Source organism: Chitinophaga sp. 01L420 (assembly GCF_056399985.1).
The window spans coordinates 1-115,343 of record NZ_JBFTSK010000025.1; the positions used below are offsets into that span (position 1 = coordinate 1).

Below are 115,343 nucleotides of genomic sequence, written 5' to 3' on the forward strand. Positions count from 1 at the left end.
CCACATTAGTAAGAAAAGGCCCCAATGTAGTAGATAATTCATTCGGTGGCGAAGGTACCGGCGGACAAAGCTACCTGCTCTTCAACTGGCAGGCAGGAACTACCTATAAGTTCCTGACACATATTGTTCCTGACGGCACCGGCGGTACGGATTATTCTTCCTGGATTTTTACACCGGAAACAAGTGCCTGGCGTTTCCTGGCTACCTGGAAAAGACCTAATACCGTGAGCTATTATACCGGTGCTCATTCTTTCCTGGAAAACTTTAACGACAACAATGGCTACTACGGCAGAAGAGTACTGTTTAATAACCAATGGGTACGATCTACCTCCGGCACCTGGACAGAGCTCACCGGCGGTTACTTCACCGCAGATGCTACGGCTACCAATGATCAGCGTAAGGATTATGCAGGTGGTATAGATGGCACTACCGGCGCTTTCTATCTGAAGAACGGTGGCTTCTTTGCCAATTATGTAAACTATAATACCAGCTTTACACGGACGGCGAACGGTCTTACACCTACGGTGAATTTGACTACGCTGCCGTAAAATGGGATGCTTATAGGCAAAAGAAAGGCGGTCTCTTTTTAAGGAGACCGCCTTTCTTTTTTTTAAATAAAGAGTTTATCCAGTAGGATGGATCAATATTTTACGCATTAAGTTTCCTGCTGCTGAAATATTTTTTATCCAATTTGGGTTGATCAGACATCGAAAACCCATATGCTTGAGATATCAGATAATATGCCTGACGTAGGCGTTCTGTATACGGAACGTCTTTGCCAAATACATTTGCTGCATCAGCTTCTTCGAAAGTTCTGATTTTAAATGCTGTTCTATCAAGTTTAAAGTCCGCCATATGCAAGAATATACAGTAAATATACAGATTAGTAGGGATATGGTTAGCTGTAATAAGAAAAAGGGCCTGTAAGTTTTAAACCTACAAGCCCTTTCTTCTATATCCAATTCTTTACAAAAACTTCAATACTTCTGCACCCATGGCTTCTGTACCAAGAATTTTATCTGCCGGCGTTTGTGCATCAGCGATATCCCGTGTACGGAAACCGGCTTTCAATACTTTATCTACTGCACTGATCACTTCATCAGATTCTGCTTTCATGCCAAAGGAAATATCCAGCAGTAGGGCAGCAGATAAGATAGATGCCAGCGGATTCGCTACACCTTTGCCGGTAATGTCGTGCGCAGAGCCATGTATAGGCTCGTATACGCCGGTACCATCGCCGATAGAGGCGGAGGCCAGCATACCCATAGAACCGGCGATCTGGGAGGCTTCATCGGTCAGGATATCACCAAACAGGTTAGCGGTCACCACTACATCAAAACGGCGTGGGCCTTTTATCAGCAACATAGCGGTAGCATCTACAAACTGATGTTCTACTTCAATATCCGGATATTCAAGGGCTACCTTTTGTACTACTTCTCTCCAGAGACGGGAGGTTTCGATCACGTTAGCTTTATCTACAGAACACAGCTTTTTTCTCCTGGTTCTTGCGGCTTCAAAAGCTTTGCGGGCAATACGTTCCACTTCATAACGACTGTATTCAGCAACGTCGTAAGCGGTGTCGCCATTGTTTTTTCTTCCCTTCTCTCCAAAATATATATCACCGGTCAACTCACGGAAGAACAGGATATCCGCACCTTTTAATATTTCAGGTTTGATGCTGGAAGCGCCTAATAATTCATCAAACAATTTGATAGGACGGAGGTTGGCATACAATCCCAGTTCCTTGCGCATTTTCAGCAAACCTTGTTCTGGTCTTACCTTAGCAGAAGGATCATTGTCGTATTTCGGATGACCTACGGCGCCGAATAATACCGCATCTGAGTTTCTCATCTTTTCGAGCGACTCATCCGGTAAAGGATTGCCGGTAGCTTCAATGGCTACGTGTCCGATCAGTGCTTCATCGTAGGTAAATGTATGGCCGAACTTTGCCGCGATTTTGTCGAGGACTTTTTTYCCTACCGCGGTTACTTCCTGTCCGATTCCATCACCGGGAACGATTAATATATGTTTGGTTGCCATTCAGTTATTGTTGGAGAGTTTAAATTAGGTTCAGCATTTTCAGTGTTGCCTTGATAGCAGATACCGTTTGGTCGCTATCCAGCCCCCTGGTTTTGAATTCTTTTTCATTTCTTACCCAGGTAATGATGGTTTCGCATAACGCATCACTTTTACCACCGGGAGGAATGCGTACGGCGTAATCGGCCAGTGGCGGGAGTTCCACCTTCAGTTGTTTATACACCTTTTTCAGGGCATTCATAAACGCATCGTATTGTCCGTCGCCCTGTGAATGCTCTTCAAAGATTTCGCCGTTAATAGAAATCCTGATGGTAACAGAGGGGTTCATGTTTTTGGAGTGTGTGAGTACATAGTTTTCTAAGATCACATGCTCCTCAATACGGTTGCTGTCCAGTACATCGGAAATGATATAGGGTAAGTCCGCCTGCGTCAGCACTTCTTTCCGATCGCCCAGTTCAATGATACGCTGCGTTACCTTTTTCAGATCGGGGTCCGACAGTTTAATGCCCAGTTGTTGCAGGTTGTTTTCTATATTGGCTTTGCCGCTGGTTTTACCCAGTGCATATTTACGCTGACGGCCAAAACGTTCCGGCATCAGGTCACTGAAGTAAAGCTTATTCTTTTTATCACCATCTGCATGGATACCGGCAGTTTGGGTAAATACATTTTCGCCTACAATAGGTTTGTTCACCGCTATGCGGAAACCGGAAAAGGTTTCTACCAGTTTGCTGACAGTATACAGAGAGGTTTCTACTACGGATGTTTTCACGGAAGGCAAAAAGTCGTGCAGCACTGCGATGGCGCTGGCCAGCGAGGCATTGCCTGCTCTTTCTCCCATCCCGTTAATCGTTAAATGAATGCCATGGGCGCCGGYTTTTACACCTTCCAGTACATTGGCGGTGCCCAGGTCGTAGTCATTGTGAGCGTGGAAATCGAAATGGATGTCCGGATAGCGCGTTACAATGGAAGACACAAATTCTTTTACTTCATCCGGTGTAAGTACCCCGAGTGTATCGGGTAACATGATCCTTTTTACAGGCTGGTGTTGCAGGAAATCCAGGTATTGGAATACATATTCCCGGGAATGTCGCATACCATTGCTCCAGTCTTCCAGGTATACATTGCATTCCAGCCCTTTTTCATTGGCCAGCTTAATAACGGCTGCTACTTCCGTGAAATGTTCGTCAGGTGTTTTCTTTAACTGGTGGGTTAAATGATTCAGCGAGCCTTTGGTGAGCAGGTTCATTACTTTGGCGCCGGCCTGCAGCATCCATTCTACGGATACGTTGCCGTCTACAAAGGTTAATACCTCTACTTTATTTAAAAAACCATTTTCCTTTGCCCATTGGGTAATTGCCTGAACTGCCGCAAATTCACCGTCAGATACACGGGCTGAGGCAATTTCAATCCGGTCAACTTTTACTTCTGTCAGTAAAAGCTGTGCAATGGTTAACTTCTCAGAGGGTGAAAAAGAAACACCGCTGGTTTGTTCACCATCGCGGAGTGTGGTGTCCATTATTTCAACGTGGCGCTGGGTCACTGGCATAATCGTTTGTATGGAATGTTTAGTACAGACTCTTGTCGGCGAATAATTTTATTTCGTCTTTCATGGCCTGCAGGTAATCGATATCATCATAGCCATTCATCATGTTCAGCTTTTTGTAGCTGTTGATGGCAAAAGATTCACTTTCTCCGGTGGCAGGAATGGTAATCGTTTGTGCTTCCAGGTTAACTTCCACTTCCGCTTTGGGATCTGCTTCAATGGCAGTAAAGATCTTATCCAGGAACTCAGGACTTACCTGTACAGGTAATAAGCCTACGTTCAAAGAGTTGTTTTTGAAGATGTCGGCAAAGAAGCTGGATACTACGCAACGGAATCCATAGTCGTAGATGGCCCATGCAGCGTGCTCACGGCTACTGCCGCTACCGAAGTTTTTACCACCTACCAGGATTTTACCGGTGTAGATGGGATTGTTTAAAACGAAATCTTTTTTTGGTGTGCCATCTGTTTCGTAGCGCCAGTCGCGGAACAGGTTATCACCGAAACCTGTACGCTCTGTGGCTTTTAAAAAACGTGCGGGAATGATCTGGTCCGTGTCCACATTTTCAATTGGCATGGGTACTGCGGAACTCCTCAATATTGTGAATTTATCGTAAGCCATTTTTTGAGTTGTATCGTGATTATTGTTGAATAGGAAAGGGTTTAAGCAATCAGTTCTCTCGGATCAGTTACCACACCGGTTACTGCTGCTGCTGCTGCTACCAGCGGACTGGCCAGCATTGTTCTGGAGCCTGGTCCCTGTCTGCCTTCAAAGTTCCGGTTGCTGGTACTTACGGCGTATTTGCCGGCAGGTACTTTGTCATCGTTCATCRCCAGGCAAGCAGAACATCCGGGCTGACGCAGTTGAAAACCTGCTTCTGTCAGTATATCGAGGATACCTTCTTCTTTGATCTGTTGTTCTACGATATGTGAACCGGGAACGATCCAGGCGGTTACATGTTCCGCTTTCTTCCTTCCTTTTACAATAGAGGCAAATGCACGGAAGTCTTCAATACGTCCGTTGGTGCAACTGCCGATGAATACGTAGTCTACTTTTTTACCCAGCATTGCTTCTTCTTCATGGAAGCCCATGTATTGCAATGATTTTTCGTAGCTGGATTTGCTGTCACCCACCAGTGCGGCAGGAATATGTTTGGTAATACCCATACCCATGCCCGGATTGGTACCGTAGGTGATCATGGGTTCTATATCTGCAGCGTCGTAGGTATATTCTATGTCAAAGGCAGCACCTTCTTCTGTTTTCAGCGTTTTCCAGTAGGCGAGGGCTTTATCCCATGCTTCTCCTTTAGGCGCTTTCTCACGTCCTTTGATATAATTGAAGGTGGTTTCGTCTGGTGCAATGATACCGCCACGGGCGCCCATTTCAATGCTCATGTTGCAAACGGTCATACGACCTTCCATGCTCATGTTTTCAAACACATCGCCCGCATATTCTACAAAGTAACCGGTAGCGCCGGCAGCGGTGAGTTTGGATATAATATAGAGTGTAACGTCTTTTGGTGTAATACCCTTACCCAGCTTACCTGTTACGTTAATACGCATCTTCTTCGGCTTCGGCTGCATAATACACTGGGAAGAAAGCACCATCTCTACTTCAGAGGTACCAATACCAAATGCAATGGCACCAAAAGCGCCATGGGTAGAAGTGTGAGAGTCACCACAAACGATGGTCATACCCGGGAGGGTGATACCGTTTTCCGGACCTACTACGTGCACAATACCATTCTTGGGATTACCTAATCCCCAGTGGGAGATACCATATTTGTTGGAGTTAGTTTCCAGCGCCTTCAGCTGATTGGCGGAAAGCGGGTCTTTTACCGGTAAATGCTGGTTGATTGTTGGCGTGTTGTGATCTGCAGTGGCAAAGGTTTTCTCAGCAAACATCACCTTCAGTCCACGGCTTTCCATACCGAGAAAAGCAACTGGACTGGTTACTTCGTGAATAAAGTGGCGATCGATAAAAAATACATCCGGGCCATCTTCAATTTTCCTGACAACATGCGAATCCCATACTTTGTCAAATAAGGTAGCGGGTTTATTGCTCATTTTTTAAATTTTTAAAAGTAGCTACTTGATTGTTCAAATTTATTCATAAAATCTATTTTATTTCAATATTTTTTCTAAGGATACCTGTGAAATGGTAGTAAAGAAGCAGCAGGAGCAGGCGTTTGAGCCTATTTTACTATGTATTTGGCTGATAGTCAGCAGTATGTAATTTTTTGAGAAGAGAGTTGGTTGGTATCTTATTTTGGGTTGCAGCCTGCTGAAGGGCAATGCCGTAGTACATGTCAGCAGCGCARTGTAGTCAGGAGGATAGGAGATATATAGTTGTTATAAATTTAATGTGTTTGGTGGGTTTATTTCCCTTCGGGAGAAGTCATTCCGGTTTGCCATCGCTCCTGATTTTACAACAGCCTGATGCCCGGTATATAGAGAGAGGGTGCCTTTTTGGACACCCTCTCTCTATAAAATATCATTATCAGGTCATTAATAATTGAACGTAGCCACTGGCGCACCATCTGAAGCGATGTTCACCGTATATTTTTTAAAACCTGTAAATAAGGAGTCTTTTTTTAAGTAGGCGACCACTTTATCAGAAAGCCCTTTCAGTTTTACACTGTCGGTATTGGCCGGTGTGGTAATAATCGCCATTGTCAGTTCTTCTTTTTGGGTATGCGCCATCAACTTTGAAAATTCAGCCGAGCGGGCATCAGTAATCAGCGTGGTATCAAATTTATCCCCGGAAGCATTCTGCCCGTTAAAACTGAAATTACAGATGAGCAGGTCATTTTCAAATTCCCGGTTAAAGGCAACAGAATCTTTTACAAAGGTACTAACCCCACCGCCTATATGAACATTGGTAGTCTGACTGGAACAGGCTGCCAATGCGAAATACAAGGATACAGGGATTAATAAAAGGGCTTTTTTCATTGCACTTGGTTTAGTTGATAAATGCCTCCAGGCTTTCCTGCAGAAGGCATACGAATTGTTTCGTAGACGAAGATAATTAAAAACTTCAGGGTGCAAAATTTATATACCTCTCAACTTGTCTTCCTGTAATTAAATATGGCCCAACCATTCAGTATCACCGCAAATATCACCAGGTATAAGAACTCCCGCTGTACATCCGCAAAGCCGCTGCCTTTCAGTACAATCATCCGCATCACCTTAATAAAATGCGTTACCGGCGTTAAATTGGCAATGACTTTGGCCCAGGCAGGCATACTGTCCACCGAAGTAAAGAGACCACTCATGAGCATAAAAATCATGATAAAAAAGAAGGCAACAAACATGGCCTGCAACTGGTTACTGGTATAGGTAGATATCAGCAGTCCAAATCCCAGCAAGGCCACCAGGTATATGGCGGCAAACAAGTACAGCGTTGCAAAACTACCCACCGGCCAGATGCCATACACTATCCACGCTACGGTTAGTCCCAGCGTAAATACAATCATACCTACCACCCAAAACGGAATCAGCTTGCCCAGTATAAACTCCCATTTCTGAATCGGTGTCACGTTGATCTGTTCTATCGTACCCACTTCTTTTTCTCTCACAATATTCAAGGCCGACATAAAGCCGCCGATCAGTGTCAGCAACAATACCAGCACGGCAGGTACCACATAAAAGCGGTATTCCGCCAATGGATTAAACCAGTTGGAATACGTGATGTCTATGGTTCCTTCAGGGGCATGGCTGCCGGCATTAACAGGAATTTCTTTATTAAAGTCTGCGATCACTGCCTGCAAATAACTGCCACCTATGGCTGCTTTGGTGCCGTTGATCGCATCTACGGAAACACCCACTTTCTGCACGCCTTCTCTCACCAGGTTACTTTCAAAGCCCGCCGGTATTTCCAGTACCAGGTCCGCTTTTTCTTTCTCTATATATTTTAATGCTGCTTTAAAAGACGATTCTGCTGCCACTATCCTGAAATAACCAGAGGAGGCTATTTTGGCAATCATCTGACGGGAATACGGACTGTGGTCATTATCCACCACAGCCAGCTTCACATTTTTTACATCAAAATTCATCGCCAGCGGAAGAATAATCAGCTGTATGGTAGGCAGGGCAAACATCATGGCCAGGATGGTTTTATCCCGGAAGATCTGCTTAAACTCCTTCTTCAGAATATAACGCAACACTTTCATGATAGCCGGGTTTTAAAGTTTCTCAGGGCAATGGTCAGTGCCAGGGTAGTCATCCCCAGTAATACCAGTGTTTCTTTCCACACATATTCAATACCTAGCCCCTTCAGCATTACGGCCTTTACAATCAGGAAATACCAGCGCGAAGGAACCACATTGGATATCACCTGGAACGGTATTGGCATGTTCTCCAGTGGAAACATAAAACCAGTAAAGATCATCGTAGGAATCATCATCCCCATCATCGATATCAGCAGCGCGGTTTGCTGGGAGTTAGTCGCATTGGAAATTAACAGCCCCAATGATAAACAGGTAATAATAAACAACATGCTTTCCAGGAAAAGCAGTCCTATACTGCCTTTGATACCCACATTCAGCACAAACACCGCCAGTACCAGGATGAGGATAAAATTGGCGAGCGATAATATCAGGTAAGGAATAGCTTTGGCAATCAGCACCATCAACGGTTTAAAAGGAGATACCAGCAGTATTTCCATGGTGCCCAGCTCTTTTTCCCGTACTACTGATACAGAGGTGAGCGCCGTACACACAATCATCAGCACCAGCGCCATTACTCCCGGAATAAAGTTAAGAGAGCCATTGCCTTCTTCATTATATAACATCCTCGCTTCCGGAACAATCATATAAGGCAGGCGGGGCGAGGGGCTGATTTCCTGCTGATAGGCCGTCATGATGGCGGTAATATAATTCACCACCGTTTTGGCAGTATTAGGATCGGAGCCATCTGTAATGATCTGCACCTGCGCTTTCCCGGCATGTTGCAGGTCATTGCCAAAACCAGCCGGAAAAATGAGCGCACATTTGGCCTTGCCTTTCTTAAATGAATCCCTGATGCTGTTATAGTCGATATTGGATTCCTGGACAACAAAATAGGAAGATGATTTTATTTTGCCGATCAACTGTTGTGTATTGATATCTCTGGAATTATCTATGATGGTAAGGGTAATATCCTTTACTTCACTGGTCAGCGCGAAGCCAAACAGCACAATCTGCGCTACCGGCAAACCAAACATGATGAGTAAGGTCCGCTTATCCCGGAACACATGGAAAAATTCTTTCCTGATAAATGCGAGGAACTGTTTCATAGTGTTATTTTAATCGCCGGATCTTTGGGCGCCACGGGCAAGCTGATAAAAAACTTCATTCATATTTTCTGCCTTGAACTGCGCTTTCAGGTTGGCAGGAGAATCCAGCGCTTCCACTTTGCCATCTACCATAATGGTCACACGGTCACAATACTCGGCTTCATCCATGTAGTGGGTAGTAACGAAGATGGTAATGCCCGATGCTGCTGCTTCATAGATCATATCCCAGAACTGTCGGCGGGTAACCGGATCCACACCGCCGGTAGGTTCGTCCAGGAACACAATTTTAGGCCGGTGAAAGATGGCTACTGAAAAAGCCAGCTTTTGTTTCCACCCTAACGGCAGCGCCCCCACGAATTTTTTCGACTCTGCGGTAAGCCCAAGTTGCTGTACCAGCTCATCACTTCGTTTCTTTATTTCCGCAGCCGGTACGCCATATACACCACCAAAAAATTCAATGTTTTCCAGTACGGTCAGATTTTCGTAGAGCGAAAATTTCTGGCTCATATAACCAATATTTTTCTTAATGGATTCCGGCTGTTTGTATACATTGAAACCCGCTACGGTAGCTTCACCCGAAGTGGGGTGGGAGAGGCCGCAAAGGATCCGCATCGCAGTCGTTTTGCCGGCGCCGTTAGCCCCCAGGAAACCAAATATCTCTCCCTTTTTTACAGCAAAGGAAATTTTATTGACGGCATAAAAGTCGCCAAAACGTTTGGTCAGATCCTTGCAGATGATCACATTTTCTTCCATGGCAATATAATTTAAGCCTGGTTCATTAACCGGATGAAACTATCTTCTATACTGGGACGAATTAATTTTGCTTCTACATGTGTATGCCCTTTCTGCTCCATGCGTTGTTGTATGGAGGCAATGTCTGTTGCATCATCACGCAGTGTAATATGGATGTACTCCCCGAAAGCGTAGCAGCTCTCCACAGCCGGTTCATTTCTCAGCTCCGTGAACAACTGATATATAATATCAGCCTTGATGGCATATAGTTTTACCGGGAACTGCGCCATAATATGTGCTGGTGTATCCACCGACATAATTTTGCCGGCCTGTATCAGTGCAATCCTTTCGCAAAGCACGGCTTCGTCCATATAAGGTGTTGATACCACAATGGTAATGCCCTGTTGCTTCAGGTTTTTCAGCATTTCCCAGAACTCTTTACGCGACACTACATCTACGCCGGTGGTAGGTTCATCAAGAAACAATACTTCCGGTTTATGTATCAGGGCGCAGCAGAGGGCCAGTTTTTGTTTCATACCACCGGAGAGTTTGCCGGCGCGGCGGTTGTTAAACGGCTTGATCTGTTCGTATATATCTTTGATCAGGTCATAATTCTCTGCTATGCTGCTGCCGAAAAGTGTGGCAAAAAAATCCAGGTTTTCTTTTACGGTAAGGTCCTGGTATAGGGAGAATTTGCCAGGCATATAGCCTATTCTGCTCCGGATCTTTTTATAGTCTTTCACACAGTCATAGCCCTGTACGCTGGCAGTACCTTTGTCCGGCACCAATAAGGTAGTGAGTATGCGGAACAGGGAGGTTTTGCCGGCGCCATCGGGGCCAATCAGCCCAAACAGTTCACCTTCGGCCACCTGTAGCGATATATCATCTACTGCCAGCACTTTGCCCTGGTCGTAAGTCTTTGTAATATGATCCAGTATTACTGCGCTCATTTTTTATCAGTGTTAATCAGCATTTCGCCATACATACCTATTTTCAGATAGCCATCGTTTTTCACCCTTACCTTGATCGCATACACGAGGTTGGCCCGTTCGTTTTTTGTCTGAATCGTTTTCGGGGTAAACTCTGATTTATCCGATATCCAGGTGATATCACCGGTATACGTTTTATAGTTTTTTTCTCCCTGGTCAATGCGGGCCTGTACGGTTTGTCCCAGTTTAATGGCAGGCAGTTTGTCACCGGTGATATAAGCTTTGAGGTATAAGGTGTCAATGTTGGCAATCTTATACAAGGCTTTTCCGGTAGCGGCCATTTCTCCTTTCAGGGCGTACCTGGTGAGTACCACGCCGGTAACGGGATTAATGATCTGTCCTTTATGGATCTGCTCTGCATATTGAGCGAGTGATTTTTCCAATGGGGCTTTTTCGCTGAGGATGGTCCGGTTTTGTGTGGAGGTATTGGAGTCGTTCAGCTTTATCTGTTGCCGCGTTACGGCCAGTTGTCGTTCCTGTTGTTCAATAAGGGCATTAATATCGTCCAGTTGTTTCTGGGTGGCAGCATCGCTTTTTACCAGGTTCTCGGTTCTTTTTCTTTCGCGGTATTGCTGCTCCAGTTGTGCTTCCTGCACCAGCAGTTGCCGTTTTACCAGTTCTGTTTGCGGAATGGGGTCATGGGTTTTATCTTTCAGGGCGTTGATGGATGCCAGCACCTGTTCCCTTTGCAGGGTAGGGATGGTCACATCGATTTGTCCGACGTTTTGACCGGCAGTTAATTTGTCGCCTTCCTGTACGGAGAAGTCGAGCAGCACGCCGGTTTGCTGGGCAGATACGATGACTTCATCTGCTTCAAAGTTCCCGGAGGCGTCATAGTCCGGTTTGCCGTTGCCACAGGCATTTATCAACATCACAGCAGCCAGACCGAGTATCATGTTGTATTTCATATGCAATAATTAATCAGTTCCCGGAAGTGTTTTTATAATTGTATTGTGCCTGTAATAATTGTATGCTATGTAGTATCCGCGATTGTTTGGCCAGGTTCTCCGCGTTGAGTTGTGAAATGTATTCATGTACGGTAATCACGCCATTGTCTAGTTGCGCCTGCGCCGACTTTCGTACAGATGACCGCAGGGTGATCGCATCATTGTCTTGCTCCATTAATGCTGCGTACTTTTGGATGTCCTGGTTTTGTTGTCGTAAGCTCAGGTTGGTATTAAACAGGAAAGTTTCTTTGCTGATATCGAGGTTTTGCCGGTTAATATCCAGTTGTTGCCGGTTGTTTTTCAGGGAGTATAAACTGCCTAGCGACCAGTTCAGGCGTACACCGCCTATCCACCAGGGTCCGAATTTATTGTCTACTATATTCAGGGTAGGGCGGCCATAGGCGCCTTGCAGAAAGGCATTGAGCTTAGGAAGATAGTTGGAGCTGAGTTGTTTCTCCTGTACATCAAATGCTTTTTTCTGTATATCGTAGTACGAAATTTCCGGCCGGTGAATGCCTTCCTGCGGGGCTACAGGGGCAGGGTAGGTAAGTGTGGTGCTGTCTGATATTGGCTGGTTGATAAATACCGCCAGCATTTTCATATAGGCTTTACGGTTAGCACTGAATTCAGTAGCGGCCATGTCGGTATTAATGATTTCTGCTTTAAGCTCATCCACATTGCTGCGGTAGGCAACGCCGTTGGCCAGGGCAGCCTGTACTTTATCGGCTGCACTTTGCAGGTCTGTTCTTCTGAGGCCGTTTTGTTTCAGTTGTGCATCCATCAGCAAAATAGCAAAGTACAGTTGTGTTACCCGGTCTTTGATCGCATACAAATTCACTTCCAGCTGTTGCTGCTGAATGGCTTCATTGGCTTTGCTGCTTTCTTTCTGGTACCTGCTAACACCTCCGTCATAGATTTGCTGGGTAATTTCCGCCTGTATTTTGTACTGATCCTTACTGAGGTCCGGTGGTGTGAGTCCGGGCATCGAGGGCAATACGTCTCCGAAATTGATGGTTTGCGATTGGTAGCTGGCTTGTCCGCTTATGGTAAGCTGCGGGAGGTATAGTTTGCCGGCATTTTCTACAGAGTACTTGCTGCTGCGTACAATCAGGTTGTATTGTTTGATCAGCGGATAGTTTTGCCGGGCCAGTGTAAAGCACTCCTCAATAGTAAGGACTTGTGCCAACGCCTTTTCGTGTAACACACCGAATAATAAACAGCAGCACATTGCTTTGAATAAGTTCATAGCGCTATATTCAGTTTGAATGATTGTTTTGAAAAGTTGTTCAATTTCCGTGCAAAAAAAATCTTATTTCAGCATGCCTTTCATCCACACCGGAATCAGCTTCCTTCTTTCTTCCATCAGTATCTTAAACTCACCTGTTTTGACTACTTTATTCCTTTCCAGCAGCGGCCTGGCGAGGAAGGGCATCACCACAAATCCAATGAGGTTCATCATCAGGTGAAGTGGGTTGACCTGTAGCTTGCCTTCTTTTTGCAGCGCATTTAATTGCTGAAAGAAGTGCGAATGGAAGATGGCATTTTTCCGGTTATCCTTTAACAGCTCATCACTGCCGGCAAATATTTCATTCACCATAAACAACGGGAAATCCGGGTTGTTCAGCAACAGGTTAATGTAATGATCTGCTACCTGTTCTATCTTCTGCTGCAAACTCAGTTGCTGGTTATTTAATACAGCAGTAACGGCGGTAATGAGTTTCTCCACTACCTCTGCCATTACAAACTGGAACAATTTTTCTTTGCTGCGGAAGTAGTAATTAACCAGCGAAAGGTTGATATCCGCTTCTGCTGCGATGTCCCGCACTTTGGTAGCCTGATATCCCTTTTTGGTAAACACAATTCTGGCGGCGGCTTTAATGCGCTCTTCCGTAGAATCATCCATTTTTACTTTCTTTTCACTAACCGGCATAACGAGGAGTATGAGTTGATTACTTTAGCAAATATACAAAATTGAACAACTTTTCAAAACAATTGTTCAATTTTTATTTTTAGTGTTGATTTTGTTATTAAGCCTTATTTTTATTTTAAACTCAATGACCTTGAAAAGAATAATTTTGTCGACCCTATTACTGACTTTCTTCATCCCAGCCTTCTCCTTTTCCTACAGACAAAATACCGCAGCCAGCGACGGCGCCTGGGAGGGTGTTCTGAAAGCCGGCAACATAGCGTTGACTGTATATTTCGATATACAGGATACTACCGGTGCTATTTTCATCCCATCACAGGGAATCTTCCGGCACGACATTACGCGGGTAGTTCATGATAAAGACAGTGTTACTTTTTCATTTAACGACAATGTGCTGCGTGCGCAATTTGCCGGTAAGATTTCTTCCGACAGTATTGCCGGCGTGTGGACGCAGGGCAGTGCATCCATTCCAATGAGCATTCACCGCATACCCAAAACAACGATCACACATGCTAACGTAGATGTTTTCCTGGGTTATTGTAAAAACTATTCATTGCATCGCGAGTCGGCTAACTGGAATGCGATCAGGGATTCCGCTTATCTGATAGCAGATAAAAGTACGGAGCTGCAGCAGTTAGCTAAAGCCGTGCAGCATATTTTTAAAGGCGTACATGATAATCATGCCTCCTGGATATATGGGGGTAAATTCATGACTGGCGGAGATGCGAATGACATGTCAAGGATATCAGCGCCATTAATGCAGGCCGTGAATAAGTACGCCAGAGAGTTACGGGTAATGGTGCTGGATAATAAAACAGGCTATATCCGTATGCCCATGATTAACGTTATTGATCCTGCGGCGGCGACGGAAGCGGCACAGAAAATAAAAGAAGAAATAACCCGCGTATCCACTCCACAGCTACAAAAATGGGTACTGGATCTGCGTGTATGCGGAGGCGGTAATATGATGCCCATGTTGAATGGTATCAGTGGTTTGCTGGAAGATGCCCCCATGGGTGGTTTTACTGATGATAAAGGTCAATTCATACGGTTTTGGGGAATGCGTCAGGGTATTTTTTGCCAGGGCGATAGTGTGATGAATACTCCCGCTAGCAGAACAGTGGGTAATAAATTAGCCATATTAACCGGTCCGGTTACGGCCAGCGCCGGTGAGGCCGTAGCGGTGGCCCTCGAGGGGCGGCAGCATACCAGGTACTTTGGCTCCCCCAGCTTTGGTCAGATTACCTGTACCAACGTTTTCCCGCTGGGCAACCAGGGCATGTTGGTCATCTCCATCGGATATTACACCGACAGAAATAAGCAGGTATATAAAGTAAATGTTAGCCCGGACGAAGTGATCAGCGGACAGGAAAATTTTGAAAATCCGAAACAGGATTCCACCGTTATCCGCGCTGCTGCATGGCTGAATAAGTAACGCATTTTTTGAGGAATACCGCCGGTTGCCCGGCCTCAAACTGATCAGGACGGATATTTAACCTACGGGCAGCATGATAATGCTGTATCTTACAGTACATCCTTAGCTTATGATCCAATTACCTGTTATACATGGCTATATAGACCGGCGCATTCTCGTGAATTTTACGGTAGACCCGGCAGTGATACAGCAAATACTGCCTGCTCCATTCCGGCCTAAAATATACAAGGGCAAAGCCATTGCCGGCATTTGCCTGATAAGACTGAAACATATCAAACCCAAAGGCTGGCCGGACTTTATGGGACTGTCGTCCGAAAATGGCGCGCACCGCATTGCGGTGGAATGGGAGGAAGATGGCGTCACAAAAGAAGGCGTATACATTCCCCGCCGCGATACCTCATCCAGGTGGAATGTTTTTGCCGGTGGCCGGTTTTTTCCCGGGAAACACCACCACGCCCTGTTTAATGTGAAAGAAGAAAATGGGCACTATCATATCGATTTCACCAGCTCAGATGCCACCCGCATTTCTATTGATGCCAGAACCTCGAGCGAATTTCCCCGTGACTCCATCTTTGAAACACTGGCGAATGCGTCTGACTTCTTTGCAAAAGGAGCTACCGGCTATTCTCCCAACAATAAACAAACACTGGATGGACTGCGCCTGGATACCTATACCTGGGAACTAAGCCCGCTGCGTATGATGCAGGTATCTTCCAGCTTCTTTGAAAATACTACCCTGTTTGAAAAAGGAACCGTACAATTTGATAATGCCCTGCTCATGACCAAAACAGCGCACGAATGGCATACACTGAAAACAAAAGCATGAAAAATTAAATAATAGTCCCGTTTTTCATACAATCATAGCGTTGTTTATACGTACTTTTGCGCATCAATCGATTTTAGTAATAACTTTGCAAAAAAGCTAATATCTACTCGTAGCATGCGGAAACTATTTATAACGGTATTTTTAATGCTGATCTGGCTTTGCCAGCTCTCAGGCCGTTATTTCGTGATGCTCGACTTCTATCTCAACCAGGAATATATTGCTGCCAATTTATGTGAGAACCGGAATAAGCCGGCCATGCATTGTAATGGTAAATGTCACCTCAGCAAAAAATTAAAAGAGGAAGACAAACGTGATCAGGACACCCCCGAGCGTAAGGATCACCGGAGCGAAATATTCTACGCCGCCTGGCTACAGCCAACCACGCTAAAACCAGTGGCCACACCTTCCTCTAAAAACTATCTGCATCCCTATTGCATAGGCACCCCCATTGATCAACCTACCGGCGTATTTCGTCCCCCCATGGCATAAGCATTTCCATTTATTTTAATCATCACTGAATGTACACCGGCTGTACTACAGCCATTTTATTGCCTTTACACCACCTGCTCCTATGCAGGCGGGAGGCTTGCTATTGCCTGCCCGGAAAAAATACTATCATGCAACATTTTAAACACACTATCTACAGCGCTATCCTGCTGTTAACCACTTTCACTGCCTGTAAAAAAGATGATACCGCACCTGCGGCAGATAACAGCGCCAAAGCCACTTTGTCTGTACAGTTTGATAACATCGCCGGAGATAAAAACCTCCAGTTGAATACCGGTATATACACCAACGCTGCAGGCGAACCTTTTAAAGTATCCCTGCTACAGTATTTCATCAGCAACATACAGGTGAAAAACAGTAACGGTAAAGTTTATACGGTACCGGCAGACAGCAGCTATTTCCTGGTGTCTGAGGCCAACGCCGCTTCACAGTTCGTAAAAGTAAAAGTACCGGAAGGCGACTATAGCTCCCTCACTTTTGTGCTGGGAGTAGACAGTTTACGCAGTACCATGGATATCAGCAAAAGAACAGGCGTACTTAATCCTGCCGGTGGCATGGATGGTATGTACTGGGGCTGGAACAGTGGCTATATCTTTTTCAAGATGGAAGGAGACGCGGCCGCAGCACCACTGGACCCCAGCGGCCAGCATAAATTCCGTTATCATATTGGTGGCTTCGGTGGGTACAATGCCGTTACACTCAATAATATCAAAACTATTACGGTAGATCTTTCTGCAGGCGGTATCGCCAAAGTAAGACAAGGCCGTGAAGCCAATATCCATCTGATGGTAGACATCCTGAAAATGTTTAACGGCACTAAAAATATCAGCATCGCTGCCAATCCTACGGTGATGTTCAGTGATTTCAGCACCAACATCGCCAATAACTACGTGCAGATGTTTCATCACGATCATACGGAAAACTAAGTGGTATGAGTAAGTTACAATGGATGATACTCACTGGCATAGTCATCTTTCTTTTTGCCTGCAGTAAAAGTGAACAGCTCATCGCCTTCATTGGATTCCGGCAACCCGCCGGGTTTCCGGCTACGGTATATAAATTCGAAAATAACCCCGTTACCAAAGAAGGCTTTGAGCTGGGGAGGAAATTGTTTTATGAATCCAGGCTTTCCCGCAACAATACCATTTCCTGTGGCTTCTGTCATCTGCAAACATCCGCCTTTACACATCACGGACATGATGTGAGCCATGGCATAGATGACCGTCTTGGTAGCCGCAATTCCCCGCCCATTATGAACCTGGCCTGGAATACCAGTTTCATGTGGGATGGAGGCGTATTTGATATGGATCTGCAACCCATTGTGCCTATTACCAATCCGGTGGAAATGGATGAAACCATGGACAATGTGCTGCAAAAGTTACGCAACACACCCCCTTACCCGGTGCTGTTTCAGAAGGCTTTTGGCAGCACAGACATTACCACGGCACGCATGATGAAAGCATTGTCGCAGTTCATGGTGATGCTGGTCAGCGATCAATCGAAATACGATAGCGTACAGCGGCAGCAGGGCGTACATTTTACAGCGGCAGAGCAACAGGGATATACCCTGTACCAGCAACATTGCGGTAACTGCCACCGGGAGCCTTTATTTACGGACCAGTCGTTTCGCAACAATGGCCTGGGAATAGGACCCAACAACGATGAAGGGCGCTATGCTATTACGCTTAATCCTGCCGACAAGTATACGTTCAAAGTACCGAGTCTGCGTAACCTCGCTTACACTGCGCCTTATATGCACGATGGCCGCTTTTATACTTTGTCTGCCGTATTGCGGCATTACACGTCAGAAGTGCAGGACATGCCTACGCTTGATCCGTTGCTGAAGCAAAACGGGCATACCGGCTTTTCGTTCACGGCAGCAGAACAGGAGCAACTCCTGGCTTTTCTGCAAACGCTGAACGACCCTTCATTTATTAACGATAGAAGATTCTCTGAGGAAGCACAATAATTGACGACCCATGAAAAAAATAACAATACTCCTGGTATGCCTGCTCACCGGCTTTTATGAAAGCCGGGCTTGTGATATCTGTGGCTGTGGCGTAGGCAGTTATTACATCGGCCTCCTGCCGGATTTTAAAAAACGATTTGTTGGGCTGCGATACCAGTATAAAACCATGCGCTCCCACCTGGGACCGGGTGGTACTACTTCTTACCTGACTACAGATGAGACCTATCAGACAGCAGAGTTGTGGGGTGGCTGGAACATTGGCCGCCGCTTCCGGGTGCTGGCTTTTGTACCGCTGAATATCAACAGCCGTGAAAACCAGGGCAACACGATGCGCAAATCCGGTTTGGGAGATATCGCGGCTGTAGGCTATTATCAGTTGCTGGATAAACAGCATACCACTGGCAACAACAAATTACTGGTACAATCACTCTGGATAGGAGGAGGTGTAAAACTGCCTACAGGCAGGTATGAGCCGGCAGAGCGGAAAGAAAATGAAGATGCGCCTAATAATTTTCAGTTGGGCACTGCCAGTCTCGACTTCACCTTAAATGCCGCCTACGATGTACGCTTAATGGATGTGGGCATCAACACCAACGTAAGCTACAAGATCAACAGCAGCAATAAATACGACTACCGCTATGGTAATAAGTTTACTGCCAACGTACTTGCGTATTATAAAATCAGGCTGGCGCCAAAGATAAGCGTGGCGCCTAATGCCGGCGTTCTATATGAAACCGCCGACAAAGACCGGGAAGCCGCAAAGTTTAAGGTAGATATCTCCGGCGGATATTCCTTACTGGCCACCACGGGTGTAGAAGCCACTTTTGGCAACGTAGCGGCAGGAGTAAACTTTCAACCGGTTATTTCCCAGCAAATGGCGGATATGCGCGTGAAAGCGGGCAACAGGGCCATGGTACACGTCACTTATTTGTTCTGAGTATGAAATGGGATGAAATAGCCCTCGTAACGATGGGCAGCAATAATTTTTTCTGGACAGGTAGTCTGGCGGAAATGACGAAACAATACGCTTTGCAGGAACAGCCTCACCGGCTGTCCTGCTACCTGTTGCTGAGTACCGATGCCACGGGAGGCGCCGTTATGATAGACGACAAAAGCGTGCTCATAGAACAACCGGGTATCATCTGTATCAAGCCCAATAGTGTATGTAGTATGCACCTACAACAGGGACAGGTGATTTGTTTTACGGAAGATTTTTTCTCCCTGCGCTATAACAGCAACGTACTGTACCAGTTTTCTTTCCTGGCAAAACAATCCGGTAATTATCTGCCGCTGGAAGAAACGTTTTTTCAGAAATGGCAACTGTTATCAGGGCTGATGCTACAGGAGTTTCATAGTCAACACAAATGCAGCGACCGGATACTGCGTTCTTATCTTAATATCCTCCTTTGTAGCCTGGATGAGTCTTTCGGCGGAAGCAGCCACCCGGAAAGAACCAGCAACAGGGATGAAAAAATAAGACGGTTTGAAACACTGCTGGAAGAACATTACAATAGTCATAAAACGCCTTCTTTCTACGCTACACAATTACATATCACCACCAACTATCTGAATAAATTATGTAAGGAGTTCCGACATATTTCCAGTGGGGAACTGATACGCAAAAGAATCACCATTGAAGCACAGCGGCTGTTGTACCACACTGGTTTGTCTGTAGGAGAAATTGCAGATCAGCTGGGGTTTGAAAGCGCTTCCTATTTTGCCACTTTTTTTAAGAAGCATACGGGGATGTCGCCGGAAAGTTTCAGAAAACAAGATAACAGATAATTAATGGGCGGGGCCATTGTAATCCTTGAGAATGTTTTTTATTTTGTTTAGCCGAGCAATGTAAAAAACTACTCAAATATACTATGGACTCACGGAGAGAATTCCTGAAAAAATCATTACTGTTATCCGGAGCAGCGGGCTTGTCTACTATGATGCCAGCCTCCATACAAAAGGCACTGGCAATAGATCCTGCGGCAGGCAGCACTTTCCTGGATGCGGAACATATTGTGATCCTCATGCAGGAAAACCGCTCCTTTGATCACTGCTTTGGAACATTGCAGGGGGTACGTGGATTTAATGACCCAAGAGCAGTATGGTTGCCGGATGAAAAACCGGTATGGTTTCAAACCAATGAACACGGCGATACCTATGCACCGTTTCGCCTGAATATAAAAGACACCAAAGCCACCTGGATGGGCGATCTGCCTCATTCACGCCCCAGCCAGGTAGATGCATATAACAAAGGCCGCTACGATAAATGGCTGATCRCAAAACGCCCCGGCAACAAAGAATACGCTGCCATGCCCTTAACACTGGGCTATTATACCCGGGAAGATTTGCCCTTTAACTACGCCATGGCAGATGCTTTCACCGTTTGTGACCAGAATTTTTGTTCGGCCATGACCAGTACCACACCTAACCGCTCTTTCTTCTGGACCGGAAAAATAGTGGATGAGGTAGACGGTATACCTAAAGCACATATTCGTAATGATGACTATAGCTACGCGAAATTACCCTGGAAAACATTCCCTGAGCTGCTGGAAGAAAACAGTATCTCCTGGAAGTTTTATCAGAACGAAATTAGCTGTGGCGGAGGATTTAAAGGCGAAGAAAGAGCCTGGCTCGCCAACTTCGGCTGTAACCTGCTGGAGTTTTTCGCTGCCTATAACGTGAAGTTCTCTGATCGTTATATCAACAGTTTAATGAAACAAGTGGAAACACTCCCGGATGAAATCAATAAACTGCAGGAAGCCAGTCCTTCCTCTGAAGATGCAGCGGCAAAAATCCGTACCGACATCTCCAAAAAGCAGGAAGTACTGGATAACGCTACCAAAGAACTCCTGAAATGGAACAAGAAGAGCTATGAACAATTAACACCACAGCAGAAAGCCCTGTATCAACGCGCCTTTGTAATAAACAGTAATGACCCTTCCTACCGAAGCGTTACCAAGGTAGCGTACAAAGACGGCCAAACAGCACGTGAAATCACCGTGCCGGCAGGAGACGTGTTACATCAGTTCAGAAAAGATGTGAATGAAGGCGGATTGCCTTATGTATCCTGGCTCGCAGGTCCGCAGAACTTTTCTGATCACCCCAGCGCGCCCTGGTATGGCGCCTGGTATGTATCGGAAATCCTCGACATCCTCACGCAACGCCCGGAAGTATGGAAGAAAACCATCTTCATTGTTACCTACGATGAAAACGATGGTTATTTCGACCACGTAGTGCCTTTCTCCATTTGTGATAATAATATTCCCGGTACCGGTAAATGCTCTGCAGGGATTGATACGGAAATAGAACAGGTAAGACTGGCACATGAACTGAAACAGGGGGTGAGCGAAAAGCAGGCGAGGGAAGCCCCGGTAGGACTGGGATTCAGGGTGCCTATGCTCATTGCCTCTCCCTGGAGCAGAGGGGGGAAAGTTTGTTCGCAACTGTTTGAACACACCTCTACTTTACAGTTCCTCGAAACATTTTTTAATAAGAAGCTGAATAAAAGCCTGCACTTCGAAAATGTCAGTCAGTGGAGACGTACTATCAGCGGGGATCTGACGGCTGCCTTTAGTCCTTTTAATACCACTACGCCAGCCAAACAAATTTTCCTGAACCAGCAACGTGTAGTGGAAAATATCAACAACGCGCGTTTCAAAGAAGTGCCAACAGGCTTCCGCAAAATAACGGGAGAAGATGTTGCAGCCTTTAAGAATCATAAAAGACCTGTATCGTTACAGCAGGAAAAAGGTGCACGCCCTTCCTGTGCTTTAACGTATGAACTATTAGCGGATGCGCAATGGCAACCCGAACAGCAGCAATTGACGCTGAAAATGCAGGCGGCTAAAGAGCTCTTTGGGGACCGTACTTCCGGTGCGCCTTTCACTGTTTACACCAACCTTCCTTACCGGGATGAAAAAGACGGTAGCACTGCTGCTGGCAGAAGCTGGGCATTTGCGGTGGCTGCCGGTGATACACTTCGGTATGAGTGGCCGGTAAAATCCTTTGTGGATGGACGTTATCACCTGCACCTGCATGGACCCAACGGTTTTTACAGGGAATTCAACGGAAGTCCTCAACATCCGCAGGTCGATATACAACTCGGCTATGAAAGTGCCGGTAAATTAAAAAAGAAAGCCACGGGCAACCTGGCGTTTCGTGTAACCAATACTGGTAGTACCGTCCGCGATATCACGATCACAGATAATGCGTATAACGGAAAAGTGATTCAACGGAAAGTAGCAGCTGGTGAAAACCTGGAAGTGATATTGTCTTTGCAGAAAAGCCAGGGCTGGTACGATTTCACCGTGCATGCAACTGGCTTTGACACGTTTAGTCAGCGTTACGCTGGCAGAGTAGAAACAGGAGCGGAAGGAATTACAGACCCTTTTATGGGGAGAGCATAAAGCGTAAAGCATAAAGCAAAAAGCTATTGTGGCGAATGATGGATCGCGACAATAGCTTTTTGCTTTATGCTTATTGGAGTATTTCTTTCACTGGCGTACCCACGCATCCACTCGGCATCTGTATATGCAGCATAGCCGCCAGGGTAGCAGCAATATCTGTCATATGTGTGGTTTCATTGCTGGCGCCATGTTTTATATGCCAGCCCATAAATACCAATGGAATATGGATATCGAACGGATTCCAGTTACCATGGGTGGTTCCTTTCAATGAGCCTTCAAACCATCCTGGCTCAGGAATAACGATCACGGAACCGGTACGTTTACGGTTGTAACCATTGATGGCCATTGTTTTGATAGGTTCTGGCAGCGGGTTAGCACCAATGTTGTCCATATCTGCTGCAAACTGGATACCCGGTTGCGCCTCGAAGTATTCAACAGATGCTTTCTTTACTGCATCGTAATCCAGCTTTGCTGCGGCAATCTTCGCTTTATCATAGCTCACATGGTAGTTCATGAAAGAAGTGACCAGTTTGCTAACGCCAAAACGCTTCGCCAGCGTGCTGTCCAGACCAGCTATCAATTTACGTCCTTCTACCAGACCTGCAGGCAGGTTGTGTTCCTGCATAAATTTCACGGCATGTGCAGCACCATGGTCGGCTGTCAGGAAAACGAGGTAATTACCTTTACCGACTTTCTGATCCAGGTAGGTGAAGAAGGAAGAAAGATCTTTATCCAGACGGAGGTAGGTGTCTTCTACTTCAATGGAGTTAGGACCATACTTATGTCCTACGTAATCAGTAGAGGCGCAGTTGATGGTGAGGAAGTCGGTAGCAGTGCCGTTGCCCAGGTCGTAACCATCTACAGCAGCTTTTGCAAAATCGAGTGTCAGCGTATTACCGGAAGGGGTAGACCGCAGATTGCCCGGATCTTTCTTGTACACATCTTTCAGTTGATGAGGAAATACAGGTGCTTTTTCACCCGGGAAAGTCCCTTCCCAGGCTACATTATCTTCAGTGCTTTGGGTATAGGTGCCAATAGGATATAATGTTTCCCAGGGCTTGGACATCAACTGCTGCGGCTCTTTGCTGTCGTTGAAGTTTTTTACCCAGGAAGGCAGTTCATTCATATAATAGGTGCTGGTAATAAAGCTGCCGTTGCTGTCGTCCAGCCAGAAAGCGCCATTAGGGGTATGCCCTGCAGGTAAAATAGAAGCGCGGTCTTTCAACGATACGCCTACTACTTTGGAACGGAAGTTCGTGGCCAGTCTTAATTCATCTGTAATGGTGGATGCCAGCAGATTGCGTGGAGACATTTTACCGGCGGAACTGGTGCTGCCAACAGGTTGTACGGTGGTATCTTCTGTGCAATACCATTTCCTGCCGGTTACCTGGTCTGGCCAGTCATTGCCGGTGATGCCATGAATAGCTGGTATGCTGCCGGTGTATATAGTGCTGTGTCCAACAGCAGTAAAGGATGGAAGGTGACTGATAAAAGTGTTCTCACATGAAAATCCCTCGCCCAGCATACGTTTGAAACCACCTGCTTCGTAACGGTCATAATAACGGTATAAATAATCCCAGCGCATCTGGTCTACTACGATACCTACAATCAACCTGGGTTTTTCATTGGTTTGGGCAACTGCCGTCACTCCCTGAAGCGCTGTGAATGCGCCGAGAATAGCGGTAGCCATTGATTTTGTCAATCCATTCATAATGCAGATTTTTTCATTTTTTGGTTCACACCCCAAAATGGGAATCGGCAAACGTAGTGAAAAAATCAATAAATGCCCACCACTTTTACAGGAACGAGTGTTAAGCAGTGTTAACGCTGTTGCTTGTCTACCGTTACATTATCCGCTAAAATACACTGTGGATAATAGTATTGCCGTTTCAGTATCGGCCAGTACAAAGATTTTTGGGTTACTTGTAGTAGTTTTGTAGATATCCCTGTAGATAGGATGTAGGGACATACATTTTGAGATTAATAGGAAAGAACAGCATCTTTGTAAACAGAAATACCCGGTGAAAATTCACCATATCTATCGTAAAAACAGATCATGCCCTGATGAAGCAATTGATATTGATGTTGCCATTTTTGTTCCCGCCCTTTGTTACCCTGGCGCAGGAGCCACCACAAGCTTTCGAAACAACCGGCCGTAAATTTTCCTACATCGCTAATTTTTCGGAAGGCCGGGCAGTAGTAAAGATGTACAGCGCCAACGGTTACGGCTATATCGATATCACCGGGAACCTGGTGATTAAGCCACAGTTCGAAGAAGCAGACCGTTTCCGCAACGGCCTGGCGCCGGTAGGTAAAACCATTGCCGGACACCTGTTATATGGCTTTGCCGGTCCTGCCGGACAAATCCTGATCCCATACCAGTTTGAAGAAGTAAAAGAATTTTCCGACAACAGAGCAGCCGTCAAAAAGAAAGGCCGCTGGCAGTATATCGATAAAGCCGGTAAGACCATCCTGGGCCCTGCCTTTGTAGAAACAGATACGCTTTTTGATGAAATGCATAAGGGCGCTTACAAGGAGCTGGTATCCCGGCCCCGGCAATTTTCCAATGGCCGGTTGCTGGTACGGAAAAATAAATTGTATGGTTATGTAGACACCAGTGGTCACTGGGTGATTCCTCCCACCTATACAGCGGCGCATGTTTTTGCTGATGGGGTAGCACTGGTGGCTACACATGCCCCCTCGGGCGATACGATGAAAAGCAAAGATGAACTATCCGGCTTGTATAACAGCTTGCCGGACGGACCTCCAGAGCTCAGTTGGTCAGTAATAGACAGCAGCGGTAAAGTATTGTTTAAGGCCGATGCCGAAAGAATAGAAGATTTTTCCAACGGCCTGGCCCTCTTCTATAAAAATGATGCCTGGGGCTTTATGAATAAAAACGGACTCCCCGTATTCATGCCACAATTTGCAGAAGCGCCTTATGCCTTCGCCAGCGGATTATCCATGGTGCAGGTGAATGGGAAAGCGGAGCGTAATAAAGACGGGCAACTTTTTATCCTCGATACGGGCGGTAACATCATCGGCAAAGTACCACTCTGTGATACCGCCGGCAATTGTATCTACGATTCTCAGTTGTCTTTTTCAGAAGGACTTATTGCGGTGAAAGTAGCCGGCGACACCAGGTCCGGCTGGGGCTTTATGGATGCCACCGGAAAAATGGTGATTGCACCGCAATTCAATGAAGTAACCCCCTTCAGCGAAGGCCGCGCTATTGCGGTTACCAGCGAAGGTCAATTAATAGTGATTAAAAAGCCGGAACAAAAATGAAAACGAAATATTTACTCGCCACCGCCTGCTTACTTTCCTGTTTCACTGTACTGGCGCAGCAGCCCATCATCGCTGATTATCTTGGTAAGTTTGAAGGAGAGCTGGCGCCCGTGAAAATCCGCCAGCAAAAGCAAATGCTGCATTATTCCGGCGCGGTGTTAATCGACAAACTGGAAAACATTGGCTACTATAATACCATCATCGGGATAAAGCATAATGCCTATGGCGCTATCAATGATGCCGGTAAAATTATTGCCCCGTTTAAATATGATGAGGTCACACTTCAGGATGAAGAAGATAAAGTGTTCCCTGAGAAAAACTATTGCTTTGTCATTATCCGGCTCAATGGGAAATACGGCGCCATAGATACACTGGGTAATGTTATCTGTGCCCCCATTTACAATGAAGTAGGTACACTGACGCCTCATTTGGTGAAAATTAAAAAAGATGGTTTGTGGGGATGGTCGGATATAAAAACAGGAAAGGTATTGCAATCTCCCAAATACCAGGAAGTAGACAAAAGTTACGTGCTGGAAAATGCAGTGCAAATAAAGCAAGCCGGCAAAGTAGGCCTGGCGGCAGAAGACGGCAGCATCATCGTAGCACCTGAATATACTTCTTTTGACTACCTGGGCTATGAGGGCGCTACATTTTTTGGGTATACTACCCATGACAAAAGTGGGATCATGGATAAAACAGGAAAACCAATCACAAAAGCGATATATGATAAATGCGATCGTGGCCCGTCTCCGGAGCTCTTCGCAGTAACCGTAAACGGGAAAACAGGTTTCGTGAACGCTGCGGGAGTGAACGTACAGCCCTTGCAGTATACCAAAACGGAAGCCGCAGTCAACGCAATGAAAGTATGGACCGGCAATAAATGTGGCGTAATCAATGAAGCCGGTAAAGAAATTATTCCACCACAATATGATGAGATTAAAGCAGTGAATGATAAAGGTGAGGACATTTACGGCAGCGCAGTAGTGGATAGCTATGGAAAAGCCATCAGTGGCCCCGCTTATTTTATGGTGACAAAAGGAAAGAACGTTAGTTTGTTTGATAAGAACGGAAAACAATTACTGCCTTTCGAATATGAACGCATCGCCATTAGTCTTTACCACGATATTCCTTACCTGGAAGTAGTGAAAGATAACCGTAGCGGCCTGCTGGATTTGCAAGGGAAAACTATCTTTCCGCCAGCATATGACGCTATTCGTTTGGGATACATGGATAGCTATTTTTACGAGGATGCTGCTGCCGGTCCAGACAAAGGAATTTATCTACCTGTCATAAAAGGAAATAGCTTCGGCTTGTTTAATACGAGGACCGGTAAGGAGTTGCTGCCACCTATTTACAATTGGATCCAATGGCAGAACCCCGAAATTATGTACCTGAAAAATGGCGACACTACTTTACTGGCGACAAAGACCGGTAAAATTATCAGGGGAGGTAAACAATACGGATTTTATACGGCGGTAGATACCAACCGCATTGTAGAAACAACTTATGCGGATGATGGCCGCACCATTTGTATACTCACAGATATTGCCGGCAATAAAATATATACCAATCCGCGTTGGGAATTTAAGGAAGAAAGGTTTTCCAGGACGCTCATGCCCGACAGTCTGAGGAACGGTCATATCCAGTATAACAACGGGTTGCTGAAATTATGGGGCGACCCACGCGAAAACGTTTTTGTAGACGGCGAGGGAAAAGAAGTCGTGTTTAATGGCTACAGCTTTGTGGGTGACTTCTGGAACGGGCTGGCGCTTGCCGGCAAGAATGGGGCGCCGGATCATACCGTCTACGGTATTATTAATCGTCGGCAACAAGTGATCCTGCCCATTGAAATGGATGATATCACCGCCTTTGAAGACAATGTGCTACTGGTCCGGAAAGGAGATTTAAAAGGAATCATCAAAAAAGATGGGAGCTCCGTGTTGCCCGTTAAATACCAGCGCGTAGACAAATTCTACAACATGCCGTATTACAAGATCTATGAGGGCAACCTTTGCGGTATGGCAGATGTAAATGGAAAAGTAATTTTGCCGGCAGAATTTGAAGAGATTAACTATCAGGAAAGAGCAAAGCTGTTCCTGGTGACCAAAGCCCGGAAATCCGGTATCGCAGATATGGATGGCAAAATCATCATCCCGGCTATCTATGAGGAACTGGAAGTAAACCAGGGAGATGACACCATTTTTCCATTGCTGGTAAAACAAGGGAAGTGGTATTTTTACCTGGATAAAAATGGCAAGCCATTACCTTACCGCTCAGAAAAGAAAAAAAGTTATGAAGATTAAAAAGTCCCGGAATATGAACATACGTTTGTTACTGGTCGCCGGCTTTCTGCTGTCAGCACAGGCAGTTACTGCACAAAAAGGCTCCGTTTTTGTATATGGCTTTGCCCGCATGGAAGACAGTGGCAAAAGCTGGTTTATCAATACAAAAGGCGAAAAAGCCTTTGACCAGGCCATTGCGACGTATCATCCGGTAGATAGCAATGCGGATAAGAACAGTAACCACCAATTAATCAATGACAAAGAAACCATGATGCTGGTAAGCAGCAATGGTAAAATGGGCGTTGTCAACGACCAGGGAAACTGGGTGCTGCAGCCGGTATACGATACCATCGATCTGAGATGGAAATCCTACCTGGAGCTGCATCAGGGCGATAAAATGGCTTATGCAGATACCCATGGCAAACTATTGCTGCCCATGCAATTCCAGGAGGCAGGCATCCTGGATGATGATCATTTTGATGTAAAAGTCAATGGTAAATGGGGCATATTCAGTGTACCGCAAAATAAACTGGTCATACCTGCCATATACGAAGGCTTCGATTTTTGTGGTGGCTGCGGCAGGAAAGGAGACTACGTATTTGCGCAGCAAAACGGGCTATGGGGCGTGGTTACCTTCAACAACGAAATACTGGTTCCTTTTGAATACGAACACGAACACTCCTTCATGCGCAGTGATAACTGGGTACTTTGTTTTAAAAAGAAAGGACAGGAAGTGGTACTCAACATGGGAACGAAAAAAGAATACCTGGCGCCGGAGTATACTAAGATGGAACTCATCGGAAACGGTTTGCTGAAGGCCAGGAAGAATGGCTACTATGGCCTGATCAATGAAGATGGTACTACAGTGGCAGATTTTGTGTATGAAGAAATAAGCAGTCCTTATGGAGAAACAGGGGGTGGACCGTATTTTGCCATCACCAAAAAAGGGAAGACGGGTATCCTCCGCGAAGATGGTAAAGTGATCATTCCGCCGGCATATGATGGCGACATTACCTGTTTTGCCGATTGCTTTATTGTACCTGTTAACGGGAATTATAATCTGGTAGACACCACGGGTAAAAAGTTATTGCTCAAAGACTATACGGAAATCACGGGTATGAACACCACTTTCGACATAGAAACAGGACAGCCGTTCTTTAAGCTAAAGCAAAAAGCCCTGTATGGTTTCTATAACCCGTTGAACAAAAAAACAGTGGCGCCTGCTTTTTTTGAGATAGACCGTACCGGCAGCGACTTGCCATTGGATGGTTTACTGGAGGTCAGCTACCAGGAGAAGAAAGGGTTGTATAGTGTAACCGGAGAACAACTGTTACCGGCGGCCTACCAGGATTATGCGGCTTTAACTGCTAACCTGTTATGGGTAAAACAGCAGGGTGGCACTGGTGTATATGATATCAAAAATAAGCGCCTCCTGCTACCCGCTACGTGGTACAGCGTAGCATTATTGGATGGCGACAGTAGTCTGCTGCTGGTAACAAAATATACGAATGACAATTACAATAAAGGTTTATACGATAGCAAAGGTGCGATGGTGCTGCCTCCGGTATATAGCAGCATTGAGCTGGTGGGAGATGATCAGTACCTGCTCGGCATTGAAAAAGAGGAGAAGCAGCAGTATAGTATGTTCAACAGTAAAACGAAACAGAAAACACCGTTGCTGTATGACTACGTAAGGGTAGTCCCGCAAACAGAAAGGTTAATCGTTACCCATGCAGGTAACACCGGTATAATCGATGCACAAGGGCATATAGTCGTTCCCGTTAGTTATGAAAAGGTCACGTATTTAAAAAACAATTGCATACAGTTGGTTAAAAAGGGAGATGCCGGCCAGTCAGTGTTGGGGTATGCTGATAACAATGGTAAACTAATAGTACCATTGACATATGCGGAGGATAGTTATGGCGTTGGAAGTAGCGAAGATACCACTTACCTGCTGCTCACGAAGAAGGATAATGAAGATGGGGAGATTAAGCAGGGGCTGGCCTCGACCTGGGGCGTTATCGTGGTGCCACCCGTATATGACAGGGTATTGTCTGAAAGGACCGGGCTGGGATTCCTGGTGCAAAAAGGAAGGAAGTTCACCGTGCTGAACAGGGCCGGGCAACCATTGAATCCACAAGCTTTTGATGATGTGATGACAGGCGAACCGGTGCATTACGGAGGCAACAGTGTGGTGTATAGTTTCCCATTGCTGTGCAGGGAAGGAGAGCAATACCGGTACATAGGAGAAGATGGAAAATTATTGCCCCTGAAGATAACGGAGGTAATTACATTTTCACCCGCCGAAATGTACGGTATTCCTGCATTGTAGCCGGCGAGGCAGGGAAATATAAACACTACTGATTTATTTAACCAGGGATTCGTTATTTTTAGTCATAGAATATTGTCATGTGATAGATAATAAATAGACGTTTTCATAGGAGTTGCACAAGAAAAGTACCATCATCCCCTGGTTGTCGTAGAATAAAAAGTAGGTAGTTCGTTACCCTGTAATCGCTCTGGCCATATGCGTAAGTCGCTTTTATTGTTCGTAGTGTCATTGGCACTCATTTTCGTATTGCTGGTAATATTGTTTTTTTCAGGCTACCGGATCCATCGTCAAAGTGCGGTAAAGCTGTTGCAGGCAACGGATACACTAATGATAGATGACCCTTCCATTCACTTAATGGACTCCGCACTTTTTACCCTGAATGATGCAGAAAATAATTTCCGCCTGTATACGGTCCTGTATGAACGAAAATACCTGCAGACCTTTTCATCAGAGCTGGGCAACGTGTTATCGATGGTAGATACCATCAGCCATTCGTTGAGCAGCAGTAGCAATGATCAGCAGTTTAAAGACCTCATTAAAGAAAAAGAAACGGTTTCCGGCAACATTGCCGCGCTGAAAAAGGCCACCGACTCCATGTTAACCGGCTCGCTCAAAAACGATATGATCGATAGGCTGCTCAGCAGCATCCCGGTATATAATGTAAAGCAGGTTAAAAAAGAAAAGGTCACCATCGATACGGTGAATAATGTGCAGGAGCCCAAAACAGCGAAGAAAGGGTTCTTTAAAAGATTGGGAAATGCATTCGCCAACAAAAAAGATACGGTGAAAGCACAGGTCAGCATCCGGGTGAGAACAAAAGACGGGCGCGTAATAGATAAAGAAACCTATGATGCCATGCAGTTGAAAAAAGTGGTGACAGATGTAAATGGTTACTATAAAGATATTCTAAAGAAGCAACTGACAAACCGGCTAAAACTGAATGACCAGGAATCTTCACTGGCAGGTAATAACATCGCCATGATGGAGCAGTTAAAGGCATTGTTGATATCCCTGCGGGAAAATGCCGCAAAACAGCACCAGCTCACTAAACAGTCGGCTCAGCGGGTGGTTACCAATAGCACGTCCGACATGAAGAGTATGACCGCGAAAGGCCTGATTGCGCTGCTACTTTTTACTGCTATCATTATAGCAGGAGCCTGGATGATGCGAAAAAAGAATCAGCAACTCAAGCTCGCTAAACAGGTGGCAGAGGAACAAACAAGGGTGCGCACGGACTTCCTGAACAATATGAGTCATGAAATGCGCACCCCCCTGACCTCAGTAGCCGGCTTTACGGAGCAACTGGAATATACTCCGTTGAGTCCCGCGCAAAAAGGTATGGTGTCTTCTATAGCATCCGCTACCAATATGCTGATACAGGTGGTGAATGATGTACTGGATTTTTCCAAACTGGAAAACGATTATATTTCTTTCACGCCACAGCCTTTTGTATTATACCAGGTATATAACGAAGTGGTAGATATGATGCGGGTGCAGGCCGTAAAGAAGCACCTGGAATTCCGCGTAAGCTTTGAAGGAGATAAAAATGGACAGGTGAATGGCGATGTTTTCCGCCTGAAACAAATCCTGATCAATCTCCTCAGCAACGCCGTAAAATACACCGACAAGGGCAGCATCACTGTAACGGCTACACTGAGTGTACAAAATGATACGCAGTCGCTGTTCAGCTTTACTGTTACAGATACCGGAGAAGGTATCAGTCCGGAGGCCCAGCAACATTTGTTTGAGCGCTTCTTCCAGGCAGGTAATGCACGGAGCAGTGTCAAGGGCACCGGGCTGGGACTGGCCATCACCAAACGCCTGATCAATTTACAGGGTGGGGAGATTTTAGTGAAGAGTGAACTGCATAAAGGCTCCAGCTTTATTTGCCAGATCCCTTATGAAAAAGTAGCTGTGCCGCTGATGGTAACCGAAAGCCCTAAAGACATCCAGGAGCTGACAGGTGCTTTTATGGAAGGGCGTTACGTACTCGTTGCCGACGACCAGGAAATGAACCTGCTGTTGCTGAAGCTTATACTGACCCGATGGAAATGCCGTTTTGATATGGCTACAGATGGCAACAGTGCGATGGAGCTGTTTAACCAGTATAATTATGACCTCGTATTGCTTGACCTGCATATGCCAGGTATGAGCGGGGTAGAGGTGATGGAGCAAATCCGCAAGGATAAAGACCCGGTAAAAGCAGGCGTAGTATCACTGGCATTGACCGCCAATATTACTGCCGATGATGAAGCCGCCTTCAGAGCCGCCGGCTTTAATGGCTGGCTGATGAAACCTTTCCGGGAAAAAGAAATTTACCAGGAGATAATGAAATATCTGCCGGTGTAAGCAAAAAGCTATTGACGCGAATGACAATATTATTTGCATCCGCTTCAATAGCTTTATGTTTTCGGCTTTATGCTTTCTTTAGTTCCAGTTCACCGGTAATTCCAGCTTCTGTTATAAAAGTTTTATCGTGAGATATTAATAGCAACGTTCCTTTATACTCCGAAAAAATCTGCGTCAATATTTTGATATTAGGCAGATCCAGGTTATTAGTGGGTTCATCCAGCATAATCATATCCGGTGCTTTATTTTGCAGGGTCATACTGCAGAGTGCCAGTCGCAGCATTTCACCACCGCTCAATACGGCGCAGGATTTGTCCCAGGTGTCGGGGCCAAAGAGAAAATTCACCAGCACCGTTTTAACCATAGAAATCTCCAGACGGGTTTCATTAAATGCCATGGCCTGTTCAAGAATAGTTTTACTACGGTCAATGAGACTGTAATCCTGATCCAGCAGCAGACTGCGGGTGTTGGCCACATAGTGTTCACCGGTGGCCGGTGCAAGGTTACCCAGTAGTAATTGCAGCAAAGTGGATTTACCGCTGCCATTGGCTCCCGTGATGGCGAGGCGGTCGCCGCTGCGGAGGGTAAACGATAATGGCTTTTCCCAGAGCATGCTGCCAGGTGTCCAGCTATAGTTCAGGTCCGTAGCCTGCGCCAGTATTTTACCACGGTGCAGTGCAGACTGTTCAAAGTACCCTTTCATGATACGCTGTAACTGGACCATGGCCGCTATTTCCTGCAGTTCTGCCGCCAGGTCGCTCACTTTTTCGGTATGCACCTGTTCTAATTTTGCGGTAGATACTTCGGCAGCGTTTCTTCTGCCGTTGATCAGTATTTTCGGGATGCCTCCGGTTTTAGCCTTTTTCCTCGCTTGTGCATCTGCATGTTGCTTGCGTTCTATGGCTATCTGCCGTTGCTTCTTCGCTTCCTTCCAGGTTTTTTCCTGGTTGGCAATGCGTTGTTGCAGGGCATTTGTTTCCACCTCTTTCTGGGCGGCATAAAAATCATAGTTGCCACCATAAGCTTTGATGCCATCGGCCTGTAATTCCCAGATGGGCTGGCATAAACGCAGCAGCTCCCGGTCGTGGCTAACGATCAGCAACGTGCAGCTGGTAGCGGCTACCCAGGCATAGAGTTGTTCCCGGGCTGCATAGTCGAGGTGGTTGGTAGGTTCATCCAGCAACACCACCGGTGGATCGAATAGGTCGATGCCGGAAAGAAACAGCCTCGTCTTTTCACCGCCGCTGAGGGCCGCTAAAGGCTGATGGGGTGTCACCTGTGGGATGCCCCATTTTTCTACTGCCGCCTGGTAGCGGGCAGGGATATCCCAGTCGTCACCGATGATATCAAACCAATGTTGACTGGCATCGCCGGTGGTAATCGCTTCGAGGGCACGGAGCTTCTCTCCAATACCACACGCTTCCGCAACAGTAAGGTGATTAAAATGCCCGAAATGCTGCGGTACATAATACAAGGCGTCACTGGCGCTTACCGTGCCGGAAAACGGCTTTTCCTGGCCGGCAATGATCTTTAATAAAGTAGATTTACCAGCACCATTATGACCGGCAATCGCCGCTTTGTCTCCTTTGTTAAGCGTAAAATGAATATCCTGGAATAGCATTGCTCCGGAAGGAAGCTGGTAGCTGATATGTTGTGCGCTGATTAGCATATAAAATCGTTTGGAAATGAAAGTTTCCGGACGTGGTCCGTTGGCAAGGGCGGGAAATGATGGTCATCATTTTCATGTCAGTAAAATTTAGGTGAAACAAATCAGCATATGCAGCAGCATATCTGTGACAGACGTTAAATAAATATATTGATAGGTGGATTAAAACACGCCGGACGGCATGTTTACAGGATCAGCCTGTTTTGTGTATGTGGATTATAATTTCATGATGGGGCAAAGGTAAAAAAAAATTTCTTAAATTCTGGGTGATATTTGGTTGGTTACAGACACTAGTATATAAAACCAGGCTCTATGCGTCATCATGAAGATCAGTGGTTGGAAGAAATATACCGTAATACCTTGCCACGGGTAGCAAGCATCGTTTATCAGATGGGGGGCAACCTGGAGATGGCCAAAGATATTTTCCAGGACGCCGTGATCATCTATCTCGAAAAACAAAAAAAGCATACGCTGCCCGCCAACGTATCGCCGGCAGCTTATATTTCCGGCATCGCCAGGATCTGCTGTATCCGGAAAATGAAACAAACAGGGAGGTATACCTCTCTTGATCATATAAATACCGATATAGCAGTGCCGGCAGATTATTATGCGCCGCCGCCGGTAGCCAAACCATTACTGGACTACTTAAAGGCCGCTGGTAAACGTTGTCTGCAACTGCTGCAGGCCTTTTATTACGAGCAACATTCTATAGAAGAAATTGCCACAGATTTTAATTTCAAAACCGGCCACTCCGCCAGCGTACAGAAATATAAGTGCCTCGAAAAAGTAAGGGAACAGATTAAACAATCAGACTATGCGGAAACCGTTAGTTGAAATACAGGAAATAGACCAATACCTGCAGCGGGAAATGAGCGCATCTTCCCGACTTGTATTTCATGCCCGTATGCTGGTAGATCCCATCTTGGGCGATAAAGTACGCCATCAGCGTAAAGCCCTGCAGCTGCTGGTGTGGCTGGCGCGGGAAGAAAAACGCGCACAACTGGATACCGTTTTTCAACGACTCATGCAGGAGGAACTATTCAACAAATCCATCACTTCAATTTTTAAATAACATGGCATTTTTAATTCCAACGGTGATCGACGGCGACAGCCGCGGCGCCTTTGATATATACAGCCTGCTGCTGAAAGAAAGAATTGTTTTTCTCGGCACAGCGATCGATGACCAGGTGGCCAACCTCATGGTGGCACAACTCCTGTACCTCGACAGTGAAAATCACCGGCCTATCAATATGTACATCAACAGTCCCGGTGGTGTGATTTATGCCGGCCTGGCCATTTATGATACCATGAAAATGCTGAAGTCGCCGGTATCTACGATGGCGGTTGGTTTTACCGGCAGTATGGGCACCATCATCCTCACGGCGGGGGCCACGGGGCAACGCTATGCATTACCCAATGCTACCATCCACATGCACCCGTCCAGTGGCGGTGCCAAAGGGTATACGGAAGATGTACGCATCGCTTTCCGCGAACAACAAAGACTACAGGATAAAACGTTCCAGGTGATCGCCAAACACGCCGGCCGCAGCGTAGAAGAAGTGGCGGCTGCTTTCAATAATGATCACTTCATGACGGCAGAAGAAGCGAAAGCATTCGGACTGGTAGACGAAGTACTCAATACTACGGAAGCATTGCCCGCACTGCCATTCCGCCAGGAATTGCTGATCGGATCCTAAAAAACAGCATCCTTATCCCATACCGCCATCGTCACAAAACGCCAGGTAAGATTTTCTTCCTGGTACCATACCGTGATATTTTTTTCTCCATTATACCAGGTCACTTCTTTGATCTGCACACGCTTGTGCAGATAGTCGCGGCGCTTATAAAAGTTCAGCAGTCCAATCCTGAATTCAGATAAGGAATCGGACATATAAAACTCCGTGGCTTCATCCGATGGCCCGGCGATGGCAATGGCTTCTTCCAGTGTTTTATTTTTCAATAAAGCTGGTGCTACGGTATCGGGAGGTTGCGCCTGCCCGGCAACAACGGTATCCATAACAGGTTGTCCGGCATCGGGATTGGCCGGAGCCGTGTGGCAGGCAATGCTCATAATGGTGGCACAGGTGATAACGATAGCAATGCGCATAGCAAGTGGATGGTTTGTATAAAACTATTCTTTCGCAATTTACTATTATCTTGCCGGTGCAATGTAGTAACAACCCCATTTTTTAGTAAATTCAGTGACTACTTCAGCACTAAAGCACCGTATTGTTATGAGATTAAGAGTCGCCAGGCATACCACTTCACTGGATCAGATCATTAGTTTTTATCAGGATGTATTAGGCTTCCGGCAATTGGGATCTTTTCAGGATCACAGTCAGTATGATGGAGTGTTCCTGGGCCTGCCCGGAGAAAACTGGCACCTGGAGTTCACCGTTTCCAAAGATGCGCCGCAGCATCAGCCAGACGAAGATGACCTGCTGGTATTATACCCCGAGACAAAAGAAGTCTTTACCAAAATGCTGCAAAAGGCCCGCAGAGCGGGAACACCGGAAGTAAAAGCGAAAAATCCATACTGGAACGAACACGGTATTACGTTGTTGGACCCGGATGGTTTCCGGCTGGTGCTGGTAATGGTGAAATAATTATTTCCACCCACCGCCTAAAGCGCGGTATAAGAAAACGATGGCCTGCAGCTGTTGCAGGTGGTCGTTTATTTTATTCAGTTGGGCCGACAACAGGCTCTGTTGTGCATTCAGCACCTCTGTATAATTCGCAAATCCATATCGTACCAGTTCCTGTGTATAATCCACCGACAGTTGCAGGTTTTGCAATTGCAGTCGCCGTGAGTTGGCTTTTTCCTGCGCCGTTTGATAAGAAAATAAGGCATTGGATACTTCCTGACCTGCCGTCAGCACGGCGGTGCGGAAGCCCAGCGCGGCCTGTTGTTGTTGTTCCTGTGCGACCTTTAACCTGGTTCTGTTGATGCCCTGGTTGAAGAGTGGCTGTGCCAATCCTGCTGTCAGGTTACTCAGCCAGGAACCCGGGCCGGTAAGCGAAAAATAGCTGGTAAAGCCACCGGACGCAGATATGGTGAGGGCAGGGTAGAAGTAGGTGCGGGCTACATTCGTTAATTCAAAATAATACCGCAGGTTATATTCTGCTGCCTGTACATCCGGCCGGTTAGCCAACAGTTGCGCAGGCACACCTGTTTTCAGTAACATAATGGGCTGTTGATTGTCGATGCTGCTACGGACAACAGGTCCTCCAGTACGGCCCAGCAGCAGGTTCAGCGTGTTTTCTGTTTCCCGGATCGATTGCTTCAGATCAGGGATCGTTACTTCCGCCGCATACCTGCTGGCTTCACTCTGTACTACCGCCGCCCCGGTGACAACATCCGCCTTTTTCAATTCTTTCATCACGTCTACGGTGGCCTGCCAGTTGACCACCGTTTGCTGGGTAATCTTCAGTTGCTGATCCAATGCCATCAGGTTATAGTAGTTGTTGGCAATGTTGGCGATCAGCGCGGTTTGCACCGCTTGCGCATTTGCGGTGGCCTGTAACAGGGAGGCCAGTGCAGCCCTTCGGCTGCTGCGAAGCTTTCCCCAGATATCGGCTTCCCAGGCGGCTGTCAGTTCTACCCCATATTGTTGTGGCGTAACTGTTCTACCGGTATTTTTTTGATTAGATGCGCCGTTAAAAGTCGCGCTGGCATCTGCATTCACTGCAGGATACAGCGCCTGCCTGCTTTGTGAATAGCTGGCCGCCGCCTGCCGCATACGTGACCAGGCCACCTGCAGATCCAGGTTATTACCAATACCTTCTGTGATGAGTTGTTGCAGTAAGGTATCTGTAAAGATATCTTTCCAGTGCAGGGTAGCAATGGTGTTGGTGTCGGTGGTGGTTACATCGCGGTAAAGATTTTTATCCGCGATGCCGGGCGACTGATACGGCCGTACAATATGACAGGCTGATAGCATGACTGCCAGGCCGCCAATAAAAAAAACAATATTTGATGAAACACGAAAATGCATGCGCTGATATTTTTGATATACCTGTCTGCGAACAGGATAGTTTTTTAAGATGCAGTTTGCTCCATATGCGGAGGAGCATCATTTTCTTCTTCTTCTTTTTCCGGTGCACGTTGTATTTTTTCCTGCAGTGTCTGGAAGACGATAAACAAAGTAGGGGTAATGAATATACCGAAAACCGTTCCCACCAGCATACCACCTACTGCCCCTGTTCCGATAGAACGGTTACCGTTGGCGCCTGCGCCACTGGCGATCATGAGCGGTACCAGCCCCAGTATGAATGCAAAGGAAGTCATCAGAATAGGCCGTAATCTGGCCTGCGCACCGCTGACGGCTGCTTCGGCTATGCTCATTCCATTACGTCTTCGTTCTACCGCATATTCTACTATCAGGATCGCATTTTTTGCGAGCAACCCAATCAGCATAATCAGCGTGATTTGTACGTAAATATTATTGCTGATACCAAATATTAACGCAAACAGGAAGGCGCCGAAAATACCTACCGGGATCGCCAGTAAGATGGCAAACGGCAACAGGTAACTTTCATACTGGGCACTCAGCAGCAGGTATACGAATATGAGACACAGCAGGAAGATAAAGATGGTTTGACTACTGCCAGCCAGCTCTTCTCTCGTAATGCCGGAGAATTCAAATCCGAAACCCGTTGGCAACGTTTCTGCGCCCGACTCCTGTATGGCCGCAATGGCCTGTCCGGAGCTGTAAGACGAATTCGGCGTGCCGCTGATACTGATAGAATTGAACAGGTTAAAACGCGTGATGGCTTGCGGGCCATACGTTTGCGATAAGGTAATAAACTCCGTAATCGGTACCATCACGCCATCTCCGGTGCGCACAAATACCGCATTCAGACTTTCCTGTGTCAACCGGTATTCAGGGGAAGCCTGCACCATTACCCGGTATTGCTGCCCGAACTGATTGAAGTTGGACGCATAGATGCCGCCATAATATCCCTGCATGGCATTGGTAATATCTGTTACATTCAGTCCCGCATCCTTGATCTTTGGCACATTCACATTCATCAGGTACTGCGGAAAGTTGGGATTAAAGGAAGTGGTGGCAAACTGTATTTCCGGGCGCTGCGTCAGTACGCTGAGAAAATCTTTGTTCACTTTATAAAAGTGTGCAATATCGCCACCGGTTTTATCCTGCAACTGGAAAGCGAATCCGTTGGAGGCGCCAAAACCCTGTATGGTTGCCGGTGCAAAGAACTTTATCTCCGCTTCGGTCATGTCAGCACTTTTCTTGTTTAAGTCTTTAATGATATCCTGTATGCTTCTCTTCCGCTGATCCCAGGGTATCAGTCGCATCACCACCATGGCATAGTTACTACCTGTTCCGGACAACTGTCCGCGACCGGTAACGGCCAGCACATTATTGATTTCAGGTATGGTGGCTGCGAGCTTTTCTATTTTACGTGTTACAATATCTGTCCGCTGCAGAGAGGCATCCGGTGGCAAACTGATGTTACAGTTAATCGTACCCAGGTCCTCTTCCGGCACAAAAGCGGTAGGCGTTATCTTCGCCAGTATAATCAGTCCTGCCGTAAATAATACGAGCACCCCGAGCGGGATCCATTTCCGCTTGCTGAAAAAAGTAAGGGTGCTGGTATATCGTTTGGTGAGTCTTTCAAACGCCACATTGAATGCCTGGTAAAAGCGCTGCAGGAAGTTCATTTTCTTCGTATGGTCGTTTCCGTGAGGCCGCAGAAAAATAGCACAAAGTGCAGGGCTCAGGGTCAGCGCATTGATGGCCGACAACACAATGGCAATGGCCAGCGTAAGACCGAACTGCTTATAGAAAATACCGGAGGACCCACCGATAAAACTCACCGGAATAAATACAGCAGACATCACCAGCGTAATAGATACGATGGCACCGGATATCTCATCCAGGGCGTCTATACTGGCTTTGCGGGCCGACTTATACCCCGTATCCAGCCTGGCATGCACCGCTTCCACGATCACAATGGCGTCGTCCACCACAATCCCGATGGCCAGGATCAGCGCGAACAAAGTGAGCAGGTTAATGGTGAAGCCAAACAACTTCAGGAAAAAGAAAGTACCTATAATCGCTACCGGAACAGAGATGGCCGGTATCAACGTAGAACGAAAATCCTGAAGGAAAATAAATACCACTACAAACACCAGTATAAATGCTTCGAACAGCGTATGCAATACCTTGTCGATAGAGGCGGTCAGAAAGTCATCCACGTTTTGCAGCACCACATACTTTACACCTTTAGGGAATGTTTTGGACGCTTCTTCCATTACCTTCAGTGTTTGTGTGATCACATCACGTGCATTGGAACCGGCCACCTGCGCCACGCTTACGGATACCGCCGGATAGCCGTTGGTACGGGTACTATTGAAATAGCTGAGCGCCCCCAGCTCTATACGCGCCACATCTTTCAGCCGCAGCAAGCGGCTACGCAGATTAGACCGCAACACGATGTTGCCGAACTGGGTAGTATCTACCAGCGTACCAGGGTATTTGATAACGTACTGGAAAGCCTGCCCACCACTTTCGCCGAACTGCCCGGGAGCCGCCTGAATATTCTGTTCAGATAATGCCGCGGTAATATCTGCCGGTATCAGTCCATAACTGGCCATGGCCTGGGTATTCAGCCATATGCGCATGGAATAGTCCATAGATCCCGAAGCGGAAGCATCGCCAACGCCAGGAATACGTTTGATCACCGGGGTGATATTGATATCTGTAAAGTTCTGTAGAAAGGTTTGGTCAAACGAAGGATTGGTACTGTATACAGAAAAGATAAGCAGGTTACTGGTTTGCTTTTTCTGCACAGTAACGCCTGAACGGGTGACCTCCTGCGGCAGTAACGGTGTAGCCCTTGCTACTGCATTCTGCACATTCACCGCGGCCATGTTGGGATCGCTGCCAATCTTAAAGCTTACCGTAATATTGGCAGAGCCATCATTGCCGGCAGTGGAGGTGATATAGTCCATGTTTTCCACCCCATTGATCTGCTGTTCCAGCGGAATCACCACACTTTTCAGCACTACATCTGCATTGGCGCCACTGTAGGAGGTTTGCACCTGGATGGTCGGTGGGGCAATGTCAGGATATTGGGAGATGGGAAGTGATACCAGCCCCAGTATCCCCAGGGTGACAATAATGATGGATACAACTGTTGATAATACCGGCCGCTCTATAAATCTTCTTAACATGTTATTATTTTAATGGATCGGGTAATGATCCTATTGCTCAGAGACTGTTATACACGCTGTCTGCATTCACCATACGGGGATTAATCACCTGGTCTTCCCGCAGGTTGCTGATGCCATCAATCACAATTTTATCGCCTTTCTTTACACCATGCTGTACAATGAAGGATTGTCCGGCCGCAGCGGCGTTGGAACCGATATCTACGGACTTCACTTTATTATCGGCATCCAGCACATACACAAACAGTTTGCCCTGTATCTGGTAGGTGGCCTTCTGAGGTACCAGCAAAGCAGTGTCTATGGTTTGTGGAATGCGTACAATGGCGCTGCTGCCGCTGCGCACCAGTCCATCAGGATTGGCGAAGGTGGCCCGCATATTCAGGGCGCCGGTTGAAGGGTTAATTAATCCGCTGGCAGTTTCCACCCGGCCCTTGCGGGGCAGCACAATACCGTTGGCCAGCACCAGCGTTACCGGCGGCATGGTGGCCAGCTTATCTTGCATGGTAACGCCTTTGGACGACAGGAAGAAATCCAGTCCCTGTCTTTCATTGATAGAAAAGTAAGCGTAGATAGTAGAAATATTGGAAACAGTAGTCAGCGGATTAGTAGTGGTACTATTAACCAGGCTGCCTATTTTATAAGGAAGTATGCCTATCACCCCGTCAGCAGGGCTGTTGATGATGGTATAGCTTAAATTGGTTTTAGCATTATTGAACGCTGCATTCGCCTGGGCCAGCGCCGCCTGTTTGGACTGCAGATTATATGCCGCGGCTTCCAGTTCATAGGCGCTCACGATATCTTTTTCTACCAGTGGTTTTACCTTGTTCACCTGCATCTGCGCCGCATTTACATCGGCCACCGCAATTTTTATATTGGCTGCTGCCGTATTTACATTCTGTTCATACTGCGGGGCGTTGATCCGGAACAGCAACTGTCCTTTTTTTACGGTAGCTCCTTCATCAATGTAAATGGCATCCACATAGCCATCGATCTTAGGCCGGATCTCAATATTTTGCACACCCATAATGGTAGCAGGATAATCGGAATTGATGACCGCACTTTTGGGTTGAAGAACGATGACGGGGTAAGGCTTTACAGTGGCTTGTTTGCCGCCACCCTTATTGTTTTTACAGGCACCCAGTACAAAAAGGAGGACAAGCGCAATAGTAAATTTACTCATAGCATTACGGTTCGTTTAAGAAGATCCATTCTTTTGTTATACAGTAACAGTGATCCCAGTACTTGTGTTCATGGTTACCAGAAATAGTACGGTTTAGACAGCCAGGATGCCGATGGGTTTATTATTACAATAGTTAAACACTGTTAAAGCCGGGAGCAGCAAGGGTGGAGAGCAGTAAAAAAGCCGAAAGCTATCTCCCGGGAGATAGCTTTCGGCTTAAAAAAAAGGTGAATGGGGAAAGTGGATCAGCCTTGTTGAGCGTAATCAAAATTGATCAGCCATTGAATGCCGAATTGATCAGCAAACATGCCGAAATAGGAGCCCCATGGAGCTTTGCCCATGGGCATATGCACCTGGCCACCGGCGGATAAACTATTAAAGAGGTGGTCTGCTTCCGCTTCGCTATCCGCCTGGATGGCTACGGAAAACTGGTTGCCTGCTGCTATCGGCCCCATACTTTCCATGCTGTCGCTGCCCATTAGAATGGTGTTTTTTCCGATCGGTAATGCAACATGCATAATTTTGTCCTTTTCGGCCGGTGCGCTTTGGTCCGGAGCACCTTCACCAAAACGGACGAGCGTCAGGAATTCACCGCCGAATGCAGCCTTGTAATGATTGAAAGCTGTTTCACAATTGTTGCCGAAAGTTAAATAAGGATTGACTGCTGCCATGATAAATTAGTTTTTTGGAATTACTGTTAATGACTCAAAGGTATTATCCTCCCTGCATACACATAGAGGTTGGTTAAGACAATCATAGGGGCAATTGCGACATACTTACTCCCATTTGAATAGCCTCACCGAAAGAATCGCTACAACGGTGGCCCAGATAATCAGTCCCAGCAACTGTATGGGTATTTGCCAGATATGCAGGCCCTCAAACGCTATTTTGCGTAATCCGTCTACAAAGAAAGTGAGGGGCAGCATTTCGCAGAAAGTGCGCAGCCATACCGGGTAGTTATCTATCGGAAAAAATAATCCGCATAGCAGGATCTGTGGTACGGTCAGCGTATTGGCTACCGGCGCAATAGAACTTTCATTACGGATCAGGCCACTGATAATAAAACCGATGCCCATAAATATGATCAGTCCGAAAACGGACAGCAGCAACATTTCCAGGAAGGTAATGAAGCCATTCACCAGCGTGAAATGAAATGCATAATATCCCAGGGCAGTAATAATGATAAAACAAATGATCTGGAATAACAGGCGGCTGATCATCTCACCCAGCAACAAAAAGGAACGTTTGATCGGCGTTACGTATATGCGTTTCAGTACGAGGGTATTCCGTAAATTAAACAGCAGGAAGGCGGAGCCGAAAACACCGGCCATCAATAGGGAGAAACCCAGTTGTCCCGGTAAAATAAAATCGATTTGCCGGTACACCCGGCCCGGTATATTTACCGTTCGGATACTGGCTGCTACAGGTTGATCCGGTAATACTTTCCGGTTTACTTCGGTAGCGGCTTCCTGTAACGCCGCCTTTATCAGCGGCAGCTTATCTGCTACGGCACTGCTGCCCAACAGATCGGTGCCAAAATGTGGTACCCCGTTTACCAATGCCGGTGGATGCAGGTATAAGATGCCCGCTATTCTGCCTTTCTTTAAATCGGCCAGCATAGCGGCAGAATCTTTACCATAAGAAAGATCAAATATAGAAATGGATTTGATGGCAGCATAGATAGGGCTGCTGCTATCGCTGTGAGGTGACAATACAATTTTTACTTTCACGGCCGTATTGTCCACCATGGCCCCAAACACTGTGACGAAAATGATAGGAAATAATAAGGCAAATACAATGGAGGTAGGACTGCGCAAGGTGGCAATAAGACTCGCTTTTGACAATACCAGTGCCGCTTTAAACTGACTATATTTTTTTGACATACACTTCTTTAAAGTTACCAGATAAAAGGTAATAATGCTTTACGGTTCGCCGGATATCCAGGGAACTGTTGCCGGTACCAGCGGTGATTCGCCAGCGCACGGGGGATGAGATTGGCACAGGTCCAGATAAAAAATGCCAGCGCCGGTAAACTCCAGGTGAGCAATGCGTAACCACCCCATTCCAGGATTTCACCCGCCAGGTTAGGAGAGGAGATATATTTAAAAAGACGACCAGGCGGTATTTTATAGCCTGTCTCCGTTTTTTTTCGCAACTGTATCAGCTGGTAATCTGCATTCCAGTTAATGAACATGCCGGTGAGAAAAAACAATACCCCAATGATGAATGCAGGCGTGGTATACCAGTCATCCGGATAATGCCCGAAGGCTGCAAACCAGATGCCCAGCAAAGAGCCATTGACCGTATTAAACAGCATGGCAGATAACATAATCACTACCGGCATCTTTTTACCTTTGGTACGTATCATGAACGGATATACGAAACTGCGGTGCAGGTAATGCAGCAGGAATAAAAAAATCATGACGCCGGCGGGACTGCGCCAGTTGAATGTTTTAACAGGTATCCAGGTGAAAAAAGAAACCAATACAGTGGCTTCCATGAGCAGCCACCCGATTTTGTTGCTGATCATGGGGCCCCATTGTTCACTGCTGTAGCGGCCATAAGGCGCTTCTTTGCGTAACAGGTATAATCCGGCGCCAATGCCGGTTGCTGCCCAGCAGCAAATAAAAGCAACATATCCTTTTAGTGGTAAATAGTCAATCATTTGATAGCACCTGTTTGTTTAAACCAGTCAATGGTATCCTGTAAGGTTTCCGTAAATGCACGGGGCTGGAACTGAAGCTCCGCCTGTGCTTTTGAATGGTCTATTTTTTTATTACTGTAAATAAGGTTGTACACAGACTGTCTCGTATAAAAAGGGGGCCCGCCACGGAGAGCAGCCAGCATTCTCACCAGGGGCAGCATACTGAATACGAGCCACAAAGGTACTACCGGCAGCGATATTCTTTTACCTTTTATCCGGCCTGTTTCTTTACTGAGGGTCACCAATGAGGCCCATGTACCGCTCAGCAGGTATACTTTACCGGCAGTACCCTGGCTGATAGCATTAACAATAGCGCCGGCCACATCTCTCACATCCACAAAATCAACACCACCGGGAAACAGGGCCGGTATTTTTCCGTTATAAATATTGACTACTGCTTTGCCGATCAGGGAGGGCTGCTGATCATATGGTCCCATCACAGCGGTGGGTGCCAGTACAATCACTTCCATGCCATTGCCGTTATACTCTAACGCTATGGCCTGAGATACCGCTTTGGAATGGTCATAGCTGTGCTGTACATCTGATGCAGGACCGCGGCTTTCATCCATCCGTTCGTCATACGGCGCCTGGTTAAACGCCGTCACAGAACTGAGATGAATAAACTTTTTAACACCTGCCTGCATGGCTGCTGACGCAAGAAGGCGTGTACCGCTGGTGTTGACCAGGAAAAGATTTTCATCCGGTTTATCATCTACTGAAATCATAGCTGCCAGATGGATTACTACATCCACATCTGCTACCAGTTCCTGCAGGCTTTCCCCATCTAACAGGTGCCCATATACGAATTCAATGCTATCGGGTGGAGTTGCAGGTGGTTGCTTACGGGTAAGTACGCGTAGTGTATGTGCGTGGGATAGCAATAAAGGAGTCAGTACAGTACCTATATAGCCAGATGCACCTGTTATTGCAATTTTCATCTTAAATATCAAATGGGTTTAATCCGTAAAAGATAACGCAAATCGGTAGCATTGGTCGCCTTTTTTAATATATTAGCAGCAAAGCCTATAGCTGAGCATAACAATGAAATCAAAAGTTTACAAGCCGCATCCGGCTTTGCAGGATCTGGTCAATTGTATAAGTATTTATGGGGTAGACTTCACCCAAGCCCAGGCCTTCACAAATATCTACAGATTTGTGCCTGCTTATCAACGTTATATCATTTTCTACCTGGAAGACCCGATTAAARTACTCAAGTCAGGCGAGGATGGTTTTATTACCAAGGCTACCTGCGTGACCATTGGTCCCCAGGATCAGACAGTAACACTCGATATGGGAAATCATCACCTGGCCGTATGTATTGCCTTTCAACCCGGTGGGTTGCACCGGCTCTTAAAAATGCCGATGTCCGAACTTTACGGGGAGGACTTTGATACCCGTTTGTTGCTGGGTAACCAGGAAATAGCGGAAATCACAGAAAGGCTGAAAGAAGCGGATAACTGGGATCACATGGTAAGTATCACCCAGTTTTATTTGCTGAAAAAAATCACCCAGTTAAAGCCTTTGTTGCCGGTAGACCAGGCCATGGCTGCGCTGGTGAGCACTTCCGGCAATGTTACGATGGAAGAGCTGGCTTCTGTAGCATGTCTCAGCCTGAGACAGTTTGAACGAAAGTGTATAGAACGCCTGGGTATGCCCCCCAAGCAATATGCCAGCCTGGTCCGGTTCTGTAAAGCCTATCAACTGAAAGAACAGTTTCCGGAGAAAACATGGACTGAAATAGCTTACTGCAATGGCTATTATGATCAGATGCATTTTATCAGGGACTTCAAAAAGTTTGCGGGCATTACCCCGTCATTTATTAATGAGGAAGAACTGAAAAACACCATAAGACTACATAAGTTTATGAGGTAAGCAGAAAAAAGATGTCGTTTTTGTACTATGCAGCCATTACTTCTCTGGATAACTTTGCTCCGTAATTAGCTGGAAAACTGTTAACACATCAAAAACACCTGACTGGAACGCCATTCTAAAATCGGGTAACAAATCATCCAGTATTGTTTACCCCAAAATATTTCCAGGCTGTCTTCACGATTAATGTCAACGGTTCATTTATTATCAGACTACATTATTTTATATTTTGCTTCTTGAGGCTGGTTATTTTCATGGCCGGTAAACTGGCTGCGTTGATTCGTGGCCGATTACTTTGTAGGATAAACGTAGCAATACGTTTATCCTTTTTTTTGATACCTGTGAGGAGCTGGATTTTTTTTAGTAAAAATTCTCCGCCATAATTATTACAATTGTGGAAATAGAAGAATCATTATGCGATTGAGATTTTATTCCACGTTATTACTTTGCATGGGTGGTATCCATGTCATGGCGCAGGATTCTCTTCCTCCCACCGTAGCTGATAATGCCCGCCCTGAGCTGATTTCCAAACAATTTTCGTTTACGGAAGGCCCGGTGACGGATAGAAAAGGGAACCTCTATTTTACAGATCAGCCCAATGATAAGATCTGGAAATACGATACCCGCGGACAATTCTCTGTGTTCCTGGAAAAATCGGGTCGCTCCAACGGACTGTATATGGATCCCAAAGGCAATATCATTGCCTGCGCAGATGAGAAAGATGAGTTATTATCCATCTCTCCTAAAGGGAAAATAAAAATACTGGTAAATAATTTCGGGGGACACCGGCTCAACGGGCCCAATGATGTTTGGGTAGCGCCCAATGGTGGCATTTATTTTACAGACCCTTACTACCAGCGTGATTACTGGGATCGCAAACAGCCGGATATAAAGGAAGAGCGGGTATACTACCTGGCGCCAGGCACTAAAATACCCGTGATAGCCGCCGCTGATTTTGTAAAACCTAATGGGATCATTGGTACCCGCGATGGTAAACTGGTGTACGTAGCAGATATAAACGGTGGTAAGGTGTACCGCTACGATGTCAATAAAGATGGCACCCTGTCCGGGCAGCATTTAATGGCTTCCAAAACAACAGATGGCCTGGCGCTCGACAGTGAAGGCAATCTGTATCTCTGCGGTAGCGGCATTACGGTGATTAATAAAGAGGGGCAGCAAACAGGTCATATCCCCATCCCCGAAGGCTGGACGGCCAATGCCTGCTTTGGTGGAAAAGATAATAATATCCTGTTTATTACAGCCGGGAAAGGACTTTATATGCTGAAGATGAAAGTAAAAGGAGGGGAATAGCGGTCTTAATTTTACGGGAAGTTGTAATATTGCGTTTTGAAACTAAAAACAAGATTATGTCAGTTGCGATGGATATCATGCGTGCCCTGGACCCTGCAGGTTTGGAAAGGTTTAAAATTAACCTGGATATACCCGTGCAACCGGAAAAGATAGGAGAGGTGTGGACCCTGAAAGTGGTGCCGTTTGAGCATACCGAAACAAGCAGGAAGGCATTTAACCAACTGTTTGATAATCAGAAAACTGCTAAATCATGGGTGGTGGAAAATAAAGAAGAAGCTATTGCGGTGGTGCAGGAACTCTACCTGCAATACGCCGATAAACTGCCGCAGCCCTTTGATGCAGCACAACTGAACATCGAAAATTATCCTGCCACGGGCCGTTACTCTATCCTCATTCATATTAAAGAGATCTGGGAATAATCATGATGCCTCCGCAAATTTTTTGCGGCGGCATATGGAAAATACAGCTGGCTGCATCTCTAAAATATGGTATTCACAAAAGGAGGCAACTCATGGTGGCTGATATGGCTGCTGGCAGGTTGTTTGGTTGCCTGTAACGATAAAAAAAGAGAGCGGAGTAATGCTTCCGTAGTGGCCACCCCGCCTTTGCCAGTGATGGCACCAGATCCGGATATACTGCGCCACAAGGCAGACCAGTTGCAGCAATATGCGGCGGCACATGGTTATAATACCCGTTACGCTTTTCTGGCAGACTTTAAAGTATTTTCCGGTGGCAAAAGATTTGTTTGCTACGACCTTCTGCATCATACAATAATCAGCACAGGTTTAGTGTCACACGGACAAGGACCCGATTTCAGGGCAGAGAAGGCCGTCTTTTCCAATGTTTCCGGTAGTCGTTGTTCTTCGCTGGGTAAATATCGTATAGGCGGCAAGTATAGTGGCCGCTTTGGAACGGCATATAAATTATACGGGCTGGATAGCAGTAACAGCAATGCGTTTAACCGGTTTGTGGTGTTGCATAGTTATCCCAGTGTTCCACTCACCGCACAAAATGAAGGTATTGTACGCAGTGATGGTTGCCCGATGTTGAACCCGGATTATTTTGCCACGCTGGAACCCTACCTGGATAAAGCTTCCCGCCCCATACTGCTATGGATTTACCGTTGATGTTGCCGGCAGGTACAAATCATAATAACGTTTCACCAGCACATTGATAAACCTTTTCAGATATGCTTCATTCAGGAAGGAGTTAGACCAGTTATCATAACGTTTGCATTGTATGCCCAGGTAAAAGAAATACATGCATACTCCCAACACGGGCAACAAACGCTTTTCTTCTGCACTGATGGGCATTACAGCCGTATAACCATCCAGGAAAGCATCCATCTTTACCTGGCATTCCGGCATTTCCCGGAGCACGCTATGCAGTTGTAAAATGTAGTAGGCGATGTCCAGGCATTGCCAGCCGTTACCGCAAAAGTCGAAATCAAAAAGGGTAATATCTCCCTGCTTATTGATATTCATATTATCAAACCAGATATCCATATGCACCACGCCCTGCCTGATAGCGGAGGTATCTGCGCCCTGCAATTCCTTCAGCAGGTATTGTTGGGTACTGCGCATAAATGCCATTTCAGGCGTATCTGCTTCGAGGAATTTGTTGATATAAGGCATCGGATCTTCGAGCAGGGTAGTGGCGGTATAAGTGATCCTGTTTAGCGGGAAGTTTTGCGTAAGCTGGTGCATGCGGGCCATGACTGCGCCGGTTTTGAAATGAATTTCATCCGCATAGGAATGCAGTTTTTCCCCTGCGGCAAAAGTGAACAGCACACCGAAACGCTCACCTTCCGGGGCATTGAGCGTTTGCAGATAATGTCCGTTCTTATCTGCCACTGCAGAAGAAACGGGTATTTCATGATCTTTCAGGTGCTGGAGGAGCCGGATTTCTTCCAGGATCTCTTCCGGTGTTCTCCAGTTCAGACTGTATACGCGGAAAACATATTTATCCGAAGCGGTTGTTACCTGGTAGGTATCATTGATACCTGCTTTGATCAGGTGGCAGTCAACACCTGGCGCCAGATCATACTGCAACTGCAGCAACCGGGCCAGGTGAGCAGCCGAAAGTTGGGAATTGGAAACCGGAAAATGATTCATGGGGGTGCGCTTAAAGTAAAAAGGGGCGCGAAGATAATCAAATATTTCTTATTGCGCTTTGGGCAGTGGTAAGTCTAACCGCATCAGAATATCTGTTTGCTTTTCATCACCCAGCATGAAAGGATGCTTATTGAACTCGAAAAATCCATTTTTTTCATAGAACGCAATTGCCTTGGTATTATGTTCCCATACACCAAGCCACAGGAAAGGCGCTTTAATCTCGTTGGCTGCATTGAGCGCATGATTGAACAACAGTTGTCCGATTTTCTGACCCTGGTGAGATTTTAAAACGTATATGCGTTCCAGTTCTACCGCTCTGCTGTTGAAGACTTCGGTTTGTGCTCCCTTGTAATTCAGTTTCATATAACCGATGGGCTGGTTTTTCAGCATGGCAAAGAAAAACTCAGAATCCGGGTTGCTCATTTCGGACGACAATTTAGCGATACTGAGATTTTCCTGCAGGTAATGCTTCATGTTTTCCGGGGTATTGTCAGCAGCAAAACTCTCCTGGAATGTTTGTCTGGCAATTTGTTGTAACAGTTCTACCTCCGCAGTGATGGCGGGCACGATAAGTATAGTATTCATTTCTTTTTTAGCTTATTGATAATAGAATTTATTTTTACTTTAAATTTCCGTGTATGTTCATATTCAGAAAAACGATTTTCACTATTCTGCTGCTATTTGTTGTCGCAGGGTCTTTACTGGCTGCACGTACTTTCATTTCCGGCCATCTTTTCACGAAGAAAATGGCTGCCATACCGGATGTACGGGAAGGCGATATTATTTTTCAGGTATCGCAATCGGGCCTAAGTACGGCCATTCAATTGGCAACGCATTCCAAATATAGTCATTGCGGAATAATTTTTAAGGGAGATGATGATCAATGGTACGTATATGAGGCATTGCAACCAGTGAGATATACGCCACTGCGCCAATGGATAGCCCGGGGGAAGAAAGGCCATTATGTGGTTAAGCGGCTAAAAGATGCCGCCACTGCGATTACACCGGCAGTGATCATGAAAATGAAGGCGGCTGGTAAACCATTCAATGGGAAAGATTATGATTTTTATTTTGGCTGGTCAGATGAACGGATTTACTGTTCTGAGCTGGTATGGAAAATTTATAAATCTGCTACAGGATTGGAGATAGGGAGCCTGCAAACACTGAAGGAATTTGATCTGAGCAGCACTGCGGTAAAACAGCAGATGAAAGCGATTTATGGCGACCACATTCCGTTAGACGAAAAAATAATTTCCCCGGTAAGCATGTTTGAATCGCCGTTGCTGGAAACAATTACGAATTAGGAATTACGAATTACGAATTTACAGGGAGACATAAGCGAATATTGTCTTTCGCGTTTACAATCTCCCAGTAAATTCGTAATTCGTAATTCGTAATTCGTAATTCTTTCAACGCTATTTCGCCAGAAAATCAGGCAGGGATGTACCCAGAATATGATTCCAGCCTGATGTAAAACTTTCCACTGCAAATGCAGCATCTGCAGTAACCGGGAATGTATGCAGTCCGGTATGTGTTAATTTCAATTTTGTTTTGTTGCCTTCCGGGAATAGTTCCCAGGTCACTTCTGAATCGCCTGCATAACCTTCATATCTCCAGGTATAGCTGAGCTTTTTAAGCGATTCTACGGCCGTTACTTTGCAGCGATGCAGATATTCTTTCTGCTCTCCGTCTTTTCCGGCACTGAAACTAAATTCAAAGCCTACCCGGGCCTCAAAGGCAGGTAGTTTAAAATACCATTGCTGTAGTTTTTCATTGTCTGTAATGGCTTCCCATACTGCTTTTACAGGCGCATTCAGTGTACGTTCAACAACGAGTGGATTGTTACTCATGGAGTACTATATTTTATAGATGAATAGATATTGACGGGTGTTTGATACCAGCAGCTTATTCCGACTGTTTTTTCCTGCGGGGACGAGGCGATTTAGCCAGAAAGGATTCCAGGTCATCCAGTTTACCTGACCAGAAAGCATGGTACTGCGCTGTCCAGTCTGCTACGGTTTTCAACTGTTTTAAATCGGCGCTGCAATAGCGCTCCCTGCCATCCTGTTTAATCGTCACCAGTCCACATTCCGTCAGAATCCGGATATGCTTGGAAATGGCGGGACGGCTGATATCAAAATTATCCGCGATGCTGTTGAGGTTTAAAGAGGCGTTTGCCAGTAAACCAATGATCTGCCGCCGGGTGGGATCTGCTATTGCCTGAAATACGTCTCTTCTCAAGTTGTTTGTTTTTAAATTGTGTAACCTTTCGGTTACAAATATAGGTAACCATTTGGTTACACAAAAACTTTTTTTCAAAAGACAGCTTCCTATAAAAAATGCATAATTATCCGCTGAACATATTATTTTACACGATTCAATGATTATCCACATGATGAACAAACTATCTTTTGCTCTTTGCTTCTTTTTCCTGCTGTCGGGCATTACTGCCATGTCGCAGTCAAAAAAACTGAACATTGTTTTTATCGGAAACAGTATCACACAGGGCGGGGGCCTGGCACATCCGCAGCAGGACGCGCCACCGGTAAAATCCTGGGAATGGCTGAAACAAGCCATGCCGGATGCAGTGATTAATTATAGCAACCAGGGCGTGAGTGGTTCTACTACCGTTGATTTTTTGCCCGCCACCAATCGTTTATTCAACAACGTTATAAAAGCAGCAGATGCCTTTAAAAGCGATAAAGACGCTACACTGGTATTTTCCATGGTACTTGGTACTAACGATAGCGCCATAGAAGGTCCCAATGGTTCACCTGTATCTCCGGAAAATTATAAAGTCAATGTAAAGACGATCCTGGACCGCCTGTTAAAAGATTATCCCGGTTGTATCATCATTTTGCATCATCCTACCTGGTATAGTCCCAATACACAAAACAGTTCCCGCTACCTCGCAGAAGGACTGGCGAGACTACAATCTTATTTTCCGGTATTAAATACCATTGTGGCCGAGTACCGTACCAGCCATCCTAAACAGGTATATACCGGTTACACCGGCGGATTTAAATACTTTGAAAAGCATCCGGAACTATTCATACAGGAGCAAGGTAAAGCGGGCATTTTCCAGTTGCATCCCAACGAGCAGGGAGCCGCACAACTGGGTGTTTTCTGGGCCAAAGCGATAAAGTCAGTAGTCATCCGGTTAAAGTAAAAATATGCGTGCAGGGTGGCTTTTGATATGGCTGCTGATAGGTTTCAGCAGTGGGGCACAGGTGAATACCAAAACGAAGGCAGCTTATCACTACCTCTTATACCTGCCTGCGCAATACAATCCGCAGCAGCAATATCCACTGGTCATTTATTTGCATGGTGGGTCCCAGAAAGGAGATGACCTGGAAAAGCTTAAAGTATACGGCCTGCCTTATCTCGTGGCCAGGGGACAGCAATTTGATTTTATCATTGCCGCTCCGCAGTGTCCGGATAATAAGTATTGGTCTACCGAAAACTGGTTTGAACCACTGTATGCCGAACTGACCACCAAATATCTTATCGACACTAACCGGGTGTATCTGACCGGGGTAAGTATGGGTGGCTATGGCACTTACATTACCGCCATGGACTTCCCGGATAAATTTGCGGCCTTGCTGCCTTTATGTGGGGGCTGTAATGACAGTGATACCAGCAGGATCTGCAACCTGCAACATATCCCTATCTGGGCCTTCCATGGTACCGCCGATGACCAGGTAGACATAAAAGAGACTATCAGGATCGCTGATAAACTGCGTACCTGCCAGGGACATATGAAATTTACGCCCCTGTCAAATGAAGGACATGGCATACAGTTTTTGTATGAAAAAAAGCCGGAGATTTACACCTGGTTGCTGCAGCAACATAAATAATTGGCTATTGTATGAAAGCAGGGATTATATTATTACATACATTATTACTGCCGGATTTTCCTTCTGCCTCGGCAGTGGAATACCTGGATGGAAAATTATACCTGATAGGCGATGACGCCACCTGCATTTTGGTGCTGGACCGCGATTATCACGTTATTAAAAGTGTGCCGGTAGCAGATGCCCCCGGTAAAAGAATTGCCAAAGCGGAGAAACCGGATTATGAAGCATCAGCGCTCATTACGCTGCATGGACAAACGTATTTGCTGGCATCCGGCTCGTTGGCTACGGAAAAGCGTCGTCAGTTGCTGCTGCTACCTTTGCCAGGCACAGTAGAGGAGCCGGCAACAACAGGCACACAACTCCCGGATGCGCAGGCCGCCACCAACATACAACGAATTAATTATCCGGCCGCTTTCATCTCGCAACTGACCACAAGTGGCATCAGCGAACTAAACGTAGAGGGTGCTACTGTGATCGGAAACACGTTGCTGCTCAGCAACCGGGGCAATGAGTCTTATCCGGTTAATCAACTGATCCTTGTCCCCAATGGTTTTTGGGAGCAGGAATGTGTCCCTGCATTTTCCGTACTACCGTTAACGTTACTAACGCCTACGCCCGTATTTGCAGGAGTATCTGAACTGTGTTATGTACCGGGCAAAGATCTGCTGCTTTGCACTTTGTCATCAGAGGCCACTACCAATGCCTATGACGATGGCGTCATCGGCGACAGTTATATTGGATGGATAGCGGATATCTCCCAAAAACTAACCCATACGTCAGTGGCTATGGATGGATGGCTGAACCTGGCGGAAGCAGATCCCGTGTTTAAAGCGGAAAAGATAGAAGGCATTTGTGTGGAGCATATCATGGAGGAGGAGCTGATTCTTCACCTGGTATCCGATAATGATGGCGGAGAGAGCCGGTTGTTTAAAGTGGCCTTTTCATTGCAGCCGTAAAGTGATTTCTGTAAAATTAATACCTTCGCAATATGGATATAGAATTTGATGAATCAGGACTTGCTGTGAAATATGATGAGGACATTGACGATACCCTTTCCTGGGGAGATGTGGTCCGTATTTCAGGCTATAAAGTATATGCGTATCCGGGAGAAGCTACCTTCCTGGTATTTGAAGCGGCTGACGGCGAAACATTGGAGGTATCCGATGAAATGAGCGGCTGGCTGGAACTCCTGGGTGGATTGCATAATATCTTTAAGTTGTCGCCCGGTTGGGAAGAAGAGCTGACAGACATAGAACCGGGTAGAGAGGACGTGATCTTCTTTACGAAGTAAATCCAGTTACAGCAGCAACCGGCAGCGTCACACATGTCGCTTAATACCCGCGTCAGCAGCGTTCTTTGCTGACGCGGGTAATACTTATTCTGACTTCAAACTGTTCACCGGGTTCGCCAGTGCAGCTTTCACCGCCTGGAAGCTCACGGTGAGCAAAGCTACCAGCAATGCGCCTCCTCCTGCTATGATGAATACCCATACACTCAGCGGAACACGGTATGCAAAATCCTGCAGCCAGCTACTCATCGCCCACCATGCCAGTGGGAAAGCGATCGTGGCAGAAAGGATGACCAGCTTCAGGTAATCTTTCGATAATAGTTGAACAATACCGCTGATACTGGCACCTAATACTTTCCTGATGCCTATTTCCTTGGTACGCTGTGCTGCAGTGAAGGAGACGAGTCCAAACAACCCCAGACAGGCAATACCAATAGCAAAGATGGAGAACAGCATGAAGAGCTCACCCAGTCGTTGTTCTTCCCGGTATTGACGGTTAAAGGCTTCATCCTGGAAGAAGTAATCAAATGACATAGCCGGAACAATTGCCTGCCAGGTTTTACCCAGACCAGCAACAGTAGCTGCAGCATTACCTGTATTTATTTTTATGCTGATATAATTTAGCCAGTTGGGATTATAAAATATAGCCATGGGCGTTACTCCACGTTGCAGGGAGTTGAAATGAAAATCTTTGTATACACCGCATATGGTCCCCCAGCCCCAGTCGAATTCCTGTCCCAGTGCGTCTTCCGGCTTTTTCCAGCCGAAGAAGGGGAGTGCTGCTTCGTTGATCATAATATCGCCGGATTTCCGGGAGGTATCTTTTACCATGCTGCACTGCCGGCCTGCCAGCAACTTGATGTTATAGGTCTGGAAAAACTGATCATCTGCAGACAGTAACCGGGTATCTGTTTTTTTAGTAGGATCACTTTTGAGCCGGAGGAGGTTATTCCCAAACTCTTGCCCGGGTACGTTACCTGAGGCGGTAATAGATATCACACCTGCCTGCTCCTTAAATTTTTCCACCAGTGCTTTAATATTTTTGCCTGCTTCACCACCATTGGCAGGTACCACCAATACCTGCGACTGATCAAAACCCAGGTCGTAGTTTTTCATGTATTGGAGCTGCTTGTATACAACAATCGTGGCGATGATCAGCAGGATGGAAATAGAAAACTGTGTTACCACCAGTGCATTCCGGAGGAAATGAGTTTTCATTTGCAGTCCGCTCCTCTGCACCATGCGGGAAGGATTAAACCCGGACAGGACAATAGCCGGGTAAACACCGGCGAGCAATCCAATCAATAAACTAATGCCAAACCCGGCACCTATAATACCTGGTTGCAACAAGGCCACTATTGTAAAATTCTTATCCGCAATATGATTGAAAGAGGGGAGGAACAACACCACCAGTAACAGCGATAGCAGGAAAGCCATCGTACTCATCATGCCTGCTTCTGTCATAAATTGCAAGATGAGCTGGGAACGTCTGGCGCCTATTACCTTTCTCACACCTACTTCTTTAGCCCGCGTAGTGGCCCTGGCAGTAGCCAGGTTGACGAAATTGATGCCTGCAATCAACAGGATGAATAATGCTACGAAAGATAAGATACGTACATAGTAGGCGTCCCCATTTTTACTAAGTTCATAGCGAAGATTCGAATGCAGGTGTATGCCTGCCAGTGGCTGTAAAAAGTACGTATATACTTGTCCGTTGGCCTTTATTTCATCACCTACATACTGATAAGCAAGATACCTGATCTGTTTGTCGAATGCCGTAGCTGATGTACCTGGCTTTAGTTTGATAAATGTCTGCACCACGGTACCATGCCAGTTATCATTGTTGCGCTTGAACCATTCCTGGTTACGGAAAGCCACCGCGGAGACGATAAAGTCCGGCCTGAAATAGGTGTTGAAAGGAATATCTCTCAGTACACCCGTTACCCGATAGTGCTTTTGATTAATCGTTAATATTTTATTGAGATAGTTACTGGCATTATTTTCTTTTCCAAAATATTTTTCTGCTTTGCTAGCTGTCAATAAAATAGCATCCATCTCATTCATGGCCGTACGTGGATTGCCTGCCAGCAAAGGATAGGGAAGTACTTCCAGCAGATTGCTGTCTGCCAGGTAAACCGCCGTTTCTGGAATCTGTTTTTGTGTGCCGGTACTGACTACTGAATTCTTTATATAATCAAAAATGCGTGTGGCCGATGCCACCTGTGGATAGGCGAGTACGGCCTGCTTTAGGTTACCCGGTGTGGAGGAGAAACGAAGGGCGTCGTTGGTTTGAGTCTTCACTTCCTCGGCAATTCTGTATACCTCCTGTTGCTGAGGGATCCACTTGTCGTAGCTGTATTCATCCGTCACATAAATCGCAATAAAGAAACAAGCCGTAAGCCCCATCGTAAGCCCAACGAGATTCAACAGACTATGTGTGATATTTTTCCGGAAATTCCGCCACGCGATTTTTAATTGACTTTTAAACATAGTGTGTGATGTTGTAGACTTGCAATGGCTAAGTAAATGCCAACTTCATTGATGTTGATTATCAATACGTAGTGTTTGGAATTTCCTTTGCCCGCTGTCCGGTTTTAACGGCGATTGTTCATTATCGGACACCACTATAATGGTCGTCTTTGATGATTACCTTATCCTGAACTTTCCCTGGAATTTACCGGCTGTGTAATTAATGGCGGTATTTCCTCTGCTGCAAAGTAAATTTATCTACCACAAAAATAACTCCTTTACATTAGTCTATTAATTTGGTGGACTAAAAACTTGTTGGTACTTTTAACGCTGAATTGAAATTTGATATCGCGATTCAGCCGTAGTCGGTTTAAAACAGTTTTATCAACCGGCCCTCGTACATCGGTGAGCATTTAGAAGCGTGCTTTCTCTTTTCGCAGGCATGGCAACAGCCTGGGCGGGGCCTCAAAAATTACCTATGGATTCTTTTTACTTTCGGTCTTTTAAAGAAAAATGGCGGAGCGCATTTTTGCTCATAGCCTTACTGACGCCTTTATACCTGCTGGCGCAGGAAAAACGTGCAGGCGTTACCGGTATCGTTCAGAATGAACGTCATCAGGGAGTGCCTGGCGTATCGGTAGTGGTGAAAAATGAAACCACCGGCGCCACGGCATCCACACAAACCAATGGCAGCGGCGCTTTTCGCTTCACTAATCTCGGTATTGGTGGCCCTTATAGTGTGCAATTTACTTCTATCGGTTATGAACCGGCCCTGGTAGCGAGTGTTACTTTGTCAGAAGGACAGCCTCAGCAGGTAAACATTACACTCAAAGAATCTACTTCTTCCCTTAATCAGGTAGTAGTGGTAGGATACGGTGTACAACGCCGCAAAGAAATTACAGGAGCAGTAGCTTCGGTACGCGCCGCTGATCTGAAAGATCAGCCGGTGACCAGCTTTGAACAGGCTATTGCAGGTAAAGTACCTGGTGTACAGGTGTTGCAAAATACCGGCGCACCAGGTGGCAGCATCAGTGTACGCATCAGGGGGCTGAACTCTATCTCCGCTGGTATCGATCCATTATATGTGGTGGATGGAATTCCGCTCTCCAATGATCTGAAAAACCTGCAGGGATCAACAGATGTGGTGAACATCACCGGGCAGGCATCTTTCCAGAAATCTCCGGATCCACTCAGTACGCTGAATAGTGATGATATTGCTTCCATCGATATCCTGAAAGACGCTTCCTCTGCATCTATATATGGCTCCAGGGCGTCTAACGGCGTGGTGCTCATCACCACCAAAAAAGGCAAAACATCCGGACCTCCTTCGTTCGGGTATAACATGTACGCCGGTTTTCAACAGGCCAGCAAAAAAATAAAACTGATGGACGCCTATGAGTGGTCGAAGTTCAGCTTTGATGCAAAGAACAACGCCTACCTGGATTTCAAACCATCGGGTAAAATTACAGACGATAACGCCACCAGAGGTAATTCCAATTACCAGATTGCACCTGAAATACTGCCTTACCTGGCAGGTAATCAGGGACTCACCAATACCGACTGGCAGGATGCCCTGTTCAGAACAGCCCCCATCCAGAATCATACGCTGTATGTTTCCGGCGGTAGTGATAAGTTCCAGTATTATGTTTCCGGTAACTACCTCGATCAAAAAGGAATCATCCTGGGCTCCGGCTATAAAAGATATGGATTGAGAGCCAACCTGACAGCAGAACTTACACAGAAACTGCGGATAGGCGTATCCGTGAATCCTACCTTTGATCACTATGACCTGATCAACAGTGAAGGTCCCTGGACATTCGATGGTATCCTCAGCAATGCCCTGAAAGCATCACCCRTATTCCCGGTATACAACCCTGACGGATCGCTGGCTACCAACCGCCAAAATGTATGGGCCTATGGTTACTCTGGTGGTGAAAACCCCGTAGCACTGGCCACACAGATAAAAGATAAAATGGATCATGTGCGCAACCTGGGTAGTGCCTGGGCAGAATATGAAATCATTAAAGGCCTGAAGTTTAAAACATTCTTCGGTTCCGATATCAATCATTTCAGCCGCAATTATTTCCGGCCATCTACACTGGGAAGCTACAAACCAGTGCAGCAGGCAGCTCCCACCATCCCGAAGGGATCCGCTCAAACGGCCTTATCTACCAACTGGCTTTGGGAAAATACCCTGAACTACCAGTTTAGCATACACGAAAAACACCGCTTTGATGTGCTGGCAGGTTATACTTCCCAGAAAAATGTAACCAAAGCCAATGAAACGGATGGTACCGGTTTCCCTAACGATGCCGTACAAACATTAAATGCGGCCACCATCACCAGCGGTACTTCTACAGAATCACAATGGTCGTTGTTGTCGTACCTCGGCAGGGTAAACTACAACTACGATGATAAATACTTTATCTCTGCCAGCATCCGTAGCGATGGATCTTCCCGCTTCGGTGCCAATAACAAATGGGGCTATTTCCCTGCCGTTTCCGGTGGATGGCTTATCAGCAATGAATCCTTCTTTAAGGTGAAAGCCATTTCGGAACTAAAGGCGCGGGTGAGTTATGGTACTTCCGGTAATTTCCAGATTGCCAACTACGCCTCTTACGACCTGTTATCCTCTAACGGCTATATACTGGGCAGTGGTAACGGCACAGCGGTGAATGGCGTAGGATTATCCCAGCCGGCCAATCCGGATCTTACCTGGGAAAAAACGGTACAGCTAAACGCTGGTTTAGACATCGGTTTATTTTCCAACAGGATTTATCTCAGTGCAGATTATTACCGCGCCACTACCTCTAACCTGCTGCTGAATGTGCCCGTAGCACTGAGCTCCGGCTTTGGCACAGCGTTGAAGAATATAGGTAAAGTGCGCAATACAGGGGTGGAGTTTGGTTTGAATACCCGCAACCTGACTGGTGCTTTTGTATGGAATACCAGCTTCAACATCTCTGCAAATAAAAATGAAGTATTACAACTCGGCGCCAACAATGCACCTATCATCTCAGATGGTGGTAATGGTACCATTTCACAGTTATATATCACTAAAGTGGGATTGCCTATAGGCAGCTATTATGGTTATGTAAATGGTGGCTCATTTAAAGATCAGGCGGCCATAGATGCGTATCCGCACTATGCCACTACGAAACCCGGCGATCGTAAGTTTATCGATGTAGATGATAATAAAAAAATTGATGCCAGCGACAGAACAGATATAGGCAGCTACTTTCCTAAGTTTATCTGGGGCCTCTCCAACGAATTCCGTTACAAAGGATTTGACCTCACAGTAGCCCTGCAGGCATCAAACGGTAATAAAATCATGAACCTGCAACGCCGCTTCCTGTATAATGGGGAAGGTAATGCCAACCAGATGATTGAAGAGACGGGTTACTGGAAATCGCCTGCGGATCCGGGTGATGGCAACACCATCCGCCCTAACCGCGTAACCACCGGTAACAGTGCGCAACCGAGTTCCTTCTTTGTAGAAGATGGTTCGTATGTGCGTTTACGTAACCTTACCATCGGTTATACTTTTGATCAGCGGTTGCTGAAGAATAAGATACAGGGACTGCGGATTTACGTATCCGGTCAGAACATCTATACCTGGACCAACTACACCGGCTACAACCCGGAAGTGAATGCCAGACCGGATAGCCCGCTGTCGCAGGGAGAGGACTACGGTACTTATCCTTTGCCGAGAACATTCACCGCAGGTATCAATCTTTCATTCTAAAAACAGGAACTTATGAAGTTAAGTATCACAAAAGCAATAGCAGGCTTGTCGCTGGTAACGGTTATATCTTCCTGCAGTAAAGATTTTATTAACCTGGCACCGGTATCCAATCAAACTACGGCGACCTTTTTTAAAACAGCCAATGACTTCCAGCAGGGCGTAAATGCTGTCTACGACGGGCTGCAGAGTACACGCTCTTATGGTAAATCCAGTTACTACCTGATGGAAGTAAGAAGTGACAATACAGATATCCTTGATCGTGGTGCGCTGGGTGGCGTAGCTTCCCAGATAGACCTGTTCACGGAAACCACTACCAATCCCTTCCTGACAGACGTATACGCAGGTGCCTATGTGACCATATCACGTGCTAACGCCGTACTGGATCAGATAGATGCGGCTGCCATTCCGGATTCTTCCAAAAAACAATTCAAGGGAGAAGCACAGTTCCTGAGAGCATTTGTATATTTTGACCTGGTACGTTTGTATGGAAAAGTACCGCTGGTGATTAAAACAGAAACTACTTCAGAAGCACAGAACGATAAAAGAAATGAAGTAGCAGATGTGTATGCACAGATCGAGAAGGACCTGCAATCTGCTGCTACCTTACTTCCTGTGGCATACTCCAATGCCGGTGATTATGGCAGGGCAACTGCCGGTACGGCAAATGGGCTGTTGGGTAAAGTATATGTGACAGAGAAAAAATGGTCTGCTGCAACTGCGGTGCTTAAAAACGTTACCGGCTATACGTTGTTAACGGATTATGCCAGTTTGTATAACCCGGCCAATGCAGTCAACAGCGAAGTGTTATTCACTGTGCGGTTTAAGAAAGGGTTGAGTCCATCCGAAGGCAATACCTATTTCACGGACATGGTGCCGTTTTCTTTCTACTATAACGGTGTCGCCTATGGGGGATCCAATAACAACCGGCCTACCAATGATATCGTGTCTGCTTACGAGAAAGATGATAAGCGCCTGATCGCTTCGCTGGATACGGTTTCCTTTAAAAATGCCACCACCACACAGAAAGGGAATTATGTAAAGAAATACCTGGATGTACCTGGTGCTACCGGTGACGGTGGAAACAGTTTCCCGGTATTACGATATGCGGATGTATTGTTGTTACAGGCGGAAGCGCTGAATGAGCAGGGATATAGTGCTGCTAACGGGCCTGGTAGTGCTTTTGATTACCTGAACCAGGTAAGAAGAAGAGCTGGCCTGATAGCGAAAACCGCTACAGACCTCCCTGATCAGGGTAGTTTCCGTGATGCCGTTTTTGCAGAAAGAAGGGTAGAACTGGCCTTTGAAAATAATCGTTGGTTTGACCTGATCCGTTATTCCAAAGGATTAGCGATTATGCAGGCACATTTGCAGAAAGAGTACAACCTGGCTACCCCGGTATTGACGCCGGCCCGGTTGCTGTTTCCTATTCCGCAAAGCGAAATAGATATTCACAACGATCCGACCAATTTTCCTCAGAATCCATGATGGCAGGCGGGTTGAATTAAATAGCGTAGTATGAATCGTTTTATTTTTATGTTGCTGGGAGCACTGTATGTGCTCCCGGCCTGGGGGCAGCATGCCAGTGACTCAATATGGGTAAAGAAAAATTATTATAAACAGGAGCGTCAAATCCGTATGCGGGACGGGGTGCATTTGTTTACGGCTATTTACCTGCCGAAAGACAACACTGAGAAACACCCGATACTCATCACGCGTACGCCTTACTCGGCAGCACCTTACGGGGAACAACATCTCAGCCCGAATCTCTGGAATATATACTGGAACAGCTATGCACACGAACATTATATTATTGTGGTGCAGGATGTGCGTGGTCGCTGGATGAGCGAAGGAGCATTTAAAGATGTGCGTCCGTTTAATCCGCATAAGGAGGGCAATGATATTGATGAGGCCAGCGATACCTATGATACCATCGACTGGTTGCTGAAAAATATACCGGGTAACAATGGCAAGGTAGGTGCTTTTGGTATTTCCTATCCGGGGTTTTATACTACCATGGCTGCGTTGAGCGGACATCCGGCATTGAAGGCGGTAAGCCCGCAGGCGCCGGTAACCGACTGGTTTCGTGGAGATGATTTTCATCACAACGGCGCCTTTTTCCTGATGGACTGTTTCGGCTTTTATACCAAAGGATTTGGATATCCTCATCCCAAACCGATATCGGTAGCGCCGGTACAGGCATTAAAATTACCATGTACCGATAACTACAATACTTTTCTGAAAATAGGGACCATCAAAAACTTCACGAAACTAACGGGTGATAGTCTGGCTTTCTGGAAAGAAATCATTGCGCATCCGCATTACGACGACTGGTGGAAAGCGCGTGATCCGCGTAATTACGTGGACAGTATAAAACCTGCCGTGTTGGTAGTGGGYGGCTTGTTTGATGCAGAAGATTGTTATGGCGCCTGGAATTTATATAAGGCAGTAGAACAACGTAATCCGGGTGCACATTTCAACCGGCTGGTGATGGGCCCCTGGTACCATGGCCAATGGGCCTCTACAGATGGTACGCACCTGGGCAATATTCAGTTTGGCGATAACACTGCCGCCTGGTACCAGGAGCATATAGAAGTACCGTTTTTTAATTATCATCTCAAAGGAAAAGGCGATTTGTCTGCCATCGCAGAAGCTAACGTGTTTTTCAGTGGTGAAAACAAATGGCATCAATACGATAAATGGCCGCCGGTAGCCGAGGAAAGGGAGATTTTTTTACAGGAAAACGGGGAGCTGGCATGGCATAAAAGCGAGACAGGTTTCTGTGAATACGTAAGTGATCCGGCGCATCCGGTGCCATATACGCAGGATGTACATTATATCCGCACCCGTGATTATATGACGGATGACCAGCGGTTTGCCTCGCGGCGGGCAGATGTACTGACTTTCGAAACAGATACGCTGACAGCAGATTTAACCATAGGCGGCACGGTTACAGCAGATCTGCGTGTAAGCCTGACAGGTAGTGATGCAGATTTTGTGGTGAAAGTGATAGATGTATTTCCGGATGATTTCCGCTATCCCAATACGCCTCCTCCCAACAGAACGCGTGATGCCGGGGGGCCTTATCCGTTGGGTGGTTACCAGATGCTGGTAAGGGGTGATATTTTCCGGGGACGTTTCCGGCATAGCTTTGAGGAGCCGCAGGCGTTTGAACCCGGTAAAATTGAGCAAGTGAAGTTTACCTTACCGGATGTGGCCCATACTTTTCAGAAGGGGCACCGGCTCATGATCCAGGTGCAGAGTACCTGGTTTCCTTTGGCAGACAGAAATCCGCAGCAGTTCGTAAATATATACGAAGCCACAGAAAAGGACTTTGTAAAAGAAACGATCCGTATTTATCATGATAAGGATCACCCTTCCGGTATCATTTTGCCGGTGTTGAAATAATTACGGTCGTTTGAAATGGATTTCCAGTTTCATCTGCCGGTGCTTATTGTTATAGACTTCCTCATCCTCCCGGAAAATGATCATTTGTTGTGGGGTGAGGACGCGTATCCTGAAGGTGATGGCGTCGCCATTGGCTTCCTGCAGGGTGAGTTCTTTGGCTTCCCGGTCCAGCACATAGGATTCGTAGCGTTGGCCGCCGTCTACGATGTTGCCATTTTCCTTAAAGAGCAGCACATCAATCGGGCTGAAGTTGGTATCTATTTTTTCAAATGCTTTTTCCTTGTTTTCAGTAGCGCTCATGATAGACTTCACCGGCATCCATTTACCGGTGATTTTACCATTTGTCTGATTAGCCGGGATATTCGGGATGTTGCCGCAGCCGAGGTGCAGGAACCAGGTTAAGAAAAGCATATACAAGCTATTCATATTTCGTATCTTTAGATTGAACAAATCGTCTTTTGCCGTGCTGATGATCAGAGGTGCATCTCAACTTCGTAGCCCAAATGTACTACAATCGGAGTGAGCAATAATAAAGGGCCGGCAACAATTTTAATCTTTTCGCTTATTATTTTACCAGCAAAAATTCGTGTTATGGCAGATAATATTGCAGCGCCGTTTATACCTGCACAATACATTGGAGAAGCCACAACTACGTCTGAGACGAAGGAGCTGGTACATGAAACCGCGGCGGTGACTTTTTTTAAGGCGGCGGTAGCAAGGCTGTCTGATGTAAATAAATGGGCAGGAATGAGTGGAAGTTTCTCTTCTGAATTTCAGTTGACGGATCTGACCGGCAAACTGGCCGAGGGGCCGGCTGAAACGGGGATGTATATACGAATAGATATTCCTGGTCCGGGTACCAATGCCGGGAAGGGGTTTGACTGGGTAAAGATTGAACAGAAGGAGCATGTGATGCTCAATGAGCACCAGGAAGTGTTTTTTATCCGGGCACGGCCTACGGAGCATCCCATCCAGAAAAGCGCCGGTATTGCACATTTTCTGCGGAAAGAAGCCAGTAGTTCGTTTGTATTGGTCAGGAACGGGGCCACCATTACCGCTACCGTATACGGGCGTAATGAAGTGCCTAATACGCAAACTGCTGACGTAGGAGATAAGATCAGGAATGCCGTGGTTGGCTCCACCGGCGCCATTGGTATCTCTAAGCTGCAGTGGAAGGCGCTGGTGAAGGGATTGTTAGAATGAACCTCCGGCAGATATCTTTCCTTATTTTTCTCCAAATTATCAACTACAGTTGTTGTTCCCTTTCCAGAAAGCTTAATGTTTTCATTTGTAACTCCACTTCTTCAATCGCTTTCATCAGGTTATTTTTAGTATCCGTTAGTGCAGTGAGTGCAACGACCATTCTTTTCCATACCGGTTGCATATCTGTGACGAGCGCTTTCCCTTTTTCCGTGAGCTGTATGAGTCGTTTCCGTTCGTCTGCCCTGTCTTTTTTAGAGCGGATGAGTTTTTGTTTCTCCAGCTCTTTGAGCAAGCTGATAGTAGAAGGGTGGGAATATCCTATTTCCACCGCAATTTCCACTACAGATAATACGGGTTTAAGATACAGGGTATAAATAACGGGAAACCATTTAGGTTCAAACTCAATGCCATTGGCTTTATAGATCAGCTGCCCATCTTTGCGCAGCTGATCACTGAGTCTTTGCAACCGGGTAGAAATAGCCAGTATACCCGATTCGTCAATCACATTTGTCATATCCTTTAATCGTTAAGGTGTAAGTGATAGAATACGTTGTCTGCATTCATCACCGGAAAGTACGATGGTAATTCCGTCTTTTTTATCTGTTTAAAATGATTGCGTTCATAAAAACGGATGGCGGCTGCCAACTTATCTACCGTGCCCAGGTAAAGATCTGTTATCCCTGCTGACCTGGAATAGGTGATCAGTTGATCGAGGAGCTGTTGTGCCAGGCCCAATTCCTTGCCCCGGAAGTCTTTTTTTACAAACATTTTGCGGATGGCGCCAGCCTGGTGGCCGGTGGCAATCAGGGCAATCGTACCAACCAGTTCGCCGTTTACCATGGCTCCCCAGAATCCGCCGCCTGTCTGATGATAATTGGTTTCAATATCATGCAGATCTGGTTGGTCTTCGATGGTGATGGGAACGTTAAATTCTATTTGTTGTATGGGCAGTATAATATCAATTACCTGCTTGCAAAACTGGTTGTCAATCATTCTTATAGTAGGTGCCGTACTCATTTGCATAGATTTATGGTATAAAACTACGTAGTTGACTACATAAATCAAAATTTATTTTTTATTTAAGTGCGCAGGTGGGTTGCGTAGTAGTGTTGTCTCTTTGTAAAAACAAGCAGGCCTTCTAGCTTAAAATGGACAAAGCTGCGGTAAAATTACGGCACCGCGGAGTGTATGGAAACATATCGTTGCAGACATGCTTTGCAATGATCACAATTTACAGATGCACCGAAACGGTAACACAGAGTAGGGAAGCGTATTTACAGCCATACTGCCCTGCAAGGGGAATACGGGTTCGAGTCCCGTGAGGGTCGCAACAAAGAATACAGGCAGGGTCAAAGCCGCATAAATCACACGATTTACGCGGCTTTTCTGTTTTGGGTCTGCAAAGGTTTATTATTCAAAACGAAGGTGACTTTTAATATTAAAGTCCAGCTTAATAATTAGTGTCCAAATCACTTGATATTTGAACCCATCCAAACAAAATCAACGGATCTACATTTTTAAAATACAGATCCATTGATTTATATTGTTTCTAATATCCAACCTGAAGTACAAAAGTGTGAGACGTGGCATCAAGTTCTACGTAAAAATGATCGTCTGCGCCTCTTCCAGAGGAGGGATAGTGAGTTTCTCCATCAACCGTTAGTGTAGCATTAGTGTTGAACGAGGGTAAAATGCTCACATGAATTAATGAACTACGGCTAGTGCTTGTGAAAGAGGCCTCTGGACCTGGATAAGCTCAATTTGTCCAATCATCCAAACCCTTCAACAAAATATCAGTTTTCTCGCATATTATATCCGCCGAAGTAATTCGTATAGAAGAAACCCTCCCAAATCCATGTTGGCACAAGTATTTATTTCCAGCAGGAAATAGCTATACGAAATAGCAATAGCCATACCGCTTTACTGCATATTACGAAACCGATTTCGTGAGCCTGCATGGCCGAAAGGCGCAATATTTTACGCTTTCGGATCTCTCAGAAAACAAATTTTTTTTTCTTTCTTCCAAGTGAAATACTAATTTGGTCGTAGTTGGTTCCACGTACCTTTTCTTCAAAAAGAAATCATATTTGCTTTATGAGGAATTAACATCTTTTCATAGTATTGGTCAACTGGCGGCGAGGTATAGAATAGGTAATGATCAGTTGAAGCTTAGGCTGAGGTGATGGCTGACAGGCACTTTCTGCCGTGTGCAATATCAATGTAACCAGCTGTACATCAACACCAATTTCTATATCCGGCATTGTGCATTTGGAACACCCTTATCGAAAATAATAACCATCAGTTACAGTTAGTTTTTTTGAGAAATAAAATTCAATAGCCATCTGTTTCGATGGAATCTATTGCTGTGGTGGAATGTAGCCAATGATTCCTGCCTCAGAAATAAGTCGTACGTATATCGTCAGTGTGTACGGGCAAGTCCGCAGTGCGGCATAGGTTTGTCTGAAAAGCACTACAGGTAAGCAAATTCAACCAAATGATATTAAGATAATAATCTGATAACACCATCTGTTATTAATTCAACAGCATCATATTTAGTTTTATGGCGTAAATACTTCTTATCGATCAAACATGAATGTATTCATTAAAACTGCACCAAATGCTTTACGCCTGGCGAATTGTAAGCTAATGCATCTTCCATTCAAGAACAACAGCCATTAACATTTAAAACAAACAAGCCACTTAAAGATTGCTTTATGAACAAAATCTATCAATGTAGGTTTTTATTGCGGTTACCTGTAAAACTGCTGCCAGCCTTCCTGTGCTGGATTGTCTGCCTTTGTCTGGCCCTGTCGCCAGTGCAGGCGCAGAATAAATTCAGGATCGAGGGCAAAATTACCGATGACAAAAATCAACCAATCCCCGGCGTCAGTATCTCCGAAGCCGGCACCCGTAGCGGTGTAGTAACTGATGCAGAAGGTAAATATCGTTTAGACGTTGCCGGTAGTAACAGCACATTGCACATCGCATTTGTGGGTTATGAAAGCAAAGAAATTTCCGTAAACGGCTCCCATACGCTTAACATATCACTGCTCCCGCAGCTGAAACAACTCAACGACGTGGTGATCACCGGATATGGCAAAACCAGTAAAAAGAATGTCATTGGTGCCATCAGCTCCGTAAATTCCGGTGAATTTACGCAAGGCGTTATCGCTTCCCCTTCTATGCTGCTGCAGGGCAAGGTACCCGGTTTAACCATCACTAAAAGTGGTAACCCCAACCAAAATCCAACAGTAATATTAAGAGGACCTTCTACCTTGCGTAGTGGCGCCCAGGAGCCGTTCTACGTGGTCGACGGCGTTCCCGGTGCACCCATCGATATGGTGGCGCCGGATGATATTGCCAGCATCGACGTACTTAAAGATGGTGCTTCCACTGCTATCTATGGCGCCAGGGCAGCGAACGGCGTAATCATGGTAACCACCCGCCGCCCTAAAGCAGATCAACTGCGTATCGCTTACAATGCTTACGTAGGACTGGAAAAAGTAGCGAACCGCCTGGAAGTACTCACCGGCGACGAATTACGTAAATACCTCGCTGACAACGGCCAGGTATTGGCCGCCGCCAACAACGATGTGTATCCGGGTACTACCACGCCCGTAAACACCGACTGGCAGAAGGAAGTACAGCGCGATGCCGTTTCCCATAATCATAACCTCTCGTTAATGGGCGGCGCCAAAAATACTACCTATGGCTTCAGCGTAAATTATCTCAATAACCCCGGTATCATCAAAACTTCATCGCTGAACAGGCTGGGAGTGAGGGCTAATATCGATCAACGTGCGTTTGATGACCGCCTCCGCCTCTCTTTAAATCTCTTTAATACCTCTACTACACAAAACAATGTACCCGATGCGGTATTCGGCAACATGCTCAACTACTTGCCAACCGTGCTGGTTACCCGTCCTGACGGTACCTACACAGAAGATTATGCCGGTAATATCCGCGGAAGTAATAACCCTGTTTCGCTGATTGCCAACAACAACGACGAAACGAAAATCAATAAGTTCCTCGCCAACGGACTGGCAGAAGTGAAAATCCTGCCTGGCCTCACTTATACACTGAGTCTTACCACCCAGCGGGACCAGGTAACCAGGAACGTGTACTATAACAGTCTGTCCGTGCTGGCAAAAGGATTGAACGGTAAAGCTACCCGCCTTGCCTGGACCAATGCCCGCAATATCATTGAATCTTATTTTAACTACGACAAAACAGTAGGTAAACATAACTTCAAAGTGCTGGCCGGGTACTCCTGGCAGGAAGACCACAATGGCGATGGCTTCGGTGTTACTACTCAGGGTTTCGGTAGCGACGCCCTCACCTGGAATAACCTGGCGCTGAGCAACCCACCTCCTGGTACCGTGGTATTTGATAACTCCGGTTCTACCACCCTCACCACGCTGCGCCTCATCTCTTACTACGGCAGAATCAACTACCAGTATGCAGATAAATATTATTTCCTGGTGTCGCTGCGTAATGATGGTTCTTCCGCATTTGGTAAAAATAACCGCTGGGGTTATTTCCCCGCTGTATCAGCCGGCTGGCGCATCAGCCAGGAGCCTTTCATGAAGGCAAATGGCTTCTTCGACGACCTGAAGCTGCGTGTCAGCTACGGAAGTTCCGGTAACTCACTCGGCTTCGATCCACTGGCTGCACAGTTGCAATACAGCACCACCGGCCGTTACTACGATAATGGGAACCTGATTAATGCCATCGCCCCTGTACAGAATGCCAACCCCGACCTGAAATGGGAACGTACCGGTATGCTGAACGCCGGTATCGACTTCGCTATCTTCAACGGGCGACTGAGTGGTGCGGTAGACTATTACGACAAGCAAACTTCTGACCTCATCTGGAACTACCCGGTAACCACTACGCAATATATCACTACTACCTTGCTGGCCAACGTAGGAAAAGTGAGTAACAAAGGAGTGGAAGTAGTACTGAATGCAGAACCGATACACACCAAAAACTTCTCCTGGAAAACATCGGCTAACGTTTCTCACAATACCAATAGCATCAGCTCTTTGTCCAACGGTCGCTTTACACTGAAAGATATCCCTACTGCTATCCTCGGCGGCAAAGGCCAATCCGGTAACTGGAGCCAGAAAGTACTGGAAGGCCAGCCTATCGGTACTTTCACCCTGTTCCATTACCTGGGTAAAGACAAAGACGGTGTTTCCACTTACCAGAAAGCAGATGGTACTGTAACTACCTCTCCCGCCATCGGTGACCTGATGCGCGCAGGTAACGCACAACCTACGCTTACCTATGGATGGAGCAATACCTTCACCTGGAAAGGATTTGACCTGAATGTATTTATCCGCGGCGTAACCGGTAATAAAATCCTGAATGCTACCAAGGCAGCGTTGAATACCCCAACAGATGCCAAGATGACTAACATCCTGAAGTTCACTGCTGGTGAGTCTTACAACGATAAGAACTCCTTCATGATCTCTGACAGGTTCCTGGAAAACGGTTCCTACCTGCGTATGGATAACCTCACCCTGGGATATACGTTCAAAACCAGGAGTAATTACATCAGCAAATTACGTATATACGGCAACGTGAATAATGTATTTACTATCACCAAATACACCGGTATAGACCCTGAAATGGACCTCGGCGGCCTTACACCAGGTATTGACGCCCGGAATTATTATCCTAAAACCCGGTCTTTCATCTTTGGTCTGAATGCTATTTTCTAATCAATCAGTTTGTTTAAATATCAAGATATGAGAGCTAAAAAAATCCTTTGCATTTTCCTGCTTGCCGTAACGGCGCTGGCAGCATGCAGCAAGCTGGATGTGGGTGTGGAATCAAAATATACGCCTTCAAACTTTCCTTCTAATAACAGCTCCTATGCCGCCGCCATCGGCGCCGTATATGCACAGCTGGCCAACACCAAATCAGGCGACGCTACCTACTGGATGAATGGTACCGGATTTAGCTATGGAGTGGACTACTGGATGTTGCAGGAATTTTCTACAGATGAGGCCATCATCCCTGCCCGCGATGGTAACTATGACGATGGGGGTAAATACCGCTTTATGCATCTGCATACCTGGGGTAGCAGCCATCCCTATGTAATCAGTGCCTGGCAGTGGGGATTTGGAGGTATTAATATTGCGAATAACACCATCAACTTAATGAAGGCCTTACCTGCGGGCGCTTATAAAACTTCGTCAGTAGCAGAGCTGAAAGCCATGCGCTCCCTGTTCTATTTCTTTATGATGGACCTGTATGGCAATATCCCGGTGCTGGATACCTTTCCGGTAACTACGCCACCAGCCACCAAACAACGTAAGGAAGTATTTGCATTTATTGAAAACACGTTGAAATCAGCATTGCCCGATCTCACGACGAAAGTAGATGGAAGTACCTATGGCCGCGCAACCAAATGGTTGGCATTTGCCCTGCTGGAAAAAATGTATCTCAATGCGGAGTACTATACTGGTACACCACGTTATGCCGACGCAGTAGCAATGGCAGACAGTGTCCTCATCAACGCTCCTTATTCACTCGATGCCGACTATCCTTCCATCTTCAAACCGGATAATGGTCCGCAGATCAGGGAAACGATCTTCGCCATTCCTTACGACGCCAACCTGATTCCAGGTTGCCACTTTACACGTTTCTGCCTGCATCCCTTCCTGAAGGCGCGTTTCGACCTGCCGGATGCATTTGGCCCCAGCGTGGCTTTGAGTACTATACCTGATTTTTATGCTTACTTTAATCAACCTAATGATGTGCGCAACGGCACCTGGCTGGCTGGTAAACAGTATAACAAAGACGGCACGCAAAACATCGTACATACCACTACCAAAACCCTGGATGCTTCTTCTACCGGTCCCGATACACCGATCGACTGGTGGGTGGAAATATTCCCCGATCTCACCCTGAAACCCGGTGGTGAAGCGAAACTGGATGTAGGCAACGACCTCAAAGGACAACTGAAAGGTGTACGTTCCATCAAGTACTATCCTGACAAAAACGTAAATACTTCTACCCGCTTCCAGAATACCGATTTACCGGTACTCCGTCTGGCAGATGTGATCATGATGAAGGCAGAAGCCATCCTTCGCGGCGCAACACCTACTGTTGTAAAAGGAGAGCTGCAAACGGCGGACGTGCTGGTGAATAAGATCCGCGCACGTGCCGGTACCACGCCATGGGTGGGTACTACGTTGCCGATGCTTCTGGAAGAACGCGCCCGCGAATTTGCCTGGGAAGCCTGGAGAAGAAATGACCTGATCCGCTTTGGCAAATTTGAAAGTAAGTGGGGCTTTAAGCCAGCTGATAACGATATGTTCCGCCGTGTATTCCCTATTCCTGCCATAGAGCTGGCCCTCAATCCTAACCTGGTGCCTAACCCGGGATACTAGGAAGCTTTGGCTTTTGGCTTTTAGCTTTTAGTAAATGTAATTTTCGCTGCATTTACTAAAAGCTAAAAGCTAACTGCTTAATCCAATCACCCTCGGTACATGCCCGGCATAATCGAGAAAATGCGGCATCATCCAGTTCATAGGTACTTTCATATAACCTGTAGTAGTACCATCACTGCAACCATACCATTCTTCTGAAAGAATATCTTTGTCAATAACTACCTGTATCTTATTCTCTTTGTCCAGCATGACGCCAAAAATAGTGGCAGCGCCTACTGACGTCCCCAGCATGCTTTCCAGCAATGTCACCGGCGCAAATGATAGCCGGGAAATATTCAATACGGCGCTCAGGTCTTTCGTTTTGAAAGGTTTATCCGCCGTAGTGATGAACAGGTAAAAATCAGTTTGCTGGCGGTTACACAGAAACAATGTCTTCACTGTTTTCATATGCAATTGCTCGTTAATCCGGATACAATCTTCCATAGTAATGGCTTCATCGGTATCTACCCGCTCAAACGGCACAGACAGTTTTTGCAATGTCTGGTAAACCATTTCCTGTAATGCTGTTTTAAATACCGCCGGAGCAGTGGTTTTCGACTCACTTACATAGATCATCAAAACATACTTTAGTTCATTTCACGAAAATAAGTAAGGATATTGATTTTTTCCGGGGAGAAGTTTTTAGGGAGATGATAATCTGCTGACTGGTCTAACCTCTGCAAAACAGAAAACAATCCTCACTGGAATCACTTTTGTTGTTTTGGGGATCGGGATAAATATTTATTTTTACCGCTATGGGACAATTAAGAATGGGATTGGGCATCTGTAAGCCCGCTCGAAACACCAATGATTTCTCGCATGTACACGGCCACTTACAGATCGTGATCGATGAGAAGGTGGTACCTGCCATGGGCTATTTTGGGGAGGAAGATGTGTGCCTGAATCACTGGTTCGATGTATTGGGCACGATAATCCGCAACTTCGAATCAGGAAAAGATACCGAATACACCTATGATGAGGGGGAGCAGGGGCAACCGGCGTTTCAATTTGTGTTGATCAAACCGAATGAGGTAGCCTTTTCCATTGTTGATTCGGTTGTCTCAGGTAGCGGCGGCGGCAAAAAATGGCGCAACAAAACCTTTCCACTTTCTGATCTGAAAAAAGGTTATCAGAAAGTTACCGAACAGTTTTTGAAAGAAGTGGCGGCCAAAGCGCCGGCACAGTTGCCACACTGGAAGAAGCTTATTGGGAAGGTATAATGCTTTAACAAAAGATATCCTTGAAATAATAATCAGATGCTCATAAATATAAGAATTACGACTGTTTGGATCATGGTCATGATAGCTAGCTTAAACTGTAAATCTCAGAACGGCGAAACATATTGGAAGCTAAGCACCATCTACAGGGAGGACAAGACCCCCTTTAAAGGATTAACGGTCGACGCCATGCAGGAAATGCTCGATTATAATTTTCATTTTATCAGAAGGGCAGATCGTTTGATTTTTGAGTTACCTGCTAAATTCAGTGTAGGCCTTTCCGGTTTCAACAGTCTTTCTCAGCTCCAGATCAGGAACCATGAATATTACAAAATGTACAGTCAATCTTTTGATGGGGATATTTTTAGAGTGATGTTCAAGGATCTTGCGACGATGACTGAATCCCAAAATACAGTAATGGAATTTACCCGGATGTCGAAAGCAGCATACGAAGATGATATCAATAAAGAGATGGCCCGGCAGAAAGCCGTTGCCGACAAAATAAATGGACTGAAGCAGCAATTGACTTCAAATCCCCAGATCTTATTGGATCCTTTGGAGAAATTGCCCCAAAAAAGTCAGGTTATTGAGGATGACAAAGGAGGAAAGATCAACTTACTGATTCCAAAGGATATTGATCTTAAAAAAACCGGACAGATTAAAACTGAACAGTTTGGAGCTATCAAAATCGGCACATTCGTTAAGAATGCTGTCGTGTATGATATCCGGCATTCCAAAAAGGATTACGGACTAAAGCAACTGGCCATTTGGGTCTCTACAGACCCGGCCGATTTTGACCTTGCCAGTTGGAAAAAGGAGCGCCCAAACCGGCTGATTTTCAAAGAAGATCGTAATGGTGTGATAGGGTATGAGCTTGATTATGATGCCGGTAAGCAAAAGGCCATCATTCGTTCTGTTTTTTGTCTCAGGTATAAGAAAGTAGGACAGGCGCATGTGTTTGTGTATGCTGATGTTTACCGGGCGCAATTTGGCGGTAACTACGATCCGTTGAAGGAGATGAACGAAATATTGAACTTCAACTATCAGATGTTGGATAACATCACAATTCAGTAAATAAATATGGTGAAAGCTATAGTTAACCGGCGGAGTTAGTATTCCGTTCTTCATTTTCACCATTTCCTGCTCCCAGGGCCTGAATGCAGCGGGAATTTCAATATATACAACTACGGGTTGTTGAATAACAACCATAAATAGTGTAATTACAACTACTAAGTGCTGCGTTTTTATTGATTTTGGATTTGACCTGAATATCTTTGAAGCATCGAAAAAATAAAAACATATCGTATGGATACTAAGGTAATAGGTGGCAAAATTGCCCAGGCGCGAAAGTCGCTGAATATGTCTTGTGCGGCGCCAATTTTGCAGGCGCCGATTTGACCGGTAGCTCATTTGACACCATCGATGCGAGTGAAGCCAGTTTTGATGGCGCAAATCTGACAGACTGCAACTTTTCTGTCACTGACCTTACGAATGCAAGCTTCCATAAATCCATCCTTGTGCGCACTACCCTGAGCATGTCTGGACAAGGCGCGAAGTTCACAGATGTAAATCTCATCGATGTCAAGTTTAGCAAGTCCGACCTTAGGACAGCAGTCTTTGAGAACTGTATCTTTAACAACGTTGATTTCAATAATTGCGACCTGCGAGAACTTTGTTTTGACGGGCAGACCTTCACCGGTGTGAGGTTTAACAAGTCTGTGCTGAACGACGTTTCGTTTAGGGGAGCGACACTCAGAAATGTGTCATTCACACTACCTTTTTCCGTGACCAACAAATCCTACCTTGCTATGAAAACCATCTGCTTTGATGGTGCGACAATGGATAAGCTGACCTATGTTGCACTTAAAGGTTTAGGGGTCATGGAGTTGTCAAAGGTGACCGTTATTTAAAAGAAAACAGCTTGATTCACGTGAGGGAAGGGTAAAAGTCATCTGCTCTCATGGCGGATTTAACAGTCACTTTGAATGCAGTAATAAACACGATTACTATCTGATTCCTGTAGGGAAACCTTTTATATGCCAAAACGCTTGAAAACCTTTGTGCTGAGGGAATATTTTTCTTTGGCTTTTTTTGCCAGCTACAAATGATTATCGGTTGCATTTTGTGGCTGTAGCAGCGCAATAGCCTTTGCGCTGCAGTAGTCAGTATAATTTTCAGTATACCAGTAACAGTTAAACCTTTCAGAGGGTGGCTGCTGTATTGTAGCAATGAGTGGTTGTAGTTTAAGGACCATTTTCCCACTCTACAAACTTAGCTAGTTATGAAAATCCACCCTCTGATTACCACTGTATTACTATGCCTGTTATGCTGGTCGCGTACTTCGGCCAGCTACAAGCCAGCAAATCCAACGAGCGCACTGACTGCCGCCGACACATCGGTTTCCTCACTGATCAGCAGTGCGGAATGGGATGTACTGTTTCCCCACCGTTTCAATCCGGACGACCGCACCGGCGCCGGGATGCTGCCCATGAGTGCTGCCAAAGATTTCTATTCGTATAACAACTTCGTGGAAGCTGTACGGCGCATGTCCAATATTAAAGTACTGCTGGAAAGACGCTGTGGCACTGATTATTACCGGATCACCCGTACTGATAAAACCACGGGTGTTACCACAGTGATCAGGACCGATCCCGGTTTCAATGATCCTACCTGGAACGGGCTTGCTATTATTACACAGGTGCTGGACTACGGCACATTTGCCGGAGAAGGCGATATCAATGCCCGGAAAAGGGAGCTGGTAGCCTTCCTGGCCAACATATCCCAGGAAACAACCGGAGGCTGGCCCACAGCTCCGGGTGGTCAATACGCCTGGGGGTTGTATTTCCGCGAAGAACAAGGTTACGAAGGAACCAGCAACATCGGTTACCGGGATGAGACCAATACCATATACCCTCCGGCACCGGGAAAATCGTATCATGGAAGGGGCCCTATTCAGCTCAGTTACAACTACAATTATGGGCAGGCCAGCGAGCTGATATTCGGCGACAAAAACGTATTGCTGGCCAACCCGGAAAAAGTAATACAGGATGGCATTATAGCCTTCGAAACCGGTCTCTGGTTCTGGATGGCGCCTCAGTATCCCAAACCGTCATGCCATGATGTAATGATTCCGGGGAAATGGACACCCACACCAGCTCAACAGACTGCCGGCATCAAGCCAGGATTTGGTGCTACCATCAATATCATTAATGGTGGTATCGAATGTGGCAGCGGACAGGAAAACACCAAAGCGCTGAGCCGCATTGCACACTACCAGCGCTATGCTACCATCAAGCAGGTAAGCCTGGAACTTAACGGCGGTAATAATACTGTGAACTGCGGATGCGCCAATATGGCCAGATTCACCGTCGACAACGGAGAATGTGCCAGTCTTACATCCATCCGTTTCCTGCAACCCGCCAATGGCATCCTYTCCACTACATCATTAGGTCCGGTTACCCTGGCCGTTACCAAAAATGATCCCCGCCATGAGATCAGTAAAATCCAGATCACTGTAAATAACCAGCTTTTCAATGATTCTGTTATACAATGGACGCCACCAGCATACAATAAATATACTGCTACGGCCAGGGGTATACGAAATGGRCTGGATACAGTGATCACTACTGTAAGTTTTGCCGTATGGAACAGTATTACGTTTGAAGGTTGCGTCAATCTCCCACAGTGGCAAGCTTCCCAGAACTACACCACTGCAGGAAATATTGTGCTTTACAACAACAATATTTACCGCAATAAATGGTGGGCAGGCAGTGCCAGCGTACCAGGCAGCAGCGACACATGGGAACTGCTGGGCGCCTGTACCAACGGTCCACGGACGGATACCGGTTGTGGTGGTGTTGCCGAATGGATGTCTTCTAAAGCCTATTCTACCGGCAACCAGGCCGCTTATAAAAGCAAAATCTACAAGGCTAACTGGTGGACTCAAAACAACCCACCCGACCAGAACAGTGGAGCAGGGCAGCCATGGGCATACGTACGGGATTGTGGCAGCACAGCAGCAACGAGTCAAGTAGTCAACAATGCAACGGTTTACCCCAATCCTGTTGTAGGTAATGTGCTGAATGTGAAATTCTCCACACCGGCAGGAGGGAAGTACTATCTGTCAATTCTCCATAGCACTACATTACAGCTGATGCAACAGGTGAACTATGCAGCCTCTCATGATGGCTCCCATGCCGTGCAGCTGGATGTAAGCCGTCTTCCGGCCGGCTCCTGGATACTTCAGATCAATGGTGATGGCAGTAACAGGAACAGTGCTGTTATCTTTATAAAAAATTAAACCCGACAAAGCCTGTTACAGCCCTGCATTCAGCAAGCCCTCCTGGGTTCACGCCGTGTGCAGGGCTGCCAGCTTTTTGGGTAAATAAATAGTCAGGGAAGAAAAGCAGGCAGATAGATCTCAAAGATCCTTTATCGCTTCACAAAACCGCAGACTGCTTCCACAAAGGCCGGGCTGTTCTCATAATACAACATGTGCCCTCCGTGTATCACTTTTACAGTAGCATTGGGGAATGCAAAGGCCTTATGTGTTTTTGTGCCAATGGCGTGATCGTCAGTTCCCGCAATGATGAGTACAGGCACTTTCAGCTCCCGCGTAGCAGGCGTATAATCCTGGAAATATTCAGGGTATTGGGCTTGTTTGCTCAATATGCTCATACCAAAATCGATCGTGCGTTCATAGTTGTCAACGCTCATTTGTTTGTCGATGGTAGCCGTATCATCGGTCAGCATCTTATATCCCATTCCCTGCTTACGTAAAGCCGAAAAAGTATTTTGTTCCAGCCGGCTAAGACTATCCTTTGTTATCCCGGCTGGAAGTGTGGTATCCCTGCCCAGCAGTTGCAACTGGTACTGCACCCGCTCCAACATGGCATTATAGCCGTTGGCGTGAAGCGTTGAGTTTGCCAGTATAAGCCCTTTTACGCTTTCAGGGAATTGCTTAGCATAATTGAAGGCGATGATACCGCCGAATGAATGGGCCAGCAGGTAGATGTCTTTCACCCCCAGCTGTTGCCGTAACTCTTCTATGTCCTGTAGCATGCGGGGAAGATGATAGTTGGCGGCATTCTGCGATTTACCTGAACCCCGTTGATCCAGGTATACCATGGTAAAACATTTTTCCAGCTCATTGCCTTTCAGCAGCTCGAAGGAACGACAACCCTGCCCGGGACCGCCATGAATGAAAAAACAGACAGGACCCCTTCCGGACACTTTTACATATAAATCAGTGCTATCACTGGTTTTGAACATAAATGTCCGATTGGCCAGTGACTGGGCTTGTACAGATAAGAGAAACAGCGGCGCCACGCAGAACAGCAGGAGTATACTAAGTTTTTTCATACCAGGTATTAGTTAAAAGATCGTCTGAATTCCGGTATCTGGCAGGCTTTGGTAAGTCTGACAGCCGCTGCAGCCCGGATAAAAAATGAAACGCATGCAGCACTTCTTCATTCATCTTGTGAATTTAGCTTTTTAATTGTTTTCTTCCCACCCAAATCCGCTATTTTCACGCTATCAAATACTATCCGCATGCCCACGCTGTCCCTCTGCATGATTGTACGCAATGAAGAAGAAGTAATTGATCGCTGCCTGGCCGCCGTATACCCGCTCGTTGATGAAATCATTATTGTAGATACCGGTTCTACTGATAATACCGTTGCCGCCTGTTATAAATACACACTCCGTGTGTTACCGTATATCTGGCAGCAGGATTTTGCCGCCGCACGTAACTATGCCTTTGCGCAGGCTACCTGCGACTATATCCTCTGGCTGGATGCGGACGACCTGATCGCACCGGACCAACTGCAGCTGCTACTGGCCCTGAAAGAACGACTCTCCGCGGATGTTTATTTTCTGCCTTATGACTACGCCCAGGATGAATACGGACAATCTGCCTGCACGTTGTTCCGTGAGCGTATTGTCAGAAATGACGGCACCTTCCGCTGGAAATATCCTGTGCATGAAGTGATCGACGGTACCATGGGCAGAATATCTTCTTATGAACAGATCGTTATCCGCCATGCCAGAACAGCCGATGGCGCTGCTGCTGACCAGGGCCGCAACCTTGCTATACTGCAACAGGCGGTTCTCCAGGATGAATACCGGTCTGACCCCAGGATATGGTATTACCTTGGCCGCGAGTTGCACGACCATCACCGCTGCGAGGAAGCTATTACTGCGTTCAGTCACTTCCTCTCATTTCCGGATAGCTGGCAGGAAGAACGCATGATGGCCACTTTCCGCATCGCACAATGCTACGCTTTCCTCAGTACTGCTGATAACGCTTACGCCTATACGGCAAGGGAATATGCGCGGAAAGCCATTGCCCTTGATGAACGCTGGGCCGAGCCTTTTTTTGTGATGGGGGAACTGGCCTATTTGGAAAAACATTACGATGAAGCCATTTACTGGTTCCGGCAATGCCTGCGGGAACTACCGCCGGTACTGAGTCCTGTAAGCCGGGAAGTGTATCTGTTGAGACCCTGCGTTTACCTCGTGCTTTGCTATGATCAACTACAACAATATGAATCCGCCTGGGAATACAATGAAAAAGCACTGACCGTCAAACGGCATGACAGTGGACTTCTCTATAACCGTGAGTACCTGGCCCGGCAGTTGACAAAACAAAATAGTATTGCCTGGTACGGGGAATCCGTTTCTCCGCAGTTCCCTTCCTATCGTATCCGTGCATTGCAGATACACGCGGAGTTACAACGCCTGGGAGTGGATAACATCATGACCGATGATCCCCTGGTATTACTGCGATACAGTCACCTCATTTTTTTCAAATCTTTTGCGGAAGAAGAGTATGAGGTGATGCTACGGATGAAACAGTTGGGAAAACGTATATTCCTGGACGTTACAGAAGATCTCCTGGTGCATACGGCCGATTTTCCGTACTATCTGCCCATGATACAACTGGCGGATACGGTTATCTGTTGCTCCCATGTACTGGCAGAACGGTTGGCTCCCTGGAGCCAGGCAGTAGTGGTGATCGAAGATGCGGTAGAAACAGTGACACATCAACACCAGGTATCTCCTTCCCGTATGCTGACCGCCGGCTGGTTTGGCATGCCGGAGAATGCCCGCCATGCAGAGGCGCTGCGTCCTTTGCTGGAAGAGCAGGGATGCCGCCTGGTGACGATACACAACGGTCCTGGTTACGATAAATACTGGACCACCGATACCTGGCAGCATCACCTGGCGCAATGCGATTTCGTGATTGCTCCGCTGGATGTAGCCGCACAGCCCTGCAAGTCCAATAACAAGGTAACTACTGCCATGGCCATGGGACTGCCCGTGGTTGCTGCTCCGCTGGATGCATATACACGCATCATCCGCCATGGTATCAACGGTTTTATTGCAGATACAACGGCGGCATGGCAGGCTGCTATCAGCCAGTTGCAGGATCCGTTGCGAAGGCTGCAGTTGCGGGAGTATGGCCATCACACAGCCATGTCATTCAGGCCCGTCAATATTGCATTGAAATGGTGGCGGACAATATCTCCTGAAACCTACGAACAGTCCGCGGTAGATATTATCATTCCAACGATCTACGACACGCCGCACCTGTATCACTGCATCAACAGTATACTGGCGTGTACACATACACCTTTCCATATCATTGTGGTGCATAGCGGCATGCATCCGCTGTCGCTGCCGCTGGAAGTGCGGGTTATCCCGGCCGGCTCGCTCAACTATGCAGCAGCTATTAATCTTGGTATAGCCCATAGCAATGCGCCATACATCTGCATGATGAACGACGACGTGATTGTGTCTGACGGCTGGCTGTCACCGTTGTTGGAAGATATTCGTCAGGGCGCTGGCTTCAGTAATCCTTTGTCCAACTGCGATGAAGGCTTCCTGCACGACTATCGCCTGGAAATAAAATCAGTGCGGTTGGGCGCCGGTACGAATATGCTGCATAATGAACAGATTGTGCATCGCGCGCAACCGGAGGCTGGTATTGATCCTTCGGCTATCTGGAACTATCAGCCGGGTGTGCAGCCGCGGCGGTATTACCGGGACTGGGTGCCGTTTTTCTGCACCCTTACCAGCAGATCGCTGTTGGAACAGGTGGGCCTGCTGGATGATGGGTTTAACAATGGTTGTGAAGATGTAGACCTGTGCCGGCGAGCCTCGGCGCTGGGCTACACGTCTGTTGTCAATGAAAACAGCTTCGTGTTTCATTTCGGTGGAACCAGCACTATCCCCTATGTAACGGAACACCCGGCAGAAAAAGATGCCACACATCAGTTGTATCGGCACAAATATCGCGCACCACTGTTATGCATACACGCCGGCCTGGCGTATGAAAACTGGAATGCCCATACGATCCTGGAATGCGGCATTGGTGGCTCCGAAACAGCAGTAGCTGCGCTGGCCGCCGCATTTGTATCGGAAGGATACAGAGTGGTGGTTTGCTGTGCCTGTGAAGGGAAATCCGGCATCATAGATGGCGTAGAATATATTCCGCTGGAGGCATTCCAACATTTTGCTGATCGTAATTTTATGGAGATATTGATCGTCTCCCGCTACCTGTCCACACTTCAATATCGTGTGCGTGCCCGTAAAAAATACTTCTGGCTTCATGACGTGATTGCGATGTCCGGAGGAAATGACGTTGCAGCATTCCTGCATCAGCTTCGCTCTCTCGATGGCATATGCTGCCTAAGCCCCTGGCACCGCGAGTTGGTGGCTAACTACTACCAGATCTCTCCAGAGAAAATATTTATCATCGGTAATGGCATCGATGTGTCCCGCTTCCGCCAAACGCGGGAAAAAACGCCGGACAGATTTATTTATTCTTCCAGTCCTGACCGTTCACTGGATAAGCTATTGCGCTTGTTCCCGGCTATACGACAAGTGTTGCCGGATGCTACCCTGCATATTTATTATGGTTTTGATAACTGGGAGAAAAGCCTGGAACACATAGGTAATGCGGCTCAACTGGCGTTGCGTGATGAAATCAGATCGGGGATGCAACAAACGGGGGTATTTTATCATGGCCGTGTGGATCAACAAACATTGGCAGCAGCATTCCTGGAGAGTGACATCTGGTTGTATCCTACCAGCTTTACAGAAACATTCTGCATCACCGCGCTGGAAGCCCAGGCCGCACGTACTTTGTGTATATGCACACCACTGGCAGGGCTGTTGTCTACGGTTGCAGACAGAGGTATTTTCCTGGAAGTAAGCCCCGATGATGCCGGATTTGATGAACATGTAATAGCCGTAATAACCGCTATTCAGCAGGATACCCGCCGGAAAACCATGCTGCTGGACCGTGCCGAAGCATGGGCCTTACAACAGTCATGGTCTTCCATTGCCCGGCAGTGGATACATATTTTTAACCACTCAACTGAAATCCACTACGCTGGTAGGGAGGTACAAGCCGTCCAGTGTTAACAGCGGATGGTGCATGTTGCCGTTGGTGGCGGCAAATAAGGACAGCACCAGGCTTACTTTGCCGGTGGTATCTTTTCCTGCCACCTGGTTATCTCTGAACCATCCTGTAATAGCATTGGCAAACGGCGCCGTGAATGTGACGATGTTCTTGCCATTCACGTTGGCCGGTGTCGCCAACACAATAGGTAAGGTAGGTCCCAGCATCGCAGGGGCATCAGGGCTGGTCTGCAAGGTAAAGGTGTAGCCAGCCTGGAGCTGCAACATGATCTCTCTGTCCGGCGCCGCTTTAAACAACACCTCGAAGAAGTTGTCCAGCAAAGTTTGCAGTTTCACCTTCTGCAGGGAGGAAGCATCTGGGGTGAACTCCGCAATATTGATAGCCGTCTGACTGTTAAGGTTCGGATAGCAGGCGCCCGCAAACCGGATGTATGGTGTAATGTAGCGGAATGCATCGTTGGTGGGCTGGCCTGCGAGTACTTCATTGCGGTGGATAGCCACACCTGCCCATGCATTTTCATCTATCAGCACATTATTGCGCTGAATGGTTACACCACGTTCGCTGTATTGTTTCCTGCCGGCGTAAGACAACGGCGTTTCTGCATCGTTGGTTACCTGCACGAAGGCGTAAATCTGTGTTTCTCCGTCGTATGCATATGGCTTCGTTGTATAGCCATCGATGGTAATCACCGGGATTATCTTCTCCACCAGTGCCGGTTCTGCGGGTCGTACACTGATCAGGAGGTTGCCGGTATTTTTGTCTTCATATTCTGTGATAATATATTTCAGCGTTTTTGGTTTCAGCAGGTTGCTGTCGTCCTGATTTTTTTTGAACCAGGCAGGCCATGCATCAGCTACCTGTCGTACCATCCATGCGTACGATTGCAGCGCGATCAGACTGTTCTCGTTGTTGGCGGCAATGTCCGACATAATGGGTTCGTAGGCTACGCTGAACTGCAGGAGGGCTTCGAACAGGTCGGGTGGCGTGGCGCTGAGATCCATGCCATCGTTGTTGTTGTCCACTACATTCAATCTGATTTCCAGGTAAATCAGGTCCTGGCGGGCGATGACGTAATTGTAGCTAAACGTGTAGTCCCATTGTAACGCAGCTTCCAGCGCTTCGTGCGCATTATTTTCCGCCTCAGGTGGCGGGGTGGCGGTACCTGTTTGCACCACCAGTGAAGGTGCGGTGGGATAAGCTTTCAGCGGAATGGGAATATCTGCCTGGATAAGTGCTTTATTATCTGCGCCGGTTTGCAGCAGCGGAATAGCAAGTGTTAGCCAGGATGAGGGCGTATAGCCGTTGATAGGTGTACCGAAATTGTGTTCGAGTGCGGTCAGTTGGAAGTTCAGCCCTGCCTGGAATGCATCGATAAGATCTATGCTCTGGTTGGCACCGGTGCTGCCTTCCGGACGTACGGAGAACAGGGTAGTGATGTTACTCTGTCCATCAACACTTTTACCGGCCGGTAACGGGATCTTCACTGGTGAGAAGCTGTAAGCATTCTGCGGAATATCTTTGGAGGCAAATACCAGGTTGCCGTAGAGATTAGGTGGGGGAGATGTGAACCCTTGCTGAACGGTAACTTCCGTCTGCACAATAGCATCGGTGCGGTACATGTTGCCTAGTAGTGTAAGCAACTGTTGTTTTGTCGCTTCCCTGGCCACCGGGAGTTGTTGTGTGCTGCCGTTTTTCAGGATATTGGTGAGCTGATTGTCTGCCACGGCCGCGGCAATGGCCCGTTTGGATTGTTCAATTACCCGGAAAGGTGTTTTCAGGAACGTTGCTGCACCTGATTGTTCTACTATCCATGCGGTAGCCGAGGCGGCAGGGGAAAGGAAATTATCTGCTGCATCCACAAATGTTCTGGCCAGCACTTCAATGTCAATACCGGCATAGGATTTATTTTCTGCCGTTGCGTTGCCAAGGAAGGTTCCGGGGTTGTAAGTGCGAATGGGTACCGGTCTGTTAATGTCTGTGCTGGGCCTGGAAATCAGCGAGGTGGAAAGTGGCGCGATAGCAAAATAAACCGGTGTCGGGTTTACCTGGTAACTGATGCCAGGCATGGTGCCGTTGGCAAACCTTAACAGCCATATTTCCTTGCCGGAGGAACTTTCTGTGGCGTCTTCTGCTGCATCGTCCTCAGCGCCGGGAGCAATACTGCCCGACTGTCCAACCGCTACTTTCATCACCGGCAATGCCTGTTCCAGTGCTTTGGCAAAGATACTCAGGGCGGTGGTATCACTTTCTTTTCCATCGTAGAGGTCCGGCGCAATAGTGGTATCAGCCCTGCGGATACCCGGCTCCTGCGTAAACTGAGGATCGATGTATAAGGTACGTTCTATGCTGATGGCCACCGTCAGGTGGAAAATAAATGCCGCATTCAGTTTCGTAGGGTCGATACCGTAGGTTAAAACGGTTTTTACCGGCTGCAGGTCGCTGATGGGTATCCCGTCAATCATTTCCAGGAAACCAATGATACGGGTAACATATTCCTGCAACGCGGCCAATGGTGCTGTAGCCGGGGCTTCCAGTGTGCCCAGGCTGGTGGTTACATTTACCGCTATGCCGGGTTGTGCAAGCTGATAAGCTATCTGGCGATACCGCTTCAGGTCCTGTTGTGCGAGGGCAAAGGGCTGCTTCGCATCTTTATACCGGTCCGCACCCAGCACCAGGTGTATATTCAGTGTTGGTTTCTTTGTGGTGGTATCAATGGCGATACTGTAATTCCTGGCAATGTTAATCCACTGATCTATTCCGATCACGGGGTCTGTATAACCAGGTGTGATCTGTTGCTGTATCTTCCCGGTATCGTCTTTAATGAGCGTGTTGCCRAATACATCCAGGAAGTTGAAACGGATGGTAGCCGTTTTGCCGTTGGCCCCGTAGGGGTCCGTCTGCCTGCCGTTTGCGGATACTGGTTCCGCAAAGGGGTAGATGGGTAATACGCCGCCGTAATTCCAGGTGGTATCGTTATCTGGCTGTGTGGATACGGCGCCTACAGCGTTCTTTACATCATCTTTCTGATCCAGCGGACCGGCTGGTAATGCATAATCTGTTTGGCGGAATACGCCGGAAGTAGCGTCAATACGGTATTCCATCAGTTGGAATAATTCACTGAGCTGTTGGTCAGCGCTATCAGCCAGGCTGTTGGCGCGCAGTGTGGCCGGGTTGGCCCGCTGCCCTTTGAACATACCTGTTCCCGGCAGAATGGTAGCCTGTATAGTTTGCAGTACCGGATCAAAAGTATCCGTTTGTGCTTTGGTGAGTGCGATGCCTGCATAAACGGAATCCTGTGCAGGATCTGTTTTGGTATCTATTACTACGCTGTTCACATATTTCGGCAGAATAAACCCGTTGCTGGCGCTGTCTACCGGGATATTGTAAGATACAAGTATGGTGATGTTGCCTTTACCTTCTTCATCAAAAATATACCCTGGCAATCCGCCACCGGTAGCATTGCTATAGTGCAGATAATAACCGCCCGAGCGTACGATGGAGCATTCCCACAAGAAACGCAGGAAGGTGGGGGCATCCATGCCCAACAGGTTACCTGCGGCTGCTTCTGATTGCATTGTGGCAAGCAGACCGGGGTTGGAAACGGTGGAGAAGTTGGTTTGCAACAGGAAGGTTTTATACTTACTGAGTGCATTCGACACAAGGCCGTTTACCGGTTCACCATCGTTGTTTTTTGCAGTGTTGTCGGTAAACAGTATATCCAGGTTGGCGATGGGAGGGGTAGTGGCTAACAGCAGTTGTTGCAGTAGCTGACCATCGGCTTCTCCGCATCCTTCCACTACATATACATTATCCAGGTAACTGCCAGGCATGGCTGCTGCAGGTACCTGGCGGATACTAACGGTAACGGATGTACTCCAATACAGTGGCTTCAATGACGTTTCATCTTCCAGGCTGAAAGCGGTGCTGGCAGACTGTATAAGCATCTGGTAAGGAATGCCGGGATGCACGCTGAGATATTGTTGTAGCTGTGCGGGGAACATCCATATGTAGCTGTCGCCGGAAGTATTGGTGCGTTGCTGTGCGTTCGGATTTTGCCAGGTGAAGCTGTTAGCCAGTGCAAATGTTTTGGGGTGCAGGCGGTAACGGCGTACATCGGGTTGTGCATCCAGCGTAATGCCGGGTACCCATTGCGATTTCAGTAGTGCTGCTGCAGCATCGGACATGGCCTGGTTGAATTCAAATAACAGTGAGCCGGTAATGCCGAGGTTCAGCCAGAGCCGCGACTTATCCGCCTCCAGTTTTACGGTCTGACCCAGCACGGTGGCGGTCAGGTTAAACTGCTGCCAGGAAGCTTCGTATAGCCCTATACGTGACTTATCATTAATAGCTTTGGGAATGCGCAGGCCATGCAGGAAGAACCGCGATACGGTGTCTCCCAGGTTGGAGAGGTTAAACTGTGGTCCGGCCTGTAATTCATCCAGTATTTCCTTTACTGTTTTAGTCGCCACAAAAGCATGCAGCAATCCGGTTCCCATGCGGAAGAGGCCCGGCTGATCAATGTTGTGGCTGAGGAAGGTATGGAATGGTATATTATACCTGCCTGCTACTGTCCAGAGTGTATGCGTATCCGTATCCGGTATACTGTAAACGAACGATGGCACATCTACCATACCCTGCGTGGTCACACTTACATTGTCTGCACCCGGCAGCACTTTCAGTAAATCTGCCAGTTGTTCATTGTCGCGGAGGCGATGTCTGAAGCCGGGGATACGTACTTTCGCGCCGGCATACAGTGGCTGATGACGGTTGGAGAACGCTAATTCTTCTGCGGTAACACCATAATGCTGATAACGTTTTGCGATGATGGCAAAAGTATCATCAGTGCCCACCTGCAGCGTGGTTTGTTTGTATCCGTTAATGACATCCTGCAGTGCTGATTTTGCCATCATGGTGAAATAGTCACTAAACAGGAATTCTGCCATGGTAACAATATCATCTTCTCTCACAAGCGCTTGCGCATTACGCGCTTTAGCCTGCACCTGCATATCGGTGAAGTACTGTTTGATATATTGCAGGTATGCCGGATCGCAGGCGCCCATTTCACTGAACTTCACCTTGGGCTGTCCGCTCACAGTCATTTCAAGGAAAGGAATCATTGGGAAGTATCCTACCTCCAGGCTCGTTTCACTGAAAGTGGCAGACTGGTTCGCTTGCTGGGTGGTGATAGCTACTTCTTTAAATGCCTGCGGGAAGAAATGCTCGTACATATCTTCCAGGTTGATGGCATCTGCGCTTCCGTTGGAAAATTGCTCCTGTGAGAAGTAAGCGAAGATGGCATTGACATCCTCCACGGCAACCGGCTGGTCCAGGATATTCAGCTCCTGTTCGGGTTTGGCGCTGAAATAGGCATTGAATACCCACGCAAGAAAAGCACGGCTTAATACGGTGAAATCTGTATTGTTGGCGGATTTAGGCTGATTGGCAATATACAGCAGCGATATGCCCACTGGTACTTTGCCCGATGCCTCACTGTTGCTGTATTTTACAGATAGCTGCGGTATGAACAGGAGGTTGAGTTTTTCTTTCGGGTAGGTCATGGGGGCTACCCAGTCCATTTTTGGAATGTCTAGATCTCTTATCATATCCAGYGGTGTGAAGTAAGCGCTGCGATCTAGCATCTTTCCGGAATCCCACGGTGCCGTGCCATTGGAGCCGATGGTAAAGCTGTCTGAAATGGTAGTGCGGAAAGAACAACTGATACTGATGCTGAACAGGCCGAGGTTAATGCGCACTTTAACTGCGGCATATACTTCTGCAGTGAAGGTAACCAGCGATTGCCGGTATGCTTCCAGCACCAGTTGGGCGGCAATGCGCACCATGACTTCCAGGGTGGCGCTGATGATGGCGAAATCTATCTCTCCGTAAATCCTTCCTACCAGGGCTGCCTGTGCCTGTATCCTGTAGTACAGCTCTTCCTGAGATGCTTTTACAACTGCATTAGGATTGGCTTTGTACCAGGCCAGAACACCTTCCAGTATTACCTGGATAGTAAGGCTCAACTCCGCTTTCAGAATGCCTTTGTCAATACTTTTGCCGATGCCGGCGCGGATGCCTATACCGAAGATGATAACCGGATTGAACTGCCCGTCAGCTTTGGGAAGCATGGTAGCGGTATCGTTGCTGAGCTTACCAAAATAGAATCCTCCCGAGCCGGTGAATATAGACAGTTCCAGTCCGAATGAGCGGGAGAAGTCGCCGTTCTTCGGAAAGCCCATATCTATAATGAAATCACCGTTGGTATAGATAGAAAGTGTGATCGCAGGCAATGTAACGGATACTGCACCAAACTGCTGCTGCCGTACGAAGTCGGGAAGTACCAGGTCTATCTGATATACACCAACGTTATCGTTTATTTTTTTGTAGAGAACTTCGAAGTAAAGGTTCTTGAATTTACCATCTGTAACGCCAATGGATATACCATACATTACCGGGTCATAAAATACGATGTTGAATTGTATGTATTCCACGATCAGGAACTTCGCGCCAAACAGTATGCCGTTGTTTTTGTCGAAATACAGGGATGGCGGGAGYTTTCCGCTGCTGCCGTCTTCCTTGAATGCATCGGCGAGGTTGGTAATGGCTTGTGATACAGAGGTAGCGGGTTTGGGCTGAATAATGCCGACCTGGTTGCCGATTCCCAGGAACTGCAACTTGAAGGTGCTGTTGCCGAATCCCGGAACGGCCGGTGCCTGTGCGGGATCGCGCAGGTCCCAGTCGGGTCGTTGCGCCGGCTGCAACTGATCAATAGGCATACCCAGGAAAGTACCTTTGGTGACCTTAAACATTACCGGGCCGTTATTGGTGCCTGGGTCAGGAGAATAGAGCAGGCTCAGTTCCTGGATGTTTATAAACACCAGGTTGATGTTGGCCGGCCATACCAGTCCTATTGTTTTTTGATTGGTGACTTTATCCTGCTGGAAAACAAAATTGATATTATTAACAGGAATATTGTTGATGAAATTCCATGGTGACGGAATCACAGCTACCTCGCCGGTAGCGGCTTCCACGAGGCTGGAGATCACATCGCCCAGGGATAGCGATTGATTAGGATTAGTGGATTGCAGACCGAATTCAAATCGGAGTTCCTTTTCGTTGTTGGTGACATCCGCTTTGGCGATAATGTTTTTGAAGGTCAGGAGGAAGCTGAATTGACTGAAAGCGCCGCTGTTATAAGTGGCTACTGCATCAAAGGTAAGGCCTCCGAAAAGTACCGTACCCTGTACTTTGGTGCCGTTATACGGACTGGCCAGTATCCTGGAGTCATATTTGACATCTACATTGGCATTAAAGGTCAGTTTGTCGAATAGCGTAAGACTGCCGCCCAGTGTGAAATCGAGTGTATTGTAGGGGGTATCAGTTTCTGTAGTGCCTTTCACCATAGCCACATCAATCTGGCTGATTTTTACCTGCGGAATACTTTTGTCGTCAATACCCGGAATATATTTGGCCAGTATTTCATTGACGGTAATGCCGTCAGCTCCCGTATTATCAAGGCTGCCGGAGAAGCTCCAGTTTTTTTGGCTATAGGCAGCAGCCAGTGCGATTATTACTTTGCGACTATCGGTGCCGAAGTTAAACGACCCGTTCGCCGCCATATCCAGGTATTCATCATACTTCTCTACAGAAAAACCTATATTATCCATTTGCAGGTTCATGCCGCCAATGGTGAGGATGGTCCATGTACTGGTAGGCGCAATGGCCATCGCAACGGAGAAGGAACCGGAAGACGGTTCAATGGAAAGATCGAACTGCGTGATCTTCAGGCCAGGAAGAATGTCTACTACAGACTGCGGCATATGCAGTGCCAGCAGGAGTTCTTTCAGATCCAGTTCTTCTTCCAGTGTACCTGCAAATTTCCAGGGATCATTGGAAGAAGGCTTGGTGGCGGACATGCCCAGCACCAGTTTCTTGTTTGTTGCTTTATTGAGTATCCAGGTAACAGTAGCTTCTATATTACCGGAAATATCTTTTTCGCTGACAGAAGTATTGTTAATGGCGAGACTCACCAGCAGGTTGGTGAGTTCAAAGTAACCTGGTACCAGGTTCCAGGCGGGAGAGTCTGGGGTGGATGCTATGGTAAAAGCAAAACGGAGTAGTTTAGATACTTCTCCGAACTGCCAGGAAAGGTCAAGATCGCTGATGACAAAATTGCCAATTTGCATCAGGCCCGGTGGAGATGCGGAAACAAGTGCATTGTTGCCCAGGATACCACTAAGGGAGCTGATAGAAGGCAGCGGAATTTCTTCACTGGTAACGTTCAGCACCCAATTGGTTGCTTCCGGTGTTTTAGCCAGCCTCACCGGAATGGATACATTGCCATCGTCCAGCTGTAGTACGCCTGCGAGCTCGCCGCTGGTGCCTGCAGCAGTGTAGGGCAATGGTATGTCCAGCGCAAGCCGGAAGTTTTTGTCGAGGTAAATGGCCTGCTGCAGCATAGGCAGTGTCCATTCGTTAGCGGAATGGATGGCAAATGCTACTTTGGTAAAAGAGAAACCGTTTTGAAACCTGAAGCGTATGGTCAGGTACTCCAATACAATTTCATTGAGTTTTTCGTATAGCCCTTTAGGTAAGAATCCTTTTACACCGGGGACAATGGCAATCAGTTTTCCGATGCCCAGTGGTTCTTTATCGTTCGCCAGTGTAATATCCCAATCATCTGTGAGTGGGATGGGAATGGTGGCGGATGCCTGTACTTTCTCATCGGGGTTGGCATAATTAACGGCGGCGGTGCCTTTGATGCTGCCGGAAAAGGCGAGTGGATCTGTTGCTTTATATCGTTGGCCCGTCAACGTTAAGGTGATGCCTTCTTCCATCCTGAGTTTATCTTTTACAATCTCCCAGGGAGCTTTTGAACTAACCATTACCTGCACCACGCTGAGGGATTTGGTTTGCGGATCAAATCCGATATAAAATGCATCCAGCTCAATTTTTTCCAGCACAGATATAAACTGTTCCGGCAAAATGCCTGATATGGAGATGCCGGTCAGTTCATCCAATATCGCCACGCCGTTGCTCAGTGGAGTAGGTTTGGGCAGGGAGAGGTACCAGCCGCCGACGCCTATCGGCAGGCCTATTTCTATGGCTACGTTTACGGTACCCTTGGAGTTGACCAGTGAACCGCCGGCGATACACTGGTATGCACTGCCTTCCTTGCCTACGGTATTGACTACACGAAGTGTAGGTGCATCTACGTAAAGATCTGTATAACCCAGGAAGGACCATTTTTCTCCGGTGCCTGTAAGCGTGAAAGCACCGGCGGCGGAATCGAATACAAAAGATAGTCCATCGATGGGAACTGCCGGCACGAGGCCCGGGGTCTTGCTCGCAGGTACCAGTCCAGCTTCGTATATAGCGCTCAACGTCATGGACAGATCCGCATAGCTGTTCATTGTCATGGACAGTTTGCTGTTTTCATCTACCGTAAAAACGGTGTTGATTTTTATCTGCAGACTAAACAGGGTAGCCGTAGCAGTTACCTGCAGCGCGTTATCGTTCGGGTTACTGAATGCAGTGCTGGTGAGCGGGATATTATCTGTCTTTATCAGCTGCTTCAGCAGTTTGATAATATCGGGGGACTCAATGGATGCCTCGCTAAACGCCTGCAGAGAGGTGATTTTCTGCTGCAATTGCTGAATCCGCGGATTAGCCACCGGTGCTATAGCTATGTTTGTCTTCATGGTGTTGAGGCTGTTTATTCTGCCGTGAATAAACGGTTGTTTTCATTTCTCGTTCCCGGGAAAGGATGGGCGGTACTCAGTAATACAGATTGGGTAAGTGCCGTGTCATTTGTTTGCTGGTGCAGTACGGTCATCCACACCGACCAATTACCGGAATACCAGGCTGTCATGGCAATCTGGTCTACCAGCATCTGTCGGAGTAAGGCGTGATTTTCTGATTTATCGGGTATACTGTCCATGCCCCGTAACCCCTCCAGCGCATGCACGGCTTTGTGCCATGCCTCCGTACGTTTGAACATCCGGTTGTCGGCATGTTGAAGATGTACGGTCTCGGGTATACGTAGTTCATTGGTAGCAGCATCGTAATATTCCAGCTTCATATTTAGCTGGAAATGGTTGATGGTGTTGAAGGCCTTTTCGTACAGTGCTTGTGGTGCTGAAGGATTGGCTACCACAAATACCAGTTCCATATTCTTTTCCAGTATTCGATCATCATCTGCATTAACGACCACATATTTTACCGGGCGCAGTTCATAGTGCAGGGGACTATTATACAGGTTGAAGGACAGATCTCTGTCGGGCCACAGCAGGGCATCGGCACTGAGTGTATTGAGTGCAGGTACGCGGATGTTGTTCCGGCAGTCGTTGCAGATCAGCAACAGATCCTCCCACATGGATATGTCCACGCTTTCTGGCCAGGCAGCATAATATCGCAGGTGTTCCACATGATAGCCGCTCAGTTGCATTTCACAAAAGGAGCAATAGTTGCCGATGGTATCTATCAATGCATTTGTAACAGTGCCCGGTTTTACAGTGCCGCTTTGCTGTTGTAACTGCTGTATAGGAGGAGATATTTTATTGACTGGTCTCATGGATTTTATTTTAAGGCATATTGTTAATATCGGTGCCTGGGAAATAGGCTTGCGGAAGGTTAGGATCTGCTGTATTTGTTTTGAACTGAGTATATACTGAATCCTGTACTGTGGGAGGGGATTTCTGATAAAAAACATATGCCCAGATGCTGTAGTAACCAGCCGCCTGTGCAGTGGAAATAATTTGTTTTACCATGTAGTCATATTCAGCCGAGCCAGGCTGAAAACCCCGAAGTCTGTACATGGTCAGCAGCGCATTCATCCAGGCAACCGTTCTGTTGGTAACACGCCTGTCTGAGTAATTATCCGCCTCCGTGAAATTGAGGTTGACAATGTCGATGAAATTGTCTTCCCGTTGCCCCGGTATCCCGGCGTTAACAGATTCAAACCTGACAGACACTGTTACCTCCTGTCCGTTTTTGTATCCCGGGAGTATGGCCTGTACGGTATTGTTGTCGGTATTTACTACGTCATTATTGATGTTCAGTGCATATTGCAGCGGCACCGCGGTATCAGTGCCTTCGTTATACAGAACAGGGGTAAACCCGGTGTAGGCTGTCGGACGATTTGGCCAGACCTGGCTGTTGTATCCGCCATCGCCTACTTCTTGCATGTTGGGGGCCGGAATACCCTGTTTCTGTATTGCCCAGTTTTTACAGGTGGTAAAAGATGGCTTTGAGCCCTTGTAGGAATTACACATAGGGCATGCCAGGAAGAAGTTCTTATACTCCAGCATCAGTCCCGGGAATTCTGCTTTGGGAAGCCGGTGTTCCACTGCCAGGGAAGAATCCTGTACATTCATACCACAGTAATTACAGTACTGTCCGTAGTTTTGAATCAATGACCCACGGGCATTTCCATAGTTTACGCCATCGTTCTTACTGAAGTAATTAATCAGGGAAATAACCAGGCCCTGGTTTACCTGACTTAAATTCGTCCAATTGTCTTCACCATCATTAGAAAATGTGAGCGTTTGGAGCAGGGTAAGCACCCGTTGCGTCAGGTAAGAGCTTTTCCCAACGGCGGGCTTGATACCGTTAACGGCCAGTCCATTACGGATAGCCTGCGTGTTGGTCCGCATATACTTAGGTATCCCATAGTCCGGATTAGCATCAAAAGAAACAGGTCTCATTGTTTATAAGTTTAAATATGCACCATACCATCCCAGCGAGCCGGGTTGTTCCTGATCACCGAGCAATACGAGGTTTACGTTCCCCGCAGGCGGTAGCTTCAGTCCAAACAAACTCAGAGAGAGGTTTATCAGAAATAAATTATAACTCACTTTGTCACCGTCATGCACTACCTTCTTTATTTGAAAAGGGCCGGCAGACAACTTCAGCACATTCTGGATGCTGAAGGTATTACCACCGCCGGAACCGGGTAGCCGCAGGAAGATGCCTACGTTAACTACGTCAGCGCCAGGGCTCCATGCCAGCAGCAGTTGTGGTATAAAGCCCGTTTCACTTGCCAGCGCACCGGGCCCGCCCCAATGCACGTCGAAGTTGACAGCGTACCAGGTGTCCTGCAAACCGCCGGTGGTGAAATTAACCGGAGGTACCACCTGCAGGTAGTTCAGCTTCTTTGGCGTATTATCCCCGCTGCCTTGCAGAATGTCGTTCGGACTTATCGGGAATGCTGCGGCAAAACTTTTGTCGCGCACGGTACTGAGTGATTGATCAAAAGCGGTATTGGCAGTATTCAGGGAGATAGACAGTCCACTGGTGGTGTTCAGCTTTGTATCCAGTTTGAAACTTACGTCCAATGCAAGATTAGAGAAGTATAACCCTCTCGCGGGTACGAGTTCCTGGCCTTTGGGCGCGCCGAAAGAAAAGCCATCAAAATTTTCCAGGTCACGGAAATTGAGATAACCATAGAAAGTGAACTTGGAAGTCACCAGCTCTGTAGTGGGAACCGCCTTTTCCGGGACGGAATTTACCGTCTGAAACTGCGCTTTTACGAAGTCCGTATAATTCAATACTGCACTGCTCAGGAAGTACTGATAGGAAAGCCCCTTGCGGGTCAGAAAAGTATAGGTCCGGTGGCCGTCATGGTTTTCATAATGGCCATCAAAGATCATGGAGTAGTTGGCAGGCAGTGGTGTATCATCTGGCTTGGTGCCTGGTGGATTCAGTGATGCGGCTTCTTCAAACCACTTACGGGCCGTGAGTTCCAGTTTGCTGTCGAAATTAGTGATGATGGTATTGGCAAAAATAATCTGGAGAAAGAGCACCTTATAGCTGTAGGTGGCATCCTGCATACTGTTGTTGGTATCACTGATCATTTGCGTATTGCCGTTGCCGTTATTGCCGCTGCTTTGTTGTACCCGTTTATAGGAAGGATCTGTATAGTTGATCAGCCCGAACATATTACTGCGTTTTATCGCAATGGGTTTGTCCAGGTTTTGGGCATCCTGTGTAACAAAATTTACCTGCACACCTACATGGTGCGCATAAAAGCGTTTCAGGTCCATGGCGCCCAGCAGCCCGCGGAGATCTTTCGGAAAGTTGCCCAGGTTGATGTCTACCTTCAGCGCGAGAATGCCATACCATTGAGGGTCTTGTAGGATGTTCAGGAAATTGGCGTATTGCGGTTCGTCTTGTTGCGACTGTGCATCAATACAGTAATTCAGTAACCATGTTTGCGTGCCCTGCAACTGGTTGTTATCGTAGTTGAATGATAATGGGTCCGTCCACGCAGTAAGATCAGCGATCAGGTCAAATAGTGCGCCGGGGCGGAATTTCATGATCAGGATATTTCGCTGGTCCGGATCACTTGCGGGATTGCGCGCCGGTATGTCTATATTAAACTGCCAGCCTTCTATGGAAAGTGCGTTATCAAAGGTGCCAATATTTTTATTGTCAGAGATAACAAGGAAAAGATTATTTGTTTGTAATGCATTCCGCAGTGGCGCCGGCAGGTTTAGGAACCGCAGGTCCGTAGGTATTTCCGTGTTATGTGCCAGCAGCACTTCCTGCCAGTTTAAGCCTGCGATGGTAGCCAGTAACCCTTGCGGGGTGGTGGTTACAACGGAAGGTGCATCCGCATTGGATAGCTTCGGAAGCGGCATTGTATCCATCTGCTTTTTTCTTGCAGGGGCTATTAGCTTAGTTTCAAAAGGAGCAATTTTGTCAGGAGAAAAAGGAGTTCCTTTTGAGGCACCGAGGCCTGCATATGGTGCCAGCGGAAAACTGAGGGCAGCAGTGCCTTCAACGGGCAATTGTGCAGTGGTGTTATAGAAAGCATCCAGCAGGCCGGTTGTGTTGGAGGGCTGGTATAAGCTGGCTACGGTAGGTGCGGCGGCGTATATCACCGGTGCATGATTGCCTGTTGCCTTAATAAAGGCCCAGGATACGGTGTAGGTGGTATCCAGTTCTTCACTGCTAAGTCCAGCGCTGGCATAAGCCGCGTTACCCGGATAAAAAATGATCTGATCACCGGAGGTAAATGAAATAGCTTCTGTGCCGGCAAGTCCCGGTAATAGCTGGCAGGCAGCGGCGTTTTCCTGTTGTACACCGAGGGTAAATGCTCCTTTGGGTGCCAGGTAATAAGCGGTTGGTGTTGCCGGATCGGCATATGTCTGAAACACAAGTTGTGCCGGTGAAGGGCCGGCGGTAACAGGTTGCAGAGAAATGGGCTGTCCGTATATCGTACGCAGATAAGACGGCATGATGCCATCGCCCCCTGGAACAATCTGGAAACGATCGTCAGTGCCGGCAATTTTTTCCAGTCCGAAGGAAATGCCGGTGAATGTAAGATAGGAGCGGGAATCGTTCAGCGGATGGAGTGGGTCCCAGTGTACATTAAACTGCCAGTAGGTGGTAGCTTGCGTGGGTGCAAACAGCGGATAGTACTGGCTGCACAGGTTGCCGGTGTCCATGTCTGTCATGCTGTAGCGGAAGCCGGCGGACCAGCCGGTATATTCAGCGGAAGAGAAGTCGTTGATCATTACCTGACCGGTAAGTACGCCGGCCATATCACCACTAACGGCTATGGATATACTTTTTTCAACAGCGGCCGTTTGTGCGCCGGTTACGTTGGGGTATCCGGTCTGAAGATGGCCATCCGCATTGAGCAGGAGCGGCGCATCAACGAAAAGTGGAAACTGGTAAGTACCGAAGCCCAGTTGTACTCCTTCCTGCACCAGGATGCCATTGTCCGTCATCTTTGCCTGGAGTACACTTTGCAGGCCGGAGTGCTGATCCGTATTCATCCACCAGGCAGCACCTGTATGGGCTGGCTGTTTGAGAACAGTGGTTTCCGACAGCTGTTTTTCCAGGGCAGTCAGCAAATCCGTTTTCGTATGGTCGATAGGGTTATACAGAAAGATGTAATATCCTTTGTATTTACTCCAACTGTCTTCCAGGGAAAGCTGCGCCGGCTTCTCGGTGCCGGGCAGGTAATAGCAATAGCTGATCTGGTCCGGAACCGGGTCGGGAAGATACAGGTTGCTGTCTGGCTGAAAGGGGGTGTACATGTTATGAAATTAACGACTAACAAAGAATAGCTTCAACAGTTGCATGACAGGCGAGTCTTGTCCTTTCCGGAGAATGTTTGCCGCGAGGGCATCCATAAACGAGGAGTCCATTGTGTAGGCAGGATCAACAGTAGGAAAAGGATCGCCGATCTTCCCTGGTAGGAATGTATCCATCTTTCCAGGTCCGCCCATGGCCTGATCGAGGGTATTCATAGCAGCAGGATCCTCATGGAGTGGCATCGTTCGTAGTTTGTAAAACTGATCGAAGACGGTAATAATGGATGGAAGGTTACCTGGCTGGCAGCCGGGTGTCTTCAGGCAGGTATAATAGTTAATAAGTAGTTGGTAGATGTAATAATCGAAGCTCTGGTACCTGTTCATGAACTGTACGTTCGTAGAAGCATCTGTATCCAGGATACCACGTTTGAGGAAGTGAGGTACGCCTTTTACCAGGATGGTATGGACCTGGTAACGCCAGGCACCCATCCATAGAATGCTATAGGATACCCTGTAGAGCATGAGGTCGCGGGCATATTGTTCTTCTGCCAGGTCTCCCAGTGTAAAGTTGCCGCTACCACCACCTGAGGGTCCGGTAGGTCCGCGTAGTCCGGTCATACCCTGTACGCCGGTGAAGCCTTGCGGGCCGGTGATGCCAGGCAGATTTAAGCCGGTAGCACCCTGTACACCCGTGAAACCTTGTGCACCGGTTGCTCCGTTTAATCCGGTAGTGCCTTGTACACCGGTAAAGCCTTGTGGGCCGGTTGCACCTGTACCGTTTAAACCCGTTGCACCTTGTACACCGGTGAAGCCCTGTGCGCCTGTAGCGCCGTTTAAACCCGTTGTACCCTGTACACCAGTGAAGCCCTGTGCGCCTGTAGCGCCGTTTAAACCCGTTGTACCCTGTACACCAGTGAAGCCCTGTGGGCCGGTGGCGCCATCTAYTCCGGTAGCACCTACACCRGTTACACCTTGTGGGCCTGTTGCCCCGTTTAAGCCTGTTGTACCCTGTACACCAGTGAAGCCCTGTGGGCCGGTGGCGCCGTCTACACCTGTAGCACCTACACCGGTCATGCCCTGAACACCTGTCATGCCCTGTACACCCGTAACTCCCTGGATACCGGTGAAGCCTTGTACACCTGTAGCACCTACACCGGTCATACCCTGCACACCTGTTACGCCTTGTACACCGGTGAGGCCCCGTGGCCCTTCCGGTCCGGTCAGACCATTCATGATGGCATAACTCCAGGTATTGCCCGGATAGCCGGTAACACCCTGTACGCCGGTAACGCCCTGAATGCCGGTGGCTCCCTGTACGCCAGTGGCGCCAAGCGGTCCGGTAACACCCATAATTCCGGTAGGACCTTGATCCCCCTGTTTGCCAGGTTCACCTTGTATGCCGGTAACTCCCTGCGGGCCAGTGGGACCTTGTGGCCCGGTAGGGCCTGTCGGGCCTGTAATGCCCGTGGGATCTGTTAGTGGTAGTGTCATAGATAAAATGAGGGTTTCATGAGGGAACTAATTTACCCTTGAGGGATAGATAAATCAATTTTATACGAGTTAAGTTAAGCAAATTCCAGTTTATCTAACCCGGAAATATGTGATGTAATTAAAGGGGGCTATGAAGTGCTGTTTTTATCCGGTGAACGCTTTTTTGATGTGGCTGATAATGACAGGAAATAATGAATTACCGGTAATAACCCCGTTTTTACCGGTGTTGGATGGAAACTCACCTAAATGTACTGTTGAACGAAAAGGTGGCCAGCTAACTTTGTTTCAGATTAAAAAATAAACCATGGACAACCAGGCAAGCATCGAGGCCATAAAAAGGGCCAACCTTGAAATTAGTAACTCCTTTGAAACATTGGATTTCAGATCCGCAAGCCGCTATCTGACTGAAGGCTGCGACTATATCACCTTTAACGGGACACATCTGAAAGGCAGGGAGGAATACATACGGGTACATGAGGAACTGATGAACAATTTTATGTTCAGGGGTGCGAAACTGGAAGGAGAAATTAATCAGGTACGTTTTTTAAATGAAACAACAGCTATTGTTATTGCCACAGGGGCCATCCGTTTTCGCTGGCAGAAAAAGGCTCCGGAAAGCCGCCAATCCATTAACACAACCGTATGGGTTAGAAATGATTCGGGCGATTGGCAACTTACAGCTTTTCACAATTGCAGGGTGAAAAAAATCGGAAGGTTTGCCAATTGGTTACTTAAGCTGGGAAAGAAATAATACTATCATCCCTCTATTATATATCACCACCCAAAGCCGCATAAATCACGCTATTTATGTGGCTTTTTTTTAGTTGAATTAGTGCCTGATTGAATCCATTGACTTCGCCAGGCGGGCGCCTCGAAAGGATCTGCGAAATATTGAGTCTCGTGTATAACCTTCCCGTTGCGGAATTCCATAATACTCACGGTGAATGCTGATTGCCCCTGGTAGTTGATGGTGTATTCCGTAATCCAGAGATCACCTGCTCCAACAATTCGCCTGACATGGAAGCCGGAGGGCTTACCAGGATGATGGCTCCGTAATGCCTGCAAATTGTATCGTCCGGAAATTCGCTCACCTGACTGGGGATAATCACAGATAACATCATCATCATAAATATCATGTTCGGCGTTTACATCGCCGGCTGCCGATGCACGCCAGTGCGTATTCAGGGCTTCGCGTATTTGTGCTTCTTCCATAGACAGAATCAGTTGTTTGGTTTTTTCGTTCAATGAACGCGTTCAATGAAACCCGGCACACCTGTCTTCACTACTTCGTTGAATCGCTGCCTGGTTTGAATGCGATTGATTTCATCAAATGCGTCTTCCGGCAAGGAAGAGATATCAAAATTCTCTCTCGCCCGGGCGGCAGTTCTGGGTGTGGTCAGCAAAGCTGTGCCACGCTGGATGGCCCAGGCCAGCAATACCTGCGCTGGCGTTTTTCCAACCCGTGCAGCAATCGATAAAATGACCGGATCTTCGAGCGGCCCGGGCTTTATTCCATGACCCAATGGTGCAAACGCTAAAAACACTATATCCTTCTCCCTGCAGAACTCCAGCAATTCCGTTTCCGGCAGATACGGATGTGATTCGACCTGGACTACAGCGGGTTTGATTCTCGCTGATTCGTAGAGCGGCAACAGTTCGTTCAGGCTGATGTCAGACAATCCGATAGCCCTGCATTTGCCACCATCCACCAGGCGCTCCATCGCTTTCCAGGTGTCGGACAAAGTTATGTCGTGGTCGTAAATGACCTGCCCGTTTTGATCCCGCGGATCCTGCTCATCCCCTGGTTGAAAAGCAAACGGTGTGTGAATGAGATAGAGATCCAGGTACTCCAGCCCGAGTCTGTTCAAGCTCGCCTCGAATGCCGGTTTAACGCGGTCGGGCCGATGATTTGTGTTCCACAACTTTGTGGTGACAAAGATGTCTTCGCGGGCAATACCTCCGGCGGCAAGTCCAGCCTGCAACGCTTCACCTACCTCGCGTTCGTTCCGGTATCGTTCCGCACAATCGAAGTGCCGAAATCCTGCTTCCAGCGTGTTCCTGGTAGCAGTGATGGTTTCGGCTGCATCAGGAATCAGGGTGCCAAACCCGAGCGGCGGCATATGGATGGTATTATTTGTTGTCTTCATTTTTTACAATATTAAGTGCTTTCTTTTGTTAATCAACCAGGCTGATGTTGTTTTGAAATCACCCAGCAAAGTACGGCAGGAAATTTCAGGCGACCGTGTGACCTACATCACATTTTTAATATCCATTTTAGTGATCTGTGAAAGTTGCAAAAAAAACCGGTTGCTCTCTGCCAGGGAGCAACCGGTTCTTGAAAAAAATGTACAGCAGATTAGAAATTGGTGGTGAGGTAACTTTTACAGTTAGGATCCAGCGAACCAAGTGTAGCCGAATTGTACGGAGGCCTGTTGGTGTTACAGTAATTAGCTTCCGATGAAACCGCCAGATATTCTGCCTGGTTACTCAGCACATAAGCGGAGGAAGGGTAAATACCTGCGTAGTAGGCATCACTGTAAAGGTTGTAAATGGTAGAATTGTTAAATCCACCAGAAACCCACCGGTCATGCAGATAGTGGAATAATTCGTGAAAGATAACATTACCCGGACCTGTATGCACACTACGGTAAGTAGCAAAATTTACAATGTATACGTTACCGTTGGTGTAAAACAAATCACCACTACCGGGGCTGGAATATACATTGATAGGGGCGCCGGTCATGTGTGATTTGGTGGTACTGGTAATGCTGGTGTTGTAGAGCTGGTCAATTTCTCCATTTACCAAAGCTTTGATGTCATTAGGAACACTACCTGAATAGTTAATTGTAAAAGAACGGTAACTGGCAGCTGCTACCGCACCCGAGGCTTCACCACGGGCATTTTTGTTCTTGTTGAAAAAATCGATCACCTTTTGTCTTTCGGGCGTGATAGTAAGGTGATCTTCTACGGCTTGTACCGCTACAGTGTTTTCCGGTGCTACTGGACTTTTGCTCAGGTCTTCTTTTTTACAGCTTGTAATGGTAACAATTGCTAACAGCAGGGCGAGGGTTGAGTTAACATGGATTTTGGTGCGTTTCATAAAATAGTAATGAGGGTTTAAAACTCGCCCAAATATATATTTATTCCTATTAAATCTATGGCATGAGTATATTATATTTTTTAAAAAAACGGAGAAATATAATATTCCTGTAATCGTTGCTGCTATTGGTTTACAGTGTATATGTTTTTTCTCTGCGGTAGCAGGTAAAGTGTGTTGAAAATACATGATGTGCAAAAGGCTTTCCTTCCTAACGAACGAAAGCCTCTGTAATAAATAAGACTTGCAATAGTTATTATCAGGTTTGGTTTCAATATTAAGGCCAGAAAGCGTGATGACTTTTTGAATGGTAGCACGCTTTTTTATTTTAGCCAATTACTTCCCGGTATTTAATAGCTCCATTTCTCAAATGTAGATTGCCTGCCACTGCAATTATTTCGCAAAGTACTACGAATATGGATCGCAACCATCCAGATATGTTTTCAGCATCGGTGGAGTTACGCTGGCCGCCTAATTTTGAACCAGAATTTAAATCAAATCACATGAAACAGTTAGAAAAATTGGTTACCAAAAAGGTAGCAACTCCGGAAACTGTAAAAGGCGGCAGATACGCATTTTTACCTGAGTTTTCAGTAGACGATCAGGAAATAACCACAGAAAATTATGCTTCGTGGAATGGTCARCATTGGGTAACTGACACCCGTAAAGACCCTAAGTAATCTCTCCAAAACGTAAACCTTTAAAAAATTAAAAACTATGGAAAAGTTAACAAAACTGAATGCAAAGAAAGTAGAATCTCTGGAAACAATCAAAGGAGGCAGGGCCGCTTCTATCTCCAACGATTTTTCTGATGCAGGTGAAAGCTGTGGCACCACTGTTCACACGCCTACACATTATTCAGGTCCGGATGTTTACCTGTGCGACCACAGACCTGATGGTAAATAATAAACATCATCTTCGGCCATTGTTGTGACCGGAAACCCCAGGACTGCCGGCTATTGCCGGCAGTCCTTACTACCAGTAATCAACTAGATACCATGTCCAAGCAAATCCTCATATTAAGTCAATCGCACCTGGAAGGCACTACTGACCATGTTTGCCAGTGGTTGAACCATTTGCGGATACCCTACCTGCGGGTGAATGGGGAAGACTTATTCCATATTCAACACCTGAGCGATCTGCCCGGCAATACCGAAATAGCTACCGTTTGGTACCGGAGGAAGATTGGCAACTTTCCCGTTAAATACAGTCTTAAGCAAGAAGACTTTCCCACACAGTACACCCTGAAACGCTTTATGGTGGATGAGTTCAGCGGACTTCATTCATTGCTGTTTTATACCATCGACCGGCAGAAGTGGTTGAATGACCCCGTGACAGAAGATAACCTGAACAAATTACACGTATTGCACCTTGCCCGCAAATGCGGCATTGATACCCCATTTACAGATGTGGTGACGTGCAAAGCAGCCGTTATACACCTGCTGGAAAGCCACCCGGAACTAATTGTAAAACCTGTTAGTGAATGCATCTTCCTGGAAGACACCGAAGGCGGACAATACAAGATGCTTACCAAAACCATTAGCAAAGCCAATTTGCACCAGGTGCCTGAAAAATTCTTCCCCTCGCTGATACAGGAAAAAATTATCAAGAAGTTTGAGATACGTACTTTTTACCTGGATGGCGAGTGCCATTCTATGGCTATTTTTTCCCAGAATAACCGGAAGACAAAAGATGATTTCCGGAACTACGACAACCAGCGGCCCAACAGAACAGTGCCTTATAAACTCCCGGCTGATCTGGAACTTAAGCTGGACCAGTTAATGAAATCGCTGTGCTTCAAAACAGGTTCCATTGACCTGATGGTAGACATGCAGGGGAACTATCATTTCCTCGAAATTAACCCGGTAGGCCAGTTCGGCATGGTGTCTTATCCCTGCAACTATTACCTGGAAAAGAAATTAGCACAATGGCTCCATAAAAATAGCGCCCATGAAAAAGAAATTCATCAGTAACCTGAAAGAGAAGAAAGGACTGCCCTTGTCGCTGTATTTCCTGGAAAAAGATCAGCAGCAGACAACCAGGTCCATCCTCAAATTTGAAAAAGCCCCGAAAATAAAATCCGAAGGGTTCGAGCTTTTTAATTTTTATAAAGTGATTTCCAAATTCTGATGATGCAATACTTTAATCTATATGCAAACTGCCGGCTCGTGAAGGGAGCCCGTATGTCGCTACTCTGCGATCTGCAGATGCGCAAGTTTTACCATATCCCCAACGATACTGCTGATGTGCTCATTTTTTTACAACAACATTCCATTGAGGAATGTATGACGCATTACGGGGAAGATAACCGGGAGGCCATTACCGGCTACATTGATTTCCTGATCAGCAAAGAACTGGGATTTACAGATCACCAGTTGTTGCAGGAACTTACGCCACTGGAGCTCAGTTGGGACCGGTACTCTGATATTACCAATGTAATCATCGAGTACAATGAAGACATCAACTACACCACGAGTTTTTTCCGTCAACTGTTCGATTTGCATGTGCAGGGGCTGGAGATCAGGTATTACGGGAAAACGGCATTAGGTAAGATCCGCGAATTGCTGGAGATATTTAACGGCACCACCCTGAGATTCATCAAACTGGTGTTGCCATATGATGATACGCTGGAGTTGCGGACGCTGGATAAACTCGTGAAACAATATCCGCGGGTAAAGTCGCTGCTGATACATTCCTCACCGACTGATAAGTCGGAAAAGATATTCGACGGTTCCGTGCCGGTGGTATTCTTCAGCAATAAGATCAATTCCTGCCTGGCTTGTGGTGAGATCCGTACAAACTATTTCACTTCAAATATGGAGCTGTTCACGGAGAGCCAGCATTATAACACCTGCCTGAACAGAAAACTGAGTATAGATCTGAATGGATATATCAGGAACTGTCCTTCTATGCGGGAACACTTCGGGCATGTGAAGGAAACATCCTTACAGGAAGTGCTGGATAATGAGGCGTTTCACCGGTATGGAAAAATCCGTAAAGACGAAATAGCGGGTTGTAAAGACTGTGAGTTCAGACATGTATGCACTGATTGCAGGGCTTACCTGGAAGATCCACAGGATATTTATTCGAGACCACTTAAATGCGGCTACGATCCGTACACCAATAATTGGGAGGAATGGGCAGAGAATCCTTTGAAGCATGCAGCCATCGCCTTGTATGGGCTGGAAGAGACAATCAATTAATATGAAGCTGAAAGCATTCCCTTTTTATATGCAGCCGGACGGGAAGGATTGTGGTCCTACCTGTATAAAGATCATCAGTAAGCATTACGGCAGATTAATAGATATTCAGACCATCCGGTCGCTGGCAGAAACCACGCGGGAGGGAAGTTCTTTGCTGGGATTGTCTGCTGCAGCCGAGGGGTTGGGTTATAAATCGCTGGCGGTTAAAATAGATTTCATTACCCTGATGGAAGAGGCGCCGTTGCCCTGCATTTGTCATTGGGGGCAACAACATTTTGTTGTTGTTTACAAGATAAAAAAAACCGGTGGGCAAACATTCGTGTATGTTTCCGATCCTGCTTACGGGTTGCTGAAATATACCCAACAGGAGTTCATCGATGGTTGGGCAGGACGGGGTAAGCAGGAGCGGGATGAAGAAGGAATTGCCCTGCTGCTGGACCCTACCCCCGCATTTAATGAAGCTGATGCAGCAGCACCGCGTAGCAGGAAGGATTTCTCTTTCCTGTTCAGTTATTTTTTCAGGTACAAAAAGCTGATGGCGCAACTGGCAATCGGTCTCTTTGCCGGCAGTCTGCTGTCACTTATTTTTCCCTTTCTTACGCAAAGCATAGTAGACATAGGTATTCAGAACCATGATCTGAACTTTATTTACCTGGTGCTGCTGGCACAGGTGATGTTGTTTTTAGGGAGGATGGGAATAGAGATCGTACGTAGCTGGATTTTGTTGCATCTCTCCAGCCGGATCAATATTTCTATAGTATCCGACTTCTTCATAAAACTCATGAAACTGCCTATCAGCTATTTTGATACCCGCATGACCGGCGATATTATGCAACGTATCAATGATCACCAGCGGATAGAACAATTGCTGACCAATTCCTCTCTGAATACCTTGTTCTCCCTGGTGAACCTGGTTATTTTCAGTGTGGTACTGTTGCTGTATGACTACCGGTTATTCCTGATCTACCTGTTGGGAGCCTGCTTGTCGGTAGGATGGATATCTTTTTTCCTTAAGAAGAGAAAAGAACTGGACTATAAACGTTTTTCGCAGGTATCGCAGGAGCAGAGTAAGGTGATTGAACTGGTGAATGGTATGCAGGAAATCAAGATGCACAATGCAGAAAAACAGATGCGCTGGGGCTGGGAATTTATGCAGGTGAAACTGTTTAAGATCCAGATAAAGTCACTGTCGCTGGAACAATGGCAAACAGTAGGCTCAAATTTCATTAACCAGATGAAAGACATCTTTGTCAGTTTTCTGGCGGCAAAACTGGTACTCGATGGCAACCTTACATTGGGGATGATGTTGGCAGTGCAGTATATCATTGGCCAACTGAATGGTCCGCTGGTACAGTTGATGGACTTTGTTAAACAAATGCAGGATGCTAAAATATCGCTGGAAAGACTGGGGGAGATCCATGACAAGGAAGATGAAGAGCCCGCCGATGTACAGACGGTGGTGGAGATACCAGAACAGGATATCGCACTGAATAATGTTTCATTCAGGTACGTAGGTGCAGGTGCACCTGTATTTGAGCAGCTGAGCCTGCGCATACCTTACCGCAAAACTACCGCCATCGTAGGCGCCAGCGGCAGCGGTAAAACCACTCTGCTGAAACTGCTGATGAAATTCTACGAGCCCGGCGAAGGGGAGATTAAAATCGGCAATGTGCAACTGCAGCATATTTCAGCGCGGTACTGGCGGGATCAATGTGGAGTAGTGATGCAGGAGGGATACGTATTCAATGATACCATTGCTAAAAATATTGCCATAGGGATAGACGATATTAACCGGCAACAGCTCAGGAAAGCGGTGGATGTAGCATGTATCAGGGATTTCGTTGAAAGTTTGCCACTAAGCTATAACTCAAAGATTGGCAATGAAGGTATTGGCATCAGTGGTGGGCAGAAGCAACGACTCTTTATTGCCAGGGCAGTATACAAATCACCGGAGTATATATTTTTTGATGAGGCTACCAGCGCGCTGGATGCCAATACCGAGAAGGCGATCATGGGCAATCTCGAACAGTTCTTAAAAGGGAAAACGGCCGTCATCATCGCACACCGGTTGTCGACCGTTAAAAATGCAGATAAGATCATTGTACTGGATAAAGGAAAAGTAGTGGAAGAAGGAAGTCATGATGAACTGGTATCACTCAGGAAAGAGTATTACAGACTCGTAAAAAATCAGTTGGAACTTGGAAACTAAAAAAGATATACTAGACACTATTCAACTGCATTCGGAAGGTGTGCAGGATATTCTTACGCAACCGCCGCATTGGATGATCCGCTGGGGTAATACCACCATATTGCTGATACTGTTGCTCATTTTACTCATGAGTTGCCTGATAAAGTATCCGGAGTTTGTTCCTTCCACGGTCATCATTTCATCCCGGAATCCGCCGGAGAAGCTGGAAGCCAGAATCAATACCAAAGTAGAAGAAATATTTGTGGCAGACCATCAGGCAGTTTCCCGGGGCCAGATACTCCTGGTATTACAATCCACGGCGGACTACCGGGATGTGATCCGCCTGAGGGGCATTGTTGATTCRCTGGGTAACAAGGGACTGGTGTATTTTCCGCTCAGCGAAGTAGCGGGATTTAAACTGGGAGAGATCCAGGGAGATTATAACGCCTTTGCCAAAGCGCTGACAGATGAGCAACTGTATGCCAGGCTGCAACCTTATTCCCCGGACTATGCGGCGGCAAACAAGAGCCTGACCGAATCACGCAACAGGATACATAACCTGCAACAACAAAAGAGCCTGGAGGAAACGAAGTATGAACTTTCTAAAAGGGAGTTCGACAGGTACCAGGAACTTTTTAAAGAGAAAGTAGTGTCCGCAGCGGAATTGAGCCAGGAAAGAATGAAGTTTCTGCAGGCAGGACAGAACCTGGAAAGCATCAATATTACCATATCGCAGTTGCAGGAAGGTATACTCAGTATTGAAAAGACCAGGAGTGGAGCTACCATCAATGCGGAGAAAGACAAGATCAATTTAAGTTCGCAGACCGGACAGCTTTTCGAACAGTTGAGAAAATCACTCAACGCCTGGGAGCAGAACTACCTGCTCACCTCCTCCGTGGCTGGTGTAGTGGGCTTTCAGCAATTTATCGGCAAGAACCAGTTTGTGAAAACAGGAGATATACTGTTGTCTGTAATGCCGGATGATAAAGATATGCTCATCGGCGGACTGCGGGTACCCGCCACCAATTCAGGCAAGGTAAAGGAGGGACAGAAAGTATTGTTGAAACTGGATAACTACCCTTACCAGGAATTTGGTATGGTAGAAGGCCGGGTAAAGAATATTGCCAATGCACCCGATAAAGATGGTAATTATTATGTGAATATCATTCTTCCTAATGGTCTTCAGACATCTTTTCACAAAACACTTCCCTTTGATAAGGAACTGAAAGGCAATGCAGAGGTAGTTACACAGGACCTGCGGCTGATCGAAAGATTCTTTTACCAGCTCAGAAGGCTGTTGCGGTATGAGTAGCCGGTAAAATAGCTTATATAATTAAAACCTTGCAGCATATAGCGCTGCAAGGTTTTTTGTTTTTGGTGGTAACACAGCGGAATAAATGAAAGGGCCGTATTGTGCTTTTCTGGTCAGTCGGTTTGCTTACAATAATTTGTTCTTTTTCTCTACCCATTTGCTGTTGATCTTTTCAAGCGCATCGTCAAATTTTTTTTGCTCTTCGACTGGTAATGCATCTTTAAACGACAACGCCTGCAGTAGCCAGTCTGAAAAAGAGGCGCTCAGCCTGGCGTCTGCACCCTTGTCTTTTTTCTCAACAGCAAAAGCCATTTCATTGTATAAGGGCTCAATTTTTTTAAGGTGATTATTCAATTCCTGGTTGCTGAACGTTTCCAGTGTTAGCCCTGATTCAGAGAAGTAGTTTTTGGCAGGTGCGCTATCTCCACAAGCTGAAAATAGTATAGTGGCTATTGCAGCCACTGACAAAAGGATTGTTTTGATTGTTTTCATATCTAGATTTTATTGAAAATTATTCCTGGTAAAAGGTGTTGAATTTTTGCAGATGTGTATCATACACAACCGCCAGTTTTACATCTTCCCCAATGGCTATAATGCCGTCAATGGCCGATGTTTCAGGTGATTCATTATTCATGATGATCTTTGATCCCTTCGGAAAAGCATTGATTTTTATTTTGTCTGCATAGTTTTCAGAGAAAGCCAGGAACTTTTCTTTGGTGGCTGTTTGCGTGCAGATGATCAACAGGCGGCTGCATTGTTTATCCTCATTATCCATCACAATGGCCACATCTTTGTAGCCATCGGCATCAAAATCTCCATAACAAATGGTGGAAGGGGCTCTTTCCGCATGCCGGGTTATCGCATACGTTGTACCATCACTGTAATTTTGGGAACGTAACAGCTTTTTTGTCTTTGTATCCAGACTACTAAAAGGGGAGTGGGAGAAGTCAATGTAGGCCGGCTTCATATTGGTACTGTCGGAGATAATTGGTGCGAGTGAAGCTGACTCCTGTGGCCTGTTCTTTTGGCCTGTACGGCTAAGTAGCCAATAGCAGGATAAGATGATGGTTATTACTATGGCAGTAATGACGAGTAAATATTTTTGCCCGGATTTACTTTTGTTTAGTGAACTTGGGTGATTATATTCCATAATTTTCTTTTTATTGTGATACCACTTTCAGCAGCTTTTCATTTAAACAGCTTTCCGCCAGGGCATTTCGATCTGGTGATAAGTCTTCGACACTGCTTTAGAAATATGCTGTAGAGAGAAATTAAGGATACAAGTATAGGCCGCCTACCTGGAGATAGGATACGGCGACCGCTATTCGCCGCCTATCAGTCCATATCTGCAATATATTATCCTTTATCTGAATGGAAACGGGTGCAGATATAGGGTGAGATGCTACGGATAAGGGATGGAAACCATTGGATATTTAYCCGGTCGCGTACACTATTTTTTTAAATCAGACATTTAAAAAATAATTAGGATTATAAAACCGGGGGATAAAAGGGGATCAGTTTATATATTTACGTTTTTTTGCGCAGCTAAATTTATTTCATTGATGAATGTGAGAACGTCATTTGCTTTCTTTTGTGTTTTGACCCTGCTTGTTGTTGCCTCCTGCAAGAATAACAAGCAGCAACAGCATCATCCCGAAAATACCCTTGATACAACATCCGGAAAAGATTATTTGTCCCTGGTCATTTCTATGGATACGTTATTATCTGCCGGATACAAAGAAGTTATTTACAGGGAGGACAGCCTGCTCCGGTATGCGGCTGATAGCACACTTCAAGCTTATTATCATTATTTCAGCGCAAGGCGGTACAACCTGGAAAAAAAGCGGGACAGCGCAATGGCCGAATACAGAAAAATGACCGGAAAGAAGAGTGATGTAGAAGTAGACATGCTGAAGACCTACAGCATCCTGGATAATATGACCAGTAATGGCACAGTAGACGGAGTAGTGATGAATGGCTTGCTTTCTGCCCTGAAAAAAGCGGAAAGCTCCAATAGCAGGCTAACTTACCGCTTTTATGATCTGATGGCCAAAGCCTACTATCAGAACCATAATGGAAAAGAGTCATTGGAATACGCTGAACGATATTATAAAAATCATCCCTACAAGTCCCATCCGGTAATCCGGCAACGGTATTACGATATTTCTTTCATGCTGGCTTCCAGGGCAGATGATTATGAAAAGATGATGTTGTATAATGTAAAGGCACGTAATCTCGCGAAAAGTATAGGTGATAGCATGGCCATTGCGCGGTCTTACGATAACTTATGCCAGGTATACGCCCGGCAGGGCAAGCCTGAAAAAGCCGTTGAAGCCAGCAGGGTTTTCGTTGATTATTTGAAGAAGAGCAATAACCTGATGCCGTATGCGTATAATAATTTAGCTACCAGCTTTATTCGTAATAATCAACTGGATTCGGCGATCCACTATTACAGGGAAGCTATTGCCCTTACCAGGAAAAACAAAGATGGTAGAGAAGAACCAAGTTATTACAAAGGACTTATAGAAGCCTATAAAAAGAAAGGTGCATATGCAGATGCAATGAAAGCAGCAGATTATGCCTTTGCCTTAGAATTAGATGATCTCAGAAAGATAGAAGCGGTTAAGGTAGAGGAGATACATGCAAAATATGAAACAGAGAAAAAAGACCGGAATATCGCTGAGCTGAGCAGCCGCAATGCGTTGAACGAAAAAGTGATCCGGCAGCAAAGATGGACGCTGGCACTGGCATCCCTGGTATTCATAGGCATACTTTTATTCTTCTACATTCTACACAGACAATATCGCCTGAAAGAAAAAAACAAATTGCTGCAATCAGAGAACAGCCGCCTGAACATGGAGCAAAAATTACTGCAGGCGCAGTTAAACCCGCATTTTATATTTAACTCCATTGCGAACCTGCAAAGCCTTGTTGCTTCCGGCGATACAAAAGAATCTGTCCGTTACCTGTCTGCATTTTCGGGGCTATTACGCAGTGTACTCGAACAAAGCAGGAGGGATTTTATCAGCCTGGAGGAGGAAGTCACCTCGTTGAAAAATTATCTTCAGCTACAGCGGATGCGTTTTGCAGGGATTTTCGATTACCAGGTAACCGTAGCTGATGATCTTTATCCTGAAAATATACTGATACCCCCTATGTTAGTGCAGCCTTTTATTGAAAATTCCATAGAACATGGGTTCAGAAATATTCAGTACAAAGGCATTTTAACGGTATCATTCAGTGCTGAAAATGGCCAGGTGCTCATCGTGGTAGATGACAATGGCACAGGCATTATCAGTAAGAAAGAAGGGCCGCAAAAGAAAAGATCTCTGGCCGGAATTATCCTTAAAGATAGATTGGAGGCACTTTTTAAGTCCAGCGGACAGGAAGCAAAATTTGAAATTGAGAACAAAGAAAATAACGGTGCACACGGCGTTACTGTGCGTATTGTAATACCAGAAATTAAAGATTAACCAGAAAGTAATTATACATGAAGCTTTATATCCTTGAAGATGAAACGCTCATTCTGAAGCACCTTTTACAGGTTGTTCAAAGCATTCCTTTTGTACAAGTCGTTGGGAACTCCCCTGAAGTAGCACAGGCGGCCAGGGAAATACCGGCATTGAAACCAGATATTATTTTAGCGGACATCAGGCTGAAAGACGGCGACAGTTTCCGGTTATTTCATGAAATAGGTAGTGAAGGTTTCCAGGTTATTTTCCTTACCGCTTACGACCAGTACGCCATACAGGCGCTTAATATGGGAGCTTTCGGATACCTGCTGAAACCAATAGACGAAGCCGCGTTAACGGAAATGCTGAACAAATGTTTCCACCAACGGAAACAGGAGCATGTTGGCCAGCAACAACTGGAAATAGCCCGGCAACATTATATGGCCCAGGGTGGAACAGCTCCCAAACGGATTGCATTGAAAAGCCTTGAATATATAGAAATCGTTTCTGTAGAAGATATTATGTATTGCAAGAGTGACAAGGGGTACACCACCTTCTACCTGAAGAATAAACGAGAAATCCTTGTCTCTAAAGGTCTGAAAGACTATGAGAGTTTACTGGTACCC

Annotated in this window: 90 protein-coding genes (1 of these 90 running past the window's edge); 47 read left to right on the forward strand and 43 right to left on the reverse strand. The window is 46.6% G+C overall.

Annotated features, from left to right (window positions below; genetic code table 11):
- A partial coding sequence (locus AC1DP6_RS21645) for a DUF3472 domain-containing protein (RefSeq protein WP_477056677.1) occupies positions 1–548 on the forward strand: 548 nt, incomplete at its 5' end.
- 100 nt (positions 549–648) lie between these two features.
- Here AC1DP6_RS21645 and AC1DP6_RS21650 read toward each other — a convergent pair.
- The 13 genes from AC1DP6_RS21650 to AC1DP6_RS21710 all read right to left on the reverse strand — a co-directional run bounded on the left by AC1DP6_RS21650 (position 649) and on the right by AC1DP6_RS21710 (position 13,450).
- A complete protein-coding gene (locus AC1DP6_RS21650; protein ID WP_477056678.1) occupies positions 649–855 on the reverse strand; it encodes a hypothetical protein in 207 nt (68 codons plus the stop codon).
- A 111-nt stretch (positions 856–966) separates the two neighbouring features.
- Entirely contained in the window at positions 967–2,040 is a 1,074-nt protein-coding gene (gene leuB, locus AC1DP6_RS21655; RefSeq protein WP_477056679.1) for a 3-isopropylmalate dehydrogenase, read from the reverse strand.
- A 19-nt stretch (positions 2,041–2,059) separates the two neighbouring features.
- Positions 2,060–3,583, reverse strand: a complete 1,524-nt coding sequence (locus tag AC1DP6_RS21660; protein WP_477056680.1) for an alpha-isopropylmalate synthase regulatory domain-containing protein — start codon at positions 3,581–3,583, stop codon at positions 2,060–2,062.
- 19 nt (positions 3,584–3,602) lie between these two features.
- The gene (leuD, locus tag AC1DP6_RS21665; RefSeq protein ID WP_441574824.1) at positions 3,603–4,199 is read right to left on the reverse strand and encodes a 3-isopropylmalate dehydratase small subunit; all 597 of its coding nucleotides are present in this window, start codon (positions 4,197–4,199) and stop codon (positions 3,603–3,605) included.
- A 41-nt stretch (positions 4,200–4,240) separates the two neighbouring features.
- A complete protein-coding gene (leuC, locus tag AC1DP6_RS21670) occupies positions 4,241–5,644 on the reverse strand; it encodes a 3-isopropylmalate dehydratase large subunit (protein WP_477056681.1) in 1,404 nt (467 codons plus the stop codon).
- Between the two features lie 441 nt (positions 5,645–6,085).
- Positions 6,086–6,529, reverse strand: coding sequence for a hypothetical protein (locus tag AC1DP6_RS21675; protein WP_477056682.1), 444 nt, complete (start codon positions 6,527–6,529; stop codon positions 6,086–6,088).
- A gap of 110 nt (positions 6,530–6,639) precedes the next feature.
- Positions 6,640–7,749, reverse strand: coding sequence for an ABC transporter permease (locus AC1DP6_RS21680; protein WP_477056683.1), 1,110 nt, complete (start codon positions 7,747–7,749; stop codon positions 6,640–6,642).
- A complete protein-coding gene (locus AC1DP6_RS21685) occupies positions 7,746–8,852 on the reverse strand; it encodes an ABC transporter permease (RefSeq protein WP_477056684.1) in 1,107 nt (368 codons plus the stop codon). Before AC1DP6_RS21685 ends, AC1DP6_RS21680 begins: the two co-directional genes overlap by 4 nt.
- Positions 8,853–8,861: 9 nt before the next feature.
- Positions 8,862–9,605: an ABC transporter ATP-binding protein gene (locus AC1DP6_RS21690; protein ID WP_477056685.1), complete on the reverse strand. Its 744-nt coding sequence runs from the start codon at positions 9,603–9,605 to the stop codon at positions 8,862–8,864.
- 11 nt (positions 9,606–9,616) lie between these two features.
- Positions 9,617–10,534, reverse strand: a complete 918-nt coding sequence (locus AC1DP6_RS21695) for an ABC transporter ATP-binding protein (RefSeq protein WP_477056686.1) — start codon at positions 10,532–10,534, stop codon at positions 9,617–9,619.
- Positions 10,531–11,481 (reverse strand): HlyD family secretion protein, encoded by a 951-nt coding sequence (locus AC1DP6_RS21700; protein WP_477056687.1) that lies wholly within the window; start codon positions 11,479–11,481, stop codon positions 10,531–10,533. The genes AC1DP6_RS21695 and AC1DP6_RS21700 overlap by 4 nt, the downstream gene beginning before the upstream one ends.
- A 13-nt stretch (positions 11,482–11,494) precedes the next feature.
- A complete protein-coding gene (locus AC1DP6_RS21705) occupies positions 11,495–12,766 on the reverse strand; it encodes a TolC family protein (protein WP_477056688.1) in 1,272 nt (423 codons plus the stop codon).
- Positions 12,767–12,829: 63 nt separating this feature from the next.
- Positions 12,830–13,450, reverse strand: coding sequence for a TetR/AcrR family transcriptional regulator (locus AC1DP6_RS21710; RefSeq protein ID WP_477024812.1), 621 nt, complete (start codon positions 13,448–13,450; stop codon positions 12,830–12,832).
- A 130-nt stretch (positions 13,451–13,580) separates the two neighbouring features.
- On the opposite strand from AC1DP6_RS21710, the gene AC1DP6_RS21715 reads away from it, so the two are divergent.
- The 8 genes from AC1DP6_RS21715 (at position 13,581) to AC1DP6_RS21750 (ending at position 22,587) form a co-directional block, all read left to right on the forward strand.
- Positions 13,581–14,882, forward strand: coding sequence for a S41 family peptidase (locus AC1DP6_RS21715; protein WP_477056689.1), 1,302 nt, complete (start codon positions 13,581–13,583; stop codon positions 14,880–14,882).
- A gap of 109 nt (positions 14,883–14,991) precedes the next feature.
- A complete protein-coding gene (locus AC1DP6_RS21720) occupies positions 14,992–15,708 on the forward strand; it encodes a DUF2071 domain-containing protein (RefSeq protein WP_477056690.1) in 717 nt (238 codons plus the stop codon).
- 114 nt (positions 15,709–15,822) lie between these two features.
- Entirely contained in the window at positions 15,823–16,197 is a 375-nt protein-coding gene (locus AC1DP6_RS21725) for a hypothetical protein (protein WP_477056691.1), read from the forward strand.
- 128 nt (positions 16,198–16,325) lie between these two features.
- Entirely contained in the window at positions 16,326–17,141 is an 816-nt protein-coding gene (locus AC1DP6_RS21730) for an MbnP family protein (protein ID WP_477056692.1), read from the forward strand.
- A gap of 5 nt (positions 17,142–17,146) precedes the next feature.
- Positions 17,147–18,184 carry a cytochrome-c peroxidase gene (locus AC1DP6_RS21735; RefSeq protein ID WP_477056693.1) on the forward strand — a complete coding sequence of 346 codons (1,038 nt, stop codon included), beginning with the start codon at positions 17,147–17,149 and terminating at the stop codon, positions 18,182–18,184.
- Between the two features lie 10 nt (positions 18,185–18,194).
- Positions 18,195–19,121: a transporter gene (locus tag AC1DP6_RS21740; protein WP_477056694.1), complete on the forward strand. Its 927-nt coding sequence runs from the start codon at positions 18,195–18,197 to the stop codon at positions 19,119–19,121.
- A 2-nt stretch (positions 19,122–19,123) separates the two neighbouring features.
- Positions 19,124–19,969 (forward strand): helix-turn-helix domain-containing protein, encoded by an 846-nt coding sequence (locus AC1DP6_RS21745; protein WP_477056695.1) that lies wholly within the window; start codon positions 19,124–19,126, stop codon positions 19,967–19,969.
- Positions 19,970–20,052: 83 nt separating this feature from the next.
- Positions 20,053–22,587, forward strand: coding sequence for a phosphocholine-specific phospholipase C (locus tag AC1DP6_RS21750; protein WP_477056696.1), 2,535 nt, complete (start codon positions 20,053–20,055; stop codon positions 22,585–22,587).
- 70 nt (positions 22,588–22,657) lie between these two features.
- Here the strand turns inward: AC1DP6_RS21750 and pafA are convergent, their stop codons facing one another.
- Entirely contained in the window at positions 22,658–24,298 is a 1,641-nt protein-coding gene (gene pafA / locus AC1DP6_RS21755) for an alkaline phosphatase PafA (protein ID WP_477056697.1), read from the reverse strand.
- 353 nt (positions 24,299–24,651) lie between these two features.
- On the opposite strand from pafA, the gene AC1DP6_RS21760 reads away from it, so the two are divergent.
- The 4 genes from AC1DP6_RS21760 to AC1DP6_RS21775 all read left to right on the forward strand — a co-directional run bounded on the left by AC1DP6_RS21760 (position 24,652) and on the right by AC1DP6_RS21775 (position 32,838).
- Entirely contained in the window at positions 24,652–25,875 is a 1,224-nt protein-coding gene (locus AC1DP6_RS21760) for a WG repeat-containing protein (RefSeq protein WP_477056698.1), read from the forward strand.
- The gene (locus tag AC1DP6_RS21765; RefSeq protein WP_477056699.1) at positions 25,872–28,178 is read left to right on the forward strand and encodes a WG repeat-containing protein; all 2,307 of its coding nucleotides are present in this window, start codon (positions 25,872–25,874) and stop codon (positions 28,176–28,178) included. Before AC1DP6_RS21760 ends, AC1DP6_RS21765 begins: the two co-directional genes overlap by 4 nt.
- A gap of 13 nt (positions 28,179–28,191) precedes the next feature.
- Positions 28,192–30,489 carry a WG repeat-containing protein gene (locus tag AC1DP6_RS21770; protein ID WP_477056700.1) on the forward strand — a complete coding sequence of 766 codons (2,298 nt, stop codon included), beginning with the start codon at positions 28,192–28,194 and terminating at the stop codon, positions 30,487–30,489.
- 195 nt (positions 30,490–30,684) lie between these two features.
- Positions 30,685–32,838 carry an ATP-binding protein gene (locus AC1DP6_RS21775; protein WP_477056701.1) on the forward strand — a complete coding sequence of 718 codons (2,154 nt, stop codon included), beginning with the start codon at positions 30,685–30,687 and terminating at the stop codon, positions 32,836–32,838.
- Between the two features lie 67 nt (positions 32,839–32,905).
- On the opposite strand, the gene AC1DP6_RS21780 is transcribed toward AC1DP6_RS21775, so the two are convergent.
- Positions 32,906–34,507, reverse strand: a complete 1,602-nt coding sequence (locus AC1DP6_RS21780; RefSeq protein ID WP_477056702.1) for an ABC-F family ATP-binding cassette domain-containing protein — start codon at positions 34,505–34,507, stop codon at positions 32,906–32,908.
- Positions 34,508–34,816: 309 nt separating this feature from the next.
- Between AC1DP6_RS21780 and AC1DP6_RS21785 the strand changes: the two genes are divergently transcribed.
- The 3 genes from AC1DP6_RS21785 to AC1DP6_RS21795 are packed head-to-tail and all read left to right on the forward strand — an operon-like array spanning position 34,817 to position 36,201.
- On the forward strand, positions 34,817–35,338 hold the full coding sequence (locus AC1DP6_RS21785; protein ID WP_477056703.1) for an RNA polymerase sigma factor: 522 nt from the start codon (positions 34,817–34,819) through the stop codon (positions 35,336–35,338).
- A complete protein-coding gene (locus AC1DP6_RS21790) occupies positions 35,319–35,576 on the forward strand; it encodes a hypothetical protein (RefSeq protein ID WP_477056704.1) in 258 nt (85 codons plus the stop codon). Before AC1DP6_RS21785 ends, AC1DP6_RS21790 begins: the two co-directional genes overlap by 20 nt.
- A gap of 1 nt (position 35,577) precedes the next feature.
- On the forward strand, positions 35,578–36,201 hold the full coding sequence (locus AC1DP6_RS21795) for a ClpP family protease (protein WP_477024794.1): 624 nt from the start codon (positions 35,578–35,580) through the stop codon (positions 36,199–36,201).
- On the opposite strand, the gene AC1DP6_RS21800 is transcribed toward AC1DP6_RS21795, so the two are convergent.
- Positions 36,198–36,611 (reverse strand): hypothetical protein, encoded by a 414-nt coding sequence (locus AC1DP6_RS21800; RefSeq protein ID WP_477056705.1) that lies wholly within the window; start codon positions 36,609–36,611, stop codon positions 36,198–36,200. The genes AC1DP6_RS21795 and AC1DP6_RS21800 overlap by 4 nt on opposite strands.
- A gap of 127 nt (positions 36,612–36,738) precedes the next feature.
- Between AC1DP6_RS21800 and AC1DP6_RS21805 the strand changes: the two genes are divergently transcribed.
- Positions 36,739–37,110: a VOC family protein gene (locus tag AC1DP6_RS21805; protein WP_477024792.1), complete on the forward strand. Its 372-nt coding sequence runs from the start codon at positions 36,739–36,741 to the stop codon at positions 37,108–37,110.
- Here AC1DP6_RS21805 and AC1DP6_RS21810 read toward each other — a convergent pair whose 3' ends face one another.
- The 7 genes from AC1DP6_RS21810 to AC1DP6_RS21840 form a co-directional block, all read right to left on the reverse strand.
- A complete protein-coding gene (locus AC1DP6_RS21810) occupies positions 37,111–38,499 on the reverse strand; it encodes an efflux transporter outer membrane subunit (protein WP_477056706.1) in 1,389 nt (462 codons plus the stop codon).
- Positions 38,500–38,543: 44 nt separating this feature from the next.
- A complete protein-coding gene (locus tag AC1DP6_RS21815; protein ID WP_477056707.1) occupies positions 38,544–41,705 on the reverse strand; it encodes an efflux RND transporter permease subunit in 3,162 nt (1,053 codons plus the stop codon).
- Positions 41,706–41,742: 37 nt separating this feature from the next.
- Positions 41,743–42,882, reverse strand: coding sequence for an efflux RND transporter periplasmic adaptor subunit (locus AC1DP6_RS21820; protein WP_477056708.1), 1,140 nt, complete (start codon positions 42,880–42,882; stop codon positions 41,743–41,745).
- A 245-nt stretch (positions 42,883–43,127) separates the two neighbouring features.
- Positions 43,128–43,553 (reverse strand): VOC family protein, encoded by a 426-nt coding sequence (locus AC1DP6_RS21825; RefSeq protein ID WP_477056709.1) that lies wholly within the window; start codon positions 43,551–43,553, stop codon positions 43,128–43,130.
- Between the two features lie 105 nt (positions 43,554–43,658).
- Positions 43,659–44,765: an ABC transporter permease gene (locus tag AC1DP6_RS21830; protein ID WP_477056710.1), complete on the reverse strand. Its 1,107-nt coding sequence runs from the start codon at positions 44,763–44,765 to the stop codon at positions 43,659–43,661.
- Between the two features lie 14 nt (positions 44,766–44,779).
- Positions 44,780–45,547, reverse strand: coding sequence for a DUF1295 domain-containing protein (locus AC1DP6_RS21835; protein ID WP_477056711.1), 768 nt, complete (start codon positions 45,545–45,547; stop codon positions 44,780–44,782).
- Entirely contained in the window at positions 45,544–46,524 is a 981-nt protein-coding gene (locus AC1DP6_RS21840; protein ID WP_477056712.1) for an NAD-dependent epimerase/dehydratase family protein, read from the reverse strand. Before AC1DP6_RS21840 ends, AC1DP6_RS21835 begins: the two co-directional genes overlap by 4 nt.
- 103 nt (positions 46,525–46,627) lie before the next feature.
- Here AC1DP6_RS21840 and AC1DP6_RS21845 point away from each other — a divergent pair, with 103 nt between their 5' ends.
- The 4 genes from AC1DP6_RS21845 to AC1DP6_RS21860 all read left to right on the forward strand — a co-directional run bounded on the left by AC1DP6_RS21845 (position 46,628) and on the right by AC1DP6_RS21860 (position 49,893).
- Complete coding sequence (locus AC1DP6_RS21845) at positions 46,628–47,458, forward strand: helix-turn-helix domain-containing protein (RefSeq protein ID WP_477056713.1); 831 nt, start codon at positions 46,628–46,630, stop codon at positions 47,456–47,458.
- A 411-nt stretch (positions 47,459–47,869) separates the two neighbouring features.
- Positions 47,870–48,766, forward strand: coding sequence for an SMP-30/gluconolactonase/LRE family protein (locus tag AC1DP6_RS21850; RefSeq protein ID WP_477056714.1), 897 nt, complete (start codon positions 47,870–47,872; stop codon positions 48,764–48,766).
- 56 nt (positions 48,767–48,822) lie between these two features.
- Positions 48,823–49,185: a hypothetical protein gene (locus tag AC1DP6_RS21855; protein WP_477056715.1), complete on the forward strand. Its 363-nt coding sequence runs from the start codon at positions 48,823–48,825 to the stop codon at positions 49,183–49,185.
- Between the two features lie 66 nt (positions 49,186–49,251).
- Positions 49,252–49,893 carry a murein L,D-transpeptidase catalytic domain-containing protein gene (locus tag AC1DP6_RS21860; protein ID WP_477056716.1) on the forward strand — a complete coding sequence of 214 codons (642 nt, stop codon included), beginning with the start codon at positions 49,252–49,254 and terminating at the stop codon, positions 49,891–49,893.
- Here AC1DP6_RS21860 and AC1DP6_RS21865 read toward each other — a convergent pair.
- Positions 49,876–50,880 carry a phosphotransferase enzyme family protein gene (locus tag AC1DP6_RS21865; RefSeq protein WP_477056717.1) on the reverse strand — a complete coding sequence of 335 codons (1,005 nt, stop codon included), beginning with the start codon at positions 50,878–50,880 and terminating at the stop codon, positions 49,876–49,878. The two genes, AC1DP6_RS21860 and AC1DP6_RS21865, sit on opposite strands and share 18 nt — an antisense overlap.
- A 48-nt stretch (positions 50,881–50,928) precedes the next feature.
- Positions 50,929–51,465 (reverse strand): GNAT family N-acetyltransferase, encoded by a 537-nt coding sequence (locus AC1DP6_RS21870; protein WP_477056718.1) that lies wholly within the window; start codon positions 51,463–51,465, stop codon positions 50,929–50,931.
- A gap of 53 nt (positions 51,466–51,518) precedes the next feature.
- On the opposite strand from AC1DP6_RS21870, the gene AC1DP6_RS21875 reads away from it, so the two are divergent.
- Entirely contained in the window at positions 51,519–52,184 is a 666-nt protein-coding gene (locus AC1DP6_RS21875; RefSeq protein ID WP_477056719.1) for a YiiX family permuted papain-like enzyme, read from the forward strand.
- Positions 52,185–52,295: 111 nt separating this feature from the next.
- Here AC1DP6_RS21875 and AC1DP6_RS21880 read toward each other — a convergent pair whose 3' ends face one another.
- Positions 52,296–52,730, reverse strand: coding sequence for an SRPBCC family protein (locus AC1DP6_RS21880; RefSeq protein ID WP_477056720.1), 435 nt, complete (start codon positions 52,728–52,730; stop codon positions 52,296–52,298).
- A gap of 55 nt (positions 52,731–52,785) precedes the next feature.
- Positions 52,786–53,121 carry an ArsR/SmtB family transcription factor gene (locus AC1DP6_RS21885; RefSeq protein WP_477056721.1) on the reverse strand — a complete coding sequence of 112 codons (336 nt, stop codon included), beginning with the start codon at positions 53,119–53,121 and terminating at the stop codon, positions 52,786–52,788.
- A 151-nt stretch (positions 53,122–53,272) separates the two neighbouring features.
- On the opposite strand from AC1DP6_RS21885, the gene AC1DP6_RS21890 reads away from it, so the two are divergent.
- Genes AC1DP6_RS21890 through AC1DP6_RS21905 form a run of 4 tightly spaced genes read left to right on the forward strand, consistent with a single transcriptional unit; the run spans position 53,273 to position 56,028 of the window.
- Entirely contained in the window at positions 53,273–54,049 is a 777-nt protein-coding gene (locus tag AC1DP6_RS21890) for a GDSL-type esterase/lipase family protein (RefSeq protein ID WP_477056722.1), read from the forward strand.
- A gap of 4 nt (positions 54,050–54,053) precedes the next feature.
- A complete protein-coding gene (locus AC1DP6_RS21895) occupies positions 54,054–54,737 on the forward strand; it encodes a carboxylesterase family protein (protein ID WP_477056723.1) in 684 nt (227 codons plus the stop codon).
- Between the two features lie 11 nt (positions 54,738–54,748).
- On the forward strand, positions 54,749–55,693 hold the full coding sequence (locus AC1DP6_RS21900; protein ID WP_477056724.1) for a DUF6929 family protein: 945 nt from the start codon (positions 54,749–54,751) through the stop codon (positions 55,691–55,693).
- Positions 55,694–55,725: 32 nt separating this feature from the next.
- Positions 55,726–56,028 (forward strand): hypothetical protein, encoded by a 303-nt coding sequence (locus AC1DP6_RS21905; protein ID WP_477056725.1) that lies wholly within the window; start codon positions 55,726–55,728, stop codon positions 56,026–56,028.
- A gap of 84 nt (positions 56,029–56,112) precedes the next feature.
- On the opposite strand, the gene AC1DP6_RS21910 is transcribed toward AC1DP6_RS21905, so the two are convergent.
- Positions 56,113–58,515 (reverse strand): ABC transporter permease, encoded by a 2,403-nt coding sequence (locus AC1DP6_RS21910; RefSeq protein WP_477056726.1) that lies wholly within the window; start codon positions 58,513–58,515, stop codon positions 56,113–56,115.
- A 457-nt stretch (positions 58,516–58,972) separates the two neighbouring features.
- Between AC1DP6_RS21910 and AC1DP6_RS21915 the strand changes: the two genes are divergently transcribed.
- From AC1DP6_RS21915 to AC1DP6_RS21925, 3 genes are read left to right on the forward strand one after another with little or no spacing between them, the layout of a single operon-like run.
- The gene (locus tag AC1DP6_RS21915; RefSeq protein WP_477056727.1) at positions 58,973–62,239 is read left to right on the forward strand and encodes a SusC/RagA family TonB-linked outer membrane protein; all 3,267 of its coding nucleotides are present in this window, start codon (positions 58,973–58,975) and stop codon (positions 62,237–62,239) included.
- A gap of 12 nt (positions 62,240–62,251) precedes the next feature.
- Complete coding sequence (locus AC1DP6_RS21920; RefSeq protein WP_477056728.1) at positions 62,252–63,724, forward strand: RagB/SusD family nutrient uptake outer membrane protein; 1,473 nt, start codon at positions 62,252–62,254, stop codon at positions 63,722–63,724.
- A 30-nt stretch (positions 63,725–63,754) separates the two neighbouring features.
- Positions 63,755–65,644 carry a CocE/NonD family hydrolase gene (locus tag AC1DP6_RS21925; protein WP_477056729.1) on the forward strand — a complete coding sequence of 630 codons (1,890 nt, stop codon included), beginning with the start codon at positions 63,755–63,757 and terminating at the stop codon, positions 65,642–65,644.
- Here AC1DP6_RS21925 and AC1DP6_RS21930 read toward each other — a convergent pair whose 3' ends face one another.
- Entirely contained in the window at positions 65,645–66,070 is a 426-nt protein-coding gene (locus AC1DP6_RS21930; RefSeq protein WP_477056730.1) for a hypothetical protein, read from the reverse strand. It lies immediately after the preceding gene.
- 165 nt (positions 66,071–66,235) lie between these two features.
- Between AC1DP6_RS21930 and AC1DP6_RS21935 the strand changes: the two genes are divergently transcribed.
- Positions 66,236–66,847 carry a hypothetical protein gene (locus tag AC1DP6_RS21935; RefSeq protein ID WP_477056731.1) on the forward strand — a complete coding sequence of 204 codons (612 nt, stop codon included), beginning with the start codon at positions 66,236–66,238 and terminating at the stop codon, positions 66,845–66,847.
- A 43-nt stretch (positions 66,848–66,890) separates the two neighbouring features.
- Here the strand turns inward: AC1DP6_RS21935 and AC1DP6_RS21940 are convergent, their stop codons facing one another.
- A complete protein-coding gene (locus AC1DP6_RS21940; RefSeq protein WP_477056732.1) occupies positions 66,891–67,361 on the reverse strand; it encodes a MarR family winged helix-turn-helix transcriptional regulator in 471 nt (156 codons plus the stop codon).
- A gap of 5 nt (positions 67,362–67,366) precedes the next feature.
- The gene (locus tag AC1DP6_RS21945; RefSeq protein WP_477056733.1) at positions 67,367–67,864 is read right to left on the reverse strand and encodes a GNAT family N-acetyltransferase; all 498 of its coding nucleotides are present in this window, start codon (positions 67,862–67,864) and stop codon (positions 67,367–67,369) included.
- Positions 67,865–69,561: 1,697 nt separating this feature from the next.
- Here AC1DP6_RS21945 and AC1DP6_RS21950 point away from each other — a divergent pair.
- Entirely contained in the window at positions 69,562–72,573 is a 3,012-nt protein-coding gene (locus tag AC1DP6_RS21950; RefSeq protein WP_477056734.1) for a SusC/RagA family TonB-linked outer membrane protein, read from the forward strand.
- Positions 72,574–72,600: 27 nt separating this feature from the next.
- Positions 72,601–74,250 carry a RagB/SusD family nutrient uptake outer membrane protein gene (locus tag AC1DP6_RS21955; protein WP_477056735.1) on the forward strand — a complete coding sequence of 550 codons (1,650 nt, stop codon included), beginning with the start codon at positions 72,601–72,603 and terminating at the stop codon, positions 74,248–74,250.
- A gap of 69 nt (positions 74,251–74,319) precedes the next feature.
- Here the strand turns inward: AC1DP6_RS21955 and AC1DP6_RS21960 are convergent, their stop codons facing one another.
- Entirely contained in the window at positions 74,320–74,865 is a 546-nt protein-coding gene (locus AC1DP6_RS21960) for a prolyl-tRNA synthetase associated domain-containing protein (RefSeq protein ID WP_477056736.1), read from the reverse strand.
- Positions 74,866–75,044: 179 nt separating this feature from the next.
- On the opposite strand from AC1DP6_RS21960, the gene AC1DP6_RS21965 reads away from it, so the two are divergent.
- From AC1DP6_RS21965 to AC1DP6_RS21980, 4 genes are all read left to right on the forward strand, one after another.
- Positions 75,045–75,509 (forward strand): hypothetical protein, encoded by a 465-nt coding sequence (locus AC1DP6_RS21965; RefSeq protein WP_477056737.1) that lies wholly within the window; start codon positions 75,045–75,047, stop codon positions 75,507–75,509.
- Positions 75,510–75,545: 36 nt separating this feature from the next.
- Positions 75,546–76,580, forward strand: coding sequence for a hypothetical protein (locus tag AC1DP6_RS21970; RefSeq protein WP_477056738.1), 1,035 nt, complete (start codon positions 75,546–75,548; stop codon positions 76,578–76,580).
- 290 nt (positions 76,581–76,870) lie between these two features.
- Positions 76,871–77,416 (forward strand): pentapeptide repeat-containing protein, encoded by a 546-nt coding sequence (locus AC1DP6_RS21975; protein WP_477056739.1) that lies wholly within the window; start codon positions 76,871–76,873, stop codon positions 77,414–77,416.
- A gap of 371 nt (positions 77,417–77,787) precedes the next feature.
- Positions 77,788–79,806, forward strand: a complete 2,019-nt coding sequence (locus tag AC1DP6_RS21980; protein ID WP_477056740.1) for a glycoside hydrolase family 19 protein — start codon at positions 77,788–77,790, stop codon at positions 79,804–79,806.
- 131 nt (positions 79,807–79,937) lie between these two features.
- Here AC1DP6_RS21980 and AC1DP6_RS21985 read toward each other — a convergent pair whose 3' ends face one another.
- Complete coding sequence (locus AC1DP6_RS21985; protein ID WP_477056741.1) at positions 79,938–80,867, reverse strand: alpha/beta fold hydrolase; 930 nt, start codon at positions 80,865–80,867, stop codon at positions 79,938–79,940.
- A 189-nt stretch (positions 80,868–81,056) separates the two neighbouring features.
- On the opposite strand from AC1DP6_RS21985, the gene AC1DP6_RS21990 reads away from it, so the two are divergent.
- The gene (locus tag AC1DP6_RS21990; RefSeq protein ID WP_477056742.1) at positions 81,057–84,935 is read left to right on the forward strand and encodes a glycosyltransferase; all 3,879 of its coding nucleotides are present in this window, start codon (positions 81,057–81,059) and stop codon (positions 84,933–84,935) included.
- On the opposite strand, the gene AC1DP6_RS21995 is transcribed toward AC1DP6_RS21990, so the two are convergent.
- From AC1DP6_RS21995 to AC1DP6_RS22015, 5 genes are read right to left on the reverse strand one after another with little or no spacing between them, the layout of a single operon-like run.
- Positions 84,885–94,631 (reverse strand): hypothetical protein, encoded by a 9,747-nt coding sequence (locus tag AC1DP6_RS21995; RefSeq protein WP_477056743.1) that lies wholly within the window; start codon positions 94,629–94,631, stop codon positions 84,885–84,887. The genes AC1DP6_RS21990 and AC1DP6_RS21995 overlap by 51 nt on opposite strands.
- Positions 94,632–94,645: 14 nt before the next feature.
- Entirely contained in the window at positions 94,646–95,503 is an 858-nt protein-coding gene (locus AC1DP6_RS22000; RefSeq protein WP_477056744.1) for a hypothetical protein, read from the reverse strand.
- A 10-nt stretch (positions 95,504–95,513) separates the two neighbouring features.
- Positions 95,514–96,635, reverse strand: coding sequence for an HNH endonuclease (locus AC1DP6_RS22005; protein WP_477056745.1), 1,122 nt, complete (start codon positions 96,633–96,635; stop codon positions 95,514–95,516).
- A gap of 3 nt (positions 96,636–96,638) precedes the next feature.
- A complete protein-coding gene (locus AC1DP6_RS22010) occupies positions 96,639–99,977 on the reverse strand; it encodes a hypothetical protein (protein ID WP_477056746.1) in 3,339 nt (1,112 codons plus the stop codon).
- 9 nt (positions 99,978–99,986) lie between these two features.
- Entirely contained in the window at positions 99,987–101,465 is a 1,479-nt protein-coding gene (locus AC1DP6_RS22015; RefSeq protein ID WP_477056747.1) for a collagen-like domain-containing protein, read from the reverse strand.
- Between the two features lie 304 nt (positions 101,466–101,769).
- Here AC1DP6_RS22015 and AC1DP6_RS22020 point away from each other — a divergent pair, with 304 nt between their 5' ends.
- Entirely contained in the window at positions 101,770–102,216 is a 447-nt protein-coding gene (locus AC1DP6_RS22020) for a YybH family protein (protein WP_477056748.1), read from the forward strand.
- A gap of 50 nt (positions 102,217–102,266) precedes the next feature.
- Here the strand turns inward: AC1DP6_RS22020 and AC1DP6_RS22025 are convergent, their stop codons facing one another.
- The 3 genes from AC1DP6_RS22025 to AC1DP6_RS22035 all read right to left on the reverse strand — a co-directional run bounded on the left by AC1DP6_RS22025 (position 102,267) and on the right by AC1DP6_RS22035 (position 104,565).
- Positions 102,267–102,710, reverse strand: coding sequence for a nuclear transport factor 2 family protein (locus tag AC1DP6_RS22025; RefSeq protein WP_477056749.1), 444 nt, complete (start codon positions 102,708–102,710; stop codon positions 102,267–102,269).
- Complete coding sequence (locus AC1DP6_RS22030) at positions 102,707–103,612, reverse strand: aldo/keto reductase (protein WP_477056750.1); 906 nt, start codon at positions 103,610–103,612, stop codon at positions 102,707–102,709. The genes AC1DP6_RS22025 and AC1DP6_RS22030 overlap by 4 nt, the downstream gene beginning before the upstream one ends.
- 209 nt (positions 103,613–103,821) lie before the next feature.
- Complete coding sequence (locus AC1DP6_RS22035; RefSeq protein ID WP_477056751.1) at positions 103,822–104,565, reverse strand: hypothetical protein; 744 nt, start codon at positions 104,563–104,565, stop codon at positions 103,822–103,824.
- Between the two features lie 413 nt (positions 104,566–104,978).
- Here AC1DP6_RS22035 and AC1DP6_RS22040 point away from each other — a divergent pair, with 413 nt between their 5' ends.
- From AC1DP6_RS22040 to AC1DP6_RS22070, 7 genes are all read left to right on the forward strand, one after another.
- The gene (locus AC1DP6_RS22040) at positions 104,979–105,242 is read left to right on the forward strand and encodes a hypothetical protein (protein ID WP_477056752.1); all 264 of its coding nucleotides are present in this window, start codon (positions 104,979–104,981) and stop codon (positions 105,240–105,242) included.
- A 37-nt stretch (positions 105,243–105,279) separates the two neighbouring features.
- Entirely contained in the window at positions 105,280–105,468 is a 189-nt protein-coding gene (locus tag AC1DP6_RS22045; RefSeq protein ID WP_441574901.1) for a hypothetical protein, read from the forward strand.
- Between the two features lie 92 nt (positions 105,469–105,560).
- A complete protein-coding gene (gwsG, locus tag AC1DP6_RS22050) occupies positions 105,561–106,535 on the forward strand; it encodes a grasp-with-spasm system ATP-grasp peptide maturase (RefSeq protein WP_477056753.1) in 975 nt (324 codons plus the stop codon).
- Positions 106,513–106,692: a hypothetical protein gene (locus tag AC1DP6_RS22055; RefSeq protein WP_441574903.1), complete on the forward strand. Its 180-nt coding sequence runs from the start codon at positions 106,513–106,515 to the stop codon at positions 106,690–106,692. Before gwsG ends, AC1DP6_RS22055 begins: the two co-directional genes overlap by 23 nt.
- A gap of 2 nt (positions 106,693–106,694) precedes the next feature.
- A complete protein-coding gene (gene gwsS / locus AC1DP6_RS22060; protein ID WP_477056754.1) occupies positions 106,695–107,765 on the forward strand; it encodes a grasp-with-spasm system SPASM domain peptide maturase in 1,071 nt (356 codons plus the stop codon).
- A gap of 1 nt (position 107,766) precedes the next feature.
- Positions 107,767–109,974 (forward strand): peptidase domain-containing ABC transporter, encoded by a 2,208-nt coding sequence (locus AC1DP6_RS22065; protein WP_477056755.1) that lies wholly within the window; start codon positions 107,767–107,769, stop codon positions 109,972–109,974.
- Complete coding sequence (locus AC1DP6_RS22070; protein ID WP_477056756.1) at positions 109,964–111,265, forward strand: HlyD family secretion protein; 1,302 nt, start codon at positions 109,964–109,966, stop codon at positions 111,263–111,265. Before AC1DP6_RS22065 ends, AC1DP6_RS22070 begins: the two co-directional genes overlap by 11 nt.
- Before the next feature lie 126 nt (positions 111,266–111,391).
- Here AC1DP6_RS22070 and AC1DP6_RS22075 read toward each other — a convergent pair whose 3' ends face one another.
- Positions 111,392–111,757: a hypothetical protein gene (locus AC1DP6_RS22075; RefSeq protein WP_477056757.1), complete on the reverse strand. Its 366-nt coding sequence runs from the start codon at positions 111,755–111,757 to the stop codon at positions 111,392–111,394.
- A 19-nt stretch (positions 111,758–111,776) separates the two neighbouring features.
- Entirely contained in the window at positions 111,777–112,415 is a 639-nt protein-coding gene (locus AC1DP6_RS22080; RefSeq protein WP_477056758.1) for a hypothetical protein, read from the reverse strand.
- 412 nt (positions 112,416–112,827) lie between these two features.
- Here AC1DP6_RS22080 and AC1DP6_RS22085 point away from each other — a divergent pair, with 412 nt between their 5' ends.
- Both AC1DP6_RS22085 and AC1DP6_RS22090 read left to right on the forward strand, forming a co-directional pair.
- Positions 112,828–114,738: a tetratricopeptide repeat-containing sensor histidine kinase gene (locus tag AC1DP6_RS22085; RefSeq protein ID WP_477056759.1), complete on the forward strand. Its 1,911-nt coding sequence runs from the start codon at positions 112,828–112,830 to the stop codon at positions 114,736–114,738.
- A 17-nt stretch (positions 114,739–114,755) separates the two neighbouring features.
- A protein-coding gene (locus AC1DP6_RS22090) for a LytR/AlgR family response regulator transcription factor (protein WP_441574910.1) crosses the window boundary here: on the forward strand, positions 114,756–115,343 show its 5' portion. The gene runs 159 nt beyond the window's last position; the window shows 588 of its 747 coding nt (coding positions 1–588); its start codon is at positions 114,756–114,758; its stop codon lies beyond the right edge, outside the window.

Excerpts from the sequence above, each read along its gene's own strand:
- AC1DP6_RS21650 (WP_477056678.1), bottom strand. The coding sequence starts at position 855 with ATGGCGGACTTTAAACTTGATAGAACAGCATTTAAAATCAGAACTTTC.
- leuD (WP_441574824.1), bottom strand. The coding sequence starts at position 4,199 with ATGGCTTACGATAAATTCACAATATTGAGGAGTTCCGCAGTACCCATG.
- AC1DP6_RS21675 (WP_477056682.1), bottom strand. The coding sequence starts at position 6,529 with ATGAAAAAAGCCCTTTTATTAATCCCTGTATCCTTGTATTTCGCATTG.
- AC1DP6_RS21680 (WP_477056683.1), bottom strand. The coding sequence starts at position 7,749 with ATGAAAGTGTTGCGTTATATTCTGAAGAAGGAGTTTAAGCAGATCTTC.
- AC1DP6_RS21685 (WP_477056684.1), bottom strand. The coding sequence starts at position 8,852 with ATGAAACAGTTCCTCGCATTTATCAGGAAAGAATTTTTCCATGTGTTC.
- AC1DP6_RS21690 (WP_477056685.1), bottom strand. The coding sequence starts at position 9,605 with ATGGAAGAAAATGTGATCATCTGCAAGGATCTGACCAAACGTTTTGGC.
- AC1DP6_RS21695 (WP_477056686.1), bottom strand. The coding sequence starts at position 10,534 with ATGAGCGCAGTAATACTGGATCATATTACAAAGACTTACGACCAGGGC.
- AC1DP6_RS21700 (WP_477056687.1), bottom strand. The coding sequence starts at position 11,481 with ATGAAATACAACATGATACTCGGTCTGGCTGCTGTGATGTTGATAAAT.
- AC1DP6_RS21705 (WP_477056688.1), bottom strand. The coding sequence starts at position 12,766 with ATGAACTTATTCAAAGCAATGTGCTGCTGTTTATTATTCGGTGTGTTA.
- AC1DP6_RS21710 (WP_477024812.1), bottom strand. The coding sequence starts at position 13,450 with ATGCCGGTTAGTGAAAAGAAAGTAAAAATGGATGATTCTACGGAAGAG.
- AC1DP6_RS21720 (WP_477056690.1), top strand. The coding sequence starts at position 14,992 with ATGATCCAATTACCTGTTATACATGGCTATATAGACCGGCGCATTCTC.
- AC1DP6_RS21725 (WP_477056691.1), top strand. The coding sequence starts at position 15,823 with ATGCGGAAACTATTTATAACGGTATTTTTAATGCTGATCTGGCTTTGC.
- AC1DP6_RS21730 (WP_477056692.1), top strand. The coding sequence starts at position 16,326 with ATGCAACATTTTAAACACACTATCTACAGCGCTATCCTGCTGTTAACC.
- AC1DP6_RS21735 (WP_477056693.1), top strand. The coding sequence starts at position 17,147 with ATGAGTAAGTTACAATGGATGATACTCACTGGCATAGTCATCTTTCTT.
- AC1DP6_RS21740 (WP_477056694.1), top strand. The coding sequence starts at position 18,195 with ATGAAAAAAATAACAATACTCCTGGTATGCCTGCTCACCGGCTTTTAT.
- AC1DP6_RS21745 (WP_477056695.1), top strand. The coding sequence starts at position 19,124 with ATGAAATGGGATGAAATAGCCCTCGTAACGATGGGCAGCAATAATTTT.
- pafA (WP_477056697.1), bottom strand. The coding sequence starts at position 24,298 with ATGAATGGATTGACAAAATCAATGGCTACCGCTATTCTCGGCGCATTC.
- AC1DP6_RS21760 (WP_477056698.1), top strand. The coding sequence starts at position 24,652 with ATGAAGCAATTGATATTGATGTTGCCATTTTTGTTCCCGCCCTTTGTT.
- AC1DP6_RS21765 (WP_477056699.1), top strand. The coding sequence starts at position 25,872 with ATGAAAACGAAATATTTACTCGCCACCGCCTGCTTACTTTCCTGTTTC.
- AC1DP6_RS21770 (WP_477056700.1), top strand. The coding sequence starts at position 28,192 with ATGAACATACGTTTGTTACTGGTCGCCGGCTTTCTGCTGTCAGCACAG.
- AC1DP6_RS21775 (WP_477056701.1), top strand. The coding sequence starts at position 30,685 with ATGCGTAAGTCGCTTTTATTGTTCGTAGTGTCATTGGCACTCATTTTC.
- AC1DP6_RS21780 (WP_477056702.1), bottom strand. The coding sequence starts at position 34,507 with ATGCTAATCAGCGCACAACATATCAGCTACCAGCTTCCTTCCGGAGCA.
- AC1DP6_RS21785 (WP_477056703.1), top strand. The coding sequence starts at position 34,817 with ATGCGTCATCATGAAGATCAGTGGTTGGAAGAAATATACCGTAATACC.
- AC1DP6_RS21790 (WP_477056704.1), top strand. The coding sequence starts at position 35,319 with ATGCGGAAACCGTTAGTTGAAATACAGGAAATAGACCAATACCTGCAG.
- AC1DP6_RS21795 (WP_477024794.1), top strand. The coding sequence starts at position 35,578 with ATGGCATTTTTAATTCCAACGGTGATCGACGGCGACAGCCGCGGCGCC.
- AC1DP6_RS21800 (WP_477056705.1), bottom strand. The coding sequence starts at position 36,611 with ATGCGCATTGCTATCGTTATCACCTGTGCCACCATTATGAGCATTGCC.
- AC1DP6_RS21805 (WP_477024792.1), top strand. The coding sequence starts at position 36,739 with ATGAGATTAAGAGTCGCCAGGCATACCACTTCACTGGATCAGATCATT.
- AC1DP6_RS21810 (WP_477056706.1), bottom strand. The coding sequence starts at position 38,499 with ATGCATTTTCGTGTTTCATCAAATATTGTTTTTTTTATTGGCGGCCTG.
- AC1DP6_RS21815 (WP_477056707.1), bottom strand. The coding sequence starts at position 41,705 with ATGTTAAGAAGATTTATAGAGCGGCCGGTATTATCAACAGTTGTATCC.
- AC1DP6_RS21820 (WP_477056708.1), bottom strand. The coding sequence starts at position 42,882 with ATGAGTAAATTTACTATTGCGCTTGTCCTCCTTTTTGTACTGGGTGCC.
- AC1DP6_RS21825 (WP_477056709.1), bottom strand. The coding sequence starts at position 43,553 with ATGGCAGCAGTCAATCCTTATTTAACTTTCGGCAACAATTGTGAAACA.
- AC1DP6_RS21830 (WP_477056710.1), bottom strand. The coding sequence starts at position 44,765 with ATGTCAAAAAAATATAGTCAGTTTAAAGCGGCACTGGTATTGTCAAAA.
- AC1DP6_RS21835 (WP_477056711.1), bottom strand. The coding sequence starts at position 45,547 with ATGATTGACTATTTACCACTAAAAGGATATGTTGCTTTTATTTGCTGC.
- AC1DP6_RS21840 (WP_477056712.1), bottom strand. The coding sequence starts at position 46,524 with ATGAAAATTGCAATAACAGGTGCATCTGGCTATATAGGTACTGTACTG.
- AC1DP6_RS21850 (WP_477056714.1), top strand. The coding sequence starts at position 47,870 with ATGCGATTGAGATTTTATTCCACGTTATTACTTTGCATGGGTGGTATC.
- AC1DP6_RS21855 (WP_477056715.1), top strand. The coding sequence starts at position 48,823 with ATGTCAGTTGCGATGGATATCATGCGTGCCCTGGACCCTGCAGGTTTG.
- AC1DP6_RS21860 (WP_477056716.1), top strand. The coding sequence starts at position 49,252 with ATGGTATTCACAAAAGGAGGCAACTCATGGTGGCTGATATGGCTGCTG.
- AC1DP6_RS21865 (WP_477056717.1), bottom strand. The coding sequence starts at position 50,880 with ATGAATCATTTTCCGGTTTCCAATTCCCAACTTTCGGCTGCTCACCTG.
- AC1DP6_RS21870 (WP_477056718.1), bottom strand. The coding sequence starts at position 51,465 with ATGAATACTATACTTATCGTGCCCGCCATCACTGCGGAGGTAGAACTG.
- AC1DP6_RS21875 (WP_477056719.1), top strand. The coding sequence starts at position 51,519 with ATGTTCATATTCAGAAAAACGATTTTCACTATTCTGCTGCTATTTGTT.
- AC1DP6_RS21880 (WP_477056720.1), bottom strand. The coding sequence starts at position 52,730 with ATGAGTAACAATCCACTCGTTGTTGAACGTACACTGAATGCGCCTGTA.
- AC1DP6_RS21890 (WP_477056722.1), top strand. The coding sequence starts at position 53,273 with ATGATGAACAAACTATCTTTTGCTCTTTGCTTCTTTTTCCTGCTGTCG.
- AC1DP6_RS21895 (WP_477056723.1), top strand. The coding sequence starts at position 54,054 with ATGCGTGCAGGGTGGCTTTTGATATGGCTGCTGATAGGTTTCAGCAGT.
- AC1DP6_RS21900 (WP_477056724.1), top strand. The coding sequence starts at position 54,749 with ATGAAAGCAGGGATTATATTATTACATACATTATTACTGCCGGATTTT.
- AC1DP6_RS21905 (WP_477056725.1), top strand. The coding sequence starts at position 55,726 with ATGGATATAGAATTTGATGAATCAGGACTTGCTGTGAAATATGATGAG.
- AC1DP6_RS21910 (WP_477056726.1), bottom strand. The coding sequence starts at position 58,515 with ATGTTTAAAAGTCAATTAAAAATCGCGTGGCGGAATTTCCGGAAAAAT.
- AC1DP6_RS21920 (WP_477056728.1), top strand. The coding sequence starts at position 62,252 with ATGAAGTTAAGTATCACAAAAGCAATAGCAGGCTTGTCGCTGGTAACG.
- AC1DP6_RS21930 (WP_477056730.1), bottom strand. The coding sequence starts at position 66,070 with ATGAATAGCTTGTATATGCTTTTCTTAACCTGGTTCCTGCACCTCGGC.
- AC1DP6_RS21935 (WP_477056731.1), top strand. The coding sequence starts at position 66,236 with ATGGCAGATAATATTGCAGCGCCGTTTATACCTGCACAATACATTGGA.
- AC1DP6_RS21940 (WP_477056732.1), bottom strand. The coding sequence starts at position 67,361 with ATGACAAATGTGATTGACGAATCGGGTATACTGGCTATTTCTACCCGG.
- AC1DP6_RS21945 (WP_477056733.1), bottom strand. The coding sequence starts at position 67,864 with ATGAGTACGGCACCTACTATAAGAATGATTGACAACCAGTTTTGCAAG.
- AC1DP6_RS21950 (WP_477056734.1), top strand. The coding sequence starts at position 69,562 with ATGAACAAAATCTATCAATGTAGGTTTTTATTGCGGTTACCTGTAAAA.
- AC1DP6_RS21955 (WP_477056735.1), top strand. The coding sequence starts at position 72,601 with ATGAGAGCTAAAAAAATCCTTTGCATTTTCCTGCTTGCCGTAACGGCG.
- AC1DP6_RS21960 (WP_477056736.1), bottom strand. The coding sequence starts at position 74,865 with ATGATCTATGTAAGTGAGTCGAAAACCACTGCTCCGGCGGTATTTAAA.
- AC1DP6_RS21965 (WP_477056737.1), top strand. The coding sequence starts at position 75,045 with ATGGGACAATTAAGAATGGGATTGGGCATCTGTAAGCCCGCTCGAAAC.
- AC1DP6_RS21970 (WP_477056738.1), top strand. The coding sequence starts at position 75,546 with ATGCTCATAAATATAAGAATTACGACTGTTTGGATCATGGTCATGATA.
- AC1DP6_RS21985 (WP_477056741.1), bottom strand. The coding sequence starts at position 80,867 with ATGAAAAAACTTAGTATACTCCTGCTGTTCTGCGTGGCGCCGCTGTTT.
- AC1DP6_RS21990 (WP_477056742.1), top strand. The coding sequence starts at position 81,057 with ATGCCCACGCTGTCCCTCTGCATGATTGTACGCAATGAAGAAGAAGTA.
- AC1DP6_RS22000 (WP_477056744.1), bottom strand. The coding sequence starts at position 95,503 with ATGAGACCAGTCAATAAAATATCTCCTCCTATACAGCAGTTACAACAG.
- AC1DP6_RS22005 (WP_477056745.1), bottom strand. The coding sequence starts at position 96,635 with ATGAGACCTGTTTCTTTTGATGCTAATCCGGACTATGGGATACCTAAG.
- AC1DP6_RS22010 (WP_477056746.1), bottom strand. The coding sequence starts at position 99,977 with ATGTACACCCCCTTTCAGCCAGACAGCAACCTGTATCTTCCCGACCCG.
- AC1DP6_RS22020 (WP_477056748.1), top strand. The coding sequence starts at position 101,770 with ATGGACAACCAGGCAAGCATCGAGGCCATAAAAAGGGCCAACCTTGAA.
- AC1DP6_RS22030 (WP_477056750.1), bottom strand. The coding sequence starts at position 103,612 with ATGAAGACAACAAATAATACCATCCATATGCCGCCGCTCGGGTTTGGC.
- AC1DP6_RS22035 (WP_477056751.1), bottom strand. The coding sequence starts at position 104,565 with ATGAAACGCACCAAAATCCATGTTAACTCAACCCTCGCCCTGCTGTTA.
- AC1DP6_RS22045 (WP_441574901.1), top strand. The coding sequence starts at position 105,280 with ATGGAAAAGTTAACAAAACTGAATGCAAAGAAAGTAGAATCTCTGGAA.
- gwsG (WP_477056753.1), top strand. The coding sequence starts at position 105,561 with ATGTCCAAGCAAATCCTCATATTAAGTCAATCGCACCTGGAAGGCACT.
- AC1DP6_RS22055 (WP_441574903.1), top strand. The coding sequence starts at position 106,513 with ATGAAAAAGAAATTCATCAGTAACCTGAAAGAGAAGAAAGGACTGCCC.
- gwsS (WP_477056754.1), top strand. The coding sequence starts at position 106,695 with ATGCAATACTTTAATCTATATGCAAACTGCCGGCTCGTGAAGGGAGCC.
- AC1DP6_RS22065 (WP_477056755.1), top strand. The coding sequence starts at position 107,767 with ATGAAGCTGAAAGCATTCCCTTTTTATATGCAGCCGGACGGGAAGGAT.
- AC1DP6_RS22075 (WP_477056757.1), bottom strand. The coding sequence starts at position 111,757 with ATGAAAACAATCAAAACAATCCTTTTGTCAGTGGCTGCAATAGCCACT.
- AC1DP6_RS22080 (WP_477056758.1), bottom strand. The coding sequence starts at position 112,415 with ATGGAATATAATCACCCAAGTTCACTAAACAAAAGTAAATCCGGGCAA.
- AC1DP6_RS22085 (WP_477056759.1), top strand. The coding sequence starts at position 112,828 with ATGAATGTGAGAACGTCATTTGCTTTCTTTTGTGTTTTGACCCTGCTT.